The 115,343-nt window shown below is 63.0% G+C and carries 91 protein-coding genes and 2 pseudogenes (2 of these 93 cut by a window edge); 48 read left to right on the forward strand and 45 right to left on the reverse strand.

What is annotated here, in order from left to right; genetic code table 11:
* On the reverse strand, window positions 1–818 hold the 5' portion of the coding sequence (locus B0G83_RS22730; protein WP_105509655.1) for an MDR family MFS transporter. Its footprint begins 715 nt before the window's first position; only the first 818 of its 1,533 coding nucleotides appear in the window; the start codon lies at window positions 816–818; its stop codon lies beyond the left edge, outside the window.
* A 75-nt stretch (window positions 819–893) separates the two neighbouring features.
* On the opposite strand from B0G83_RS22730, the gene B0G83_RS22735 reads away from it, so the two are divergent.
* Both B0G83_RS22735 and B0G83_RS22740 read left to right on the forward strand, forming a co-directional pair.
* Window positions 894–1,586 (forward strand): TetR/AcrR family transcriptional regulator, encoded by a 693-nt coding sequence (locus tag B0G83_RS22735; protein WP_258168127.1) that lies wholly within the window; start codon window positions 894–896, stop codon window positions 1,584–1,586.
* A gap of 341 nt (window positions 1,587–1,927) precedes the next feature.
* The gene (locus tag B0G83_RS22740; protein ID WP_105509784.1) at window positions 1,928–2,440 is read left to right on the forward strand and encodes a response regulator; all 513 of its coding nucleotides are present in this window, start codon (window positions 1,928–1,930) and stop codon (window positions 2,438–2,440) included.
* Between the two features lie 83 nt (window positions 2,441–2,523).
* Here the strand turns inward: B0G83_RS22740 and B0G83_RS22745 are convergent, their stop codons facing one another.
* On the reverse strand, window positions 2,524–3,093 hold the full coding sequence (locus B0G83_RS22745) for a Fur family transcriptional regulator (RefSeq protein ID WP_105509656.1): 570 nt from the start codon (window positions 3,091–3,093) through the stop codon (window positions 2,524–2,526).
* Window positions 3,094–3,216: 123 nt separating this feature from the next.
* Window positions 3,217–3,843, reverse strand: coding sequence for a glutathione S-transferase family protein (locus tag B0G83_RS22750; RefSeq protein WP_105509657.1), 627 nt, complete (start codon window positions 3,841–3,843; stop codon window positions 3,217–3,219).
* Between the two features lie 173 nt (window positions 3,844–4,016).
* On the opposite strand from B0G83_RS22750, the gene B0G83_RS22755 reads away from it, so the two are divergent.
* Window positions 4,017–5,693 carry an ATP-binding domain-containing protein gene (locus tag B0G83_RS22755; protein WP_105509658.1) on the forward strand — a complete coding sequence of 559 codons (1,677 nt, stop codon included), beginning with the start codon at window positions 4,017–4,019 and terminating at the stop codon, window positions 5,691–5,693.
* A 1-nt stretch (window position 5,694) separates the two neighbouring features.
* Here B0G83_RS22755 and B0G83_RS22760 read toward each other — a convergent pair whose 3' ends face one another.
* Complete coding sequence (locus B0G83_RS22760; protein ID WP_105509659.1) at window positions 5,695–6,642, reverse strand: phosphoribosyltransferase; 948 nt, start codon at window positions 6,640–6,642, stop codon at window positions 5,695–5,697.
* 290 nt (window positions 6,643–6,932) lie between these two features.
* Between B0G83_RS22760 and B0G83_RS22765 the strand changes: the two genes are divergently transcribed.
* Entirely contained in the window at window positions 6,933–7,517 is a 585-nt protein-coding gene (locus B0G83_RS22765; protein ID WP_374954933.1) for a molybdopterin-dependent oxidoreductase, read from the forward strand.
* Window positions 7,487–9,349: an ATP-binding protein gene (locus B0G83_RS22770; RefSeq protein WP_105509660.1), complete on the forward strand. Its 1,863-nt coding sequence runs from the start codon at window positions 7,487–7,489 to the stop codon at window positions 9,347–9,349. Before B0G83_RS22765 ends, B0G83_RS22770 begins: the two co-directional genes overlap by 31 nt.
* Window positions 9,350–9,429: 80 nt before the next feature.
* Here the strand turns inward: B0G83_RS22770 and B0G83_RS22775 are convergent, their stop codons facing one another.
* From B0G83_RS22775 to B0G83_RS22785, 3 genes are all read right to left on the reverse strand, one after another.
* Window positions 9,430–10,284: a helix-turn-helix domain-containing protein gene (locus B0G83_RS22775; RefSeq protein ID WP_105509661.1), complete on the reverse strand. Its 855-nt coding sequence runs from the start codon at window positions 10,282–10,284 to the stop codon at window positions 9,430–9,432.
* Between the two features lie 419 nt (window positions 10,285–10,703).
* Entirely contained in the window at window positions 10,704–12,044 is a 1,341-nt protein-coding gene (locus tag B0G83_RS22780; protein ID WP_105509662.1) for a type II toxin-antitoxin system HipA family toxin, read from the reverse strand.
* A gap of 2 nt (window positions 12,045–12,046) precedes the next feature.
* A complete protein-coding gene (locus B0G83_RS22785) occupies window positions 12,047–12,301 on the reverse strand; it encodes a helix-turn-helix transcriptional regulator (protein WP_105509663.1) in 255 nt (84 codons plus the stop codon).
* A 254-nt stretch (window positions 12,302–12,555) separates the two neighbouring features.
* On the opposite strand from B0G83_RS22785, the gene B0G83_RS22790 reads away from it, so the two are divergent.
* The 4 genes from B0G83_RS22790 (at window position 12,556) to zwf (ending at window position 16,889) form a co-directional block, all read left to right on the forward strand.
* Complete coding sequence (locus B0G83_RS22790) at window positions 12,556–12,858, forward strand: hypothetical protein (RefSeq protein ID WP_181157028.1); 303 nt, start codon at window positions 12,556–12,558, stop codon at window positions 12,856–12,858.
* A gap of 106 nt (window positions 12,859–12,964) precedes the next feature.
* Window positions 12,965–14,071 (forward strand): TrkA family potassium uptake protein, encoded by a 1,107-nt coding sequence (locus B0G83_RS22795; protein ID WP_105509664.1) that lies wholly within the window; start codon window positions 12,965–12,967, stop codon window positions 14,069–14,071.
* A 138-nt stretch (window positions 14,072–14,209) separates the two neighbouring features.
* Complete coding sequence (lhpI, locus tag B0G83_RS22800) at window positions 14,210–15,160, forward strand: bifunctional Delta(1)-pyrroline-2-carboxylate/Delta(1)-piperideine-2-carboxylate reductase (protein ID WP_105509665.1); 951 nt, start codon at window positions 14,210–14,212, stop codon at window positions 15,158–15,160.
* Window positions 15,161–15,407: 247 nt separating this feature from the next.
* A complete protein-coding gene (gene zwf, locus B0G83_RS22805; protein WP_105509666.1) occupies window positions 15,408–16,889 on the forward strand; it encodes a glucose-6-phosphate dehydrogenase in 1,482 nt (493 codons plus the stop codon).
* A gap of 147 nt (window positions 16,890–17,036) precedes the next feature.
* Here the strand turns inward: zwf and icmH are convergent, their stop codons facing one another.
* The 3 genes from icmH to tssJ (B0G83_RS22820) all read right to left on the reverse strand — a co-directional run bounded on the left by icmH (window position 17,037) and on the right by tssJ (B0G83_RS22820) (window position 19,894).
* Window positions 17,037–17,816 carry a type IVB secretion system protein IcmH/DotU gene (gene icmH, locus B0G83_RS22810; RefSeq protein WP_105509667.1) on the reverse strand — a complete coding sequence of 260 codons (780 nt, stop codon included), beginning with the start codon at window positions 17,814–17,816 and terminating at the stop codon, window positions 17,037–17,039.
* Window positions 17,813–19,159, reverse strand: coding sequence for a type VI secretion system baseplate subunit TssK (gene tssK / locus B0G83_RS22815; RefSeq protein ID WP_105509668.1), 1,347 nt, complete (start codon window positions 19,157–19,159; stop codon window positions 17,813–17,815). The genes icmH and tssK (B0G83_RS22815) overlap by 4 nt, the downstream gene beginning before the upstream one ends.
* Before the next feature lie 108 nt (window positions 19,160–19,267).
* A complete protein-coding gene (tssJ, locus tag B0G83_RS22820) occupies window positions 19,268–19,894 on the reverse strand; it encodes a type VI secretion system lipoprotein TssJ (protein WP_105509787.1) in 627 nt (208 codons plus the stop codon).
* 371 nt (window positions 19,895–20,265) lie between these two features.
* Between tssJ (B0G83_RS22820) and B0G83_RS22825 the strand changes: the two genes are divergently transcribed.
* The 9 genes from B0G83_RS22825 (at window position 20,266) to tssA (B0G83_RS22865) (ending at window position 31,097) form a co-directional block, all read left to right on the forward strand.
* Window positions 20,266–20,946 carry a M48 family metallopeptidase gene (locus B0G83_RS22825; protein WP_181157030.1) on the forward strand — a complete coding sequence of 227 codons (681 nt, stop codon included), beginning with the start codon at window positions 20,266–20,268 and terminating at the stop codon, window positions 20,944–20,946.
* A 35-nt stretch (window positions 20,947–20,981) separates the two neighbouring features.
* Window positions 20,982–21,509, forward strand: coding sequence for a type VI secretion system contractile sheath small subunit (gene tssB / locus B0G83_RS22830; RefSeq protein WP_105509670.1), 528 nt, complete (start codon window positions 20,982–20,984; stop codon window positions 21,507–21,509).
* Between the two features lie 18 nt (window positions 21,510–21,527).
* Complete coding sequence (tssC, locus tag B0G83_RS22835) at window positions 21,528–23,018, forward strand: type VI secretion system contractile sheath large subunit (protein WP_105509671.1); 1,491 nt, start codon at window positions 21,528–21,530, stop codon at window positions 23,016–23,018.
* Between the two features lie 74 nt (window positions 23,019–23,092).
* The gene (locus tag B0G83_RS22840; RefSeq protein ID WP_035556626.1) at window positions 23,093–23,596 is read left to right on the forward strand and encodes a type VI secretion system tube protein Hcp; all 504 of its coding nucleotides are present in this window, start codon (window positions 23,093–23,095) and stop codon (window positions 23,594–23,596) included.
* Window positions 23,597–23,681: 85 nt separating this feature from the next.
* The gene (tssE, locus tag B0G83_RS22845) at window positions 23,682–24,161 is read left to right on the forward strand and encodes a type VI secretion system baseplate subunit TssE (protein ID WP_105509672.1); all 480 of its coding nucleotides are present in this window, start codon (window positions 23,682–23,684) and stop codon (window positions 24,159–24,161) included.
* A 119-nt stretch (window positions 24,162–24,280) separates the two neighbouring features.
* Window positions 24,281–26,116 carry a type VI secretion system baseplate subunit TssF gene (gene tssF / locus B0G83_RS22850; protein ID WP_105509673.1) on the forward strand — a complete coding sequence of 612 codons (1,836 nt, stop codon included), beginning with the start codon at window positions 24,281–24,283 and terminating at the stop codon, window positions 26,114–26,116.
* Entirely contained in the window at window positions 26,080–27,189 is a 1,110-nt protein-coding gene (gene tssG / locus B0G83_RS22855) for a type VI secretion system baseplate subunit TssG (RefSeq protein ID WP_105509674.1), read from the forward strand. The genes tssF (B0G83_RS22850) and tssG overlap by 37 nt, the downstream gene beginning before the upstream one ends.
* Before the next feature lie 35 nt (window positions 27,190–27,224).
* On the forward strand, window positions 27,225–29,909 hold the full coding sequence (gene tssH, locus B0G83_RS22860; RefSeq protein WP_105509675.1) for a type VI secretion system ATPase TssH: 2,685 nt from the start codon (window positions 27,225–27,227) through the stop codon (window positions 29,907–29,909).
* Between the two features lie 81 nt (window positions 29,910–29,990).
* Window positions 29,991–31,097: a type VI secretion system protein TssA gene (gene tssA / locus B0G83_RS22865; RefSeq protein ID WP_105509676.1), complete on the forward strand. Its 1,107-nt coding sequence runs from the start codon at window positions 29,991–29,993 to the stop codon at window positions 31,095–31,097.
* Window positions 31,098–31,101: 4 nt separating this feature from the next.
* Here tssA (B0G83_RS22865) and B0G83_RS22870 read toward each other — a convergent pair whose 3' ends face one another.
* Window positions 31,102–32,061, reverse strand: coding sequence for a GlxA family transcriptional regulator (locus B0G83_RS22870; RefSeq protein WP_105509788.1), 960 nt, complete (start codon window positions 32,059–32,061; stop codon window positions 31,102–31,104).
* Between the two features lie 112 nt (window positions 32,062–32,173).
* Between B0G83_RS22870 and B0G83_RS22875 the strand changes: the two genes are divergently transcribed.
* Together B0G83_RS22875 and B0G83_RS22880 are read left to right on the forward strand one after the other, a co-directional pair.
* On the forward strand, window positions 32,174–32,479 hold the full coding sequence (locus tag B0G83_RS22875) for a putative quinol monooxygenase (protein ID WP_105509677.1): 306 nt from the start codon (window positions 32,174–32,176) through the stop codon (window positions 32,477–32,479).
* 62 nt (window positions 32,480–32,541) lie between these two features.
* Window positions 32,542–32,928 (forward strand): DUF488 domain-containing protein, encoded by a 387-nt coding sequence (locus tag B0G83_RS22880; protein ID WP_105509678.1) that lies wholly within the window; start codon window positions 32,542–32,544, stop codon window positions 32,926–32,928.
* 19 nt (window positions 32,929–32,947) lie between these two features.
* On the opposite strand, the gene B0G83_RS22885 is transcribed toward B0G83_RS22880, so the two are convergent.
* From B0G83_RS22885 to B0G83_RS22900, 4 genes are all read right to left on the reverse strand, one after another.
* Complete coding sequence (locus B0G83_RS22885) at window positions 32,948–33,931, reverse strand: OmpA family protein (protein WP_105509679.1); 984 nt, start codon at window positions 33,929–33,931, stop codon at window positions 32,948–32,950.
* 4 nt (window positions 33,932–33,935) lie between these two features.
* Window positions 33,936–34,928, reverse strand: coding sequence for a type VI secretion system-associated protein TagF (gene tagF / locus B0G83_RS22890; protein WP_105509680.1), 993 nt, complete (start codon window positions 34,926–34,928; stop codon window positions 33,936–33,938).
* The gene (tssM, locus tag B0G83_RS22895; RefSeq protein ID WP_105509681.1) at window positions 34,925–38,791 is read right to left on the reverse strand and encodes a type VI secretion system membrane subunit TssM; all 3,867 of its coding nucleotides are present in this window, start codon (window positions 38,789–38,791) and stop codon (window positions 34,925–34,927) included. The genes tagF and tssM overlap by 4 nt, the downstream gene beginning before the upstream one ends.
* A gap of 250 nt (window positions 38,792–39,041) precedes the next feature.
* Window positions 39,042–39,887 carry a M15 family metallopeptidase gene (locus B0G83_RS22900; protein WP_181157032.1) on the reverse strand — a complete coding sequence of 282 codons (846 nt, stop codon included), beginning with the start codon at window positions 39,885–39,887 and terminating at the stop codon, window positions 39,042–39,044.
* 125 nt (window positions 39,888–40,012) lie between these two features.
* Between B0G83_RS22900 and B0G83_RS22905 the strand changes: the two genes are divergently transcribed.
* Together B0G83_RS22905 and B0G83_RS22910 are read left to right on the forward strand one after the other, a co-directional pair.
* Window positions 40,013–40,966: a hypothetical protein gene (locus B0G83_RS22905; protein ID WP_105509683.1), complete on the forward strand. Its 954-nt coding sequence runs from the start codon at window positions 40,013–40,015 to the stop codon at window positions 40,964–40,966.
* 254 nt (window positions 40,967–41,220) lie between these two features.
* A complete protein-coding gene (locus tag B0G83_RS22910) occupies window positions 41,221–42,366 on the forward strand; it encodes a nucleoside hydrolase (protein WP_105509684.1) in 1,146 nt (381 codons plus the stop codon).
* A gap of 60 nt (window positions 42,367–42,426) precedes the next feature.
* Here B0G83_RS22910 and B0G83_RS22915 read toward each other — a convergent pair whose 3' ends face one another.
* Together B0G83_RS22915 and B0G83_RS22920 are read right to left on the reverse strand one after the other, a co-directional pair.
* Window positions 42,427–43,383 (reverse strand): LysR family transcriptional regulator, encoded by a 957-nt coding sequence (locus tag B0G83_RS22915; RefSeq protein ID WP_105509685.1) that lies wholly within the window; start codon window positions 43,381–43,383, stop codon window positions 42,427–42,429.
* Window positions 43,384–44,138: 755 nt separating this feature from the next.
* Entirely contained in the window at window positions 44,139–45,191 is a 1,053-nt protein-coding gene (locus tag B0G83_RS22920) for an NAD(P)-dependent alcohol dehydrogenase (RefSeq protein ID WP_105509686.1), read from the reverse strand.
* A gap of 317 nt (window positions 45,192–45,508) precedes the next feature.
* Between B0G83_RS22920 and B0G83_RS22925 the strand changes: the two genes are divergently transcribed.
* A complete protein-coding gene (locus tag B0G83_RS22925; RefSeq protein WP_105509687.1) occupies window positions 45,509–46,489 on the forward strand; it encodes an AraC family transcriptional regulator in 981 nt (326 codons plus the stop codon).
* 54 nt (window positions 46,490–46,543) lie between these two features.
* Here B0G83_RS22925 and B0G83_RS22930 read toward each other — a convergent pair whose 3' ends face one another.
* From B0G83_RS22930 to B0G83_RS22940, 3 genes are all read right to left on the reverse strand, one after another.
* Window positions 46,544–47,317: a molybdopterin-dependent oxidoreductase gene (locus B0G83_RS22930; RefSeq protein WP_105509688.1), complete on the reverse strand. Its 774-nt coding sequence runs from the start codon at window positions 47,315–47,317 to the stop codon at window positions 46,544–46,546.
* Window positions 47,314–47,946, reverse strand: coding sequence for a cytochrome b/b6 domain-containing protein (locus tag B0G83_RS22935; protein ID WP_105509689.1), 633 nt, complete (start codon window positions 47,944–47,946; stop codon window positions 47,314–47,316). The genes B0G83_RS22930 and B0G83_RS22935 overlap by 4 nt, the downstream gene beginning before the upstream one ends.
* A gap of 102 nt (window positions 47,947–48,048) precedes the next feature.
* Window positions 48,049–48,681 carry a hypothetical protein gene (locus tag B0G83_RS22940; protein ID WP_105509690.1) on the reverse strand — a complete coding sequence of 211 codons (633 nt, stop codon included), beginning with the start codon at window positions 48,679–48,681 and terminating at the stop codon, window positions 48,049–48,051.
* 173 nt (window positions 48,682–48,854) lie between these two features.
* Between B0G83_RS22940 and B0G83_RS22945 the strand changes: the two genes are divergently transcribed.
* The 3 genes from B0G83_RS22945 to B0G83_RS22955 all read left to right on the forward strand — a co-directional run bounded on the left by B0G83_RS22945 (window position 48,855) and on the right by B0G83_RS22955 (window position 51,393).
* Window positions 48,855–49,526 carry a heavy metal response regulator transcription factor gene (locus tag B0G83_RS22945; RefSeq protein ID WP_105509691.1) on the forward strand — a complete coding sequence of 224 codons (672 nt, stop codon included), beginning with the start codon at window positions 48,855–48,857 and terminating at the stop codon, window positions 49,524–49,526.
* Window positions 49,523–50,923 (forward strand): heavy metal sensor histidine kinase, encoded by a 1,401-nt coding sequence (locus tag B0G83_RS22950; RefSeq protein WP_105509692.1) that lies wholly within the window; start codon window positions 49,523–49,525, stop codon window positions 50,921–50,923. The genes B0G83_RS22945 and B0G83_RS22950 overlap by 4 nt, the downstream gene beginning before the upstream one ends.
* Window positions 50,924–51,078: 155 nt before the next feature.
* On the forward strand, window positions 51,079–51,393 hold the full coding sequence (locus B0G83_RS22955) for a hypothetical protein (protein WP_105509693.1): 315 nt from the start codon (window positions 51,079–51,081) through the stop codon (window positions 51,391–51,393).
* A 35-nt stretch (window positions 51,394–51,428) separates the two neighbouring features.
* Here the strand turns inward: B0G83_RS22955 and B0G83_RS22960 are convergent, their stop codons facing one another.
* From B0G83_RS22960 to B0G83_RS22980, 5 genes are all read right to left on the reverse strand, one after another.
* On the reverse strand, window positions 51,429–52,211 hold the full coding sequence (locus B0G83_RS22960; RefSeq protein ID WP_181157035.1) for an HAD family hydrolase: 783 nt from the start codon (window positions 52,209–52,211) through the stop codon (window positions 51,429–51,431).
* Between the two features lie 67 nt (window positions 52,212–52,278).
* Window positions 52,279–58,827, reverse strand: coding sequence for a non-ribosomal peptide synthetase (locus B0G83_RS22965; protein ID WP_181157037.1), 6,549 nt, complete (start codon window positions 58,825–58,827; stop codon window positions 52,279–52,281).
* A gap of 49 nt (window positions 58,828–58,876) precedes the next feature.
* Complete coding sequence (locus B0G83_RS22970; protein WP_105509696.1) at window positions 58,877–59,734, reverse strand: hypothetical protein; 858 nt, start codon at window positions 59,732–59,734, stop codon at window positions 58,877–58,879.
* A 78-nt stretch (window positions 59,735–59,812) separates the two neighbouring features.
* Window positions 59,813–60,391: an acyl-homoserine-lactone synthase gene (locus tag B0G83_RS22975; RefSeq protein ID WP_181157039.1), complete on the reverse strand. Its 579-nt coding sequence runs from the start codon at window positions 60,389–60,391 to the stop codon at window positions 59,813–59,815.
* 10 nt (window positions 60,392–60,401) lie between these two features.
* Window positions 60,402–61,124: an autoinducer binding domain-containing protein gene (locus B0G83_RS22980; protein ID WP_105509698.1), complete on the reverse strand. Its 723-nt coding sequence runs from the start codon at window positions 61,122–61,124 to the stop codon at window positions 60,402–60,404.
* 407 nt (window positions 61,125–61,531) lie between these two features.
* On the opposite strand from B0G83_RS22980, the gene B0G83_RS22985 reads away from it, so the two are divergent.
* Together B0G83_RS22985 and B0G83_RS22990 are read left to right on the forward strand one after the other, a co-directional pair.
* Window positions 61,532–62,869, forward strand: coding sequence for a hypothetical protein (locus B0G83_RS22985; RefSeq protein WP_105509699.1), 1,338 nt, complete (start codon window positions 61,532–61,534; stop codon window positions 62,867–62,869).
* Between the two features lie 9 nt (window positions 62,870–62,878).
* A complete protein-coding gene (locus tag B0G83_RS22990) occupies window positions 62,879–64,144 on the forward strand; it encodes an MFS transporter (RefSeq protein ID WP_105509700.1) in 1,266 nt (421 codons plus the stop codon).
* A 15-nt stretch (window positions 64,145–64,159) separates the two neighbouring features.
* Here the strand turns inward: B0G83_RS22990 and B0G83_RS22995 are convergent, their stop codons facing one another.
* Window positions 64,160–65,686, reverse strand: a complete 1,527-nt coding sequence (locus B0G83_RS22995; protein ID WP_374954934.1) for a diguanylate cyclase domain-containing protein — start codon at window positions 65,684–65,686, stop codon at window positions 64,160–64,162.
* A 215-nt stretch (window positions 65,687–65,901) separates the two neighbouring features.
* Here B0G83_RS22995 and B0G83_RS23000 point away from each other — a divergent pair, with 215 nt between their 5' ends.
* The 4 genes from B0G83_RS23000 (at window position 65,902) to B0G83_RS23015 (ending at window position 71,774) form a co-directional block, all read left to right on the forward strand.
* Entirely contained in the window at window positions 65,902–66,834 is a 933-nt protein-coding gene (locus B0G83_RS23000; protein WP_105509701.1) for a 2-hydroxyacid dehydrogenase, read from the forward strand.
* A gap of 194 nt (window positions 66,835–67,028) precedes the next feature.
* Window positions 67,029–69,950, forward strand: coding sequence for a molybdopterin-dependent oxidoreductase (locus tag B0G83_RS23005; protein ID WP_105509702.1), 2,922 nt, complete (start codon window positions 67,029–67,031; stop codon window positions 69,948–69,950).
* Between the two features lie 79 nt (window positions 69,951–70,029).
* On the forward strand, window positions 70,030–70,794 hold the full coding sequence (locus B0G83_RS23010; RefSeq protein WP_105509703.1) for a 4Fe-4S dicluster domain-containing protein: 765 nt from the start codon (window positions 70,030–70,032) through the stop codon (window positions 70,792–70,794).
* Between the two features lie 29 nt (window positions 70,795–70,823).
* Window positions 70,824–71,774: a DmsC/YnfH family molybdoenzyme membrane anchor subunit gene (locus B0G83_RS23015; RefSeq protein ID WP_105509704.1), complete on the forward strand. Its 951-nt coding sequence runs from the start codon at window positions 70,824–70,826 to the stop codon at window positions 71,772–71,774.
* 46 nt (window positions 71,775–71,820) lie between these two features.
* On the opposite strand, the gene B0G83_RS23020 is transcribed toward B0G83_RS23015, so the two are convergent.
* On the reverse strand, window positions 71,821–72,552 hold the full coding sequence (locus B0G83_RS23020; RefSeq protein ID WP_105509705.1) for a helix-turn-helix domain-containing protein: 732 nt from the start codon (window positions 72,550–72,552) through the stop codon (window positions 71,821–71,823).
* Between the two features lie 428 nt (window positions 72,553–72,980).
* On the opposite strand from B0G83_RS23020, the gene B0G83_RS23025 reads away from it, so the two are divergent.
* Window positions 72,981–74,843: a M24 family metallopeptidase gene (locus B0G83_RS23025; RefSeq protein ID WP_105509706.1), complete on the forward strand. Its 1,863-nt coding sequence runs from the start codon at window positions 72,981–72,983 to the stop codon at window positions 74,841–74,843.
* 9 nt (window positions 74,844–74,852) lie between these two features.
* On the opposite strand, the gene B0G83_RS23030 is transcribed toward B0G83_RS23025, so the two are convergent.
* The 10 genes from B0G83_RS23030 to tssK (B0G83_RS23075) form a co-directional block, all read right to left on the reverse strand.
* The gene (locus tag B0G83_RS23030; protein ID WP_105509707.1) at window positions 74,853–75,428 is read right to left on the reverse strand and encodes a hypothetical protein; all 576 of its coding nucleotides are present in this window, start codon (window positions 75,426–75,428) and stop codon (window positions 74,853–74,855) included.
* Window positions 75,429–75,537: 109 nt separating this feature from the next.
* A complete protein-coding gene (locus B0G83_RS23035; protein WP_105509708.1) occupies window positions 75,538–76,152 on the reverse strand; it encodes a DUF5666 domain-containing protein in 615 nt (204 codons plus the stop codon).
* A 76-nt stretch (window positions 76,153–76,228) separates the two neighbouring features.
* Window positions 76,229–77,020 carry a molybdopterin-dependent oxidoreductase gene (locus tag B0G83_RS23040; RefSeq protein ID WP_105509709.1) on the reverse strand — a complete coding sequence of 264 codons (792 nt, stop codon included), beginning with the start codon at window positions 77,018–77,020 and terminating at the stop codon, window positions 76,229–76,231.
* A 2-nt stretch (window positions 77,021–77,022) separates the two neighbouring features.
* The gene (locus B0G83_RS23045) at window positions 77,023–77,616 is read right to left on the reverse strand and encodes a cytochrome b/b6 domain-containing protein (RefSeq protein WP_258168131.1); all 594 of its coding nucleotides are present in this window, start codon (window positions 77,614–77,616) and stop codon (window positions 77,023–77,025) included.
* 159 nt (window positions 77,617–77,775) lie between these two features.
* Window positions 77,776–78,207: a type VI secretion system baseplate subunit TssE gene (gene tssE / locus B0G83_RS23050; RefSeq protein WP_105509711.1), complete on the reverse strand. Its 432-nt coding sequence runs from the start codon at window positions 78,205–78,207 to the stop codon at window positions 77,776–77,778.
* Between the two features lie 13 nt (window positions 78,208–78,220).
* Window positions 78,221–80,950, reverse strand: coding sequence for a type VI secretion system ATPase TssH (gene tssH, locus B0G83_RS23055; protein WP_105509712.1), 2,730 nt, complete (start codon window positions 80,948–80,950; stop codon window positions 78,221–78,223).
* A 160-nt stretch (window positions 80,951–81,110) separates the two neighbouring features.
* On the reverse strand, window positions 81,111–81,596 hold the full coding sequence (locus B0G83_RS23060) for an Hcp family type VI secretion system effector (RefSeq protein ID WP_105509713.1): 486 nt from the start codon (window positions 81,594–81,596) through the stop codon (window positions 81,111–81,113).
* Window positions 81,597–81,690: 94 nt separating this feature from the next.
* On the reverse strand, window positions 81,691–83,463 hold the full coding sequence (locus B0G83_RS23065; protein WP_105509714.1) for an OmpA family protein: 1,773 nt from the start codon (window positions 83,461–83,463) through the stop codon (window positions 81,691–81,693).
* Complete coding sequence (locus B0G83_RS23070) at window positions 83,460–84,191, reverse strand: DotU family type IV/VI secretion system protein (protein ID WP_105509715.1); 732 nt, start codon at window positions 84,189–84,191, stop codon at window positions 83,460–83,462. The genes B0G83_RS23065 and B0G83_RS23070 overlap by 4 nt, the downstream gene beginning before the upstream one ends.
* On the reverse strand, window positions 84,188–85,540 hold the full coding sequence (gene tssK / locus B0G83_RS23075) for a type VI secretion system baseplate subunit TssK (protein WP_105509716.1): 1,353 nt from the start codon (window positions 85,538–85,540) through the stop codon (window positions 84,188–84,190). Before tssK (B0G83_RS23075) ends, B0G83_RS23070 begins: the two co-directional genes overlap by 4 nt.
* Before the next feature lie 545 nt (window positions 85,541–86,085).
* Here tssK (B0G83_RS23075) and tssB (B0G83_RS23080) point away from each other — a divergent pair.
* From tssB (B0G83_RS23080) to tssA (B0G83_RS23090), 3 genes and pseudogenes are all read left to right on the forward strand, one after another.
* On the forward strand, window positions 86,086–86,598 hold the full coding sequence (gene tssB / locus B0G83_RS23080; protein WP_105509717.1) for a type VI secretion system contractile sheath small subunit: 513 nt from the start codon (window positions 86,086–86,088) through the stop codon (window positions 86,596–86,598).
* Window positions 86,599–86,671: 73 nt separating this feature from the next.
* On the forward strand, window positions 86,672–88,204 hold the full coding sequence (tssC, locus tag B0G83_RS23085) for a type VI secretion system contractile sheath large subunit (protein ID WP_105509718.1): 1,533 nt from the start codon (window positions 86,672–86,674) through the stop codon (window positions 88,202–88,204).
* A gap of 171 nt (window positions 88,205–88,375) precedes the next feature.
* A pseudogene (tssA, locus tag B0G83_RS23090) lies at window positions 88,376–89,611 on the forward strand (type VI secretion system protein TssA); the annotation flags it as partial.
* On the opposite strand, the pseudogene B0G83_RS23095 reads toward tssA (B0G83_RS23090), so the two are convergent.
* Both B0G83_RS23095 and B0G83_RS23100 read right to left on the reverse strand, forming a co-directional pair.
* Window positions 89,610–90,449, reverse strand: a pseudogene (locus B0G83_RS23095) (type VI secretion system baseplate subunit TssF); the annotation flags it as partial. The pseudogenes tssA (B0G83_RS23090) and B0G83_RS23095 overlap by 2 nt on opposite strands.
* Window positions 90,450–90,460: 11 nt before the next feature.
* On the reverse strand, window positions 90,461–90,859 hold the full coding sequence (locus B0G83_RS23100) for a type VI secretion system domain-containing protein (RefSeq protein ID WP_258168154.1): 399 nt from the start codon (window positions 90,857–90,859) through the stop codon (window positions 90,461–90,463).
* A 152-nt stretch (window positions 90,860–91,011) separates the two neighbouring features.
* On the opposite strand from B0G83_RS23100, the gene B0G83_RS23105 reads away from it, so the two are divergent.
* The 8 genes from B0G83_RS23105 to tssJ (B0G83_RS23135) all read left to right on the forward strand — a co-directional run bounded on the left by B0G83_RS23105 (window position 91,012) and on the right by tssJ (B0G83_RS23135) (window position 104,135).
* A complete protein-coding gene (locus B0G83_RS23105) occupies window positions 91,012–93,363 on the forward strand; it encodes a type VI secretion system Vgr family protein (RefSeq protein ID WP_105509719.1) in 2,352 nt (783 codons plus the stop codon).
* Between the two features lie 5 nt (window positions 93,364–93,368).
* Window positions 93,369–95,783 carry a M23 family metallopeptidase gene (locus B0G83_RS39225; RefSeq protein WP_258168132.1) on the forward strand — a complete coding sequence of 805 codons (2,415 nt, stop codon included), beginning with the start codon at window positions 93,369–93,371 and terminating at the stop codon, window positions 95,781–95,783.
* Between the two features lie 2 nt (window positions 95,784–95,785).
* On the forward strand, window positions 95,786–96,478 hold the full coding sequence (locus B0G83_RS38250; protein WP_146120283.1) for a hypothetical protein: 693 nt from the start codon (window positions 95,786–95,788) through the stop codon (window positions 96,476–96,478).
* Window positions 96,479–96,556: 78 nt separating this feature from the next.
* Complete coding sequence (locus B0G83_RS23115) at window positions 96,557–96,817, forward strand: PAAR domain-containing protein (RefSeq protein WP_105509720.1); 261 nt, start codon at window positions 96,557–96,559, stop codon at window positions 96,815–96,817.
* A gap of 35 nt (window positions 96,818–96,852) precedes the next feature.
* Window positions 96,853–98,154, forward strand: coding sequence for a hypothetical protein (locus B0G83_RS23120; RefSeq protein WP_258168133.1), 1,302 nt, complete (start codon window positions 96,853–96,855; stop codon window positions 98,152–98,154).
* Window positions 98,135–101,704: an ImcF-related family protein gene (locus B0G83_RS23125; RefSeq protein WP_105509722.1), complete on the forward strand. Its 3,570-nt coding sequence runs from the start codon at window positions 98,135–98,137 to the stop codon at window positions 101,702–101,704. The genes B0G83_RS23120 and B0G83_RS23125 overlap by 20 nt, the downstream gene beginning before the upstream one ends.
* Window positions 101,701–103,608: a type VI secretion system baseplate subunit TssF gene (gene tssF / locus B0G83_RS23130; protein ID WP_105509723.1), complete on the forward strand. Its 1,908-nt coding sequence runs from the start codon at window positions 101,701–101,703 to the stop codon at window positions 103,606–103,608. Before B0G83_RS23125 ends, tssF (B0G83_RS23130) begins: the two co-directional genes overlap by 4 nt.
* Window positions 103,605–104,135, forward strand: coding sequence for a type VI secretion system lipoprotein TssJ (gene tssJ / locus B0G83_RS23135; RefSeq protein WP_258168134.1), 531 nt, complete (start codon window positions 103,605–103,607; stop codon window positions 104,133–104,135). Before tssF (B0G83_RS23130) ends, tssJ (B0G83_RS23135) begins: the two co-directional genes overlap by 4 nt.
* A gap of 11 nt (window positions 104,136–104,146) precedes the next feature.
* Here the strand turns inward: tssJ (B0G83_RS23135) and B0G83_RS23140 are convergent, their stop codons facing one another.
* On the reverse strand, window positions 104,147–106,723 hold the full coding sequence (locus B0G83_RS23140; RefSeq protein WP_105509724.1) for an adenosylcobalamin-dependent ribonucleoside-diphosphate reductase: 2,577 nt from the start codon (window positions 106,721–106,723) through the stop codon (window positions 104,147–104,149).
* A 219-nt stretch (window positions 106,724–106,942) separates the two neighbouring features.
* Window positions 106,943–107,227: a DUF3331 domain-containing protein gene (locus B0G83_RS23145; RefSeq protein ID WP_105509792.1), complete on the reverse strand. Its 285-nt coding sequence runs from the start codon at window positions 107,225–107,227 to the stop codon at window positions 106,943–106,945.
* A 378-nt stretch (window positions 107,228–107,605) separates the two neighbouring features.
* On the opposite strand from B0G83_RS23145, the gene B0G83_RS23150 reads away from it, so the two are divergent.
* Window positions 107,606–108,712: an AI-2E family transporter gene (locus B0G83_RS23150; protein WP_105509725.1), complete on the forward strand. Its 1,107-nt coding sequence runs from the start codon at window positions 107,606–107,608 to the stop codon at window positions 108,710–108,712.
* Window positions 108,713–108,736: 24 nt separating this feature from the next.
* Here the strand turns inward: B0G83_RS23150 and B0G83_RS23155 are convergent, their stop codons facing one another.
* Complete coding sequence (locus B0G83_RS23155) at window positions 108,737–109,633, reverse strand: alpha/beta hydrolase family protein (RefSeq protein ID WP_105509726.1); 897 nt, start codon at window positions 109,631–109,633, stop codon at window positions 108,737–108,739.
* Between the two features lie 166 nt (window positions 109,634–109,799).
* Window positions 109,800–110,909, reverse strand: a complete 1,110-nt coding sequence (locus B0G83_RS23160) for an OpgC domain-containing protein (protein ID WP_105509793.1) — start codon at window positions 110,907–110,909, stop codon at window positions 109,800–109,802.
* A gap of 546 nt (window positions 110,910–111,455) precedes the next feature.
* Here B0G83_RS23160 and B0G83_RS23165 point away from each other — a divergent pair.
* The gene (locus B0G83_RS23165) at window positions 111,456–112,616 is read left to right on the forward strand and encodes a porin (RefSeq protein ID WP_105509727.1); all 1,161 of its coding nucleotides are present in this window, start codon (window positions 111,456–111,458) and stop codon (window positions 112,614–112,616) included.
* Between the two features lie 30 nt (window positions 112,617–112,646).
* Here the strand turns inward: B0G83_RS23165 and B0G83_RS23170 are convergent, their stop codons facing one another.
* Together B0G83_RS23170 and B0G83_RS23175 are read right to left on the reverse strand one after the other, a co-directional pair.
* Window positions 112,647–112,976 carry a hypothetical protein gene (locus B0G83_RS23170; protein ID WP_105509728.1) on the reverse strand — a complete coding sequence of 110 codons (330 nt, stop codon included), beginning with the start codon at window positions 112,974–112,976 and terminating at the stop codon, window positions 112,647–112,649.
* 114 nt (window positions 112,977–113,090) lie between these two features.
* On the reverse strand, window positions 113,091–113,756 hold the full coding sequence (locus B0G83_RS23175; protein ID WP_258168139.1) for an NUDIX domain-containing protein: 666 nt from the start codon (window positions 113,754–113,756) through the stop codon (window positions 113,091–113,093).
* Window positions 113,757–113,911: 155 nt separating this feature from the next.
* Here B0G83_RS23175 and B0G83_RS23180 point away from each other — a divergent pair, with 155 nt between their 5' ends.
* Entirely contained in the window at window positions 113,912–114,667 is a 756-nt protein-coding gene (locus tag B0G83_RS23180) for a DeoR/GlpR family DNA-binding transcription regulator (protein WP_105509729.1), read from the forward strand.
* Between the two features lie 484 nt (window positions 114,668–115,151).
* Window positions 115,152–115,343, forward strand: partial view of a xanthine dehydrogenase family protein molybdopterin-binding subunit gene (locus B0G83_RS23185; RefSeq protein ID WP_105509730.1) — the 5' portion only. The gene runs 2,637 nt beyond the window's last position; only the first 192 of its 2,829 coding nucleotides appear in the window; the start codon lies at window positions 115,152–115,154; its stop codon lies off the right edge, out of view.

The raw sequence follows: 115,343 nt of genomic DNA on the forward strand, positions 1-115,343 counted from the left end.
ATCGGCTCGACCGCGCTGCGCTCTTCGTGAATGAAGCCCCAGATCGACACCAGCCCGATGCCCAGCGTGAACCACAATTGCGGCGACGACCACGGCAGAATCGTGCCGCCCTGGCTCGTGAACAGGATGATGCAGGTGAGCGCACCGGCGAGAAACGCGGCGCCCATGTAGTCGATGGTGTGCTTCACGTGGCGCACATGCGGCTTGAAGACCGCGCCGATCACGGCGAGCGAGATGATGCCAAGCGGCAGGTTGATGTAGAAAATCCAGCGCCACGACAGGTGCTCGACGAGAAAGCCGCCGAGCAGTGGCCCGATCACGGTGGCCAGACCGAACACGCCGCCGAATACGCCCTGAAAGCGGCCGCGCTCGGCCGGCGGAATCACGTCGCCGATCGCGGCCATCGTCACGACCAGCAGACCGCCGCCGCCGAGCCCTTGCAGCGCGCGCAGCAGGATCAGTTGCGTCATGTTCTGCGCGACGCCACATAACGCGGAGCCGGCCAGAAACACGACGATCGCCGTCTGCAGCACGATCTTGCGGCCGAACAGGTCGCCGAATTTGCCGTACAAGGGCACGACGATGGTCGAGCTGAGCAGGTAGGCGGTCACCACCCAGGACAAATTGTTGAGCCCGCCGAGTTCGCCGACGATAGTGGGCAGCGCGGTCGAGACGATCGTCTGATCGAGCGCCGCGAGCAGCATCACCAGCAGCAGGGCCGGAAACAGCAGGCGGATCGGCGGATGATCGGCCGTTCGCCCACCCGCCGGCGCTGGGCCGGACGGCAGGTCGGAAGATTGAAGGGTGGGTTGTTCCATGGGGGAGTCGTATTGAAATTAATTAACTTAACGATTAATATAGGAGACATCATAGCAGCCGTCAAATTGAATGCAATGGCAAGGATTCCGTCAGACAAGCAGGATGCAACGGGTGCGCCGCAGCTCGCGCGCCGCCCGGGCCGTCCGTCAGGCACCCCGCGCGGTCCGGAGCAGCGAAGTCGGCTGCTCGACGCCGCGCTCGCGCTGTTCGCGCGTCAGGGCATCGTGGACACCACACTCGGGGAAATTGCCCGCGAGGCGGGTTTCACGCCGGCCATGGTGCATTACTACTTCAAGACCCGCGATCAACTGCTCGACGTGCTCATCGACGAACGCTTCGCGCCGTTGCGCGCGGGTCTCGGCGTGCCGTTTCAGGAGAATCCCGACGATCCGGTTGCCGCGATCACGCAACTCGCGCGGCGGATCGTGCAAGTGGCGACCGATCACCCGTGGTTCCCGTCACTGTGGGTGCGCGAAGTGATCAGCGACGGCGGCCTGCTGCGTCAGCGCATGCAGGAGCGGTTCGGCAATACGCATCAGAAAGCTTCCCTCGCCGCGATCGCGCGCTGGCAGGAGGAGGGCCGTCTGAACGCGGGGCTGGAGCCCGCGCTCGTGTTCGTTACGTTGCTGGGCTTGACGATTCTGCCGCTGGCCGCGTCGAAGTTGTGGCGCAACGATCCTGTGCGCAGCAAGATCGGCGGCGAGGAGATCGCGCGGCATGCGGTCGCGTTGCTGGTGCAAGGGATCGGTCCGCAGAAGGCGGAGTAACACGTCGTGTGTTATTGCTCGGTGCACGTCGTCGCGGCACGCTACGTGCTACCACTCGTATGAACGTGAACGCCACGCGCGAAGGGAAGCGCGACGGGCGTTGCAGAAAAACAGGAATGGCGGAACGGACGCCGCGCCGGAAACGCCGTGCCGAGGGTGCTGGCACGCGTCGCCGTGGCGGATCGGAAGTGTCGGCATCGGTCGCCGGAAGAGCGGCGCCGAAAGCCGGTTTTTCATTGGCGTGCAATTTTGGCGCGTTACTGTGCGCGCGAGTCGGCTGGGTCGATACGTTTCAATTGTCGACCGGCCTGAAACTCGGCGTGCGAAATCGAGTCGGAACCATGAACAGCGACATCGCAGCCGCGCGAATCGGCGGCACGCAGCAGAACGATACATTGGCCACGTCGGACGGCCTAACCGGATTCTTAGAGCAACAACAGAAAATGAACGGAGCATTGAGACTCGATCAGGCCACGATCGTGCTCGTCGAAGACGACCCGGATAGCCGGGAGTCGTTGACCTTGTTACTCGAAGCGGAAGGCGCGCAGGTCTGCGCCGTTGCGGATGCGGAAGAGGGCGTGGAAGCGGCCTTGCGGCTGTTGCCCGATGCCGTGGTGTGCGACCTCGATTTGCCGGCCATGGACGGTTTCTATCTGATCCAGCGGCTACGCGACCACGAGATTCGCGGCGATCACGCGCCTTCGGTGGCGGTGGCGCTAACAGGTCACACCGACGAAGCCTACCGCTTGCGCAGCATCGGCGAGGGTTTCCAGCATTTCATGACCAAACCCGCTTTACCCGACGACCTCGTGACGTTGCTGCACGACGCGATCGACGCGCGCGCGGCGGGTTAACCGGGTTCATGACAGGGTGAGGATGGGCCGATCGACGGTTGTCGTTGCGGCGCATTGAGCCCGTGAGGCCCGTGGCGGCCGCGCTACTTGGCGGCGACCGCCGCCGCTGACCCTGCGTCGGCCTCCGCTTCCGCGGCCTGGCACGCGGAACACAATCCCTTCAATTCGATTTCGTCGCTGGCGAGGCGGTAGCCCGCGTCTTCGATCTGCGCGACGAGCGCTTGGCGCAGCTTCGGCTGATGCAGCTCGGTCACGTTACCGCACTGCTGGCAGACCACCAGAATGCCGTGCTGGCACTGCGTCAGATCGTGGCACACCGTGAAGGCATTGATCGATTCGATCCGATGCACGAGCCCGGCGGTCAGCAGGAAATCCAGCGCCCGATAAACCGTGGGCGGCGCCGAGCCCGGATGGATCTGGCGCATTTCGTCGAGCAGCGAATAGGCCTTGGTGGCGCGGCCGGAATTCAGCAGCAATTCGAGCACCTTGCGGCGAATCGGCGTGAGTTTTTCGCCGCGTTCGCGGCAGTATTCGTCGGCGAGCGTCAGCGCGGCTTCCTGCGAAACGCCGTGCGTGTGCCCCGGCTCATGGGCATGCGCAGTAGCGGCGGAGGGGGCTTTGGCGGCGAGCGCGGCGGGCTTGGCGGTCTTCATGGGTCAATTATAAAGGTCAGCGCGCCGCGCTGTGCTGGGTGCTCCCGAGGTACCCAGCGCGCTCGGGCACCGCGCGCCGGCCAACGTCGGCCGGCTCCTCGTTGTCAGTCGACGCCCCGCGGTTCAGGTCAGCGGGAAATCGATGTACTTCTTGAACCCCGTGCGCGTGGCAAGACGCGAATACCAGCGCTCCAGATTCGGCAGCGGTGGGCGCTCCACGCCGTCGAGCCCGAACCAGCGTTTCGCGTATGCGCCGATCACGATGTCGGCCAGCGTGAACTTCTCGCCTTCGAGGAAAAAGCGCGCCTGCAGATGGCTGTCCAGCATGCGCCACAGCGCGGTGACCGCCGTGAAATCGGTGGCGAGTTTGGCGTTGTCGCGCGCGTCCGCCGGTGTGCGTACGAGCGCCCAGAACACAGGACGCTCGGCGGGTTGCAGCGTGGACAGCGACCAGTCCAGCCAACGGTCCACACTCGCGCGCACTCTCGGCTCGGCCGGATACAGCAGACTCGCTTCGCCGTATTGCAGCACCAGGTAACGCAGGATCGCGTTCGATTCCCACAGCACGAAGTCGTCGTCGACCAGCGTCGGAATCTTGCCGGTCGGGTTCATCGCGAGATAGTCGGGCTCGTTGTTGCGGCCGAATTGCAGACCCGCGTCGATGCGCTCGTACGGCAGCACCAGTTCATCGCAGCACCACAACACCTTCTGGACGTTAACCGAGTTGGTGCGTCCCCAGATCGTAATCATCCGGTCAATCCTTTTCTTGGCAAGTTGGCAAAGTTGGCAAGCCGCGCCGGCTGCGCGGCGTTCAGCCGGTAACGATACACGATGCGCGCGCCTTTGCGGAGCGCGGCCGCCGGCGTTCGGCAATCCCCACGCGTTGCGTACAATGGCCGCTCCCGACTACGACGAGGCACCGGATGGCCCGCATTGTCCCCGACGACTGGAAGAGCCTCGCCGCCACCGGCGCGGCGGCCCGCGAACGCGAAACCCTCGCGTTGCTGGAAACGGCGCTGTCCGACGACTACACCGTCTATCACGGCGTGCACTGGACGCGCCTGAACCAGAACTTCTCGGTGTTCGGCGAGGCCGACTTCGTGATCGTCAGCCCGGCCGGGCGCGTGATGATCGTCGAACAGAAAACGGGCTTTCTGCGCGAGACCTCGAAAGGGCTCGTCAAGGTGCATCTGCAGACCGAGCGCAATGTGGCGATCGCGCTTGCGCACACCGTCGAGGGATTGCACCGGCGTCTGACCGCGGCGTTCGGCGCGGGCACCTATTTCGTCGAGGAACTGCTGTACTGCCCGGATCATGTCGTCAAAGACGCGTCGATTGCCGGCGTGAACCCCGCACGTATCGTCGACGCGACGCGCAAGGACCGGCTCGCGGCGGTGATCCGCGAAGCCTTGCCGGTCGACGAAGCGCGTCTCGCCTGCGCGCCGAAGATCCATCATTTTCTCGCCGACGAACTCGCGCTCTCGCCCGACACCAGCGCGCTGGTCGGCCAGGCGGGCACGCTCGTCACGCGCCTCGCGGGCGGTCTCGCCACCTGGGCGCGGCGGCTCGAATTCACACCGTTTCGCCTGCGCGTGACCGGCACGGCCGGCTCCGGCAAGACGCAACTCGCGGTGCAGGTCATGAAAGACGCGGTGGCGCGGGGTCGGCGTCCGTTGTACGTGTGTTTCAACCGGCCGCTGGCGGACCACATCGTGCGGGTCGCGCCGCCCGAGGCGAAGGTGGCGAACTATCACCAGTTGTGCGACTGGATTGCACGCGACGCCGGTCGCGAACCGGACTTCCAGGCCGGCGACGTGTTCAATCAGCTCGAAACGACGTTCGCCGGCACGCCGATCGACGCGCGCTGGCAATTCGACGTGCTGATCGTCGACGAAGGCCAGGACTTCCAGCAACCGTGGGTGGCCGCGCTCGAACGCCTGCTGCGTCCCGGCGCCGCGTGGTGGTGGCTCGAGGATCCGCTGCAGAATCTGTACATGCGCGAACCCGTAGCGCTACCCGGCTGGACCACGCTGAAGGAAACCACCAACTATCGCAGTCCGCGCGACATTCTCGACTATGTGCGCGACGTGGTCGGCGGCTCGGTGCCGGTCGCGGCGGCGCTCGCGTCGGGCAGTCCGTTCGACGGCTCCGAGATTTCGCTGTCGGTGTACGACGAAGCGAACGCCGCCGAAGGCAGCATCGACGCCACCAAGCGCGCGATCACGCAGGCGCTGTCGCTCGGCTTTCGCAAACAGGACATCGTGGTGCTGTCGTTTCGCGGTCGCGAAGGGTCGGCGATGACCGCACTGGACCAACTCGGCCCGCACCGGCTGCGCAGTTTTACCGGCAAATACGATCTGTTCGGCAACCCCGAATACCGCGAAGGCGACGTGCTGTTCGAGTCGATCTATCGCTTCAAGGGGCAGGCGGCGCCGTGCGTGATTTTCACCGAGGTCGACTTCGACACCTTCGACGAGCGGATCGCGCGCAAGCTGTTTGTCGGCGCAACCCGCGCGACGATGAAGCTGATCGTGGTCGCGTCGCAGCGGGCCGCGCGGCATCTGCGTTTGCGCGACGGCAAGGAAGCGCGAGAGAGCTAGCTCAGGCCCACGCGCGCGCACCGACCAGCATGCCGGTTTGCGTCCGCGCGTCCCACCAGATCACGCGCAGCAACGGCGCTTGTTGCGCGATCAACAAAGCCTGCGCCGGATCGCTTTCGACAAAGTGCGTGACGCCGCCGCGCAACGCGGCGGCCGCCTTGTGAGCGGCCGCGCCGGCGGGGCTTTCGTCGTGCGTGCCGGGCGTGCGCATGACCAGTTGCAGATGCCCGAACCCATGACGTGTCAACCACGCCTCGGTGCGCACGCGGTCCGGTTCCGGCCGCCCGGTGATGATCGTGCGAACGCGCCGCAGATCGAGATCCGGCAGGACCTCGAACGGCAGCAGCGCATCGCGTTCGGCAAGCGCGGCGGCCAGGTCCTCGTCGTAGCGCGCGAGCGGCACGTCGGGCAGCAGAATGCCGTCGAGGTCGATCGCGTACGTGGCGTATTCGTGATCTTCCGCCATGGCAGGCGCGGCGCCGGTTTCGACGCGCGCCCAGTCGTCGCGATACCGCTCGGTGTACGCCTGGCGTTCCCACGGAAACTGCGCGAAGTAGCCGCGCGCGTCGATCGCGTAGTCGGGTTGGGTGCGGCTCAGGTCGTCCACCGCGCCGGTTAGCGTCCTGACGTCGAGACCATGCTGTTGCAGAAACGCGATGCAGTCCGTCAGCGTGAAACCGCGTCCCGCAATGTCCTCGCATAACAGCACACTCGAACCCGCGGGCGGGATCGGCAGCGTCGAGTCCCATGCCACCGTGCGCGACTGCCGGTCATAGCGCAAAAACGCCACCGGCGTGCCGACCGCGTGCGACACCATCAACGCAAGCGGCGCACCGCCGCGCAGAATACCGATCGCGAGCGTGAAACGCTGCGCCAGCAAGGCGGGTTGCAACGACTCGATCCAGTGATCGAGCTGTTCGTACGTCAAGGGCAAAACCGGCTTGTTCATGACTCTTTGGGGGCGCTGTCAAGCGCATATGGGACGAGCGTCTGCGAGGCGGTGCGGCGTCCGGCGCTAGCGAGCGGCGGGGCCCCGTTTTTGAGACAGAGAATTTTGGCGATATTATGCATGCGGTTCAAAGATCGCGCGTCGGGGTGACGTGCGTTACCGGCGGGGCGTGTCGCGAGGGCGCCGTCACGACCGGGTAGAGGGGCGACCGGTTCTCGACCATGAACTGAACCGGCGCGGCGCCGCAGAGCACCGCCCGCAAGAAAACAGATAACGGAATAGAAAAACAGATGACCAAGGCGATCGCAACGGCGCAGGGCAGAACGGCCGTCCATGGAATCACGCAGAGCGGCGCGCGCATCGGCGCGTGCTGGGCGACCGGCCTGATGTTCGCGCTGGCCGCGGCAGGCGCGCACGCGCAACCGGCGTCGGCGCCAGCCGTGCCATCGGTGCCTTTAACGCTCGACGTGACGGGCAAGATCGGCAAGACTACCGATGCTGCGCACCGCGTGTATCACTTCACGGAAGCGCAACTGCTCGCGCTGCCGACCCACTCGATCACGACCGCCACCACGTGGACGCCGCGCTCCACCTTCACGGGACCGTTGCTGGCGGATATTCTGAAGACGGTCGGCGCAACCGGCAGCGAAGTCGAGATCCATACGCTCGACGACTACACCTACAGCGTGCCGGTGTCCGACTGCGATCGTTACGGCGTGGTCGTGGCGTACAGCATGAACGGCCGGCGGCTGAAGATCAGCGACTTCGGGCCGCTGTTTCTCATCTATCCGCGCGATGCGTTTCCCGATGAACTCACGGGCGCCTCGGGCGATTCGAAATTCGTATGGCAGATCAAGGCACTCATCGTCGAATAGTGCGCCGTCCGTGGCGCCGTGTTCTTTACGTGTTGATCTGGCTGACCGCGCTCGCGGCGCCGGCCGGCGCGATCGGCTATCTGCTGTATGCGAACCTGCTGAACCCGCGCACCACCGAGCAATTGACCGGCACGTACGACGGCTTCTATTGGGACGCCGCGCAACTGCAAATCGCCTATGCGCGTTTCGAGAATCAGTTGCTGCTGTATCAATCGGGTGTCGACGACGACTATCAGCGGCTGGTGCTGCGCTATCAGCTGCTGCAATCGAAGCTGCACGTGACGGCCGGTTCGACGCGCCGGCTGACCACGCAACTGACGCTGCTGCAACGCCAGCTCGACGAAATCCGCTCGCTCGATCAGGTGCTCGCCGATTTCCAACCGGAAGTCGAGGCGTTGCAGACGGACCGCACGCAAGCCAATCAGATCGTCGCCGAATTGCGCGAGCACTGGAACGAGGTCAACGATCTCGCGCTGAGCCGCCGCTTCGCCGACGTCGCCGATCGCGAAGCGATGAACCGCGATTTCATCGACAAACGCCGCATGCTGTTCGCGGGCGGGCTGGTGCTGCTGTTGCTGTCGGCGGCCGCGACGCTGTTGCTGGTGCTCAACGGCCGGCGCCGTACGCGTCTGATGCTTCAGCAGCACGCGGCGCTCGACGCGGAGCACCAGGCGAGCCGCGCGGCGCGCGAGGCGAGTCTCGCCAAGGACGCATTCCTCGGCATGATCAGCCACGAACTGCGCACGCCCTTGCATGCGATCGTTTCCTCGATCGAACTGCTGGGCTTCAACTATCACTCCGAGGCCGACCGCAAGGTGATCCAGCGGCTCGAAACCGCGGGACGGCACCTCGAAGCGCAGATGAAAGACCTCACCGACTACGCGCGTCTCGGCGCCGGCAAGCTCGAATTGCGGCATGAGCATTTCGAACCGCGCGAACTGCTGGCGTCGATCATCGACGAGCATGCCATGTCGGCCGAGGCGCGCGGTCTGCGGCTGGAAAGCGAAGTGAGCGGCATGAGCGGTCTGGTCGATTCCGATCCGCACCGCATTCGCCAGATCGTCAACAACCTCGTCACCAACGCGATCCGCTATACGGAGAGCGGCACCGTGCGCGTGCAATTGAAGCGGCGGCCGGCGGTGCTGATTTTCGTCGTCAGCGATACCGGGCCGGGTGTGCCGCATGCGCAGATTCCACTGATCTTTCAGGAGTTCACGCAACTGGACGGCTCGCGCACGCGCCGCTTCGAAGGGGCGGGCATGGGGCTGACCATCGTGCAGGGGCTGGTGAAACTATTCGGCGGCACCGTCGACGTGGCGAGCACGGTCGGCGAGGGCACCACCTTCACCGTGACGATTCCGGTCACGGCGGTCGACGCCGCCGAGCCGCCCGGCACGCCGCCGCACAGCGAACCGGGCGGCGCGCGCCCCTGCGTGCTGATCGTCGACGACAACCGGCTGATTCGCGAGTCGCTCAGCGAAATGGTCGCGCATATGGAGTTCGACGCGCACGCGGTCGGTAACGCCGACGCCGCGCTCGCATGGCTCGACGCCCGCCGCTGCGACGTGGTGCTGCTCGATCTGCATATGCCGGAGCGCGACGGCTACACGTTTCTGGCGGACTTCGCGGGGAGGCCCGGACCGTCGTCGGGCGTGCCGGTGATCGTGGTCAGTGCGTATGCGCCGGAGCCGGCAGCCAGGGGCGAAGCGGGAACAGGGGCGGAGGGCGAAGCCGGCGCGCAGCCGTTCTTCGAAGCGTTATTAAAGCCGGTACATTACGAAGATCTGCGCAACGCGCTGCAGCGTGCGTTGGCGTCGCGGCATGCGATTTGAAGCGGCGCTGCCGGCGCGCGAAGTGGAGGTGGGCATCAACCTGAGCACGCACCTTCAGCCGGCAGGCGGCGCGTTCGGCGCTACGGGCGGTTGAGCCGCTTGGACAGGTCAGCGACCAGAATCGCCATGCGCGCGGGCTTTTCGTAGCACGCGACGTCGTAATTGCGGATCACCTGGCTGATCTCCGACTCGCTGGCCTTGCCGGTCAGCAGTTCGCCGGTCAGCACGAAGATCGGCGCGTCCGGGTTTTCCGACGCGCGCACCGCGCGAATCGCCGCCGCCGAAGTCTGCGAGCCGAACAGCCAGTCGATCACCACGCCGTCGAACACCTGGGTTTGCAGTTGCTCGGTGAAGGCCGCGAGTCCGTAGAACGCGATCGCCGTGAAGCCGCTGCGTTCCAGATAGTCGCGCAGGTTGTCGGCGCTGGCCCGATCGTCGTCGACCACCGCAATGGCCGGTTTGTCGGTCTCGGCGCGGCGCGGATAGATCTCGATCTTGTGGACTTCGTACGCGCTTTGATAGAGCGTGCCGTCGTGCCGCGCCACGCGCCATTGACCGAGCCGCGAGTAAGCGACGAATTCCGGACGGCTGCCCGCTTCGAGCGCGGCGCCCACCCAGGCGGTGCACGCCAGTTCGATCGCACCGATGCTGAAAATGGCTTCCTGGGCGATCGCGCCGACCATGCCCGGATCGAGCGATTGCGCGCCGAACAGTTGCGCGGCCGGTTCGCCGTACACCTCGGCGACCTTCTTGATCTGCGACAAAGTCCACGGACTGTTGCCGCGCAGTTTGCGGTGCCCCTGGGAAAAACTCAGATCGAGAATCCGGCACAGCTCCGTGGTTTGCTGGCGTTTGCCGATTCCGTGACGGCTCATCAACTCGCGCACGCGCTCGGCGACTGCGATGGAGTCAGGTGAGTGTGTTTCGTTGGCCATGCTGCGTGAGAATCCCCGTCTTGAAGGGTGCGGTGGAGTGCGGCCCGACGGGTGCAAAGCGGCCGTGCACATTCAGTGTGCATGACCCCGTCCACCCGAGGGACAGCAAATGTACCGTAAAAAGTTTCGCGGTCCGTGTTTTTGTGTGGCCGCCGGAAAGTCCGTCTGCGCGTGCGTCGAAACGGATCGGTACAGCGGCCATTTTATGCAATTTGAATCAAGTTCATTTTACCGATTAAACCGTTCCGCATCCGTAGAGAAATAACTCGGATAGCTTCCTTGGCGCGGGATTGCCGTGATCCGAACGGGATCAACCGGGCAAAATTCGCGCGGTCGCGCCGGTTCGCCGGCATGGGGCACGCATGCCACTTCCGGCCAATTTATGCCAATTTTCGCCGCACGGGCAGATTTCCATACGTTTATGTCGCCGGCATTTTCTCGAGCTTGGCCGCCGAGCTTTTCAGGCCTTTGAAAATCCGCTCGGCAACCTTGGCGGGAAAGCGCTCGGGCAATTCGGCCGCGACCCGCTCGATCACCTCCGGCGTCTGTGCGATCAGGCGCTGGATCAGCGGTTCGGCGTCGGCGCCGTACGAGCATTTCAGCGCCATGGTGTTGAAGTGACGCCGCTGCACGTCGCGAAACGCGTCGTGTTTGTTGCGCGACCACATGGCCATGGCGAGCCTGGCCTTGTACCAAGACCACTGGTTCGGGCCGCTGCCTTCCACCGGCCAGATCGACATGACGTCGTAGAGCGGCGTGAGCCGGTACTGGCCGCCTGGCAGCAGGCGAATGCTGAAGTTCTTGGCGTGGCCGTCCGGCGCGGCCAGCATCCAGAACAGAATCTGGCTGGCGAGCAGCGTTTCGACATCCTGCGAAGGCGTGACCGATTGCTGCAGGATCCGCGCGAGGTCGAGCACGCCCGGGCCGCCGTCGTTTTCGTATTTGCGATGCGACGGCAAGCCGTAGACCTGGCAAAAGTCCTCCTGCGGCAGGCGCAGCAGCCACTGTCCGCTCGAATGCGGTTGCCGGTCGAAGCGTTCGACGCTCAGCACCCGCTGCTTGCCGAACGTCATGATTTCCGTGTTCGCGACCGGCAGTCCGTATGCGCGCAAAATCCGCAGACAGAGCCACTCGTTTTCCACCGAGGTGCTGAGATCGGCAAGCTTGTTGCCGACCAGTCCGAGCGGCAGCTTGAAAATATGCGTGGTGGGCGTGGCGCCATGCGGGCGCTGCCATTTGCCGTCGTGCCAGAGCAGGGCGGTTTTCTCCTGCGCGCCGGCGAGCGAAATGCGGAAGTCGTCGGTTTCGTCTGCGGCGCCGGGTGCCGGGTTGGCTACCGTGCGCGCCAGCATGGCCTCGATCTCGGCGTCCGACAACGGCGTGCCCTCGATCCGGTCGACGCCGGCGGGCGTGTCGTCTTCGGCGAGCAACTGGACGGCGCCCACGCAATCGCGGCCGATGGCTTGCAGCAGGTCGAAGGCATCTAGCGTGTCGGTTCGATAGCGCTGGGCGATGCGCTTTCTGATCGCCTCGCTGTCGGGCAACAGGTTGTCGAAATAGTTGAGGACGCGCGGGCCTCTGAGCGGCAGATTGCCAGGCAGGAACAGCAGCGACAACGACAGCGGGCGGCCGGAGGGCGAGGCGACCCACGCCGGGTCGTACTCGAACTCCATTGGGCCGCGCGTGGGCAGGCGCCAGACGCCGACCCGCTCGCCATTGGCCCACACGGACAACGCGCGTGAGTAGGTTCGGCGGCCCATGCTTACCACTCGATCAGCGGCGCCGGCTCGAACGCCGGCGGAGTTTTGTCGCTGAGCTGCAATTGCAGGCCATAGACGCCGCAGAGCGCCAGCAATTGTTCGAGCGTAAGCGCGGCCGCGTCGGTTTCCAGCGCCGAGAGGCGGCTCTGGCTGATGCCGACGCGTGCCGCCGCTTCGGCCTGCGTAAGGCCGGCTTGACGCCGGCTGGCGGCAAGCAGTAAGGCCATCTGGTCCGGTTTGGCGATGAAGTGGAGCATGGCAAATTATCTGTGAGACGAATAAATGGAATTTATGCGTCTCACGAATATTTGTCAAATATGCGTGAGACGAATATTGGCCAAATATCTGTGTAACGAATAAAAGCCAAATATCTGTCTGGCGAATAAAAGTCGCACGTGGCACTACGCCGATCCGGACGGACGGCTACCGACGGCCGGCCATGCGTCATCGTCATGATTAGGCCCGTTTTCTGCTGGGAGCGTTTCACCGACCCTTGCGATACGGATCCCACATGAAACAAACCCACACTCCGCGAATCGATGCCACCCGAATCAACGCCCTGCGGCTCCACGCTCTCTGCGCCGCCGGCCTTTTCGCCGCCGCGGCCGCCCTCGCCGGGCCGGCGAACGCCGCCAGTCGAGACGAACAGAGCAAAGCCTGTCGCGGCGATGCGATGCATTTCTGCGCCGCCGAGATTCCCAACGAAGACAAGATCACCGCCTGCATGAAGCAGCACGTCGACGAACTCAGCCCGGCCTGCCGCGCCATGTTCAAGGGCGGCAAGAAGAGCGACGCGAAAAACCCCACGCAGTGACGCAGCGGCGCTGCGGCGCCACGCCTGCGCCGCGCACCCGCGATCCGTCCCCACCGCGCGGCGGCTCATCGTAGAATCGTTCGTTCTCGATTCCTGGAGCCACCGCGTGCCCGCCCAGCCGAACCCGCCGCCACGTCAGCCGCGTTTTCGCCTGTCTCGCCGTGCTCGCACGCCCTGGCAGGCGCCGCGCGCCCGCACGCTGTTCACGCGACCCGCCGCGTCGCCGCAACGCGTATTGCTACAACGTATCTGTCTCGTCGCCGGTTTGTGCGCGCTGGCCTTCGCCGTGCTCTATCTCGACCGCGACGGCCTGCGCGACGCCAACCGCAAGGTGCTCGGCATCGTCGATCTGATGTACTTCACGATGGTCACCGTCGCGACCGTCGGCTATGGCGATATCGTGCCGGTGACCGCTCGCGCACGCCTCATCGACGCGTTTTTTATCGTGCCGATCCGCATCGTCATCTGGTTCGTGTTTCTCGGCACCGCCTATCAGTTTGTCATTCAACGCGTCATCGAGGAATTCCGTATGAAACGCCTGCAAAAACAGCTGAACGACCATGTCGTGATCTGCGGCTATGGGTTGAGCGGTTCGGTCGCGGTGCGCGAGTTGCTCGAAAGCGGTTTCGCCGCCGAATCGATCGTCGTGATCGACCCGCAGCAGGCGGCGCTCGAAGCGGCCACGGCACTAGGCGTGGCGGGGCTGCTCGGCGACCCGTCGCGCGAGGATCTATTGCAGCAGGCGCAGGTGCGGCTCGCCAAGGCGGTCATCATCGCCGTCGCGGACGACGCCATCGCGATCCTGCTCACGCTGACCGTACGCAGCATCGCGCCGCAAACGAAGATCGTCGCGCGTATCCAGGAGCAGACCTATCAGCGCCAACTGCGCCAGGCCGGCGCGGACGTGATCGTATCGTCGACCAAGATTGGCGGCCTGCTGCTGGCCGACGCGGTGGACAGCGACTACATCGTGCCGTTCATCAACGACCTGCTGTCGGCGCGCGGCCGCGTCAATCTGCTGGAGCGGGAGGCGACCACCCAGGAAGTCGGCCGCTGGAGCAACGCGCTGCCGGGCGCGGTCGTGGTCGGCCTGGTGCGTGCCGGCCGCGTGCTGTCGTTCTACGAAGACGAGCCGTGTCCGATCGAGGCCGGCGATCTGCTGATGGTGATCCAGTCGGCGCGTCATCCGGGCGAAGCGCCCGCCGCCTGCTAACCGGACGGAGCGGTCGCGCGGCACGCAGGTTTATGGCCGGGCACACTGGAGAGCTTGCTGAACCCGCTGCACCGATTGACGGTTTTCTGTTGCGCTGAATTCAGATTCAAACTTTCGCAAGGATTGGACCCCCCGCTCATGACCCGCCCGACCACGCAGATTTTCGACGCCACCGCCACCGCGCAACTGATTCCCTACGCCAGCCTCGTCGACGCCTTGAGGCGCGCGAGCCTCGACTACGCGAGCCAGCGAATCGCGAGCCCCGAACGGCTCGTCGTGCCGCTCAACGAAGGCGGCATCATGCTGTCGATGCCGGCCACCGCGCCCGATCTCGCGATTCATAAACTGGTCAACGTGTGCGCCAGCAACCGCGCGCGCGCGTTGCCCACGATCCACGGCCAGGTGATGGCGTTCGACGCCGATACCGGCGAAACACGTTTTATTCTCGACGGCCCGACGGTGACCGGACGTCGCACGGCGGCAATGTCGATGCTGGGCGTCGAGACGTTCGCCGCGAGCACGCCGCGCGAATTCCTGCTGATCGGCACCGGCACGCAGGCACTCAACCATCTGGAGGCGATCGGCCAGCTGTATCCCGACGCGCGCGTCTGGGTGAAGGGCAGCGCGCCGGCGCGTGCGGCGGCGTTTTGCGCCGCGCATGGCGAGACGACGGACGGCAAGATCCGCGAACTGCAACCGTTATCGACGGCCGACGACGCACCGATTCCCGTTTCGATCGACGTCGTGATCGCGCTGACCACCAGCAAGCAGGCGGTCTACAACGAACCTGCGCGCGCCGGCCGGCTGGTGATCGGCGTCGGCGCTTTTACGCCGGCCATGGTCGAGATCGGCGCGAGCACGCTGGCGGGCAGCGCGCTCTACGTTGACGATCCGGCCGGTGCGAAGCACGAAGCCGGCGATTTCATCCAGGCCGGCGTGGATTGGGCGACGGTGCGCGGAATCGCTTCGGAAGTGGACGAGTCGGCGTCAATGCGCGTGGAAAAACCGGTTGTTTTCAAAACGGTCGGCTGCGCGGCGTGGGATCTGGCGGCTTGCCGCGTGGCGCGCGAGGTGTTGTCCGGCGTTTAAAAACACAAAAACGCGCAGGCGAAAATTCCTGAAAACGCGAAAAAGGCCTGAAAAACAGGCCTTTAACGTTCGAGGTTGGCATATTGCGCCAAGCTGGGGCAGATGTTGCCGTGCAAACAATCTCAAAACGTTGCACCATAGGCGTTTGCCAGAAAAAAGTGCCGGTCCGCCGGCGCTCGCACTTCGCCTCAGGCTTTTTTCTGCCCCTTGACCGACGCCTCATCCCTCTCGACGCTGCGACCGCGCTATGACGACCCACCACGCTACTGCCACTCCTGACTTGCCGCTCGACATGATCATCTTCGGCGGCACCGGCGACCTGTCGTTCCGCAAGCTGCTGCCCGCGCTCTATATGGCGCATCTGCACTGCAATCTACCGCCGGAAACGCGCATCCTCACGATCGGCCGCAAGCCTTGGTCGCGCGAGGAGTACATCAACGAATTCATGGAGTTGAAGGCCAAGCCGTTCATCGAAAAGAAGGCTTTCGACGCCGCCGCCTGGGACAAATTCCTCGCGCTGTTCGAGTACGTGCGCATGGACGTCGACTCGGCCGACGACTATCAGCGACTGAAAGAAAGCTCGCGTGACGGGGTGCGCCGCGTGTTCTATCTCGCGACCTCGCCGGATCTGTTCACGAACATCTGCGACAACCTGGCGACGGCGGGGCTGATCGACGGCAATTCGCGCGTCGTGCTCGAAAAGCCGCTGGGCCACGATCTGGCGTCCGCGCAGGAAATCAACACGGCAGTCGGCAAGCATTTCAACGAAGCGCAGATTTACCGGATCGACCACTATCTCGGCAAGGAAACGGTGCAGAACCTGATGGTGCTACGCTTCGGCAATCCGATTTTCGGGCCGCTGTGGCAAGCACCGTACATCAAGAGCGTGCAGATCACGGTGGCCGAGACGGTCGGCGTCGGCACGCGCGCGGGCTTCTATGACAAGACCGGCGCGCTGCGCGACATGGTGCAGAACCACCTGCTGCAACTGCTGTGCATCGTCGCCATGGAACCGCCGGTTTCGCTCGATCCGGACGCGGTCCGCGACGAAAAACTCAAGGTGCTGCGCTCGCTGCGTCCCATGACCGTCGAAGATATCGCCCGCGACACCGTGCGCGGCCAATACACCGCGGGCGCCGTGGATGGCGAGGCGGTGAAGGGCTATCTCGAGGAAGACAACGTGCCGGCCGGCAGCCGCGCCGAAACCTTCGTCGCGTTGCGCGCGCATATCAACAACTGGCGCTGGGCTCACGTACCGTTCTTCCTGCGCACCGGCAAACGGATGCAGAAGAAGGTGTCGGAGATCGTCATCGAGTTTTCCGAGTTGCCGTTCTCGATCTTTCCGAGCGGCGGGCGCAACTATGGCAACAAACTCGTGATCCAGTTGCAGCCGGAAGAATCGATCCAGTTGCAGGTACTCGCGAAAGAGCCGGGCAGCGGCATGCACATGCTGCCGGTAAATCTGAATCTGGATTTGCAGCAGGCCTTCACGGAGCGCCGCGCGGAAGCGTATGAGCGTTTGCTGATCGACGTGATTCGCGGCCGCCTCACGCACTTCATGCGCCGCGACGAACTGGAAGCCGCGTGGGCCTGGGCCGAGCCGATTCTGGAAGGCTGGGGCAAGTCGGGCGAGAAGCCGCGCTCTTATACGGCGGGCACGTTCGGACCGTCGGCATCGACGGCGCTGATGGCGCGCGAAAATGGCGTGTGGGCGGAAGAGTCGCAGTAAGCGGTTTTGCGGTTTCACGCAGCACATGGAAAAATGGCCCGCATGGTGAATGCGGGCCATTTTTTATTGCCGGGATTTGATTGCCGGTAGCGCGGCGTGGTCGACGCTGCCTTGCCTTGCGCAACGACAACGCCTACGACGTAACGCTTAAGGCAGCGAAATCGTCAACGTAGCCGATTGCGGGCCGAGCTTGACCACTTGCGAATACGGCGCGAGCGAACGCAAGGTTTGATCGCGCAAGTACGTATTCAACCCGAGATAAGCCAGCAATCCCACCAGCGCGAATACCGCGCCGATCGACCACAGCGGCACCTCGCGCTTGAGCCGGTGCGCGACCTGGTCGGGCAGCGGCCAATGCGGCGCGAACGGCGCGCGTTTGCCTTTCATATGCGCGATTTCGTCGCCGATGCGGGCGGTCAGATACGCGAGCTTCTCGGGCCCTTCGAGCAGATACTTGCCCTGAAAACCGAGCAGCAGGCACATGTGAAACACTTCGAGCGACTGCAGACGCGGTGCGCCTTGCGCGCGGCATTCCTCCAGATAGTGGAAGAACTTCTCGCCCGCCAGCTGTTCGCCGAACAACGTGAGTTGCAGCGGCCGGCGTTCCCATTCCGTGCGGATCTTGAAGGTGGACGACAGCACCGATTCGTCGATCGCCGCGCAGAACGCAAACTTCGACGCATAGACGTCTTCCGCCGACGCGTTCAATTTCTTCGCGCCGCGCTCGAAGTCGCCGAGAAACTGCTGGATGCGCTGACTGAACTCATGCGCGTCGCCCGGCTCGCGGCCGTTCTTGAGCAGGAACAGCATGAAGAAGCCGTCGTACAGCAGATCGAGCAGCGAACGAACCTGATAGCTCGGCTCGCTGGCGGGGGCGGGCGTTGCGGCAGGCGTGCTGCCGCCAAACAGGGAAGGCGCGTAGCTCATGATGTGACGGCGATCAGTTCGAGTTGAAGATCGTTGATGCCCGACGGCGCGTAAATCATTGCCGATTGGGCCTGCAACATGCGGTCATACAGCGCGCCGCGCGATTCGCAGGAGAAGTAGCACGCGCCCGGCCGCACCGGGATAGCGGGCGGCACCTGCGGCGTGTAGACGAGCCGCACGCCCGGCATGGCCGAGAGCACCAGCTTGTCGACGTCGTCCGGCGCGCCGACCTTGAAGCGCGCGGGCACGGCTTCGACGAGTTCGGCGGTCGGCATGTCCGCCGACACGGCGATGTAGAACTGGGTCTTGTCGTCGATCTTGCCCGAGTCGAGACGGCCCGCATGGAACGACGGGCGCACTTCTTCGAGCGCGATCGCGAAGTAGCGCGTGGAGATCACGGTTTCGAGCAGATCGCGCAGGATCGTGTCGAGACGCGCGAACGACGGGCCCGGATCGTCATGCCGGTAGGCGGGCAGATCGGACAGCGCATAACCCTTCGAAAACGTCATCAACTGACCGGCGAGGCGCAGCAATTCCTGGAACAGCCGCTCCGGATGCAGCGCCGAATGCTGGTACAGATGCGCGAGCGACGCGAACGCCGCGCTCGCCGTATGCAGCAGCCAGAACGACGCGATGTCGCCGGAACGGAATTCGATGATGTTCTTGGTCGGCTCGCGGTGAAAGCCGTACAGCGCGTTGACCTTGGCCTGCAACGCGTCGATCAGCTGACGCAGCCGTTGATGCAGCACCGGCGACGCGTCGATCGCGAGGCAGGGCGGCACGAAACTGTCGTCGAATTCGAAGCCCGAGGTGGCCGTGCGGCGCACGCGCACCAGCGGCACCGACAGCAACTGGTCGCGCGGCTCGCTATGCGCAATGAGTTTGACGCTGGTCTTCAGGAAGGTGATGTCGGCTTCGGCCGCGTCGGTGAAATGGTCGGCCACCGGCGTCTGCTCGCTCACGTAACGCGACACGAAGCCCGCATTGCGGTCTTGCGAGTAGTTCGCACCGGTTTCGCGCAGCGGATGCAGCGCGAGATAAAACGTGAATTCGTTGATGCCGTCGGGCAGTGTGTCCAGCGCAATGGGCGGCGGCAGTTCGTCGGCTTGCGGCGCCGAGTAGAGCGCGCCGTCCGGAAACACCAGCGACAGTTCGCTCAGGCGCAACACGTTGCTGCCGAGCGCGTCGCGGTCGAAGCGTGCCGAACGCACGCCCCAGTTGTACGGCTGGATCGCCTGGATCGATTCGAACAGGCGCGCCTCGTGATAGGCGTCCTGACGCTGAAAATGCTGAGGCCTCAGAAACAGGCCTTCCCCCCAGAGCACTTTTGCGGAATAACTCATCTCAAACCTGTTATATGCGTTCAGCGTGTGGCGTGCCCGGACATTACCGATTCGAGCGCCGCATTGTTAATTGTCTAAAAACTGTTAAATCGTATTTGCATGGCATCTTTAACCGCAACTCACCGAAGAAAGCATATTCAGCGGCTGCGCGGGCAATCCCTGTTCCGGTGGGATCACGGTGCCATTGGTCACGGTCATTGCGCAGTTATGCAGGCCGATCATTATGCCGGATTTCTCCGACTTCGCCGGGTCGAAGGCGAATTTCCAGCGCTGCATGGCCGGGTCGCGGAATAGAGCGACGATACCGAATGCCTGCGCTTCGCGCGAGACTTTTTCGGTAACGGTGTAGCGCTGTCCGGGGATCAGCGTCACTTCACGCACGCCCAGCAAATCTCCACCGAGTGTCGTCTTTTCCTTACCCGGATCGGTAAATGCGTCAAATGGCGCCTGCTGGAATGAGGTAGGGTCTTTCAGCACGTAAAGCCGCACGACCAGCGCCAATGGCCGGTTGTCGGTCGCGGCATTCAGATTCGGCGCGGCGTATAAGGTCAGGCCGACATTGCGCGGCGGCTTCTGCGCGTCCGGCAGCTCCGGCTTGCCGAGGCCGCTGGCCTGCAACACCGCGTTGGCGGCCGCGCCCAGCGCCGGCACGGCGGCCGCACAGCCGCCCAGAAGCGCGCAGACGGCAGCGCTCGCAATCAATAACGATGCATGGCGAACAAAACGCGAATTCATATACATCGACCGGCTTGGCGCCGCCCCCCGTCAATACGTCAATAACGAAATCAATCCGGCTATTTGCAACAACGCAATTCCACGCATTGCCGCTTTATGCAAAATATGCAAACCGCATGTGTTGCCGGTTGGTGGCTTACGTGCCGCCACGTAGTGGAAATTTTTTCCGCTTTCGACAATAACGCTATTGCACCAGGAAACAATTTCTGCATGTTTCGTTTAAATGAACCGCATGCATTTTTTTTGTGCAATGCTTCTTCACACGAAAGTTGAATTATCGAAAATTGGCCTGTACTATACCCGCGCACTTGAAGCAAAGCAAAACTCCGGTTTCTCCTTGAATTAAAAAATTCGCACGTCGGTGAAAAACGATGAATGAGCGTCTGTTAGTAAAACTATCTGGGGTTGTGTTGGCATGCGGCGTGATGGCCGGTTGCGCGACACAGGGCAACAACGTGGCGACCACACCCGAGGCTTTTAATAAGCAACTCGCGGACGCCGATACGGTCGCAAAGGGCGGCGATCAGGATCGCGCCATCTCGCTATATCAGCAACTGTCCAAAACCGATCCGACGCGTGAAGAACCGTGGTCGCGCATTGCGCAGATCCAGTTCACGCAAGGCCACTACGGCCAGGCGATCGTCGCCGCGCAGGAAGCGTTGCAACGCGACCAGACCGACCGGCAGGCGAAGAGCGTGCTGGCGGTGGCCGGCCTGCGCGTCGCTACGCAATCGCTCGGCGAATTGCGTCAGGACGCCTCGCTCGCGGGCGACGCGAAGTCCGACGCCCAGGCGCTCGCCAAACAGTTGCGCGACACGCTCGGCGAAGCCACGCTGTTTCCGCCCGATCCGAGCGACAAGCCGGTGGTGAAAAAGAAGAAATACGTTCGCCACGTGCCGAAGGGCAAGCCGGCGGACGCGGCGGAAGCGAACAACAGCGCCGCGGCTCCGGCCGCCACGCCGGCGGCGCCTGCCGCTCCGGCGGCGCCGGCAGCACCCGCCAAAGCCGCGCAAAGCGGCGGCGCGTCCGACCCGTTCAGCGCGTTGCGTTGAACGTAGCCTGATCCATTCGCATCCGGGAGCCGACGATGGCGAAGAAAGAGAGCATTCAGAAACGCTTGCAAAAAGTGCGGCCGCCGCGCGTTCAATTGACCTATGAGGTCGAACGCGGCGATGCGATCGAAATCAAGGAACTACCGTTCGTCGTCGGCGTGGTTGCCGATCTGGCCGGGCAGTCGGAAGTCGAGCAGCCGAAGCTGCGCGACCGCAAGTTCGTCAACATCGACCGCGATAATTTCGACGACGTGATGAAGGCGATCGAGCCGCGCGCCGCGTTTCAGGTTGAAAACCGCCTGAGCGAAGCGGGCGGCAAGTTCGCGGTCGACCTGCGTTTCAAGTCGATGGCCGACTTCAATCCGGACGAAGTGGTCTCGCAGATCGAGCCGCTGCGCCGCCTGCTCGAGGCGCGTTCGAAGCTGGCCGATCTGCGCAACAAGCTGGCCGGCAACGACAAGCTCGAAGATCTGCTGAGCGAAGTGCTCAACAACACGCAGCAGTTGCAGACCCTCGCGAAAGACCAGGGCGACGCGGCAGACCACGACAAGCAGGGCGAATAAGTACGTACGGGGTGTGAGATGAACCAGCAAACGGCAGCAGCCCAACTCGCCACCGCACAAGGCGGCACGGAATCCACGCTACTCGACCAGATCGTCGAGAAAAGCCGCGTGGCGAAGTCCGAGTCCGAACACGCGCGGGCAAAAGATCTGATCGGCGAACTCGTGCGCGAAGTGCTCGACGGCACGGTGGTGGTGTCCGACAATCTGTCGGCCACGATCGACGCGCGCGTCGCGGAACTCGACCGCCTGATTTCCACGCAGCTGAGCGCGGTGATGCACGCGCCGCAATTTCAGCGCATGGAAAGCACGTGGCGCGGTCTCGACTACCTGTGCAAGGAAAGCAACACCGGCAACACGGTCAAGATCAAGGCGCTGCATGCGCCCAAGCGCGACCTGGTGCGCGACTTCAAGACCGCGATCGAATTCGATCAGAGCGCGCTCTTCAAGAAGGTCTACGAAGAAGAATTCGGCACCTTCGGCGGTTCGCCGTTCGGCACGATCATCGGCGACTTCGAAGTGACGCGTCAGCCGGAAGACATGTACTTCATCGAGCAGATGTCGCACGTCGCGGCGGCCGCGCATGCGCCGTTCATCGCGTCGGCGTCGCCCGAACTGATGGGCCTCGAAAGCTTCGCCGATCTCGGCAAGCCGCGCGACCTCGGCAAGGTGTTCGACACCGTCGAATACGCCAAGTGGAAGTCGTTCCGCGACGCCGAAGACTCGCGCTACGTCGGCCTGACGTTGCCGCGTTTTCTCGGCCGTTTGCCGTTCAATCCGAAAGACGGCGCCACGGCGGAAGGCTTCAATTTCGTCGAGGAAGTGGACGGCACCGATCACAGCAAATACCTGTGGTGTAACGCGGCGTGGGCTTTTGCCGCGCGTCTGACGGCGGCATTCGACGACTTCGGCTGGTGCGCGGCGATTCGCGGCGTGGAAGGCGGCGGTCTGGTCGAGGATCTGCCCACCCACACGTTCAAGACCGACGACGGTGAAGTGGCGCTGAAATGCCCGACCGAAATCGCCATTACCGATCGCCGTGAAAAAGAACTGAGCGACCTCGGTTTCATTCCGCTCGTGCACTGCAAGAACTCGGACTACGCCGCGTTCTTCGCCGCGCAATCGGTGCAGAAGCCGAAAAAGTACAGCACCGACAGCGCCAACGCGAACGCCGTGCTGTCCGCTCAGTTGCAATACATCTTCTCGGTGTCGCGCGTTGCGCACTACCTGAAGGCGATGATGCGCGACAAGATCGGCAGTTTCGCGTCGGCGCAGAACGTCGAAGTTTTCCTGAACCGCTGGATCTCGCAATACGTGCTGCTCGACGATAACGCGACCCAGGAGCAGAAGGCGCAGTTCCCGCTGCGCGAGGCATCGATTCAGGTCTCGGAGATTCCGGGCAAGCCTGGTGCGTATCGTTCGGTCGCGTTCCTGCGTCCGCACTTTCAACTGGACGAGCTGTCGATCTCTTTGCGGCTTGTCGCTGACCTGCCGAAGCCGGCAAATTCATAAACGAAAGTCCAGAAAACCCGTGCGGGCCGCACGGGTTAGCTGTTAAAACCACCTCTTTGGGGAGTCGATGAGTTATGAAGGATATCTATTTAAAATTCGGCAATCCGGCGATCAAAGGCGAGTCCGCCGATAAAGATCACGCTGGTTGGATCGAAATTGATTCGTGGAGCCACTCGATTACGCAACCGCGTTCGGCAACGGCTTCCACGGCGGGTGGTCACACGTCCGAGCGTTGCGAGCATTCGGACATGCAGTTCACGAAAGACATCGACGTGGTCAGCCCGTTGATCTATCAACACGCATCGGGCGGCACGACGTTCGACGAAGTCACGATCGACTTCATGCGTTCGGATGGTGAAGGCAACCGCATCAAGTACCTGGAAGTGAAACTCAAGTACGTGATCATTTCGAGCGCCACGCCGAGCGTGGTGGGCGAAGGCCTGCCGACCGAACAGTTCTCGCTGAAGTACGCTGCCGTGCAGTGGAAGTACACGCAGCAAAAGATCGGCGGCAACCAGGGCGGCAACGCGCAGGGCGCGTGGAGCCTGACGAAGAACGACAAGACGTACGCGGTTTGATGTCGCGGCGCGGGCGGCGTGCATGGCGTGACAACGCCGGTGCGCGTCACCCGCGCCTCGCATCGGCCGGATTCTTCGGACTCTGATGAAACGCTTCGAACCCAGCTTTCTCGACAAGCTGTTCGACGACGAACCGCATCTGCCGGCTTCCCCGGCGATGCGGCAATTGTCGTTGGAAGAATTGAAGAGCACCGTCGCACGCGACGTGGAAGCGATCCTGAATACGCGGATCGCGCTGACCGAGCACGAGCTCGCGGCGCTGCCGGAATGTCAGCAATCGGTGCTCACGTATGGGCTGAACGATTTCGCGGGCCTGAGTCTCGCGAGCCATTACGACCGCACGTTTATCTGCAAATCGATTCAACAGGCCATCGCGCGGCATGAGCCGCGCTTGCAGCAGGTGGCGGTCACGCTCGAATTGAACGAACAATCCACCAATGCGCTGAACTTTGCGATCCAGGCGCTGCTGGTGGTCCACCCGGCGGAAGAACCGGTCAGTTTCGACGCCATGTTGCAGCCGTCCACGTTGCAGTACTCGGTGACGCGCGCTCGCGCGAAGCTATAGTGGCGGCACCTGTGCGGTATGAGTGTTTAGCAGTATCTTGAGTAGCGCCTCGCCGCCGCCGTCACGCGCAACGGCGAGTTGAGACGGGGCGCGGAAGGTTCAGGTTCGGGGATAGATCGATGGAAGAATTGCTGCCGTATTACGAGCGCGAATTATCATTTCTGCGGCGCTATTCGCGCGATTTCGCCGAGCGCTATCCGAAGATCGCGGCGCGTCTGGCCATGTCCGGCGAGCACTGCGAAGACCCACACGTCGAGCGGATGATCGAGTCGTTCGCGCTGCTAGGCGCGCGCATCAACAAGAAACTCGACGACGATTACCCCGAATTCACCGAAGCGCTGCTGGAGGTGCTGTATCCGCACTACCTGCGGCCGTTTCCGTCGTGTTCGATCGCGCAGTTGGGCACCTCGGCGGCACTCAGTCATCTGACCGAGCCGGTGTTGATCGAGCGCGGCACCGAACTGAAGTCGCGCCCCATTCGCGGCGTGCAATGCCGCTTCCGCACCGCTTACGACGTCACGCTGGCGCCGATCCGCATCTCGGAGGCGAAGTACACGTCGGTGGCCATGGCGCCGAGCGCGACCGTGCTGCCGGGCAACGCCACGGCGATCGTCTCGATCACCTTCGAATCCACCGCGCCGCTCGATCTGTCCGCGTTGAAACTGAGCACGCTGCGCGCGCATCTGCACGGCGAGCAGTCGTTTATCGCGGCGCTGTCGGACTGTCTGTTCGTCAACGCGATGGCTACCCATGTCGAAGCCGACCGGCGCGGCGTGTGGACCCCCATGCGCGTGTCGCCGCTCGTGCAGGCCGGCTTCGACGAAGACGACGCGCTGATCGACTATCCGGCCAAATCGCATCCGGCCTACCGGTTGCTGACCGAATACTTCGCGTTCCCCGAGAAATTCAATTTCGCCGACTTCGATCTGGCCGCGATGACGCGCGCCAGCGGTCGTTGCCAGCGTCTGACGCTGCATGTGGTGCTCAAGGACGTGCGCAGCGATTCGCACATGGCGCGTCTGCTCGATTCGTTGTCCGCGCATCATTTCCGGCTGTTCTGTTCGCCGGTGGTGAATCTGTTCGAGCAGCACGGCGAGCCGATCCGGATCAGCCATCAGGCGATTTCGTATCCGGTGATCGCGGAGTCGCGCCGCGCCTTTGCCTACGAGGTTTATTCGATCGACTCGGTGAAACTCGTCAGGCAGCAGGCGCATGAGGAGTCGGTGATCGAATTCCGGCCGTTCTACTCGCTGCATCACGGCGAAGCGGCGCGCGCCGGTCACTACTGGTTCGCGCGGCGCAACGACTGGGTCGCGCAGAAAAGTCCCGGCTACGAGACGGAAATCTCGATCGTCGATATCGACTTCGAACCTGCCGCGCCGCAGACCGATACGTTGAGTCTCGATCTGACCTGCACGAATCGCGACTTGCCGGCGGGCCTCGCGGTGGGGCTGGAAGGCGGCGACCTGTATCTCGAAGGCGGCTCGCTGACCGGCAGCATTTCAATGCTGCGCCGGCCCACGCCGAGCGTGCGTTTCGAGCGCGGGCGCGCGTCGCATTGGCGGCTGATTTCGCATCTGGCGTTGAACCACGTGTCGCTTGCCAATAGCGGCCTGTCGGCGCTGAAGGAAATGCTGGTGCTTTACGATTTGCGGCGCACGGCGGTGTCGGCGCGGCATATCGACGGACTGGTCGGCATCGAACAACGCGCGGCCGTGCAGTGGCTGCCGGGCAAGCCGTTCGCCACCTTCGTGCGCGGTATCGAGATTCGTTTGACGATCGACGAAGAGCATTTCGTCGGCACGAGTCTCGCTTCGTTCGTGCGGGTCATCGACACGTTTTTTGGGCTGTACGTGCATCTGAACAGCTTTGTGCAACTGGTCGTCGTGTCGAAGCGCACGGGCGAGGAGATTCTGCGATGCAAACCGCGCAGCGGCGAGTCGATCCTGGCGTAGTCGAGCAACTGCTCGACGAGCCGCATCGCTTCGAATTTTTTCAGGCGGTGCGGATTCTCGAGAAGTGGTTCGCACAACAAGCGCCGACAAACAGTGGGAATTCGGGCAACCGGCGTCCCGGCGAAATCGTCGCGCAGCGCATTGCGTTTCGCAACACGCTGTCCATGTCGTTTCCGCCGAGCGAGATTCACAGCGCGCAGTCCTATGGCGACGAAGGCGCGCCGCTGAAAGACAAGGCTCAGCGTAGCGCCGCGCTCGCGGACGGTTCGCTGGAAAAGGTGGATATCACGCCGGCATTCTTCGGTTTGCTCGGCGGGCAGGGCGCGTTGCCGCTGCATTACACCGAGCAGATCGTCGAGCGCGAGTATGTCAGGCGGGACCGCGCCGCGCGCGAATTCTTCGACGTGTTTTCGAACCGCGCGACCGCGCTGTTCTACGCGGCGTGGAAGAAGTACCGCTTGCCGTTTCACTATGAACTGGATCGCGACGAACGCTATCTGCCGCTGTTGCTGGCGCTGGCCGGCGTCGCCGACGACGATACGCGCAACAGTCTGCAAAGCGGCGACGGCGCGCTGTTCGACGAAGCGATTGCCGGCTACGCGCTGGCCGCGCGGCATCGACCGGTGTCGGCGGCCTATTTGCAGCGCACGCTGTCGGAGTACTTCAAGGTGCGAGTGCGGGTCGAGCAGTTCGTCGGCAAATGGTACGACGTGCCGCCCGATCAGCTGACCGTGCTCGGCAGCGTCAACGCAACGCTCGGCGCCACCGCGCTGGCGGGCGAACGCGTCTGGCAGCGCGACATGCGGGCTCGCCTCGTGATCGGGCCGCTCGACAAGGCCGATTACGAAGCCTTCCTGCCCGGCGCCGACCGCGCCGTCGCGCTTGAGCGCATGCTGACGCTGCTGGCCGGCGTTACGCTCGAATATGAAGTCTCACTGGTGCTGCGCCGCAAGGAAGTCGGGCCGAGCCAGTTGAGCAAGGGCGCGCGTCTCGGTTGGGACGCCTTCCTCTGCACGCGGGAAGCCGACCGAGACCGGGCGGACGCCCGCTACGAATTGCACGTGATTCACTGACCATAACGATAGAACCTGGACCCGGATCGCACGACATGAGCACGTCCCTCAACACCCTGATCGCCAAACTGAATCCGACCTGCCGGCAAGCGGCTTTGCTGGCGGCGAACAACTGTCTCGCGCGCGGTCACTACGAGGTCGACCTCGAACATCTGCTGCTGGCGCTACTGGATGAAGCGGCGAGCGACGTCGCGCTTGTGCTGCGGGCGAGCAGGATCGACCCGCATGCGTTGCGCGCGGATCTCGAACGCGAATTGCAGCGGCTGAAAACCGGCAATACGCGCACGCCGGTGTTCTCGAAGCATCTGATCGATTTGCTCGAACAGGCGTGGCTGATAGCGTCGCTCGATTCGCGGATTGGCCGGATCCGCTCGGGGCATCTGTTGCTGGCGCTGCTGAGCGCGCCGGATCTCGCGCAGTTTGCCGAGCGCATGTCGCCGTTGCTGCGCGATGTGCGCGTGACCGATCTGAAGCACAAGTTCGACGAACTCACGGCGGGCTCGCGTGAAGCGGAACGTAGCAGCGCGGCCGACAGCGCAGGTGACGACGCGAGCGATAGCGCGGCGAACGAAACCGCGCCCGGCGCGCCGTCGAAAACACCCGCGCTCGATACCTACACCAGCAATCTCACGCAACGCGCGCGGGACGGCAAGATCGATCCGGTGATCGGCCGCGAAGCCGAGATCCGTCAGACCATCGACATCCTGATGCGCCGCCGCCAGAACAACCCGATCATGACGGGCGAGGCGGGCGTCGGCAAAACGGCCGTGGTGGAAGGTCTCGCGCTGCGCATCGCCGCCGACGACGTGCCCGCGCCGCTTAAAGGCGTCGCGCTGCACGTGCTCGACATGGGTCTGCTGCAAGCGGGCGCGAGCGTGAAGGGCGAGTTCGAAAACCGCCTGAAGAACGTGATCGACGAGGTCAAGAAGAGTCCGCATCCGATCATTCTGTTTATCGACGAGGCGCATACGATCATCGGCGCCGGTGGCCAGGCCGGTCAGAACGACGCGGCCAATTTGCTGAAGCCGGCTCTCGCGCGCGGCGAATTGCGCACCATCGCGGCGACCACGTGGAGCGAGTACAAGAAGTACTTCGAGAAAGATGCGGCGCTGGCGCGACGCTTCCAGGTCGTGAAGATCGAGGAACCGAACGAGACGCTGGCCGCGGCGATGCTGCGCGGCATGGCCGCGCTGATGGAAAAGCACTTCAACGTGCGCGTGCTCGACGACGCGATCACCGAAGCGGTGCGCCTGTCGCATCGCTACATTAGCGGCCGGCAACTGCCGGACAAGGCGATCAGCGTGCTCGACACGGCCTGCGCGAAGGTGGCGCTGGCGCACAGCTCGACGCCAGCCGCGATCGATGACACGAAGAAAAGCCTCGAACGGATCGACACCGAGATCGCTGCGCTGGAACGCGAAGTGGCGAGCGGTTCGGTGCATGACGAGCGGCTGGCCGAACTGCGCGAACTGCGAGAGGAAGACGTCAAGGCGCTGGCCGAAGACGAAGCCCGCTACGACAAGGAACGCGCGCTGGTCGAGGAGATCGTCGGCCTACGTGCCGAGCTCGACGCGGCCCGTGTGAGCAGCGCGAATGCCGGGCAGGCCGAACACGCGGACAAGACCGACAAAGCACGCGAAACACTCGCCGCACGCGTCGCCGAACTGCACGCGCTGCAAGGCAGCCAGCCGATGGTGCCGCTCCAGGTGGACGGCCACGTGGTCGCCGAAATCGTCGCGTCGTGGACCGGCATTCCGCTCGGCCGCATGATCAAGGACGAAATCCAGACCGTGCTGAACTTGCAGCCGCTGCTGGCCGCGCGCGTGATCGGCCAGGACCACGCGCTCGACGCGATCGCGCAGCGCGTGCGCACCGCCAGCGCGAGTCTCGAAGACCCGAACAAGCCGCGCGGCGTGTTCATGTTCGTGGGCCCGTCGGGCGTCGGCAAGACCGAAACGGCGCTGGCGCTGGCCGACGTGCTGTACGGCGGCGAGCGCAAGATGGTCACGATCAACATGAGCGAGTATCAGGAGGCGCACAGCGTCTCCGGTCTGAAGGGCTCGCCGCCGGGCTACGTGGGTTATGGCGAGGGTGGCGTGCTGACCGAAGCGGTGCGGCGCAATCCGTATTCGGTGGTGCTGCTCGACGAAGTCGAAAAAGCCCACCCCGACGTGCTCGAAATGTTCTTCCAGGTGTTCGACAAGGGCACGATGGACGACGCCGAAGGCCGCGAGATCGACTTCCGCAATACGCTCATCATTCTGACCTCGAACGTCGGCTCGCAGGCGGTCATGCAGGCCTGTCTGAACAAGAGCGCCGAGGAGCTGCCGGACGCGGACGAACTCGCGGAGACGTTGCGCCCGCAACTTTACAAGACGTTCAAGCCGGCCTTTCTCGGCCGCATGAAAGTGGTGCCGTACTACCCGATTTCCGACGACGTGCTGGCCGACATCATCGAGCTGAAACTGGAGCGGATTCGCCGCCGCATCGAAGCGAATCACAAGGCCGTATTCGAATGGGACGAGTCGCTGGTCGACGCCGTGCTCGCGCGTTGCACCGAGGTGGATTCCGGCGCGCGCAATGTCGACCATATTCTGAACGGCACGCTGTTGCCCGAGGTCGCGCAGCAGGTGCTGGAGCGCATCGCGAACGGCGCCACGATCGAACGCATTGCGGTGCGTGCGAGCGAAGCCGGCGAATTCGACTACACGGTCGTGTAACGAGCCGCGGTCACACCGCGGCGCGCCCACCCGTTAGCCACTCTGTTTAAATGCCGTACCGGACACTTATTGCATTCTGTCATGCCGACTAATCTGGACACCCTGCTGGCACCGCTCAGCGAGACCTCGCCGTGCGGCGACGATCTGCTGTTTTCCGCCGATTTCGACGCGATCCAGCACGCACGCCGTTTCGAAGATCCTTCGCTCGATCAGGGCGAGTGGGTCACGGACATCAAGGAGGCCGACTGGCCGTTCGTGGTGGAGCGCACCCGCGCGCTGCTGCAGACGCAGACCAAGGACCTGCGCCTTGCCGTCTGGCTCACGGAGGCGCTCGCGCTCGAAGAGGGCATGGGCGGTCTCACGCAGGGCTATGCGTTGCTGACCGGACTGTGCGAGCGCTATTGGGACGCCGTGCATCCGCTGCCGGAGGGCGACGACACCGAGTATCGGCTCGGCAATGTCGCGTGGCTGGTGGGGCGCACCGGCGACCTGCTGCGCGCCATGCCGCTGACCTCGTCGCAGGGTAATGCGTACAGCACGATCGATTGGGACGTGGCCACGCACGTTGCGCAAGCCGTCAAGCGCGATCCGGATCACGCGGACGAAATCGCGCGCGGCAAGCCGTCCATCGAGCAGATCGAAGCGTCGAAGCGCGCCACGCCGCCGGCGTTTTACACGGCGCTGCTGGCCGATCTGAAAGCGTTCGAGGCGGCCATGCTCGCGCTCGAACAGGAACTCGACCGCCGCGCCGCCGACGCCGCGCCGAGTTTCCGTCAGGCAAAAGACGCGTATGAGAACGTCTTCCGTCTGGCCGAACGGTTTGCGCGCGAACTGGGCGTGAACGCGGACACCCCGCAGCCCAAAGCCCCCGCGCCGACCGAGCACGAGCGCGCCGAGCCTACCTTCAAGACTTCACCGCAACGCGAGGAACCCGTGTTGACGACCACCCCGACCAGCCCGATTGCAGGAATCCAGAGCCGTGCGCAAGCCGTCGCGCAGTTGCGCGCGGTGGCGCGGTTCTTTCGCGGCACGGAGCCGCACAATCCGGCGGCTTACTTCGCCGAAAAAGCCGCCGAGGCCGCGGATATGCCGTTGCATCAATGGCTTTCAACCGTGGTGAAAGACGACGGCTCGCTCGCGCATATTCGCGAGTTGCTGGGCGTGAAGCCCGACGATCAGAAAAGCTAGGCGATCACGCGCCTCTGATCTCGCGTATGCCCTTACGCAACCGACGGCGCAGCAGCGTGCGCAACGTGACGCCGTCGGCATAGCCCACCATGTCGGCAATTCTGTCGACGCTGTTGCTGCTGGTCTTCAGCAGATGCACGGCACGCTCGATGCGCAGGTCCTGCACGTGCGAGACCGGCGTCTTGCCCAGCACGTCGCGAACGCGCCGCGCCAGCGTGCGCTTGCTGGTTGCCAGCTCGTTGGCGGCGGCATCCAGATTGAAACCCTTGTCGAGATGCGCGCGCGCCCAGCGGTCGAAACGCTCGACCAGCGGATCGGCGTGAGAAAGATGATCCGAAATGATGTACGCCGACTGCGAGGGCCGCGAGTCGACCACCAGGTAATTCGCCACCAGCGTGGCCAGTTCGGGGCTGGTCTGGCGAATCAGCCATAGCGTCATGTCGATGTGGCTGAACGCCGCGCCCGCCGTCACGAACTGTCCGGAGTTGACGAGCATATGGCTCGTGTCGAGACGCACGGACGGATAGCGTTGACGAAACAGCGGCGCCAGCCACCACGTGGTGGTGGCGTTGTGCTGCGCCAGCAAGCCGCTTTCGGCCAGCACGAACGTACCGACGCACGCCGCGGCGATGCGCACGCCCGCGTCCGCCCAGCCACGCAGTGCCACGGCGGCTTCGGCCACGTCCGCGCGCGCCAGCGCCGCCTGCAGCGACTCGGGCATCTTGTAGCCGAGCGCCGGCACGATCACCAGATCCGGCGCCGGGCAGTCCGCCAGCGGCAGCACGGGAACGCTCAGACCTTGCGCGCTTCTGACCTTGCGGCGCACGCCGGCGACCGAAACCTGAAACGGTTCGCCCGGCCATGCTTGCAATGCGGAGAGTTCATTCGCCGTGGTCAAGGCATCCAGAACGATGGCGAGTCCCGTGTCGAATACGCCTTCCAGCGCCAGCACCGTGATATTCATGGCACGATCGATACCGAAGATGTCAATCGTGCCAGCATCGCAGATGCCTTCCGCGCTGTAAAGTGGGATCGGTCGCAAGCGTTGCGATCCCATTCACTCGGAGAGACTCATCATGATCAAGTACGCACTGTTCGCGCGCTTTGAAGCGAAGCCCGGCAAGGAAGCAGACGTAGCGGCTTTTCTGGAAAAAGGGCTGGCGCTGGCGAATCAGGAAACCACCACGCCGATCTGGTTTGCGTTGAAATTGTCGGACCGCGTGTTCGGCGTGTTCGACGCGTTCCAGGACGAAGCGGGCCGCGACGCGCATCTGAGCGGGCCGATCGCCAAGGCGTTGATGGGCAGCGCCGACGAGTTGTTCGTGGCGCCGCCGGAGATCGCGAAGATCGAGGTGCTTGGGCTGAAAAATCAGGCGGTGTAATCAGGCAGCGTACACCGGCTAAAGCGGCCGGGTCGTCGTCATTCAACCTTCAGGAAGACAACATGGGTATCCGCATCGTGCAACTCGGTTCGCCTCGCGCGGCGGGCGAGGGATTGCGCATCGGGACGGTGAGGCGGCCGCCGCGTGGCGTGCCCAAGGCCGAGTTCGGCAGCCGGGATTACTACGATGTCTGGCTGCCGAATCTGTCGCCGAGCGCTGAACTGGTGGCGAAGGCCAAGTCGGCGGTCAGCGCGGCCGACTGGCGGAAGTTCGAGCGGGAATTCCGGACGGAAATGAATGACGGCGAAGCCAGCAAGGTGTTGGACTTGCTGGCGGCCTTGTCACAAAGCGCGGATTTTTCCGTCGGCTGCTACTGCGAAGACGAAAACCGCTGCCACCGGAAGATACTTCGTCAGTTGCTCGGCGAACGAGGCGCGCTGATCAAGTAAGCGCCGCCGCACTGCGCTGTCACGACCCCGCGCGGAACTCGATACGCCGGTTCCTCGCGCGGCCATCCGTCGAATCGTTTGACGCGATCGGCTGATCCGGACCGACGCCGGTGGTCGTCATCTGCTGCGGGGAGATGCCCTTGGCGACCAGATAGCCCTTCACCGCATCCGCGCGCGCCTGGCTGAGCGCGATATTCGACGTGCGATTGCCCGAGTTGTCCGTGTGGCCGATGATCGCCACGGTTCGGGTCGTCATCTTCTGCATGGCCGCCGCCATCTGATCGAGAATCAGCCGGCCTTGCGGCGTGAGCGTCGCGCTGCCGGTTTCGAATTCGATCGTGCGATTGGCCAGCGTCTGATCGAGCAGACCCTGTTCGGACGCGCTCACGCGCAGTCCGTTCCTGATCGTGTAGGTGGGGTTCAGCGCATTCGCCATGTCGCTCGCGAGCTGCTGGCGCTGCGACTCGTTATGCACTTCGCCCTTCACGTCGATCTGCGTGCCGTCGATCTTCAACTGGCCTTTACTGATCTGCTTCAACTGCGGGCCGATTAGCTTTTGCACGTTGGCTGACCAGTTGGGCGGCGTCGCGACGTCGGCCACTTCGATCTGATCGACCACGTTGGCCGCGCCATACGTGTCGCGCAATTTCGCGAGCACGGCGGCCTTGGTCGCTTCGTCGGGCACCTTGCCGCCGACCACCACCTGGCCCGGCGTGGCATTGGCGGGCGGCGGCGCGGCGGTGATCGCACCGGTGCCGGCGCCGGTCGTGCCGCTGGCGAGGCCCGCGGTGGTCACCGCGGGACCGGCGGGGCCCGATTGCGCGGACGCCGTGCCCGGCAGTACCGTGGTGTGAATCGCCATGCCGCTGTTGTCGACCGGCGTGACGCGCGCCGGGCCGTCGTTGTCGGCCTGCGCGGCGGCGCTGAGCAGCAGGCCCGCGAGCAGCGCGGCCATGCGAATGCGTGGGGTGCGTGAGGTGTCTGAAGTGCGAGGATTCAGCATCGTGTCACGCTCCCGTGAAGGCTTCGCGGAACGTGTCGATGCTGACACGCAGCGACAGTTGCGGTTGATCGAGGTAACTGACGAGCTTGCTGATGCCATGATCGTTTTGTGCGTGTTCGTCGATCCACTCGGGATCGTCGATATCGATGTTATGTGCCGCATACGACTGCGGATCGACCACGCTGTGCAGCGTTTTGGCCGACGCGCCGTTAAAGCCGATGATAAGCCGCTCGCGCTCGGCAATCGTGCCGATGAAAATGGCCAGTTCGAAATCCGCCTGGGCGACGAACGGCGCGATCAGTTCGAGCCAGAACGCGGCCACCAGACTGCGGTAGAACGGGTCGTTCGGCAGCGGCAATGTGAGCCCGCGTTCGAGATGCGACGAGCCGCTTTGCATCACCGGACGCAGCAGCGAGCCGAGCGCCAGCATCGCGCCGCGCAGACGCACCGGGTGGCCGCTCGCCAGCAGCATCTGTTCGAGACCGGAGAGCGTCTGATGCTCGACGAAGTCGTTGAAGGTGCCGTCGTGCGGATTGCCGGGACCGCCGCCGATCTCGATCGGCACCATCGTTTCGCCGAGCGCCTGCAGCGCGCCGGCCGGCTCGCTCGGGCCGAGCAGCGGCTTCATCTGCGAAGCGATGCGCGACCAGAGGCGCGCGAACGCGAGCGGGCTGTGCGCAAGGAAGGTGAGCGGCTTTTCGACTTCGAGCGCCGTGGCGGCGAGAAACGGAAAGCGCCGCGACGACTGGTCGTGGCTCGCCATCATGTGGCCGGCGATTGCCAGCTTGCTGCGCGAACCGAGGAACGCGAAGTGCATCGGCTTGGCGTTTTCGTAGACGATCTTCCAGCGCGGATCGTCGGTGAGCAGTTCCATGGCTTCCGCGATCCAGCGGTCTAGCGTGGCCAGCAACTGCGGGTTATGCGCGCTCTTCACGAAATCGCCGCGCGACGGAATCTTGCCGAAATAGGCGATTTGCGCCTGTACGGTCTGCGTCATTGCGCACTCCCTGTGTTCGAACCAGCGGCGGCGGCGGTCGCCGGCGCGTTGACGGGCGGGGCGCCCGGTCCACCCGCGGCCGTCGCATTGACCGAATTGGCCGCCGCGCTCACGTCCGCCACCGACGACGGCAGACGCAAGCCGCGCAGGCTTTGTTGTTGCGGCGCGTCGCTGCTGGCGCTCGAAGCCTGCGACGTGCTGATGATGCGCATGCTGACCGCCACCGTGACATTGCCTTGCGTCCACGTCAGGTCGAAAGTGCCGTCCGGACGACGCTTGCGTTGCGCCGAGTTGATCAGCTTCTCCAGACCGTAGCGGCCCGGTTCGTTCACCAGTTGCAGCGTGCGGCCGTCGAACGTGGTGGCGTTCAGCGTCGCGCCCGGCGAACCCGACGGATTCGGCCACACGAAGTTGGTCCACTGCGGCGGCGTATTGCGGTAACGCATCTGCTGACCGTCGATCGCGAGCGTGTATTCCGTGGTGCCGCTGCTAGGCTGCGGCAGGATCTGGAACACAGTCTGCGGTTCGGCCGAACCTTGAGCGCCTGCACCGCCACCTGCCGCACCGCCGGCAAGCGGCGCCACCCAGCGCGCGAAGCCGCTGGTGAAGTCGGGCGTCAGCGCCAGACCCATGTCACCCCACGTGCGTGCCGTCAGCGTGTCGCCACGGCGCACCGCGAGCGGCCCGAGCGTCGTGCCGACGAACTTGGCGATCGCGCCGTCCGGCCCGAACACCTGGGCGATTTCGCTGGCCCCGGCCTCGACCTTGGCGTCGCCCGCGAACGGGTACTTGGTCGCGAGCGACCCCTGGAAGGTCTGATAGACCTGCGCGTTCCACACCTTGTTGACTTCGACGCTGGCCGGCTGGATCACTACGGCGTAGGCGGCCATCAGCGGACGCACCAGCAGCGGACGCAGCGCCTTGCGTTGCGAGTCGGTGAGGCCGGTGAGCATCTGCTCGTCGACGTACTTCAGCGAATCGGCCAGTTCGGAGCCGCTGCCGTCGAGCGTCTGCTGCATCAGCTGACGCGCGCCCGGTCCCGGATCGCCCTGGTTCTTGATCACGTTGAAGCGCGTGCGGACCTTGGACAGCGTGTCCATGTAGCCCTTGAGCATCGAGCCGTTGTCGCCGGTCTGGACAATGCGGCCCAGCGCCGAGAACTCCTGGCCGATCGGGCCCATCGGTATTTCCACCGGATTGCCGTTGATGTCGATGTTGGCGTTCAACTGACCGGTCGGCGCCCGCGAGAACAGGTTCTTGAACCAGCTGGTGGCGCCCGATTGCGCGCGCTTCAGGTTGGCATTGAAGAGCGACGGGTTATCCCACGAGGTCTGGTCGTACGCGGTTTCGAGCACCTTGCGGATCGGCGAGTCCTGCGGATCGCCCAAGCGGTTCATAGCGTCCACCGCCTGGCCGAAGCTGCCGAAGTTCTGCACGGCAATGCCTTGCATGAACTTCTGCCAGTGCATGGCGTACTCGGTCTTGTACATCGCGACGAGCGCCTTCTGGATCTGCTCGGGACTGCCTTCCAGCGTCAGATCGTCGTGCGCCGAGGTGTTGAGCACCCAGTCTTTCGCCTGCAGTTCCTTGGTGGCGGCGTCGCGGATCGCGGGCTGCACGTACTGGAACCACGCTTCACGCGTGAAGGTGCCGGGGATCGCGTAGCTGCCCGCGACCAGCGCCGTGTTGTTGTCGCCGACAATGCGCGCGATCGTCATGGGCGCGAAACGGGTCGACGCACGCGCCTTGATTTCCTCGTAGACGCGCTGGCGGGCCGGCATGCCGCGCACCACGCGGCGCAGGTTTTCACGGGTCTGGTCGACCAGACCGAGGTTCTCGTCGATCATCGGCCAGTCGTCGTCGGAGACGCGCGACAGGTAGAACGTGATCATGCGTTCGGCGCTGCGGATCATCTCGTCGCGCGGCATGTTGCCGCGATTCGTTTCGAGCCAGCCGCGCCAGAAGCGGGCCACCTGATCGGTCAGGTGAGCCGTTTCCACGTGACGCTTGTCACTCAGCATCAGGTAGGTCTTGAGCGCGTTGTACGCGTCTTCCACGTTGGTCGGCGAGGCGTCGCTATACAGGCCGCCCTGGCTGTTCGCGGCCATCGCCGCATGCGCGGACACCGGCACCGCGGTGGCGTCCGGCGTGCGGTTCAGCGGCGCGAGCTGATCGGGATGCGCATTGACGTCTTTCAGGAACGACGCGAGATTCTGCGAGACCGGATCGAGCAGGATCTGGCGTACGCCGTTGTAGTACTCGGTCAGCAGACGCTGTTCGAGACGGTCGCCCTGATACAGTCCGAGCGACACCGCCAGCGGCCGGTCGCGGCGGAACTGTTCGAGCTGGTCGATGCGGTCTTCGAGCACGTCCATGGCCTGCATGCGCGACTGCAGATCGTTACGGTTCTGCTGCAGACGCACGACATTGTCGAGGTCGGCCTGCACGTTCGCGGTGAGTTGCTCGTTGTTCACGGTGGACCACGTCCAGCCGCCGAGCGCCAGCGCCAGCACGGCCACGAAGCCGAAGAAGGTCGCATAGCGCATGCGCGTCTTGGCGGGGCTCGCGAATTGCCGGACCGTTTGACGGTCGGCGAAAATCACTTTCGAGAACAGGTCGCGCAGGAAGAAGCCGTTCTTCGAGAACGCGCTATGCGGTTTGGGCAGGCTGTCGGCGCTCAGGCCGAAACGGGTGGCGATGCGGGTGGCCGCGGCGCTGTTGGTTTCGCCTTCCTGCAGGGCGCTGGTGAAGTAGAAGCCGCGGAAAATCGGCTTGTACTGGAACGGGTTGGTTTCGAACAGCGTGGCGAGGAAGGCGCGCAACGCGGGCTTGATGGTCGAGAATTCGAGCGGGAAGCTCAACTGGCCCGGCGACAGCTTGTTGCCGCGATTGATCGACATCTGCGCGACGCTGATTTCTTTCAGACCGTCATACAGTTCTTCGAAGTGCTCGTCGAACAGGCCGACCACGTCGCGCTTTTCGTCGGGCTGGTAGGGCAGGGTGGCGCCCCACACGCGGTCGTATTCGTGACGCTCGCTACCGCTGAAAAATTCGGTGAAGCCGGTAATCAGGTCGGCCTTGGTGAACATCACGTACACCGGCGCGAACACTTCGAGCTTCTCGGTCAATTCCTGCACGCGCTGGCGCAGGTTCTTCGCGAGGTTGATCGCGAATTCCGGCTTGCTGCTGGTCAGCTCGGCAATGCTCGCCGTGACGATGATGCCGTTGATCGGCGCCTTCGGCCGGAACCGCTTGAGCAGGCCCAGAAAGCCGAGCCATTCGGTGCGGTCTTCGTCATGCACGGAATAGCGGCCGGCGGTGTCGAGCAGAATGCCTTCGGTCGTGAAGAACCAGTCGCAGTTACGCGTGCCGCCAATGCCGTGAATCACCGCGTTGTTCTTGTCGGCGAACGGGAATTGCAAACCCGAGTTCAGCACCGCGCTGCTCTTGCCGGCCGCCGGGTTGCCGATCACGATGTACCACGGCAGTTCGTACAGCGCCGAGCCGCCCGACACCTGGCCGATCTTCGAGGTCTTGATGGTCTTCACCGCGTCGACGAGGCGCGTGCGCAGCACGTCGAGTTCCGCCTGGCGCGCGGGCGTGGGCGCCGGGCCGGTTTCGGTCTGCTTCTCCGCCTGCTGCTCGAGCATTTCGCCGAGCTTGCGGTTGGCGCGCCGCGCGAGCAGGCGGCGGATCACCCAGACCAGCACGATCAGCGCGAGCACCGCGCCGAACGCGATAGCCGGCCACATCAGGTCGACCTGCAGGGTTTCCGCGCCGACGAATAAAACAGCGGCGAGCGCGAGCAGGCCGATGATCGAGAGCGTGCGTGTATGGGTCAACACGTTGAGAATGCGTCGCATAAGCCGGTCAGGTCTTGTTGATGTGTGTTGTGGCGCGGGGTGTGGCGATCAGCCAGGCGCGCGTGCGGCGTTTGAAATAAAACGAAAGCATATTCAGGTGAAAGCAATTGTGGCGGGATTGTTAAATTCACCTGCGCGGGCATCGAAAAAAGCGCGTGATGCAATGCCGCTATGCAAGTGGCATTGCCGCTTTTTGCCGGAAAATTTGATTGAACGCCCCATTGTCGACCTCTTTATTACCCGCTTTACCTTAATGACCCCGCCCAAGAACGAAGCCGGGTTTGTGATATTCGACGTGCCCGAGATCCATCATTTTCCAGCGGCCACCCCACGTCAGGCCGACCTGTTCGGCGGTCTGCCCGTATAACTGATAGCCGCGCATAGCCCAGGGATCTTTTTCTGAAATGACGAGCTTGCCGTCGCGCAAAAAAGCGTTGTCCGCGGCAAGACCGTATTGGTGATAGCTCTGAAACGCTGCGGCATTGGTGACGTTGCCCCCCATTTGCGCCAGCCGGTTTTGCCGCTCCGGACTGCGATAACCTTCCAGCAAAGCCATTTCATACCCGTATTGCTCGTGCATGATTTTATACACGAGCAATAAGCGCGTTCTGAAGTCGGCATCGAGCAAATTCCAGTCACGGCTCGCGTCTTTGAGCGCGGGCCGAATCTGTTCGACTTCCTGCGTGGCGAATACCTCCGGCGGCAGCGGCGGCGGGGGCACGAGCTGTTCGCCGTTCAATAACGCGGCAATTTTCTCGTCCGGTACCCGTGCAGTGTCATCGAATTGGAATAATTGCCGGCCGCGTAAAGCCAATGCCACCAATGGCGGCGTCGCAAGAATACCTGTCGTGGTAAAAATCAGCAAGCGCCGCTTTACCAGTAACTTTTGCATATCAACTGCGGTGGATTGCGAAATTTTTGCCGAGCGCGCTAATTGGCCACGAGCACGCGTTGCACCACGCGATGCCCCGCGCATAACACGTCCATGAATGGCGAGTGCAATGCCTAATAAAGAGGCGCGTACCGGCGGCAATAGCAGCATTGCGGCGATCAGGACGGCGATGGCGAAATAGGAGAGAAGTACTACGGCAATCAAAGGCGACCCCGGAAATTGGAAACAATTGTATTTTGTAATGCTTGCTCTTAGAATCAGGCCTGCTCGGAGACGAGCCGGAACGGTATTATCACGGCGAAATAAACCAGGATTCAATGAGACAGTGAATGAGTGCGCCGGAAAGTTCGAATTCCAAAGCCCCGCCTAGCCTGTTATCCGATAAGGCTAAAGGCGCTGATGCCAATGGTTCGCGAATTCTCGCGAACCTGGAAGGCCGCGTTGCGCCGCCTACCGAAAAATCGCGCCGGTCCAGGGCGCCACTTTTGCTCGTTGCGCTGCTGGTGATCGCGGCCGGCGGTTGGGGTGCGTGGCATATGCAGCAGCGTCAGCATGACGAGACGCTGGCAGCGGCTACGTCCCCCGCGCCGGGCGATGCGGAGAAGCCCGCCGCGACCGCGGCTGTGCCTGCGTCCGCATCGGCGCAGGTCGTCGCTAAAGCGCCGGCGGCGCCGGTGCCGGCTTCGTCGCAGGCGGCCACCATCATCGCCGACGACAGCGACAGCAAAACCGCGGCGTCAGCACCCGCACCCGCCAGCGGTGCCGACCGCCTGTCGCGTGCGCTCGCCGACGGCGCGGAGCCGAGCAGCGCGCCCACGCCGGTGGCGTCGGCAACATCCGCTTCGGCGGTGCCGGTGCCCGCGGCTAAACATGGCAAGAGCGCAACCGCGCTCGCCGGCAACAGCAAGCATGAAGCGACGCACGGCAAGAAAGAAAGCGTGACCGCCAGCACGGGCAACCGCCATGCGAGCACGCCGAGCGCCGTCGCACAGTCCAAGAAGCAGCGCGCGAGCGGTACGGCGTCGAAAGACGATTCGGATGCCGATCTGTTGGCGGCGCTGGTCGCGCGTACCAAGCCGGCCGACGCCAAGCCGTCGGGCGGCACGGCAACGACCAAGGTGAGCGCCACGGCGCCCGCCAATGCGAAGCTCGCGGAGCGCGTGAAAGAATGTGGGCAGCGTGGCTTCTTCGAAGACCAGTTGTGCCGCTGGCGCGTCTGTGACGGTCATTGGGGCAAAGACCCGGCGTGCCCGGGGGCGTCGCCGCAAGCCCGTCAGCCGTAATTCGGGTCGCGCGCGTCGCGCTTGTGTCGTGACGCGCCGTTAAGCCCCAGTCGAGTTTCATCCGCCGCAACGGCGTGTATTTTCGTTGCGGCGGCATCGACCGCCATGCGCATGAAACCGCGCGCATGCGCTTCCAAAAAAAATCCAGCTACGCGCGTCACCGCGCGGGGACTTGTTCGTGCTCGCCGGCGCGGTATTGTTGTTGCCGGCTTTCGCGACTCGCCATGCTGCGATTTAAAAATCAAGAGACATCAATGAAAAGACTTCTTGTAGCAATGACGTGCGTGGCAAGCGTGACGGCCGTTCTGGCCATCTCTGCGTGCGGCGGCAACAGCCTGAATGCATCCAGCGCTGCACCGAAAGTGATTATCGACAGCGACTACAACACTCTGAGCGACGACGGCCAGCTCGGCGTCATGGCGGCGCAGTTGCAGGCGCAGGGTTCGCTGAACGTGCTGGGCATCACGGTCGTGTCCGGCAATCAATGGCTGAAGCAGGGCGTGGCCGATGCATTGAAATCGGTCGAGCGTCTCGGTGTCGAGAAACAGATCGGCGTCTATGCCGGTGCCAATTACGCGCTGTCGCACGACTTCGCGACGATTCAGGCCGAGCAGAAGCAATTTCCCGGCGGCGACGGTTATCTCGGTGCGTGGAATAATCCCGAACCGAAATCGGACAGCGACCTCGTCGCGCCGCCGGACGGCTTTGCGACGCACACCAAAGTGCAGAGCAAAAGCGCGGTGGATTTCATCGTCGATTCGGTGAAACAGAATCCGGGTGAAGTGACGATTCTGGCGATCGGTCCGCTGACCAATATTGCGCTGGCTACACGGCAGCATCCTGAGATCGTGCCGCTGATCAAGCAGATCATTTACATGGGCGGGGCGATCGACGTGCCGGGCAATACCACGCCCACGGCGGAGTTCAACTGGTGGTTCGACCCTGAAGCGGCGAAGGCCGTGTTGCATTTGCCGATCAAACAGGTGGTGATACCGCTCGACGTAACGGACACCGTGAAAATGGACAAGGCGCTGTACGACCGTGTCGCGCACGATCCGACGAAGCAGACCATCATCACGCAGTTGTTCAAGACGCTGAACGGCTATGGTTTCGACGGCAAGAACGGCTTCGAGACGGACCCGAACTACACGACGAACATCTGGGACACGCTGACGCTTGCGTATCTGATGAATCCTTCGTTTGCCACGCAAACCGTGGATGAATGGGTGGATGTGGATATGAGCTTCGGCGCCAATGACGGGAAGGCTACGGGTTATACGAGTTCGCCGCCGGCGGGTTTGCAGAAGATGACGGTGGTCAAGCGCTTCGACAATCCCGGCTTTTTCAATTTCTACGTGGATCTGTTGACGCGGCCGGTGCCGCTGACGCTGCCGAACTGATCGATTGCACGTGTTGTTGCGTGTTGTTGCGCACTGCTGCGCGCCTGCATCGAAACCGCCTCAGGCGGGATGCAGGCCGCGCAGCAGTTGTCGTACGCGGGTGAGGTCCTGATCGACGTGTTCGGCCTGCTCGAACAGCTCCGCGAGCCAGTCGACGAAGGCGCGCACGCGCGGCGACACGCGGCGGTTTTTCACATACGCGACGGCGACCGGCATCGGCACGGGTTGCCATTGCGGCAGAACTTCGCGCAACAGGCCTGAGTCGAGGTAGGGTTGCGCCGCGATCCGTGCGGGCTGGATCACGCCTAGGCCTTGCAGACCGCAGGTGAGATAGGCCTGTTCGTCGCTGACTTTGACGAAGCCTTTTATCTTGACCTGTTGTGCTTCGCCGTCCACTTCGAAATCGAAATCCACTTCGCGGCCGTTATGCGGCGACATGCAGTTGACCGCGACGTGTCCACGCAGATCGTCGAGATCGGTGGGCGTGCCGAAGCGGGCGAGGTAGGCGGGGCTCGCGCAGGTGACGTGTTCGAGCGTGCCCAGGTTGCGCGCGACGAGGTTCGAGTCGGGCAATTCGCCGAGCTGGATGCTGCAGTCGATCGCTTCCGAGATCAGGTCGACGGAGCGGTTGCTGATGCTGATGGCCAGGTCGAGATTTGGGTAACGGGTGTGGAAGTTCTCCAGTGCGGGGAGGACGATGGCGCTGGCTACCGCGGCGGGCATTTCAATGCGCAGGCGTCCCGTGAGGTTATCCGTTGCGTTGCGGATGCTGGCTTCCATGTCGTCGATGTCGGCCAGGATTTGCATGCAGCGCTCGTAGTAGGCTGCGCCTTCCGGGGTCACGCTCAGGCGCCGCGTTGTGCGGGCTAGCAGGGCTGTGCCTAGCAGGGCTTCGAGGTTCTGGACTGTGGTCGTAGCGGTCGCTCGTGGGATGTTTAAGGACTCCGCTGCGCGGGTGAAGCTGTTCGTGTCCACGATGCGGATGAATGTGCGCATTGCAGTTATTCTGTCGATCATGGTTTTTGGCTCCAGTTGGGGAAGAGGGTTTTTTTGCCCTGGTCGGTGGGGTGGGGGTTTGTATCGTGGGGTTGGCCTTTCCTTGCTTTCTTAGTGGTCTATTAGCGTTGCCCCTGTGCGGGGCGGCACCTACTTCTCTTTGCCGCGGCAAAGAGAAGTAGGCAAGAGAAAGCCGCTCACACCGCTAACTTTTAAGCGGGTCTCTCGCACAGTCCCGGCAGTGGCGCATCTGGAGTCCGTGTTCTCGCACACTCCGCTCTCGTGACAAGGCCGTCATACATCCCGCTTCGCGCGGTGCGCTCGGCGGAACGGTCTGCTTTGAACCAGGGGCTACTTTGGGCGGCGGGAGCCGTCGGCTTTGCCTCGGCGCGGTGAACCGACGCGTGTCCCGATGTTTTTTGAACTACCGTTCGGCGCGCGAAGCGCTGCCGGAAGAATGACTGCTGTGTCACGGGCGTCGAATGCGCGAGGACACGGATTCCAGATGCACCACTACCGTGGCTGCGCGGGAGACCCGCTTAAGAGTTAGCGGTGTGAGCGGCTTTCTCTTGCCTACTTCTCTTTGCCGCGGCAAAGAGAAGTAGGTGCCGCCCCGCACAGGGGCAACGCTAATAGACCACTAAGAAAGCAAGGAAAGGCCAACCCCACCAGCACCCAGGCCACCAAGCGCAGCGAAATACAGCAAAAAAACCAAAACACCCGCGCCGCAGGCAAAAAAATCCCCCGCGGCCACGAGCGCAAAAAATCCAGCCCAATTACTTCCGCAAGGAATCCAGATCAATCACAAACCGATACTTAACATCGCTCTTCAGCATCCGCTCATAAGCCTCATTAATCCCCTGCATGGGAATCACTTCAATATCCGAAGTAATGCTATGCTCGCCGCAGAAATCCAGCATCTCCTGCGTCTCGGCAATCCCCCCGATCAATGACCCAGCCAACCGGCGACGCTTGAAAATCAGATTGAACACCTGCGGCGACGGATGATCGTGCTCGGGCGCACCCACCAGCGTCATCGTCCCGTCCCGCTTCAACAGATTCAGAAACGGATTCAGATCGTGCTGCGCAGCCACCGTATTCAGAATGAAATCGAAGCTGTTGGTATGCGCTTCCATCTCCTGCGCATTCTTCGAAATCACCACCTCGTGCGCACCCAACCGCTTCGCATCTTCAATCTTCGACGGCGACGTGGTGAACAACACCACATGCGCACCCATCGCACGTGCCAGCTTCACGCCCATATGACCCAGGCCGCCCAGGCCGACAATTCCGACCTTCTTGCCAGGACCGGCGCCCCACGTGCGCAACGGCGAATACGTCGTAATGCCCGCGCACAGCAACGGTGCCACGCCCGCTGGGTCGAGATTCTCCGGCACCCGCAGCGTGAATTCCTCATCGACTACCAGTTGCGTCGAGTAACCGCCGTAAGTGATCTGGCCATCCACACGGTCGACACCGTTGTACGTGCCCACCCAGCCGTTCTCGCAATACTGCTCGAGATCTTCCTCGCAGCTCGCACACGTGCGGCACGAATCGACCAGACAACCCACGCCGACGAGATCGCCGACCTTGTACTTGGTGACGTCCGGACCCACCGCGCTGACGCGGCCGACAATCTCATGACCCGGCACCACCGGAAAAACCGTGTTCTTCCATTCATTGCGAGCCTGATGCAGGTCGGAATGGCACACGCCGCAAAACAGGACTTCCATCTGCACGTCGTGGGCACGCAGTTCGCGGCGCTGGATTTCGAACGGAGCGAGCGGCGCGGTAGCGTCGGTCGCTGCATAGGCGTAAGTCGTGCTCATGGGTAGCTCCAGCAAAGAGGGTGATGTCACAAGGCGATGCCCTCAGGCAACGCAAAGTCGCCGCGGACAGCCTTGTCTTGCGCCGGGATCACAGCGCCAGCGGTGGTCGATCGATTCGCCGAAGCAGTGAATTGACAACCGAGCCCAGCGTGGTGCGGAAAAACTCGATCCGGCAGGGTTCCCATCTTAGGAGCCGACCCTGAAGCGGGGAATACCTGAATGTCTTGAAGATTTGCCTAAAACTCCTGGTGGGGAGCGCAGTAGGCCGTTTAGTGCTAAATTTCAAGCATTATTCTCTTGAGCGTCACTATATCGTCATGTCAAGTTTCGCTGTCGATCCCACCACCGATTCCGCCGCAAGCGCGCTCGCCGACCCGCGGATGGTCGAGTTATTCGACCTGCTGGCGCCGAACCCGGGCTTTACGCGCTCCAGTCTGGAAGGCGTCAATCTGATGCGCGCCAATAGTCCGATGCCGCGCATGCCGGTCATGTATGAGCCGAGCATCGTGATTGTTTGTCAGGGTCGCAAACGCGGCTATCTCGGCGATCAGGTGTTTCAGTACGATGCGCGGCAGTATCTGGTGCTGTCGGTGCCACTGCCGTTCGAATGCGAAACCGAGGCGAGTCCGGAGACACCGTTCCTCGCGATCTCGGTGCGCGTCGATCTGACCATGGTGGCCGAGTTGCTGATGGCGCTGAACGAAACGCAAGGCGCGGCGCAGAACGAGCCACTCGGCGTCTATTCGACCTCGCTCGATCCGGCCTTGTCGAATGCGGTGCAGCGCTTGATGGAAGCGCTGGCGTCGCCGCTCGACGCGCGCATTCTCGCGCCCGGCGTGGTCCGCGAAATCTGCTATCGGGTGCTGACCGGCGAGCAGGGCGACGCGATCCGCGCGGCGCTCACGCATCAGAACCATTTCGGGCGCATTGCCAAGGCACTGCGGCGTATTCATGCCGACTACCACGCGGAGCTCGACGTGGACACGCTGGCCGCCGAGGCCGGTATGAGCCTCGCGGTGTTCCATGCGCAATTCAAAGCGGTGACCGCGACTTCGCCGATGCAATACGTGAAGACCACGCGTTTGCATCACGCGCGTTTGCTGATGGTGCAGGACGGGTTGAACGCGGGCGCGGCCGCGGCGCGTGTCGGTTATGAAAGCGCGTCGCAATTCAGCCGTGAATTCAAGCGGCTGTTCGGCCTGAGTCCGGTCGATGAAGTCAAACGCATGCGCACTGTCTACGATCCGCCCACACCGCGCGTGGTGAAGCCGGTGGCGCGTTACGTGACCGCCGTTTAGGCGCGTTCGTCACGGACGGTTGCGGGGGCCATGGCAACGGGCTGCCGCGAGCCCTTATAAACCGCTGAACCAGTTGTACCCCTGGTCTTCCCAATAGCCGCCAGGGTTCGTGTTGGTGACGAAGATCGCCGCGATGTGCTTCGGGTTCTTGAAGCCGAGTTTGGTCGGCACCCGCAGTTTCAGCGGGTAACCATATTTCGCGGGCAGCGGAGCATCGCGGAAATCGAGCGTGAGTTGCGTTTGCGGATGCAGAGCCGTTGCCATATCGAGGCTCGAATAGTAACGGTCCGCACATTTGAAGCCGACATAGCGTGCGCTCAGATCGGCGCCGATGCGTTCCAGAAACGTGCGAAACGGCACGCCGCGCCATTGGCCGATCGCGCTCCATCCTTCAATGCAAATATGGCGTGTGATCTGCGAAGCCTGCGGCAACGCGCGCAACTGATCGAGATTCCAGCTGCGCTTGTCCGTCACGAGGCCCGACACTTCGAGCTGATAGGTCGAGCCGTCCACATCCGGCGCATCGAACTCGGGATAGAACGCGTTGAACGGAAACGGGTCGGTGATCTCGCGCGCCGAGTAGGTCGGCGCGAGCCGGTTGCGGTCGAACAGCCAGCCCTGCACGCGATCGTTCCAGCGCGACATGGCCCATAGCACCTTGTCGACCGAATCGCCGTCCTGCATATTGCAGCCGGACAGCATCGCGAGTGCGCCGATCGACAGTGACGAACGCAGAAACAGACGTCGCTGCAGACGTTCGATTTGCGGCTGATGATCGCTGAGGACGATAGGCGATCGGCGCGCCTCGTCAGGACGGGATGCGCTCATGGCTGGGTTCCTTCGTGAGCGGAGGGTCTGGCGCGGCCAGTGAGCATGGGCAGCAAGGTGCGCGGTACCAGCAGCACGAGCACCAGATGCACGACGACAAAGCCGAACACGCCCGCCATGGCGACGAAATGCACACGCCGTGCAAAATCGAACCCGCCGAATAGCGCGGTCAGCCACGAGAATTGCACGGGCTTCCAGATCGACAGTCCCGACGCCACCAAAAGCACGCCGAGCGACAGCACCCATAGATAGAGCGCACGCTGCACCGCGTTGTAGCGACCGGTGTCGTGCGGTAATTTGAAGCGCAGCGCCAGGACCGCGTCGTGCACTACGTCGCGCGGATGAACCGGCAACAGCTTGCGGCGGAAATGCCCGCGTCCGATCCCATACGCCAGATACAGCAACCCGTTCGCGCATAGCAGCCACATGGCCGCGAAATGCCACGCGATCGAACCGCCGAGCCAGCCGCCGACCGTCGCCCACGCTGGAAACCTGAACGGGAAAAACGGCGAAGCGTTGTAGATGGCCCAGCCGCTCATCACCATGCAGACCATCGCAAACGCGTTGATCCAATGGGTGATGCGGACGACGAGCGGGTGAACGGGCTGACGCTGGCGTGTGTCGGGCATGGCGCGGCAATGACGGCGATGACGGGGCGAACGGGAAACGGCAGGCCGTATCGCATCAGGACACGGCCTTTCGAGCAGATGAAGCAATGCGGTCGCGCCGTATTACATCGGCGGCGTAATGCCGTTTTCACCCGCGGAGATAAAGTTGGCCGCCATCGAACCGTCGGCTTCCTTGTGGGCGAACAGCACGACCTTTGCGCCCGGCACCAGCAGCGAACGGTCGCCCGGCACTAGGTTGACAATCGGCACGTCCGGCGGGATCACGATTTTCTTTTCACCGTCCTTGTACTTCACGGTGATGGTGCGGCCATTGCTGACCACGAGCGAGCCGACGGTGCCGTTTGTCATCGAGCTGTTGCCGCCGAGATCCCACGGGCGGTGGCCTTCGCCGCTACCGCGCATGCTGGCCGGGAACACATGGACTTCGAGCGCCTTCAGCGTGCCGTCGGCCTGCGGAATCGCGGCGGTGCCGACGTAGCTGTCGGGCTTGATGTCGTTCACATTGGCGAGGGTGACGCCGCGAATCGGCGTGTCCTTGGCGAGCTTCACGTCGACGTCTTTGCCGTCGCGCGTGTGGACCTTGAGCAGGTCGCCCGCCAGCGACGTGACGGTGCCGCGCACGCCCGTAGGCGCGGCGGTCTGGGCTTGCGCGGCGGGTCCGGCGGCGAGCAGCGCGGCGGCGACGAACGCCGGGGCGACCAGCACGCGCAGTGCCTTCGCGGAAACAATCTTCATGGAACGACTCCAGGTGGGTGAACAAGGGGAGCAACGATGGGGGCAGATTAGGCGCGCGATCGGCTCAGTCGGGTGACCGGCGGATGACAAAAACGTCATGAACGGCGCGGCCCGCGCCACGTAGAATGGTTGGTACCTATCTCTGTCCGGCGTTTCCAGCGCGCGTCAGCCCCATGAGCATTCTCGTCATCGAAGACGATCCGAAAACCGGCGACTACCTGAAGAAGGGTTTGCGCGAGAGCGGCTATGCGGTCGATCTCGCCCGCACCGGCACGGACGGTCTGCACATGGCTTTGGAACAGACGTATGAACTGGTGGTGCTGGACGTGATGCTGCCCGGCATCGACGGTTGGGAAATCATGCGCGCGCTGCGGGCGCGGCGCGATCTGCCGGTGATTTTCCTGACCGCGCGCGACCACGTCAGCGATCGCATTCGCGGTCTCGAACTCGGTGCGGACGACTACCTCGTCAAACCTTTTTCGTTCACCGAACTCGTGCTGCGCATTCGCACGCTGCTGCGCCGCGGCGTGATCCGCGAGCGCGACGTGTTCGAAATCGCCGACCTCAAGCTCGACGTGCTACGCCGCAAGGTGACGCGCGAAGGCGTGGAGATTGCGCTGACCAATAAGGAATTCATGCTGTTGCATCTGCTGGTGCGGCGTCAGGGCGAAGCGCTGTCGCGCACGCAGATCGCCTCCGAGGTGTGGGATATGAATTTCGACAGCGATACGAACGTGGTCGACGTGGCCATCAAACGGCTGCGCGCCAAAGTCGATCACCCGTTCGAGAAGAAACTGATCCACACGGTGCGCAGCATCGGCTACACGTTCGGCGACGGCTCATGAGCTGGTGGGCGGAGCGTTCGCTGACCGCGCGCACCACGGTGCTGTTCGCGTCGATTGCCTGCCTCGTGATCGGCACGCTCGGCGCGTATTTCTATCATTCCGCCGAGGTGTCGCTGGAGCGCCGCGCCGACGTCGTGCTGACCGGCCGGGTCGAGCACTTCAGCCGGATCGTCCAGGATATGTATTCCGTCAGCGAGCTGAAGGAGCGCCCGCTGCTGTTCGAAACCATGCTGGGCGGAGAAGCGGACGTGCTGCTGTTTCGCCGGCCCAACGAGACGCCGTTTATCGACGTCAATCCGGCCGGCATCGCGGTGCCGCCGTTGCAGGCCGCGCCGGCGGGCCGCCTGCCGACCTTCGCCGAGATTCGCCGCACCGTGCTGGCCGACGGCGTGCCGGTGCATTGGGCGATCGCCACCGCCAAGGCGCGCGAGGACGGTGCCGAAGTCGAAGTGATCGCCGCGCATCCGATGACCCAGGAAGTGCGCATGCTCGCGGCGTATCGCAACCGTATCTTGCTGGCCACGCTGTGCGGCATGCTCGCCGCCACGCTGCTCGCCTACTGGGTGTTGCGCCGCGCGTTGCGGCCGGTGCGCGAGATCGCCACGCGCGCCGCGCAGATCAGTCCGGCGAGCCTTGCGGTGCGACTCGACAGCGAAGCCGCGCCGGTCGAGTTGCGCCAACTCACGCACGCGTTCAACGCGATGCTCGACCGTCTCGCGGACGGGTATCAGCGCCTCTCGCAATTTTCCGCCGATCTGGCGCATGAAATCCGCACGCCGGTCGGTGCGCTGATCGGCCAGACTCAGGTCACGCTCGCGAAGCCCCGCGAGCCGGATGAATATCAGCAGGTGCTCGAATCGAATCTGGAAGAACTGAACCGTCTCAGCCACATTGCCGAGAACATTCTGTTCCTGGCGCACGCGGATCACGCGGCCCTGTCGATCGATCGGGAAACGCTCGATCTGCGTGAGGAACTCGTCAGAATCGCCGACTATTTCGAAGGTCTCGCCGACGAACGCGGCATGCGCTTCACAATCGAAGCAACGGGATCGGTCTGCGCCGATCCGATGCTATGCCGGCGCGCGATCAACAATCTGGTTGTGAATGCGGTGCGATATGGGGCGCCCGATACAGTGGTGCGATTGAGCGGCACGACCGACGAAACGGGCGCGACCGTGACGGTGGAAAACGACGGTGCGCCGATTCCGGACGATCAACTGCACCGGCTGTTCGACCGTTTCTACCGGGCGGATGCGGCGCGCAGCGAGTTCACCGAATCGAGCGGACTGGGGCTCGCCATCGTCAAGGCGATCATGCATTTGCATGGCGGCGCCGCGCTGGCGGCCTGTCCCGCGCCTGGCGTGGTGCGGTTCGAACTGCGCTTTCCGCGTGACTGATTGCGATTGAGCGAACGCGCGCGTCATTCGGCACATGGCGGGTAACGTCGATACCGGGATGATTGCGCAACTGGCTATCGTTTCCCGGTCCCGATACGATGGGGTGGCCAATTTCCCTCATTCACCCACTCGCCCCACTATCCGGAGAGAACACCATGAAGCGGTTTCATATCGCCCTTGCGGTCGCCGACCTCGACGTTTCGATTGCCGATTACAGCGTGCGTCTCGGGCAGGCGCCCACCGCCGTGGTGGCCGGTCAGTATGCGATGTGGCGTACCGATCTGCTCAACTTCTCGATCAACATGACGCCGGAAAAAGCGGGCCAATTGCGCCACATCGGCTTTGAGGACGACACGGCCGAGGGCTTCACGAAGAGCGTCGATGTGAACGGACTCGAATGGGAGCACTTTTCGGCGCAGGAACAGGATCGGCGTATCGAGAGTACTTACGGCCGCGCGGATCGCGCCTGAGGCGGGGATTAGCGCGCCGGGACGAACGATCGCTTCTACGACGAAAAGAGCTGGTCGAGATAGCGGGCAACGCCGTGCTGATGATTCGGCGGCGCTTGCGGATGCTTCGGCAGATGAAGCTTCAGTTCCGGCATCGCATTGGCCATGACCACGCCATGACCGACCGAACTCAAGAGCTCCAGGTCGTTCATCGCGTCACCGAAAGCAATGGTCTGGGACAGGGAGACCTGTTGTCTCGCGAGGAACCATCTGACCGCTGTCATCTTGTTCTGATTGGGTGAAACGATGTCGATAGTCTGCGCTGAAGACCGGCTCACCGCGGCCACCTTGCCGAAGCGGTTCTGCAGGGCGGCGTAAGCGCTCTCGGTCGCAATGACGCCGCCCTGCAGAAGAATCTTGAACGCCTTGATGTTCCGTAACCCCGCTTCGCTGTGGTAACGGCATGTCAGACCGGAGTCGGCGATATAGTCGGCAAAGTAGGGGTTGGGTGTCACTGCGTGCCAGCCGGCGCGCGAGAATAACGTGACATGCAGCGGCACGCTTTGGCTGAAGTGCAGAATCCTTGCGCTCGATGCCGGCGCCAACGTGCGTTCCAGTTCGGGCGGCAACAGCGGCTCCGTTTTGATCAGCGCGCCGTTGCAGGACACGACCGTTGGTGTGAAAGCGAGTTTTTTCAGGCTGCGTCTGGCATCGGCGTCCAGCCGTCCGGTGGCGAAAATAATCTTCATCTCACGCCGATAGAGATGGTCGAGCACCTGGGCGGAATAGTTGGACATCCTGCCTTGATCGTCCAATAGCGTACCGTCGAGATCGATCACCACCGCGCGCCACGGCGGGCGCGTTGTTCGGTTGGCGCAAGAGTGTGGGTCCATTGAGATCGTCCAGTCAGGAAGGAGTCGGTCCAGTCACCATGTCGTCCAGAATCGCCACGAATTGCCCGAGAAGTCGCGTCACCGTGTCTTCCCGGAGTTCTCGCGTGTCGTAAAACAGGCGTAGCCGCAGACCGTCGGCGTGCGGAATCAAACACAGCACCGTCTGATGATTACTGCCTGAAATGGCGTTCAGCGGTTTCAGACGGAACGGCGGTGCGCTACCGAAATCGGCCTCCGGCATATTCTCGAAGACGAACAGACTGCCGAACGGCGCTTGCGGCACCCACTGCGCGTCGTAATGGTTCAGCTCATGAAAGGCGAATTGCTGCCGGTCCGACTGGGTGCCGCGAATATCGTCGAGCAGATCGAACACGCTGCGTTGGCGAACATAGATCAAGCGCAAGACGGGACTGGCGACGAACAGGCCAACCAGACGCGCGACGTCGTCGATCTGCGCCGGCCGTTCGCTCATGGTGGTGCCGATCGCAATGTCGTCCTCGTTCAGATGGTCGGCCAGCACCCGTATCCACGCCAGTTGCGTGAGCTGGTTCGCGGTATAGCCGTGCGCCTTGCCGAATTCATAAAGCGCATCGTTCAGTTGACGCGTCAACGTCGAGGTAACACAGCGCATGCGCAGCACCCGACGCGTGTCGACGTGTTGGGGCGCGTCGATCGGCAGGCGTTGATTGCGCGGCGCGTCCTTCAGATAGGACGCCCAGAATGCCTGCGCCTCGCCCGGCTCGGCATGGCGAGACAGGTAGACGGGGAAAGGCATGAAGCTGCGCCTGCAGGCCGCTGGCGGCCGGCCTTGCTGAAGGGCGGCGTAAGCGGCGACGATTTCCGTCAGGAGGATGCCGAGCGACCATCCGTCGAGCAGAATGTGATTGAAGGTGTGAATCAGAATGTGCCGCTCGTTGCGCGCGGTCGCAATGAGCAGCCGGAATAAGGGCGGCCGTTCGAAATCGAATGGCGCGTTGCGCTGTTGCAGGATCGCCTCGTTCAGCGCGTGACGCTCCGCTTCCTGATCGAGCGAGCGCCAGGCCGCGAATTGAATGGGAAGCGGCACCTCCTTGCAGATGAACACCTGTGGATTGCCCAGCTGGTTCCGGTCCGTAAAACCCGCCCGCAGCATGTCGTGCTGCGCCACCACATGAGTCCAAGCGCTCGCCATGCGCTGGGGGGCGAACGTACCTTCTACTTCCATCACGACCTGATCGATCTGAAAGTCCGGATCGACGCGATTGAAGTACATCAGCTCACGCTGTCCATCCGTCGCGCGATAGACATTGTCGAGCGCATGGCGATGCTGAAGCCGATCCAGTTCAGCTAGCTCGATCGTTGCGTGGGGGAAGTCGCTGGGCGTGAAAAGACTCCGTTGCCGCGAGGTCAGGCTCGCGCACAAATCAAGGATGCCGTGAAGCGCCTGGGTGAAATCGCCGGCCAGTTTTTCCGCAACGTCACGCGGCAGCCGGCTTTTCAGGCTCAGCTGCAGGCGATGCTCGAATACACCGCCGTTGATATCGATGAGCGGGCCGGCATCATTGTCCGGGTCGATCTGCAAGCCGCAATCCTGCGTGGCGAGTTGCCATTCTCCGCTCGATTCGCTGGAAGAGAATTGCCCCAGATAGTTGAAGCTGATAGCCGGCAGACTGTGCGTGTCGAGCGCGCTTGCGTGCGCGGCGGCAGCGGCGCCGTATCTGAAAACGCCGTAGCCGAGGCCTTTGTCCGGAATCGCCCGCAGGCATTCCTTGACGTGACGTATCGTGGCGGTCAACGTGTCCTTGACCGCGAGCTTCACGGGATACAGGCAGGTGAACCAGCCAACCGTGCGACGCACGTCCAGACGCGGGTCGATCTCCTCGCGCCCGTGGCTTTCGAGTGTGAGCCAGCTCTCCGTGTAACCGTGCCAGCGATGGAGTGCGATGGCTAGCGCGCTGAGCAGGAGGTCGTCGATGCCGGTATGAAAAGCCGGGGCTGTTTCCTTGAGCAGGCGGCCGGTCTGCCGGACGTCGAGTTCGATGGCAACGGTTTCGTATCGAGCGGTAATGCCGGGTCGCTGCCAGTAATCCACCTGACCGTCCGTTTGCGCTTGCCACCAGGCGAGTTGGGCGGGATGCCGCGCGGCATAGCGCGCGGTGGCCTCGACCCATTGCCGGTAGCTGCTGCCTTTCTGGTCCAGCGAGCCGTCCTCGCACAATGTCTTGAGATCGTCGCGAATGATGCGCCAGGAGACCGTGTCGATCACCAGGTGATGCGCGGCGATGAACAGATGTTGCGGTCCGCCGAGACTCTCGGGGCGAATCCAGGCGACGCACCACAGCGGTCCGTGAGTCAGATCGAAACCGCTTTGTAATTGAGTGAGGCGTTGCTCAAGCGCTGGCCGATCCATGGCCGCATCCAGTTCCGTCACCGGTGGCGGTGCCAGCGTGGGCTGATAGGTCTGCGCGACGATGACCCCCGCATCGAGCCTGAAGGTGGCCCGCAACATGTCGTGGCGGCCATGCAGGGCCGCGACCAGCTTCTCGACCCTCGACCGTTCCAGCGGCGGGATACTGAAGGCAAACGCCTGATTCCAGTGGTGCGGCTGTGGATAGCCGCGGGAGGCGAACCAGCGCTGTACCGGCAGCAACGCGAACGGGCCACCAAGGGCACCCTGTTCGCTGATCCGGTCTTCCTCCGGTGGCCGGTTTTGCAGCCAGGCGGCCAGCCGGGCGATCGTGCGTTGTTCAAAGACGGCGCGCACCGGGCAAGCAAGCCGGTGTTTGCGCAGTTTGGTGGTCAGCAGGATGGCGAGAATGGAGTCGCCGCCCACGCGGTAAAAATCGTCGTCGACGCTAAGGTCGGTGATGTCGAGTACGTCACACCACACGTCATGCAGGATCTGTTCAAGCGCGGAACGAGGTGCGACGTGCGGGCTTTGAGCCGCTCGGGGTTCCAGTGTGAGCAGCGCCTTTCTGTCCAGCTTGCCGTTCGCGGTCAGCGGTAGCGCATCCAATGGAATGAAGTGGGCCGGAATCATGTAATCCGGCAATTTCAGGCTGAGCCACGCGCTCAGATCGTCGGCGCTCAACGGGCTTGCCGCGACATACCAGGCGAGCAGTTCATGCCGGCGACCGCTTTGTCCTACTTTTTCGCGCACGGTCACCGCGCATTGCCGGATGCCGGCATGCATCAGCAGCCTCGCTTCGATCTCGGCCGGTTCAATGCGATAGCCGCGGATCTTGATCTGGAAATCATTGCGGCCGATGTACTCCAGTTGACCCTCCGGCCGCCACCGAACCCGATCGCCGGTCCGGTACATGCGCGGGTTCCCGTCGCGCGCAAAGGGATCGGTGACGAAACGCTCGGCGGTCAGTGCCGGCAGATTCAGGTAACCGCGCGCCACCCCTTGGCCGCCTACGTAGAGCTCGCCGATCGCGCCTCTGGGAAGCAGCCTGCGCTGTCCGTCGAGGACGTAGCACGTGCGCTGCGAGAGCGCTCGGCCAATCGGAATCGAACCTGTCGTCTCGACGCGACCGATCGGGTAGGTCGTCGTGAAGACAGTGCATTCCGTCGGTCCATACGCGTTGAGGATACTTGCCGGGCGTTGCGTCTGGCCGGCCAGTCCACGCATGATGTCCGGCGTCAGCGCTTCGCCGCCCACCAGCAGGCAACGGAAGCCGGCGAATTGTGTGGGAGACGCCAGGTACATGTGATCGAATAGGCTTCGGGTGATAAAGCCGAGGGTCACCTGCTGTTGCCGCATGAACGCTTCGAAGAGCCGTGCGTCGCTGCATAACTCGTCGGGCTGCGTGGACAGCGCCAGTTTTGCGCCGTTGAGCAGGGCGCCCCAGAGTTCCAGCGTCGCGGCGTCGAAGGCGAGGTTCGCCAATTGCGGCAACGCGTCGTGCTCGTCGATACGCAGCGTGTTGGAGTCGACGAGCAGACCGACGATACTGCCTTGCTCGATCAACACGCCTTTAGGCTTGCCGGTGGTGCCGGACGTGTAGATCACCTGGGCCAGATCGCGAGGGGCGCGATAGATGCCGGGATTGTCTTCGGCTGCGGCCATGGCGCATTGCGCGTCGAACACGACGTGGTTCACGTCGGGCGCGCAGGATTGCAGGCTGTCGAGCAGATCGGCCTGCGTGACGACGAGGCGGCTGCCTGAATCTTCCAGGATATAGCGATGCCGTTCCGCAGGCGCTTTTGCATCCATCGGCACATAGGCGGCGCCCGCTTTCGTGACCGCCAGCAGCGCGATCAGTGCGTCCAGCCCGCGCGTCATGCAGACCGCGATCCGTGTATCCGGTTGAATCGGCGACCCGGTGCACTGCTGGTACTGCCGCCCTAGATGATGGGCGAGTTGATTGGCTCGCCGGTTGAGTGTCCGATAGTCGTACTGCCGCGTTTCATCGGCCAGCGCGATGCGAGCCGGGTGGCGTTCCACCATCGACTCGAAACGTTCAGCGAGACCGTAGCCGGGTGTGGGGCCGGGCGATGGATTCCATTCGCGAAGCAATTGATCCCGTTCAGCGCGGGAGAGGATATCCGGTTCCTCCTCAGCCGGGCTCTTTGACTCGCAGAGCGCGAGCAGGACGTTGTGTAGTTGTTCCATCAGGCGATCGATATCGCCGCAGGTAAAGCAACTGGCGTCGTAGTCGAAACGCAGTGTCAGGTCGTTCTCACGCTGGGTGGCGACGATCGCCAGCGGATAGTCGAGCCGTTCACCCGTTTCGCGCGCGAGTTCATGCCATGGCTTAGGCATCGCCGCGGTGTCGACACGATGCTCGAAAACAACCAGGCTGTGGAACAGAGGTTCTCTGTGCGGAAGTTGTTGTGCCTGCAACCTGGTTGCGCCGGCAAGCGAGTGTGTATCCAGTTGTGCAAGGCGCTGCTGGATCTGCCGCAGCATCTCGCTAGTGGCGCCGCCGGGTCGCCAGATCACCAGCAGCGGCAGGATGGGCGAGTGGCTACCCCGTGCGGTGGATTGCCTGTCGTCCATGTTCCCGCACGTCATGGTTCCGGCCACGGTCTGGTTGGCGTCGCTCCAGACGTGCAGGACCTGGTGCCAGCTGAATTGCACCACCGAACGGAGCGTCACCCCGTGTATGCCGGCCTGCTTGCGCAGCGCCGTGGTGGTGGCGGCATCGAGGGTCAACGAGCGGCATTCGGGATGGTTCAGATCGCCCGACTGCCGTGGGTCAAAACGGTTCGACGCCATGAGGCCGAGGTCGAAAGGCGGGTCGTCATTTTTGCACTCCTCGATCCACGGGCTGTCGGTCGCTGCGTCGGGCGCGTGCAACGGCGATGAACCCGCTCTGCCGGTGAACGGCAAATTGCCGATCGGGGTGTCGGGTTGGAGCAGGAGTTGCCGCAGGAAAAAGCGAAAATCCGTTGCGTACCGCTGTGCCTGTCCGGTCGATGACGGCTCGCAAAGCGCACGCACGCGAAAGTCGAAGCGTGACTCGCAGTCACAGTATTCCAGCAGCAGCGACGCGGCGCCCATGTCGTCGACATAGCGCTGATTGGCCTGGATGTCACAGCCGTCGAAACGATAGAGGCTATCGCGCAGGTTCGTTTGTGCGAAGCCTGTGTCGAAGTTCGTCGCGCCGCATGCGCGTGCAATCCGATGCGTGGGCCACTCGATAAAACGCGCGCCGTCGGCCGAGCGCGCGTTATGGAAAAACTGCAGGTTCTGCCGATAGAGTTGCCGGAACGTGCGGCCCGATATCGAGGTCATGGACAACAGGGCCACGTTGACGTGCGCACCCAGCGAAAGGTCATGGCCGGCCGCAATGGAAACGGGGAAGCCGAGCGACACGTTGTCGCGGCTCGCGTCGCGCGCGAGCAAGGCCCCCCACGCGCTGATGAACAGTTGGAACGGCGTTGCATGGCGCAAGGGTTGAGCCGCGCGCCAACGCCTCAGCTCCGTTTTGTCCAGCGAGAAATTCGCTGTTTGAACGGCCAGGGCGACGCTGTCATGACGCGGCTGCTGAGGTTGCGTGTTGATCTGGGTGAACGCGGGCCGAAGTCCGCGCCAGAAATTTTCGGCTCCCGCCTCGCGTAGCGCCTCGCAGTCGCGCGTGATCTTTTCATTGGCGGCGGCGATCTCGACCGCGTCACGCGGTTTCGGGCAGGCGGTCCGGTTGTAGCGCGCGGAGATTCCGTCGACAAGCTGAACACCGGAGACGCCGTCGATAATCAGATGGTGCATCACGACAAGAAGGTCGTATTCGCCGGGTCGAACTTCGAACACGCCGATCCGGTAGAGCGGCCCGCGTTCCACGTCGAATGCCTGCTTCGCGAAGTCGGCTTGCCCGCCGGCGCCGCGAAAGCACTGAAGCTTACCGGGTTCGCTGTTTTTGACCCAATGGATCGATTCGTCATCTTCTTGCGTCAGATGGCTGTCGAACAGAATGTGATCCGCAATGAAGCGCTCGAATGCATTCGAGAGACGACTTACGTCGAGCTTGCCGCGAATGGTGTGGTCGGCCACGACGTTGTAGGCGCACGACGTGGGGTCTAGCCTGAACTCGTTCCAGAAAATCGTTGAGTAGGGCGAGCATCTGATCTTGTCCACGGAAATTCCCATTAATCTAAAAGTCGGCGGTGATGTCGTGGGAGTTGCGTCAGCGTCGGTCGACGCGTCCGATCCAGACTCGCCGTTCATCAAAAACAGGTACCTCGTTCAGGTAACCGATCAGCATGCAGAGCGGCTTTCCATTAAGAACGGAAGTGGTTCGGAAGAGCGCCGGCAGACGTGATTCATGCAGCAGAATCCGGCAGGTCTCGCTGAATTGCGAGGCGACACCGAGGCTCCAGCGAATGTGAGATTCGCTGGTGTCGGAGAGGTCGACGACATCGGCGCAGTCTTCGGAAATCCCCAGGGCGAGGTACTTGTCTTCGTGATGAAGGTAGTGAACGGCCCGATACAGGGGATGGCATTTCAGGTAATCGTTGGTCTGCCGGTTTCTTTCGCGGCCGAATTGATTGCGCCACACACGGTCCGGAATGGTGTCCGCGTCGATTTCGGTGTAGGGCGCGACCCTGTCCGGTCGGCAGAATACTTCCGCGTAACGGATGACCTGGGTTCTGCTGGTGAAATGACGAACCAGAATCTTCTGGTAGGGGGAGATCTTTTTATTGTCTGAGAAGCAGACGATCAGATCGGCATCGGTATCGATCGCATGACGGATCAGGTCGAGAGCAACCGGTCCGGTTCGGCAGCGCGGGTCGACGCCGAGGTCGCCGATCAGATTGACTCTGAACGCGCAATCGTTCAGGCGGAATCTGTAGTGTCGTGAGTACGCGATACCGAGGCATTCCGCATTTTCCTCGAAGCAAATGGCTTGAGCCTCGACATATTGACTGTCGCGCGGATCCAGAAAATTCTTCCAGTTGAAGTAGGACCGGCCGCCGAGATCGCGGCCATAGAACCGTGTGAGCAGTTCATAGTCGCTTTCCTGAATTCTCCGTCGAACGTGCATGATTGCCTCCGAAAAAATATGCCGTGAAGGCCTGGTGGGCCGTTTGCACCAGCCTTTTTTCGCTTCGGGTTGCGCGGGTCAGGCCGATCCATCGCACAGAAGCTTCAATCCGGCTCGATCCACATCGAGCGAAAATGCCGCTATGCGCTCTCCGTTTACCAGCGCCACCGGACCCATGACGCGCAGTACCAACCCGATCCGCCAATAGAGTCGCGTCATACCGACTGGGGCGACACCGATCAAGCGTTGGATTCCTAAACAGGTTGAATATTGAAAAACGACCCGTAGAAGTTGACGCATTCTCAGGTGGTCGCACGTCACGTCGTCATGAAACGTGGTGAAGCGTGACATTTCCCACGTGCGAGGATCGCCCACCAGCGGCGTGGACAGCAGACCGGGAAACACGTCCGCTAGCAGATAAGGCCGGGTAGTGGGCAGCAGGCGCGCGTAGCCGCAGATCCGCCCGGTGTCGGTGTACCCGATCACATGGGTAGTGTCGTTCCGGTCGTATTGGTCCCACTCTTCGGTAATCGGCTTTCCGCCGCACGGCAAATCCCATTTCATGCGGTCGACGAATACCGCGTGCCGGTAGCGGCCAAGCTGCCGTCTGGCGGCGGGACTCAGGTTCTCCATGGTGACGATCGCAATGTCCCGCATGGCCCGCCCTCTATAGGTAACCGTAGGCGATCGCATAAGCGGCGGCCGCGACCTTCGACGAAGCGTTGAGTTTTCTCATGCAGTTTTTCAGGTGAAAGTTCACGGTATCGGCCGAGATGTCCAGCGCATTGGAGATGCTTTTGGCGGACCCGCCGTCGGCCGTCCAGCGCAGGATTTCAATTTCACGCCGGGTGAGGTTGATTTCTGTTGTGTCCTGCCGCTGCCTGTTGGCGATGTTGCTGATGCATGTCATCGACAGATGGCTGAGCGCGGCAAGGTAGGGCCGCAGCGCTTCTGCCTCGTGGGAACCTAGGGTGGTGCAATCGCGCGCAAGGGAGAAGACGCCGCAGCGTCCCCGTGCGTCCCAGCAGGGCTGGGAGATGCCGACTCGCAGTCCCGCTGCAGTGGCGTCGTCCCACAAGTTTTTTGCGTCGATGAAAAGTTGGTCGTTCCAGACGGTGGGCGTCAGGTCCCTGACGTCGAGCCTTGCGATCGGATCGATCTCCAGATAGTGCTGGTCGAGATAGCGCGATACCCATGGCGCGGGATAGGAGCTCTTGATGACGACGTTCCTGAAATGAAACGGTGGGCGCGTGTGGTAGCCGAATGCGCAATAGGCAAACCCGAGATTGTTTGATGCACCCGACAGCACATTGATCGCGTGGTCAATCTGCTCGCAGTTCTGCAGTTTGAAGAAGAGATCGTTCCACCATTCTGAGTGGTCAGGGCACATCGCTAGCTCCGCTTTCAAATGTGTGTTAACTGACACAAGTCTCTATATTTAGTTCGGACTATTGATTGGCGTAAAAGAAGTTAAACCGACTGATGACGTCGATTCCCTTACGCGAGTGTGCATGATAAAGGCGAATCGCGATGGGTTGCCGTACACAAGGGGTGTTTCCCCACGTTTCGATGCGCGACTTAAGGGCGCGCTTGCAGTCGACGTGGTGAATGGAAAGTTGGGACATCTTCAGTGGTGGCTATGCCGGCTCTGTAATCGCACCTACCAAAAATGGGAGCTTTCTTGGGCTCAGGTTCGTGTAATTGTTTGCGCAGGCAGATTGGTCGAGATAGGTTCCAATCCGTGCGCTGCTGTTTTTGTCGTGGACGTCGAGCGCATTTCAAACAAAGGAGTCTGCAATGCTTGAATCGTTTTCTGGAAATGGCGATCTTCCTGTTTTTGATCCCGGGAAAGACTGGATCACGCTGGGCAAGGATCAATCGAGAGCTGAATTGAATCAGGCTTTCGCCTACGTGCAGCAACGGGCAATCGAAGACAATTTGTCGATGAGCTTCGAAGGCAATCAGTCGCGCCCTTATCCGGTCATGTCGGGACTGTGCGCGCTGCACCCCGAGACAGAAGAGATTCTCGCGGCACGGATCAGGACGGTATTCAACGCATTGCAGAAGATCGTCGCCACGTACCGGACCGACAGGAACCTGCAGCACTTTCTCGACATTCCGAAGCCGCTGAACCGCTGGATCAAGGAAGACGAACTACCGCCGAACAAACGGATCGATCTGTGCCGTTTCGATTTGATGGGGCGTAACCTGGCGCAATTGAAAATCATCGAATTCAACGCGAATGCGCCGGGCGGCATTGTGTACGCGGGCATGATCAACCGCTATTGGCGGCAGGCGCCGTGGTCCGCGGAGTTGATCGAGTCGTGGGGCGGCGCCCCGTCGGTTTTCGAGCGGGAAGATTGGGTCGCCGACTGGCTTTTACAGCTGGCCGAAGCGCGCGGCATGGAAGCGATCGAAAGTATCGCGCTGCTGCATCCCGCGGGCGGCAATATTCTCGAACTGCCTCATCTGAAGCGGCGGCTGGAGGCGTACGGCCTGCGTGCCGCCATGCTGAGCCCGGAGCAACTATTCGAAGATGCCGACTCCTCGTTTCGACTCGGCTACCTGAAATACGGCGTTCAGCGCGCCATTCAGGACATCGGACAATGGGACCGCTTTTGCCGCAGCGTCGTGGAAGGGCGCCTCGTGATCCCGTCGTCGCTGTCGGGACGCTGGATCGGCGACAACAAGCTCTGTATCGCCGTCATGTCGGACCCGCGCTTCGCCTATCTGTTCGACGACGCCGAACGCGCGGCGATTCACGCCCTCGTGCCGCTAAGCCGCAAGCTCGGCGACGGCGTGAGCCGCGCGGACCTGCTCAACAATAAAGACGACTTCGTCATCAAGCATCCGTACGGCACACGCGGCGCGTCGGTGCATGTCGGCCGCGATTACGATTCGGCGACGTGGACGGACCTGATCATGCAGACGTCTTCCTCGGGCTACGTCGTACAGCGCTACGTCGACTCGGAATGCGAGGTCGAGGGCGAGACGTGCTTCCGGGATCTGGTGGTGACGATCGCCAGCGGCGAAATTGCCGGCTATGGATCGCGCGTCAGCCGGGTGCGCAAAGTCAACATCGCGCAGGAGGGTCGCAAGATGGCGGTACTGAGTTCGCGACGCGCCATGCGCTGATCCAGGCCGGTGCGACTTTTTTCGCGACGCTGGCTCGCCCACCAGGGCAAGCGCTTCGACGCGCTGGGCTGCCGGGATTTCCGACGCTTCACCTATGGCAATGGCCTGTCGCTGATCGGAACATGGTTGCAACGGGTCGGCGCGGGCTGGCTCGCATGGGACGCCAGCCATTCGAGCGTCTGGCTCGGCGTCGTGGCGTTCGCCGATCTGTTTCCCACGCTACTGTTCGCGCCGCTCGCGGGTGTGATGGCGGACCGCTGCGACCGGCGCAAGGTGATGCTGGTCTGCCAGTGCGTCGCGTTGGCCGTGACTGTCCTGCAGTGTGGTCTATTGCTGGCCGGTGCCCAGTCGCTCGCAGCGCTGCTGGTGACGACGTCGATCGCGGGTACCGCGAATGCGCTGTGTCAGCCCGCGCGGATGGCCTGGATATCGAGCCTCGTGCCGCCGCCGCGGCTCGCGTCGGCGGTGGCGATCAATTCGCTGTGCTTCAATCTCGCGCGTTTCGCCGGACCTGCTGTCGCGGGCGCGGTGCTGCTCGAATTTGGCGCGGCGGCGCTGTTTGGATTGAATGCGCTCAGCTATGGGGTCTTCATTGGCGTGCTAATGCGCCTGCCAGCTGCCCCAACGCCTGCCGTCATGGCGCCTTACGCCCGGTGGTTCGGCGACGCGCTGGACGGCTTTCGGTACCTTGGATCGGTCGCGTATCTAAGGGGCGTTTTTGTCATCACGGCGGCGTCGGCCGTGTGCATTCGCGGTATTCCGGAACTGGCGCCAGCCATCAGCGAACAACTGCTGCGGCAGGGGCCGCGTGGCTTCGCGTCGCTGGTGGCCGCGGCGGGCGCGGGAGCGTTGGCGGGTGGCGTCTGGTTCAGCGGGCGCGACGGCACGCGATGTGTGGCGACCCTGATCCGGCATCACGTGCTGGCGGCGTCGCTCGTTACATTGGCATTGGCGTTGACGCGCGATTTGCGGCTCGCGCTCGCGCTCTTCTTCGCGATGGGCTTTTCGGTCGTCGTGACCGGCATCGGGACGCAGACATTGATTCACCAGTCGGTGCCGGAGCAGATGCGCGGGCGTGTGCTGGGATCGTATGGGGTGATTTATCGCGCCGGACCGGCACTGAGCGCGTTGTGGCTCGGTGCGGCCGCGCCGCTCGCCGGACTGCGCACGGCGCTTGGATTGGGCGGCTTGCTGTGCGTGGCGGTGTGTTTCGTGGCGAGCGTCCGGGTGCGTCGGGCGGCTCGCAACATGGCGCGGCCGCGCCGAGCGCGTTAGCGCGGCTGACTCACCTCACTCGCCCAGCGTCCCCGCCTCCTGCTGGTTCTGGTAATGCGCGCGTTTTTCCTCGTACATCAGCAGATCCGCGCGCTGCACGCCCGTTTCGAGCCGGTCGCCGCGCTGGCAGGTCGAGGCGCCCATCGAAAAACTCAGCGGCGAGCCCGGATAAAACTGGTTGTTCATCTCCACCAGCTGGCGGATCGCCTCTATCATCGCCGCGCCGCCACGTTCGTCGGTGTCGGGCATCAGGATCGCGAATTCGTCGCCGCCAATCCGCGCGGCGTGAAATGGCGTGTCCATCGCCTTGGCGAGCACTTCGCCGGCACGCCGCAACAGCGCGTCGCCGGCGGCGTGGCCGAGCTGGTCGTTGACGCGTTTGAGGCCGTTCAGATCGGCCATGATGATGGTCACCGGCCACGGGCCTTTACGCTCCAGGCGGTTCAGTTCATCGACATAGAACGAACGGTTGCGCAGTTTGGTCAGCACGTCGTGCTTGCCGAGGAATTCCAGGTAGGCTTCGGCCTTCTTGCGCGCGGTGATGTCGGTCAGCGCCACCAGCACCAGGTCCCAGTTTTGCTCGTGTCCCGGCAGCACGGAGAATTGCAGGTGCACATGCACCTCGCCGCCGTCGAGCGAATAGTTGAGCACCTCGCGCTGCTGGAACAGCTTGTTGTCCCACAGATCGATCAACTGCTCGCGAAAATGCGGCCGCATGTCGTCGCGGAATACGTCGGCCAGACGCGCCAGCAGCGTGGGTTTGTCTTTGGCGGCGAACATGTCGAGCGTGTGCTGGTTCACGTCGAGCACATGGATTTCCTGCATGCAACGCTCGACGAACTCGGGGTGCACGTCGGTGAACACGCGAAAATCGCTGATGCCGGCCGCCCGCGCGTCGTCGAGCAGGCGTTTGACCGCGCTGAAGTCCTCCACCCACAGCGACACCGGCGAATGCTCGAACAGCCCGCGCACGTATTGTTCGGCGAGCGTGACGCGATGCCTGGCGCCTTCCAGTTCCGTGATGTCCTCGACCGACACCAGCACGCGGTCCCAGTTCGCTTCGTGGCCGGGCAGCACGGCGCCCTTGAGCAGCACGTCGAGGCGCCGGCCGCCGAGCGTGTAGTTGACCGTATGGCTCGTGAATTGCGAGTGACCCGCCCACAACTGGCACAGCTCTTCGAGGTGGGTCTTGAGCATGTCGTCGCGGAATACGGCGGCCAGGTTGCCGGTGAGCGCGTCGAAATCGGCGGCTTCGAACTGCGTCAGCGTCTTCTGATTGACCTTGATGACGCGGATGCTGTGCGCGCAGTCGGCGACCCGGCTCGGGTCCGCGGCGAAGTAGGCGCGCAGATCCGTGACGCCTTCGGCTCGCCACGCGTCGAATAGCGCGCGCACGCCGCTGAAGTCTTCGAGCCAGAGCGAGACCGGTGCGAGTTCGAACATTTCGGAGTCGTCGCCCGCTGCCCCCCGCGGCGTTGCTTCGGGGCGGCTGATTTGCCGGGCGGCGGCGGAGGCGGGGTCGTGCGGGAGCATATCCAGCATGGGATTCTCGGGGTCGGAGTAGCCGCTATTCTAAGACGGTTAGGCGTTGGGTAAAAACAAACCCGCGCGGCGCGTCGCTTTTGCAGGGCCTGTCCGGCAAGCTAACGGCGCGCAGCGACTTCGGGCGAGGCCGCTCGCCAGCGTGTCTTCGAGTGCCTTGCTACACTGATCCGCCGTCGATTCCGTCTGCCAACCCGGTTAAAAAACGCCCCGTCATGAAGCCATCCCTGCTGGTTCTGATTCCCCTGAACGACCCGAGCCGCGCCAGTATCGACGCGGCCTTCGACGCCATTCACGCCCCCGACAGCGCTCAGCGCGCCGCCGCGATCGCCGCGCACGGCGGGATCTTTCGCGCGGTGCTGACCAACGGCACGACCGGGCTGAGCGCCGCGGAGATCGACCAGATGCCGCAACTCGAATTGCTCAGCGCGCTAGGCGCCGGCTACGAAAACCTCGCTGTCGACCACGCCCGTGCGCGCGGGATCGTGGTCGTCAATGGCGCGGGCACCAACGACCATTGCGTGGCCGACCACGCGTTCGCGTTGCTGCTCGCGGTGGTGCGCGACGTGCCGCAACTCGACCAGGCGACCCGCGTGGGCGTCTGGCGCGACACGTTGCCCATGCGTCCGAACGTCTCCGGCAAGCGCCTCGGCATAGTCGGACTCGGCAATATCGGCGCGAAGGTCGCGCGCCGGGGCGGCGGCTTCGATATGGAGGTCGCTTATCACAACCGTACGCCGCGTGCGGGCTCGCCGCTGCGTTACTTCGACAGTGTGACGGCGCTCGCGCAGTGGAGCGATTTCCTGGTGGTGGCGACGCCGGGCGGCGCGGGCACGCGTCATCTGATCGACGCGAGGGTGCTCGACGCGTTGGGTCCGCAAGGCTTCGTGGTCAACGTGTCGCGCGGCAGCGTGCTCGACACGGCGGCGCTCGCGCAAGCCCTGGCCGCGGGGACGATTGCCGGCGCCGCGCTCGACGTCTACGAAGGCGAGCCGCATCCGCCCGAGGCGCTGCTGGCGCTGCGCAACGTGGTGCTGACACCGCATGTGGGCGGCCGGTCGCCGGAGGCGTTCGCGGCTTCGGTCGACAATTTCCTGAGCAACGCCAAACGGCATTTCGCCGGTGAGCCGGTGCTGACGCCGATCTGATGCGGATTTGATGCGGATTTGATGCTGCGCCGATCGCATCACAACGGCCCCACTGAAAGCCAAACCGAAACTATCGGCGCCGCGGATAGTTTCTCTCACGAATAGCGATTTCCCTTGCGGGGCCGCGGCGCATAGGATGGTCGATATTGGATCATCAGCGCTTCGGTCAGCCGAAGCCGCGACGGAGACCCCGCATGGAACACCACGCCCGCACGCAGGACGAACGGCTCGAGGTCAAGACCACCACCTGTTACATGTGTGCGTGCCGCTGCGGGATTCGCGTGCATCTGCGCGAAGGCGAGGTGCGCTATATAGACGGTAACCCGGAGCACCCGCTCAACCAGGGCGTGATCTGCGCGAAGGGCGCCTCGGGCATCATGAAGCAGTATTCCCCCGCACGCCTGACCCAGCCGCTAATGCGTAAGCCCGACGCCGAGCGGGGCAGCGCGCAGTTCGAGCCGGTCACGTGGGACCACGCGTTCGAGGTGCTCGAAAAGCGCCTGGGTGCAATCCGCGCCACCGACCCGAAGAAATTCGCGCTCTTCACCGGCCGCGACCAGATGCAGGCGCTGACCGGCCTGTTCGCCAAGCAGTTCGGCACGCCCAACTACGCGGCGCACGGCGGCTTCTGCTCGTCCAATATGGCGGCCGGCATGATCTATACGATCGGCGGCTCATTCTGGGAATTCGGCGGCCCGGATCTGGACAGCGCGAAGCTGTTCTTCATGATCGGCACCGCCGAAGACCATCATTCGAATCCGCTCAAGATCGCCATTTCGAAGTTCAAGCGCGCGGGCGGACGCTTTATCGCGATCAATCCGATCCGCACCGGCTACGCCGCGATCGCCGACGAATGGGTGCCGATCAAGCCCGGCACCGACGGCGCGCTGTTCATGGCGTTCCTGCACGAACTGATCGCCGCCGACGCCTGGGACCACGAGTTCGTCCAGCGCTACACCAACGCGGCCGAACTCGTCGACCTCGACGAAAGCAGCGCCAACTTCGGCCTGTTCGTGCGCGATCCGCAGCGGCCGGCCGGCAATCCGCTGTTTCCGCAGAATCATCTATGGTGGGACGCCGCTGCCGCGCGCGCGGTGCCGCATCACACGCCGGGTGTGACGCCTGCACTCGACGGCCGCTACACGCTCGAAGACGGCACGCCGGTCACGCCGTCGTTCGCGTTGCTGCGCGAGCGCGTGGCCACTTGCACGCCGGAGTGGGCGGCCGGGATTACGGGAATCGCGGCGGACACGATCCGCCGCCTCGCCGGCGAAATGGTCCAGGTGAGCCGCGACCACCGCATCACGCTGCCGATCCGCTGGACCGACGCCTGGGGCGAAACCCACGAAACGGTCACCGGCAACCCGGTCGCCTTTCACGCCATGCGCGGGCTCGCGGCGCATTCGAACGGCTTCCAGTCGATCCGCGCGCTGGCCGTGCTGATGTCGCTGCTCGGCACGATCGACCGGCCCGGCGGCTTTCGTCACAAGTCGCCATTTCCGCGCGCCGTGCCTCCCTCCGCGAAACCGCCGAATAGCCCCGACGCCGTCAAGCCGAACACGCCGCTCGCCACCGGCCCGCTCGGCTGGCCGGCCGCGCCCGAAGACCTATTTATCGACGAGCAGGGCGGCCCGGTGCGGATCGACAAGGCCTTCTCGTGGGAATATCCGCTCGCCGTGCATGGCCTGATGCATAGCGTGATCACCAACGCGTGGCGCGGCGACCCGTACCCGATCGACACACTGATGATTTTCATGGCCAACATGGCGTGGAATTCGTCGATGAATACGATGAAAGTGCGCGAGATGCTGGTCGACAGGCATGCGGACGGCGAGTACAAGATTCCGTTTCTGGTGGTGTGCGACGCGTTCCAGTCGGAGATGACGGCGTTCGCCGATCTGATCTTGCCGGACACGACGTATCTGGAGCGCCACGACGCCATGTCGATGCTAGACCGGCCGATCTCCGAATTCGACGGTCCGGTGGATTCGGTACGCGTGCCGGTCGTGCCGCCCACCGGCGAGTGCAAGCCGTTCCAGGAAGTGCTGATCGAACTCGCTTCACGCCTGAAGTTTCCGGCCTTCACGAGCGCTGACGGAACGCGGCGGTTTCGCGACTATCCCAACTTCGTGGTCAATTTCACGACCGCGCCGGAGTCCGGCGTCGGCTTTCTGATCGGCTGGCGCGGCAAGGACGGCGACAAGGCGCTGGTCGGCGAGCCGAATCCGAATCAATGGGAGCAATACGCGAAAAGCAACTGCGTGTTCCATTACCGCTTGCCCGAAGACATGCAGTACATGCGCAACTGCAACGGGCCGTATCTCGACTGGGCGGTGAAGAAGGGCTTTCGCAAATTCAGCGAGCCGATCCTGATCCAGCTTTACTCCGACGTGATGCAGAAATTCCGGCTCGCCGCGCAGGGGCGCACGAGCGGCCGGCAACCGCCGGATCATCTGCGCGCGCGCGTCGAAACGTATTTCGATCCGCTGCCGTTCTGGTACGCGCCGCTGGAAAGCGCCGCGACAGACCTCGAACGTTTTCCGCTGGCCGCCGTGACGCAGCGGCCGATGGCGATGTACCACTCGTGGGATTCGCAGAACGCCTGGCTGCGGCAGATTCATGGCGAGAACTATCTGTACATGAATCCGCTGATGGCCGCCGAAAACGGCATTGCCGACGGCAGCTGGATCTACGCCGAATCACAGTGGGGCCGCGTGCGCTGCATGGCGCGCTTCAGCGAAGCGGTCGAGCCGGGCACCGTGTGGACGTGGAACGCGATCGGCAAGGCGGCGGGGGCGTGGAACCTCAGCGCGGACGCGAACGAATCGCAGCGCGGCTTCCTGCTCAATCACCTCATCACCGACGAATTGCCGGCCGGCGACCACACGGCCGCGCGCTTCTCGAATTCGGATCCGGTGACGGGGCAGGCCGCCTGGTACGACGTCAGGGTGCGGCTTTATCCGGCGGAAGCGGATGCACGTCAAACGTTGCCGCAGTTTGCGACGATGCCGGCGTTGCCGGGTTCGAACGGGGTGATCTCGCGCATCGTGCAGACGTATTTCGCGGGGCGGGGGGAGTTTGCGGCGCGCTTGCGTGGCGCGAGCGGACGTAAGTGACCGGACGCGCCGGGCGAGGAGCGCGGAGGCAGGTCCGCAAGCAGCAGGCGGCGAAAGACAGGCAGCGAAGGAGCCTTTGATGACACAGATGGCATTGGTGATCGACCTGAACGTCTGCGTGGGTTGCCACGCGTGCGTGACGAGTTGCAAGGAGTGGAACACGTCGGGCGAATCGGGCAGTCTCGCGGACCTGAATCCGTACGACTCGGACCCGTCCGGCACCTTCTTCAACCGGGTTCAGAGCTTCGAGGCGGGCAGTTTTCCGAACGCCGAGACGATCCATTTTCCGAAGTCGTGTCTACACTGCGAAGACCCGCCATGCGTGCCCGTCTGTCCGACCGGTGCGAGCTATAAGCGTAAGGAAGACGGGCTCGTGCTGGTGGACTTCGACCGCTGTATCGGCTGCAAGTACTGCGCGTGGGCATGCCCCTACGGCGCGCGCGAACTCGACGAATCGCGCAAGGAAATGACCAAGTGCACGCTGTGCGTCGATCGGATTCACGACGAGAATCTCTCCGAGCGGGATCGTCAGCCGGCTTGTGTGCTTGCGTGTCCCACCTCCGCGCGGTTGTTCGGCGATATTCACGACCCGGACTCGGTGGTGTCGAAAGCGATCGAGGAACGCGGCGGTTATCAGTTGATGCCCGAGTGGAACACGCGGCCCGCGAACCACTATTTGCCGCGTGTGCCGACCGAGGCCGCCGGCTGCGGCAGCGGCGCGTGCTCGTGCAAATCCACCGGTTCGGCGAGCGACTCGACGGATGCGACCCGTGCGCCGGCCTCGCTCGACGCACAACTCGAGCGCGGTGAACTGCATCTCGCGTCGATGGCAACGCGCATCTAGCGCATCCAGATAAGTAAGAGGACCTCGCGATGAATCCGGCTTTCTCTGTCGTCTTCCTCACCACCTTGAGCGGCGCGGCTCAAGGGCTGCTGATCGCGCTCGTCGGCGTGGAGAGCGCCGCGCAACTGGGGCTGATCGCGTCGCCCGGCGCCGCGTTCTATGTCACCGGCGCGGGCGTGTCGGTGATCCTGGGCGGGCTCGGCCTGATCGCGTCGTTTTTCCATCTGGGGCACCCTGAACGCGCATGGCGAGCCATCGCCATGTGGCGCACGTCGTGGCTGTCGCGTGAATGTTTGTGCCTGCCGGCGTTTCTCGCCTGCGTGTTTTTCTACGGCGTCGCGCACTGGCTAGGCTCGCCATGGTCGCTCGCGCTCGGCTGGCTCGGCGTGCTGGCGAGCGCCGCGCTGTTCGTCTGCACGGCGATGATTTACGCGTGCCTGCGCTTTCTGCAGGAGTGGGCCACGCCGCTTACGCTGGTCAACTTCGCGTTGCTCGGTTGCGCGTCCGGCTTCACGCTGGCGACCGCGTTGAGCGCCTGGTTCGTGCCCGCGCCGACCGGCGGCCTCGCGTTGTGTGCCTGCGTGCTGACGCTTGCCGGTTGTGCGAGCCGCTCGGCGTCGCTGGTGCGCAATGCGCGTTTGCGGCCGAAGTCGACCGTGCAGAGCGCCACCGGTATTCGCAATCCGAAACTGGTGCAGGTGTCGCGCGGGTTCACCGCCGGCGCGTTCAATCTGCGTGAGTTTTTCCACGGCAAATCGGCCGGCACGTTGCGCGGGATCAAATGGGGTTTCCTGGCGACGGCGTTCGTCGCACCGATCGTGTTGATTGCGCTGGGCGCGAGCTTGCGTTCGCTCGGCGGGTCGCTGAGTCTGCTGGCCGCCGCGTGTCTCGTGCAGTACGCGGGGCTGGTCGCGGAACGCTGGTTTTTCTTCGCCGAGGCGAAGCATCCGCAGAATCTGTATTACGCGCGGGTGGGGTGAGCAAGGTCAGCGGGCACGCAGACTCGCCGTCACGCGGCGCGTTAGTTTACTTCCCCGCGCGCGTTGGGCGGCGGCGTGGCGTGGCCACTTTTTTCGCGGCGGTAGATTCCGAAGCGCCCGCCGCGCCGGTCACGTTCGCCTTCTTGCCCGCTGCCTTACTTTTTCTCTTCGCCGCCTCGACCGGTTTCGTATTATTGGCCAGCGACACGAATACCGAATGGTCGTCGTCGAACAACTGAAGCGTGCCGACCGAAATCAACTCCGCGACCCCGTCGCCGAGGTTGGTCACGCGATGCTGCTGCTGTGCGTCGAAATGCAGCGAGTCGCCTGAAGCCAGCAGATATTCCTTCTTGCCGACCGCGTAGCTCACCTGCCCCGAGAGCACATAAACGAATTCGTCGCCGCCATGCGCGACCCATTCGGAGCGGTATCCCTCCAGCAACTGCACCTTGACCGCGTTCAGCAGGCTGCCATTGAAGGTGGTGGAGAGTCGTTCGTAGCGCTGCTGGGTGTCGTCGAGCGAATAGGACTCGCGGGCGCCCTGGTGCGAATCCGGCTGCTCCTGACGCGGTTGATCGACCAGCACCCCGAGCGGCACGTTCAGCGCCTTCGCGACATTGACGAGCGACGAAATCGAAATTCCCGTCAGATTGCGCTCGACCTGCGACATGAAGCCGATCGACAGGTTCGCTGCCGACGCCACTTCCAGAAGCGTCAATTTCGCTTCCCGGCGCAAGCGGCGAATGCGCTGGCCGATGTGCATGATGTCGGAATCCATGAAGCTCCTTCAAAGCGGCGATAGACAAAGCATGCGGACAATGTCGCGGCGTTGCCGGCGTTTCACTTTCCGAGAAATCGCACGAAGCGCAGCCGTCCGGTCGAATGCAGGCCGCATTGTAGCGCGCCGAATTCGCGGTTTCGTCCGACGATGCCAGCGGTGTGACGGATTTCAACCGCCTGGCAGACGGGGCGGCGGGGCAAGTTCACCGCACCGCCACGCCACCACGACGTGACCCCAACGCGTGACGCGGCCGCGATTCCAAGGTGCGCGCGCCTTTCCGCTTCCTTTCGCCCAATCGCAGGTTCGGTTGTGAATTTTAGTAGGAGTAAAATTTAAGCTTGACGCAATTTTTAGCTCGCGGTAATTTTGAAAAGCGGTCCCGGCCGTTGCATGCGCCTGATCGATAAACAAAACATGGGCATCCGATGATAGATCGACTGAAATACAGCTTCTCCAGCCTCGCGCCCTATGACGCCTGCGTCGCCGATACGCACGCCGGGCTCTCGCGACTCATGGAGCAGCGCGGCCTCGACGCGCTGCTGGTCCCGTCGCAGGACGAATTCCTCAGCGAGCATGTGCCGCGCCGTAACGACCCGCGTTACGCGCTGTCCGCGTTCGACGGTTCGACCGGCAACGGTGTGTTTCTGTCGGCCGCGGTTGCGCTCGAACTCGGTTCGCCGCAGTTCCTGCTGTTCGTCGACGGCCGCTACCATCTGCAGGCGGATCAGCAATGCGACCCGCAACGGGTGCAGGTACAGAAGCTGGCGTTGGGCGTGTCGATATGGAAGGCTATCGCCGACTGGCTGAGCGCGCATTCGGCGCACGTCGATGCGGTGGGCTACGACGCATTGCGGATGAGCGTCGCACAACGCGAGGGCATGCTAGAGGCGACCGCGCACGCCAATCTCACGTGGACCAGCCTGAGCGGCCGGGAGGTGGACCGTGCGATCGATTTGCCCGGCTGGAACGTGGACCGTCCGATCTTCGAGTTGCCGCAGGCGATGACCGGATCCAGCATCGCGCAAAACATCGCGACGCTGAATCAGCGGGTTCACTCGCGGTTAGCTGAAGCGCGGCCCGATGAGGCGCAGTCCACTACCTGCTTTTTGACCTGCGTGGCGGACGACATCAGCTATCTGCTGAACAGCCGCGGCTATCACCTGCCCAACGCATCGTCGCAGCTGGGTTTTCTGTTCGTGATCGGCGAGCAAGTGGTGCTGTTTTTGCCGGACGGATGCGATCAATGTCCGGTGGAGCTGCGCACGTATCCGTTGCTGCGCGTGGTTCGTCGCGATCGGGACGAACTGGCCCGGGTGCTGGGCGAGTTCGAGGTTCGGCATGTGTGCTACAGCGCCGACGCGGTCAACTGCGCGCTGCCCGACGCGGTGCGGCGTATCTGGCCGGCGGCCGCGCATACGCATTTCAGCCCGGTCGAAGCGATGCGCGTCGGCAAGACACCCGAAGTGCTGGCGCAGTTCCGCGACGCGTTCGCGCGCAGTTCGGCGGCGATCGCTGAGACCATGCGCTGGACCAAGTCGGGGGATGGACAACGCCGCTCCGAATACGACCTGGCGCGCACGATCAACGACGCTTACGGCGCGCGTGGCGCCGTCGGGCTGTCGTTCACGTCGATCGCGGCGAACGGCGCGAACAGCGCGTCGGCGCATTACTCGGCGGCGAGTCCGGACGTCGATTTGCAGGAAGGCGAGTTGGTGCTGCTGGATAGCGGCGCCTATTACGACAGCGGCTTCGCGACCGACTGCACGCGCGTCGTATTGCGCAAAACCGATCCGTCGACCCGGGCACGACCGTGGCAGAAAGAGATATACACGGTCGCGCTGAAGGCGTGCATCAAAGGTCTGGTCACGCAATTTTCCGCTGACACGACCGGCGCGGAAGTCGACGCCGCCGTACGCGCGGTCTGTCAGCAGTACGGCTACGATTTCGGGCACGGCACCGGACACGGCGTCGGCATTCACGTTCACGAAGGCGGTGTGCGTTTCGCGCCGGGGGCCGGGTATGGGCTCGTGCCAGGCGCGGTGATTTCGGTCGAGCCGGGTATCTATCTGCCGGGCAAGGGCGGCGTGCGGATCGAGAACATCGTCATCATTCATCCGAGCGCGACGCAAGCCGGCAAGATGGAGTTCGAGAATATCGTTGCGGTCGGTTACGACTGGGATCTGATCGACCTCGATCTGCTCGACGACAGCGAGCGGACTTACCTGCGTGACTATGAGCGGCTGTGTGCCGAGCGCGGCACGAGCGTGACGGCGTGTCCGTTGCTGTAGGGTCGTCTTTCAGAGGGCCTTGCGTCGCATCCGGCTCACGGATAGCCACAGCGCGGACACCAGAAAATAGATCGCGCCGACCGCCGCGTAAGCCGCCACTCTGGCGATGACCGGCGGCATGGCCGCGCGCGCCTGCACGATAAAGAATGCGCCTGCCAGCGCCGATTGCGCGCCGCTCAGTATCATGGCCCACTGCGCGCCGAAGTGTTTCCAACGGCGCGCGGCCGTGCCGAGTTGAAGCAGTCCGGACAGTATCGCCCAGTCGCCGAACACGCCCAGTACCCAGCTCATGTCGACTCTCAAGGCAACGATCACCGCGATCGTCGTCAGGATACTGATGACGACATTGATGGCCTGAATGCGGCCTTCGGCCATTCCGCCGGCGCGCGACATGTCGATGTAATTCGCCAGCGCGTCCCACGCCGGATAGACGACGAGCAGAGCGGCGACGGCCGCCGGGGAAATCTGTCCGATCGAGAAAGCCAGCCCGACCCAGACAGCGGAAAACGCTGCCCGCATGAAGTAATACCGCGTGAGCCAGTGTTCCTGGCGGGCACGTTCGGTATCGGTGCGACGATCGTTCATTGCAACTCCTGCTCGATGGCCGACGACCGTAGTCGTCGACAGGTTCTGGACGCTTCTACAGCCGACATCGCGAGACGGTCGCCCGCGCGGCGCGAGTCGGCCGCATGACTTACATCGGCGGCGCGACGCCGTCCTTTTCGACGACGACGAAGTTACCGTCGTAAGCGCCGTCTTTCCCATGGACCGCCACCACGAACACCTTTTTGCCCGCCGTCAGATCGTCGCGTGTGGCGGGAATGAGCGTGACGACCGGTGCGTTCGTCGGCACGTTGATGGTGTTGGTGCCGCCTTTGTACGACAGTTTCAGATCGCGACCGCTGGTTGCTTGCACAACGGTATCGACGTTGGCGTTCGTCATGGACGTGTTGGCGCCGAGATCCCATGCATAGTGACCTTCTCCCGTACCGCGCGCGGCTTCGGGGAACACCAGCACCTCCTTGGCAACCAGCTTGCCGTCCGGTCCGGGCATGGCCGCGGCGCCGACGTAAGAGCCGGGCTTGATGTCCGACAGCTGGACGGCCTTCACGGCGTTCAGGTGCGTCGAGTCCTTCACCTGGATCGTGACGGTGTCGCCGCTGCGGCGGTGTACCTGCAAGGTGTTGCCCGAGAAAGACTCAATCGCGCCGCGGATCCGCTCCGGCTTGTCGGTGGACGATTGAGCGAACGACGTGCCGGCGAGCGTCAGCGCCAGCGTGGAAATAGCGAGTTTCAGGCGAATCGACATGAATGCTCCGTGTGTGCAGTAGCGGTGTAAAGCTTGAGGTTGAAAAGTGGCGGGAGTGAAAGTGGGCGGCGCGGGCTCAGGAACCCCCGAACCAGTTGTAGCCCTGGTTTTCCCAATATCCGCCGGGAAATTCGTTGGTGATCGTGATCGCCACGATGTGTTTCGGGTTCTTGTAGCCCAGCTTGGTTGGCATGCGGAGCTTCATCGGGAATCCATACTTCGCGGGCAGGATGTTGCCGTCGTAGGTCAACGTAAGCTGGGTCTGCGGATGGAGTGCCGTGGGCATGTCGATGCTGGTCCAGTAGTTGTCGGCGCAATGCAGGGCGACATATTTCGCCGTCGTGTCCGCTTCGACCCGAGCGAGAAAATCGGCAAAGCGCACACCGCCCCATTTCCCGATGGCGCTCCAACCTTCAATGCAGATATGCCGGGTGACCTGGTCCCGTTGCGGCAGCGCGCGCAGTTCGGCAAGGGTCCAGCGGGACTTGCCTTTGAGCCGTCCTTTTAGTTCGAGACGATAGGTCTGAGGATCGACGTCCGGCACCTGATCGATGTCGTAGTACGCGTTGAAGGGAAACGGCCGGGTGATCATCGACTCCGGGTAGGTCGGCGCGAGTTGGCGCGGGTCGAATAACAGCGCCTGGGCATCGTCATTGAATCTGGAGACTCTGCGTAGCATCGTTTCCACCGACTTGTCGGTCTTCAGGTCGCAACCTGACAGCAGCATCAAACCGCCGAGCGTGAGGATTCGTTGACCCAGCAAACGCCGCGCGGACGACTGCAGTTCGCCTCTTGCGTCCTTGACGATGGAGGCCGCGTCGGGGCGATATTCCGGAGTGGGCGTTGAGCCGCGTTTTGGGGTGGGCATGTTCAGCGGCCTCGAATCATCGTCAGCAAGGAACGCGGCACGAGAGCGACCATCGCCACGTGCACGATCAGAAATCCGACCAGTCCGCTCATGGCGACAAAATGGACCAGGCGTGCGTTGTCGAAGCCGCCCATCAAGGCGCGCAGAAGCGGGAATTGCACGGGTTTCCATACCGTCAGCCCCGACAGAATGACGAGTGCGAGGTCGGCGATCACGGCCAGATAGGCGAGTTTCTGGACAGCGTTGTATTGGCTCGGGTTGTCGTGCGCCAGCTTGCCTCGCAGGGCGGCAAGCAGGTCCGCGGCAACGGCGCGAGCGGAGACGGGAAGCAGCTTCCTGCGCAGGCGTCCCGTCGCGATGCCCCGCGCCAGATACGCGAGAAAGTTGACGACAAGTAACCACATGATCGCGAAATGCCAGAGCAGCGCACCCCCAAGCCAATTGCCCAGCGTGATGGCGGCGGGAAATCTGAGGCTCGAAAAAATGGGCGACGCGTTGTAAATCTGCCAGCCGCTCATGCACATCGCTATCACCGAAACGGCATTGAGCCAGTGAAAAATGCGCACGTAAGCAGGATGGTTCGGGGCGGAATTCAAGGTGGTGTCACCGACAAAGACGTAAAGAAGTTCGGTATGAGGATCGCACCCGGCGCGCCTTGAGACCATCGGTCAAATGACCGACCCCGGCCTTGGGAGGCCGCGACGCAGTGTTTTTGTCGGTTGCCGGTGGTATGGGCGGGCGGCGCCCGCCCTCCGTTACCGGCCGCGATCCGGGTTGTTCAACCGCTCGATGCGCATGCGTCCCGGTGGCTCGAAATAGGTTCCGAAGCGCACGAGCCCCGACTTTCCGAGGTGACAAACCATCGTGAAGCTGACGAGTAGACCCGGGTCCGGTTTGTCGTCGATCTCGATGTCGACGCCGCTCAGCCGCGGCTCGAACCGCAGTAGTGTGGTTTCCATCTGGTTGCGCAGATCGTGTACGGACGCCGGCAGGTTGCGGTAGACATCCGTGAGATCCGGCAGCCCATAGTCGGGCACGTGCTTGAGCGCTCCGGCGCGGGTGTTCAGGATGCGGCGAATGTTGGCCTGGACACTCAGGATTTCGAGTGTCCTGTCGTCGTGACGCTCAAGCGGTTCACCGTCGATCTGGCCGAGCAGCATGTCATAAAGGGAAGGGCCGACCGGCATCGCTTCGTGTTCCTCAGGCAATTGCCGGCCCGGCTGCCGGGTGTCCGGCGACGGCGTCGTCCCGGTCGATGAAATCGATCGTCAGGTTACGCTCGGGCGAACGGGACAGGACGATTTTCGCGGGCGCGGTGCCGTTCGCCATACGTGCGAGCAGTTCGCGGGACATGGTGGGCAGGATGCGCTGGTCAAGAAACGCGTCGACGTTGCGTGCGCCGGATTCCCGTGCAAGACAGAGTTCGGCCATCGCGTCGACGAGCGCTTCCTCGCACGACAGTTCGACGTCGTGCTGCAGGCGCAGGCGATCAGCGATTTTCGCGAGCTTCAGGCGCACGATGGCGACCAGCGCTACCGTGTCGAGCGGCCGGTACACGAGCGTCTGGAAGCGGGCGAGGAGGGCCGGCTGGAAGTGCGCCACGAGCTGCGGGTGGATGGCGTCGAGCAGTCCTGCCTGCGAAGTCTCCGTGTTCAGCGCGGTGGCTTCGTCGATCTGCCTGCTGCCGAGATTTGACGTCATCACGATCACGCAGTTGCGGAAGTCGATCTCGCGCCCTTCGCCGTCGCGCATCGTGCCCCGGTCGAACACCTGATAGAAGATGTCCAGCACGTCGCGGTGAGCCTTGTCGATCTCATCGAGCAGGATAACGCTGTACGGGCGCTGGCGTACCGCCTCGGTCAGGATGCCGCCGCGACCATAACCGACATAGCCCGGGGGCGAGCCCTTGAGCTGCGAAACGGTGTGCGGTTCCTGGTACTCCGACATGTTGATCGTGGTGAGCGCTGCCTGGCCGCCAAACAGCAGATCGGCCAGCGCGAGTGCCGTCTCGGTTTTTCCCACACCGGAAGGTCCCGCGAGCAGAAAGACGCCCAGCGGCGCGTGCTCGTTCTTCAGGCCCGCCTTTGCCGTGCGCAGGCTTTCGGCCAGTGCGGTGAGCGCATCCTGCTGCGCAATCACCCGCGTCGCAAGCCGCGCTTCAAGTGCAAGCAGCCCCTGCAGTTCGTCCTCGACGAGATTGCCGACCGGCACACCGGTCCACTCGGCCACCACGCGCGCGATGGCGTGGGCATCCACGTCAGCGAAAATCAGTGGCATCTTGCCCTGGGCCTGTGCGAGCGCTTGCCGCGCCTGCGCGAAGGCCGCGGTGTCGCGCGTCGATGGCCCGGCTTCGCGCTGGGTCTCGACAGCACGCACCAGGTCGAGTTCGCCTTCGTAGCGCTGCAGCAGGGTGGCGATTGCCGACTGTGCGCTTGCCAGCGCCAGGCCCAGCGCGTCGCGGCGCGCCTGGGGCGTGGTAATACCTGCCTCGGCATCCGCCTCGAGTGTTGCCCGCTCGAGTTCGAGCGCGGCGATGGCAGCGCGGGCGCGCTGCAGTTCCGCAGGCGGCGATTCGAGCCCCATGCGTACGCGCGCGGCCGCCGTGTCGATCAGGTCAACGGCCTTGTCGGGCAGCTGGCGCGCGGGAATGTAGCGGCGGGAGAGCTTGACTGCCGCGACCAGCGCCTCATCGCGAATGTGGACGTGATGATATTTCGCGTAACGGTCCTTGAGCCCGCGCAGCATCAGGCACGCTGCCTCGTCGTCCGGCTCGTCAACCTTGATCATCTGAAATCGCCGCTCGAGCGCGGCGTCGCGCTCGAAATATTGCTTGTACTCTGACCACGTGGTCGCGGCAATCGTGCGCAGCTCACCGCGAGCGAGCGCGGGTTTGAGGAGGTTCGCGGCGTCGGCGCCGCCCGCCGCGTTGCCCGCGCCGATCAGCGTGTGCGCTTCATCGATAAAGAGCAGGACCGGTTCGGGCGCGGACCGCACCTCGTCGATCACGTTCTTCAGGCGTTGCTCGAACTCGCCTTTCACACCGGCGCCGGCCTGCAGCAGACCCAGGTCGAGCGTGAGGATGCGCACGTCGCGGATCACGGTCGGCACCGTCCCCTCGGCCACGCGCAGCGCCAGGCCTTCGACGAGTGCGGTCTTGCCGACACCCGGTTCACCGACCAGGATCGGATTGTTCTTGCGCCGGCGAGCGAGCACGTCGATGACCTGCTGGATCTCGCGTTCACGCCCGAAGACCGGATCGATCCCGCCTTCGCGCGCCTTCGCGGTGATGTCGATCGCGAAGCGGCCGAGGGCGTCGCCGTCGATGGCGCGCCGGGGCGCTTGCGATGCCTCCGCTTCCGGAACGGTCGACCCGGCGTGGTCGCCGATCGCAGTTGCCCGCTCGACGGGAGCCGCTTCCGGACTATCCGGCGGGTTCTCGCAGGTCCGTAGGCCCAGGCGGGGCAGCAGGTGCTGGATCTGGGCGCTGCGGATTGACAGCAACGGCCAGGCATTGGGCGCGCGCAGGACGTGCGGCGCCTCGACGATCGCCTGAAGCACGTTCGCGGAGCGGATAAGCGCGTCATCGGCCTGCGACGATGCGTGAAGCCAGGCATCCCGCAGGACGACGGCCAACTGCGGGGAGAGGCCGGGCCTGCCGCGCAGATTGCGCGGGGTGTGCTCAATGGCCGTGAGCAATGCATCCCAGACGGCGTCCACATTGAGCCCGTAGCGGTTCAGGATCGCCGGGATATCCCCGTCTGCCGCTTCGATGAGTTTCAGCAGCCAATGCTCGACCGTGATCTCGTCGGCGAGGCGTGTCTGGCACAGGTTCGCCGCCGCTTCGAGCGCCTTCGCGCAATGGGGGTTAAGCCGCTGGAGCAGGTGCGTGGCGTCCCACGGGGACGTCCTTCGGTCGTCGCGAAAGGTCATGGCGAAGTGCGCTCTGGTCGGGGCGCGGACAGAAACTTGAATAACTGTCCGAACCCTGGGGAAGTAAAAAGGCCCGCCTGCGCAGGCAGGTTGGCAAAGGAAGGCCGGTTATGCCGAGGGCCACCGGGAATGGTGGACCGCCCTCCAGACCACTGGCGAATCAGGAACGCTCGTTCCAGGTGTCCTTGTGCATGATGTTGCCGTCCTTGTACGACCACGTGATCGTCTCGTAGCGCAACTCGACTTCCTCGAGGTGGTTGTGCTTCTCGTAGTCGGGGTTCTTGATGTCGAGCATCTTCGGGCGCACGGCCACGACCTTGACGTTGTCGAGTTTCGTGTTGAAGTATTCCTTTTCCTTGCCGGCGTCGTCGATCTTGTACCACCTGATCTCGGCCGACTGGAGCGTCTGGCCGCTCGTCACGGCCTTGTACAGGTAGGGCGTCGAGGCGTCCGTTTCCTTGGTCAGCATGATCGACTTGTGCACACGCGTTCCGGTGAGCTTGCCGGTGTTGCTGTCGGTTGGGATATGCACACCGTGGTCGAACGCAACGATCTCGACGCTGCCCTCGCGGTCATGAACGGTGACCGAACCCTTGATGTCGGCGCCACCATCGTCCTTGAGCCACATGTAGGACGGAATTGCCATGTTCTACTCCTTTTTTGTACGACAATCGCCCGGAGCCAGCGACCGGGCTTCACATTCCCGATGCGGATGCTTCGGGGACCAAAACAGTTGCCGTTCAGCTGCGCGGCGTGTTGCCGGAAGGCGCGGCTGCAGGGCCATCAGGCACCAGCGTGATCTCCACGCGCCGGTTCTTCGCGCGGCCCGCTTCGGTGTTGTTCTCCGCGAGCGGACGCGTATCGCCGTAGCCCTGGATCGCGAACCGCGTCGCTGGAATGCCGGACGCCTCGATGAGCCAGTCCCGCACGGCATCCGCGCGCGCAGTCGAGAGCTTCAGGTTACTGTCCGGATGGCCCACGTTGTCGGTGTGGCCGGCAATGAGAATGCGCTTGTCCGGATGCGCCTTGATCATGTCGAGCGCGCCGACCATGGTGCGCGTCGAGCCGACCTTCAGCCGGGCACGGCCGCTGTCGAAGAGCGACATACTGTCGAGCGTGACGACCGCGGGAGGCGGTAGTGGCGGCACATAAGAGGCAATGGCCTCGTTGAGCGGCGTTATCAGTTGCGTGCCCCGGTACATGCCCAACGACAGGCGCAGCGGCACGCCCGAGCGCGCGTAACCGTCGAGCTCGTCACGGTCGGCCACCAGTGTCCGCAGGGCATCCTGCTTCGTCGCATCGTGCGCGGTGGGAATCATCGAGTAGCGCCCAAGATCCGCTCCGATGCGTGCAAGCAGCGTCTGGTTGTTTCCTGTCGCTCCCCAGAACGCGAAAACGGACACACAGGCGAGTATGGCGATCACGTGGGCGACGGCGGTCCATCGCGGCGACATCCAGAACCGCTGCGGCAGGGCTTCGATGAGCGGTTGCGGCAGTGGCCAGGGGTGTGCGGAGGCGGCGCTCGTCGCGCGCATGACGCGGGTCTGCATTTCCACGTCCTGCTCCCACGGGTTGCCCGGTCCGTCCGTCGGTCCGCAATCGATCCAGGCTGCCCCAGACAGAACCCAGGGCGAGGCCGGCTGCTGACGGTCCGTGAGCGCGCTGACGACGACACGGTGTGTCCAGCCGACAATGGACGCGAGCGCCGCGGCGCGCACGGCTGCCACGCGATCCCCGGCCGCGTGCTGGACCTCGCTTTCCGCCGCCCGGATGACCGATTCGAAGCGTTGTGCATCCGTGAGATGAGTGGCCGATGACACGCCGTACCACTGAGGGATGGCGTGTCCGGCGGGGCCGGTCGTGAGCCGCTGATAGACCGCGAGGTAGCCCGGTAGGCATCGCCGGCCCAGCATGCGCGCCGCGTCGGCGACATGCTGACGCACCAAGCGCAGCGCCTGCGTCAGCCTGTCGGCATCCGCATACTGGGCAGGGGCGATTGCCAGCACGATACCGTCCGGGGCGCGTCCGTCGCGCCACTGCCGGACTGCGACGGCAAGGCGGGGCAGGTCCCGCGGGCGGTCGACGCGCAACCAGAGGGCTCCGTCACCCACGTGGACGAACTGCTCCCACCCGTCGCGGTTAAACAGCGCAGGCAGGTCATCGCCTGTCACCAGCACGAGCGGCATGCGGGTGCGCAGACGTGCCGGGATCTCCGCGGTCGCGGTTCCCAGCGCGGCGAGTACTTGTGCGCCCTGTGTCCGTGCCAGGCGGAGCTGCCGGGCGCGGCGCCACACCAGCAGGGTGGCAGCGACAGCCGTGATGGCCGTCAGGATCCACGCCGCGCTGCCATTGCCATTGCCGTTGCCGTTGCCGGGAACGACGAGCCAAATCACCGCGAGCATCAGGGCGCTACCAAACAGGACCATTACGCGAAACGGATAGCCCAGTCTTTGGTGACCGTCTTCGGATGCGCGTGCCTGTGCCGCGACCTGGACTGGCAAATCGGACTTCACGGTTGCAGGACCTTCGCCGGCACGAGTTGCGCGAGCTGCGTGTCGAGCGCCACGGACCCGATACGCCAGACGATCAGCGCGACAATGCACGCCAGTCCCGCGACGGCCCACGGCGAAAGCGAGTGAACCCAGTCGGAGAGACGCCGTGCGGAACGGTCGACCACGAATGGCACATCGGCGGACGGGCGTAGTTTTTCCAGCCGGGCGTCGAGCGCGGCCATCACGTCGATGCGCTTTGCCTCGCCGCCGAGCGCATAGCGGCCGGTGAATCCCATACCGAGGATAGCCGAGTAGCATTCGAGCAGATCGGCGTTCGCCGGTGTTTCGCGCAGACGGGCCTCGATGCAGTCGAACACCCGCTCGCCCGCGTCGTGGATATCAAACCGCTCGACCTGCAGCGGCTTGAGCGCCCATGCGCTGCGGTTCTCGGCAGAGAGATGCCGCAAGGCGGTCTCGTCGAGCAGGCCGCACTGCGCGACAAGCGCTTCCTGTCGCACATCCGCCGGATAGCCTCGCCGGGTAAGTGCGTCCGAGAAGCGGTCGTTCGCCTGTCCGCAGCGTTCGCGAAATCCGGCCGCGTCGGCCACTGTGCCACCGGGCGCCAGCGTGGTGACGAGCAGTGCGGTGTCGCGCAGCAGATCGCGAATACCCTGGCCGGTGGCACGTCCCACACCCGGCTCGCCGTTCATGAAAGCGGTGTCACGATGAAAGGAACGGACGACCCTCATGAGCGCAGCACCGCGTAAAGTTCAAGCGACGCGTCGGGTATCGACGCCGGGAGATAGACCTGGCAGGCCCGCGCGGCGAGCATTCTTGCATGCGCGTTGTTCGTGGAATCCAGCGCAAAGTACTGATTGTCGAGGCGCACGGGAATCGCTGCCGGCACACGGGGCACGGCCTTGAGCGGGATGCCCGGCAAGGCCGAATTGACGATGTGTTCGACGTCGTCGGGCGCACCGATTTTGCACAGACGCGGGGCCAGTTCGACAAGCTCGAACGCCGGCACCGGCGCGTTGACCGACAGATACCAGTCCGCGTCTGCCTCGACGATGCGTTCGTCGAGGAACTGCCCTGTCGACGTGGTCGGGCTTTTGCGTGTAAGGCCAATCGACACCACCCGTGACGGGATGATCGCGTCCAGCAGGTCGCGGATCATCGACTCGAGTTTCGCCAGGACTTCATCGGCGCGCGCGTGGTCGTACGCAGGGATATCCGTGAGCTGGGCGCTGGTCGAGAACGTCATCAGCGCACTCGCGAGCTGGGCGAGCGTCAGATACAGATGTTCTGGCGGGCGAGCCGGGTGCGAAGCGAACAGTCTGAGTGGCGGCCACGCGGCCTGAATGCAGTGCAGGAGCCAGAAGAGCTGCACGTCGGCGACACCATATTCGGCGACCTGATCGATGCGCTCGCTGCGGCGCGCGCCGAGCGCGTGGCTCTTTGCCTGCAGGATGTCGGCGAGCCGGTTGATCCGTTCGAGATGGAGCGGGTGGCTGCCGAGCGTCAGGCATGGCGGCACGAACCGGTGATCGACCTGAAACTGGCCATTCGTGGTGCGAACAAGCCGCGCGATCGCACAGACCGTGTCATCGTCGTGCGGCTCGAAGTCGAACAGCAGCCGTACCGCATGGCGTTCCGTTGCGATCTCGGACTCCGTCGTGCCGTTCAGGTCCGCAACCTTCACGAATTCACGGTACGAGCGGCGCGGACGCGCCAGTGTGGCTTCGTCGAAACGGCAATTGCTGCCGCTGGCGTCTGGCAGCGCGAGTGCCGCGAACACGATGACACTTTGCCGATCGGCCGGCACGCCCTGCGTCAGATCCCTGGCCGGTGGTAGCGCGTCGGCAACGGTCGTGTCGAACGGCGTGCCGTCCGGAAATCGTCCCTTCAGTTGCGCGAGCTTCAGTCGCGCCGTTGCCAGCGCCTCCTGATCCACTTCAACAGCGAGGGTTCCCCATGGCTCGGCAAGCGCAGCAGACACAAATTGTTGCAGGGCGAAAGCGGTCCACCTGTCCTGCTGCTGGAAATGCTGCTGCGTGAGGATGAGCCCGTCGTGCCAGAGCGGTTTGTCGATCCGCATGGTGTGGTCTATGAATATTTCCGGTGAGTGAGTGCCGGATTCTAAATGTGATATTTGTCTGCTGTATATGGTATTTGCTGTTTAGTTATGAAAAACACCAAAAATTTACATTTAATTGACAATAAATTTTAGAGATATTTAGCATGACTATTTTTGTTTGTAAATCGGACTTGTCTTGAATTTATGGTATTCATCATTATTTTTAAGAATAGACCATGATGGAAGGTGCGGCGCGCAAGTTCGTAGCAGAAATTCTGCGTCTGAAGGAGGTCTGGATATGATTGGTTTTTTCTTGATTTATCCATTAATCAACAAATTTTTACATTGAAATTTATCACTCAATATCGTGAGGCTTTGACGTAATGCGAGTAAACCGTTCTAATACGCCGTGACGGGAAGTTTCAAGGAATTGAGGGTGCGTCATGGATGCAGAGATGATCGCAGTTGAATCGCGCACACGCCGGGGCATGTGTGCGGGACGTGTCGTCGTATAGCTGGTGGCGCACCCTGCAGGTAGACTGCATTTAGAACACTAAGGAATGCAAATGGACAGTTTTCAAAGAGAAATTCCAAAATCGAGAGTCTTAATCACGCTCGATCTGCATACGGGCGGGGCGCAAAAGAAGGTCGAACTGCCGCTCAAGCTGCTGGTTGCCGGCGACTTCAGTGCGGGCCGCGAGCAGGCGCCGCTGGCTGAGCGCAAGAAGGTCAATATCGACAGGAACAACTTTGATGCCGTGCTGGCGGACTACGCGCCGGATCTGAGGTTTGCCGCGGAAAACACCCTTGCGGGCGACGGCACCGAATTGCCCGTGAACCTCGCGTTCCGGTCCATGAAGGATTTCGAGCCGGAGCAGGTCGCGCGCCAGATGCCGGAGCTTCAGGCGATGCTCGCGATGCGCAACCTGTTGCGCGACCTGAAATCGAATCTGCTCGACAACGGTACTTTCCGGCGCGAGTTCGAGAAAATTCTGAAGGACAGGCGCCTGTCCGACAAGCTGCGCGGGGAACTGGCGCAACTTGCGACGGCCGCGACTCAGCCGGAAGGTCATGCCTGAGCGGCGCAGGCCAAAACAGGCCTTTACTGCTTTTCGAAACCAGGTAGCGCTAGAGACCCAGACAGGACATACGATGAACCAGAATGAAGCACGCCTGGGCGCGGCCGAAAGCGTTGTGCTTGAGCACGACAGCGTGTATGCCTCGCTGTGCAGCAGAATCAACCTCAAACCCGTCGCCGAGACACGCCCGCTCGAGGCGTTCCGCGACAGCGACATGCTTTCCGAAGCCTCGGCCGACGAGCGTATCGCACGCGGCATGAGCGCTTTTCTCGAACTCGTCGCGAAGTCGAGTCAGCCGGTCGAACGACTCGACAAGTCGCTGCTCGACTTTCATATCGGCCAGCTAGATCGCCAGATCAGCCGGCAACTCGATGCGGTGATGCATAGCCCCGAGTTCCAGGCGCTCGAAGGGCGCTGGCGCGGCCTCAAGCTGCTTGTCTCGCGCACGGACTTCCGTCGCAATGCACGCGTCGAAGTGCTCGACGTGTCGAAGGAGGCGCTGCAGCGCGACTTCGAGGACACGCCGGAACTCATCCAGAGCGGCCTGTATCGCCTCACGTACATCGAGGAATACGACACGCCGGGCGGCCAGCCGGTCAGTGCGATGATCGGCGACTTCGAATTCGGCAACACGCCGATGGATATCGCCCTGTTGCGCAACATCTCGAAGGTCGCGGCGGCGGCGCACATGCCGTTCATCGGCTCGGTGGGCGCCGCGTTTTTCGGCAAAAAGTCGATGGAAGAGGTCGCTGCCATCCAGGATATCGGCAACTACTTCGATCGCGCCGAGTACATCAAGTGGAAGAGCTTCCGCGACACGGACGACGCCCGCTATGTTGGCCTCACGATGCCGCGTGTGCTGGGCCGCCTGCCGTACGGCAAGGATACGGTGCCGGTGCGGGCCTTCAACTATGAAGAAGCGGTGAAGGGCCCGGACCATAACCGGTATCTGTGGGTCAACGCGTCGTTCGCGTTTGCCGCGAATATGACGCGTAGCTTCGTGAACAACGGCTGGTGCGTCCAGATTCGCGGCCCGCAGGCTGGCGGCAAGATCGAGGACCTGCCGCTCCACCTATATGATCTGGGTACCGGCGTTCAGCCGAAAATCCCGACCGAAGTGCTGATCCCGGAGACGCGTGAGTTCGAGTTCGCGAATCTCGGCTTCATTCCGCTTTCGTTCTACAAGAACCATGACTTCGCGTGCTTCTTCTCGGCCAACTCGACACAGAAGCCCGCGCTGTACGAGACCAGGGAAGCGACGGCCAACAGCCGCATCAACGCGCGCCTGCCGTACATCTTTCTGCTTTCGCGCATCGCGCACTACCTGAAGCTGATCCAGCGCGAGAATATCGGCACGACCAAAGACCGGCGTCTGCTCGAGCTTGAACTCAACAACTGGATCAAGGGACTCGTGACCGAGATGAAGGATCCGGGCGATGACCTGCAGGCCTCGCATCCGCTGCGTGATGCAAGGGTGACGGTGGAGGATATCGAGGACAACCCGGGCTTCTTCCGCATCAAGCTCTTCATCGTCCCGCACTTCCAGGTCGAGGGCATGGACATCGGCCTCTCGCTCGTGTCGCAGATGCCGAAGGCCAAAAATTAATCCGGGTTGGTCCGGCGTTGTTTGCCTGAGTCGCCGGGTGGCGGACGTCGCCCCGGCGCTGCCGTTTCCGGCTTTCTGATACAGCATGTCGAGGATGATTCACATGGCGATGTTTTTGCCGTCGCAGGTTCAGGCGCCCGGTCGGCGCGGCGCACGCTGGGCGGTGCGTTGATGCTCTCCGGTTTGCTCAAGGCACTGTTTCCCTCACGCGACGCGGAACAGCTCACGCGCTCGCGTCTCGCGGCGTGGAGTGCATGGCTGCAGCCGCTGGACGGCGATCACGTCGTCGGGCGCGATCCGGGCTACGAAGAGGCCTTCTTCGCGCTCAGGGATGAGGCGTCGCGGCTGTCCGGCATCGACGACGCTTTGATCCTCCAATCGTGCGAGCAGTTGCTGAAGGAGACCGGCAAGGATCTGCGGGTCGCTGGCTATTACGCGGGCGCGCGGCTGAGGCAGGACGGGCCTGCCGGCTTCGCGGACGGGCTTGAACTGGTGGCCGCACTGGTCGACCGGTTTGGGGAGGCCGTTCTTCCGGCGCGCGCCGAGGCGAAGAAGGCCGCGCTTGAACTGCTGGCCACCGCGCGCACGGTCGAACTACTCGACCGCCGCGGTGAGTTTGCTCCCGCCGATCTCGAACGTGCGCTTGCCGCACTCGACGTGGTGCTCTCGCGCACGGCGAGGTGGCCTGAAGCGGCGCGCCCGAACCTGAAGCCGCTCATTACGCGGTTCGAACATCGGGAACAACCGGCCAGTAGCACGGTGGCCACATCGAACGTGTCTTCGTCCATGGGGGCAACGCCACCAACCAGTTCCATCGCCTCGACGCGCGATCTCCTTGATCAGGCGCGCATCATGGCATCCTGGCTGCGCGATCAGGACAGCGGCTACCTGCCTTCCGCGCGGCTCGTACGCTGCATCCGGTGGGACACCCTGCACGAAGTGCCGCCGGCCGACAGCGCGTCGCACACACGTCTGGCGCCGCCGCGGGGCGAACTGCGTGTGCAGCTCAAGCGGCTTGTGCTGCAGAAACAATGGCATGAGCTGCTGGAGCGTGTGGAGGGCGCCTTCATGGAGGGTGTCAATCACCTCTGGTTTGACCTGCAGTACTTCCAGCACGTCGCACTCGATCACGTCGGCGTGCCTTATTGCGCCTGGCGCGAATTGCTGCGCGCGGACTTTGCGCTGTTCCTGGAGCGGCTGCCGGGTATCGAGCGGCTCACGTTCAACGACGGCACGCCGTTCGCTGACGACACGACGCTCGAATGGATCGCCCGGCACGCGGTGGTGCGCGATCTCGAAGCGGGCGAGGCCATCGCGCCCCTGGCTGTTTCGGCGGATGCCGAAGGCGATGGCGCGGGCGACTGGCCGGAGATCGAGGCGCAGGCCCGCGATCTGGTGAACCGCGAAGCTTCGCGATGTCGAGCCCACAGAGGTCAACGAACAGGAATTGCTCCCGGAACGCGAAATATTCGAGCAACAATTCGTACCCACCGAAACCGTCCTCCGCGCAAGGTCGCAACCGGTCCTGCCGGCCGAAACCTGCCGCCGTGATGGTCACGCTCGCGAGCGCCGCGGCGTCACCGCCGCGCACTTCCGGAACGCACCATGCGACCGACTCGGCTTCGCGTGTGAGCGCGAGATGCATCGCCAGCGCCGTCGGCAGCTCGGCATTGAGATACAGGCGCAGGCGCGAGAAGTCGAGACGCGCTCGTTCGGCCGATGGATCCACTTCAAAGCCGAGCCGGATCACCGAGCGCCCATCGCGCCGCACGGCCGGCCCGGCATGCGTGATGGACAGCGGCTGCAGCGTGACGGCCTGCGTGGTGCGATACCGGCATTCGACCGTAGTCGGCCGGTCCTCGCCCGAACCTGCCGGTGGCGCGACGGAGACGGGCGTTGCGAGCACACGAACGCCCGGGGCTACAACGGTGGTCTGCGGGAGCGCGTGCGGAATCAGCTCCACGATCGAGAGCGACGGCATTGCGCGCAGGTAATGCGGCCAGAGCAGACTTACAAGGCCTTCCGTGAGTTCGGGTCGTTCGTCGTCGAGCGCCTGCTGCAGCCGTCCCGCGAGGAACCCAAAGCCCTCCTTCAGACGCTCGACCCAGGGATCGCGATCGATGACCCGATCGGGATTGAGCGTACGCGCCCGGTCGGGATGCGCCGTCGCGAATTCCCTGCCGGACTCACGCAGATACCGCATCTGGGTGTCAAAGTGGCGCAGGAGGGGATCGTCGCTATCCATCGATATGCCTTTCATGCGAAAGCCAGCGCACGAGCCGGATCCAGCACCGTCAGTTCAGCCTGTAGTTCGGCAATACGGCGCGCGAGTGCGGGCTTGTCCGCGTCCTTACGGTGGTTCGCCGCCTTCAACACGCGAACCAGTTGCTGCCGGATTTCGAAAACCAGTGCCGGCTCCCAGCGGGTTATGGGAAGTGTTCGTGCCAGCAAATCCAGTTCGCCGAGCAGTGCGAGTGCCATGTCGGCTCGTCCCGCATGATCGGCAAGACGCGCCATCATCAGCCGCTGCAGAAAGCGGTGACGGTCCGTTCTCATTCCGGGCAGTCCCTCAAGCCAGGCGAATGCGGCCTCCAGCCCCTCCCGCCGAACTGCTCGTGCCGGACGGGCGCAAGCGATGAATAACGATCCACACACAAGCATTAAAAAATAGTGAGATGACAAATCAGATCATGGGCATCGTTATAATGCTTCGACATACTTAGTAATTTTGTTGGTGGCCTTTGTGCTCCTGCTGATCGGGTAGGAGTCGCCGTTCCTGTGTACAACCTCACCATTCAACAGTGGCCATGCGGACCATTCAGGATATCGTCAAGCTTCCAGGCGCGATCGTCACGCAGCCTTTCCACCTCGAGATTGCAACGGTCGAGTCGCCGCTGTCCGTCCTCGACTTTGAATCGACTGAGGAGATGAACAAGCCGTATCTGGTCAGGATCACGGTGACGTCAAAGAACAGGCATATTGACGGCGCGGCCTGTGTCGGCAGGCCAGCGGTCTTCACGATCGACGAGCACGCTTCGGTGCAGTCGTTGCCCGGTCTGGTCGAACCCACACAGGCGACCGCGCGCACCTTGCATGGCACAGTGACGCAGTGGACGCGGGTGAAGATCAGCCGCGACGAAGCGACTTACCGGGCGGACCTCAGGCCGAGGCTGGCGCTGCTCGAGGAAGTCCACGATTCGGGCGTGTTCCTGGATCGCTCGCTGCCCGAACTGCTCACGGATCTGATCGTCGATCGCGACCTGTTCGAATCCTACGACCTTGATCTCCAGCTCGAAGGTCTGGACGACAAGGTCGAGCAGACCGTCATGTACGAAGAGACGGTGGCGAACTGCATTGACCGTCATTGCCGTCGCAAGGGGGCGTTTTACTACTTCACGCAGGCGGACAGGCAGGATGGGCCGCAGCGTGAGACGATGGTCGTCGGCAATACGCCCCGCGCGTACAGGCGCGCGCTTGAAGTGCCGCTGCTGCCGAATTCGGGGCTTGTGAGCTGGCACGAAGCGATTCTCGAACTCGAGGTCGAGCGCAAGCTGGTGCCTCAGGTCGTGCGTGAATGGGACCGCAATCACCGGGTCCCGGACGATCCGCTGCTGGTCGAGTCGTCCGTGGCCACTGACGACCGCTCGGTGTTCGGCAGCGTGAACCGCAGCAACGAACACTTCCACTCCGTCGAGGAAGGGCAGGCGCTTGCCGATGCGCGGCGTGACGAATTGATTACGCGGCAGACGCAGATCAGGGGCAAGAGCAACGTGCTGGGCATGATGCCGGGCACGGTGGTGCATCTGACCAACGACACGATCCCCGAGGCGCCCCACGGTTTCGTGATCACGAAGCTCGTGACAAGGGGCAGCCGCAAGGATTCGGTGACCAATACGTTCGAGGCGATTCCTGCCCATCTCACGTACCGTCCTGAATACATTCCCGCGAAGCATTGGCGGTGGGTCAGCGGCACGCTGATCGGCACGATCGAATCGGGCGACGACGAGCCCTACGCGTGGCTGGACGAATACGGCCGCTACCGCGTGAAGTTCCAGTTTGCGCGACGCACCGGCAAGCGCGGCATGAACAGCATGCCGTTGCGGCTTTTGCGGACCTCGGCGTCGTACCAGGGTGGCCTGCATTCGCCGCTGCTCCCGCAGACCGAAGTCCGTATACAGGGGACCAACGCTGATATCGACAGGCTCTATATAGCCGGAGCCCTTCATGACTCTGCGCGGACAGATCTCGTGCACGGCAAGGAAGGCTGGTACAGCCGCGCTGTCTGGCGTTCGCCCCTGCTTGGCAACAAAATCCGCTTCGAGGACCTGAAGGAGCACGAGGGCATCAAGATCGGAACGGTCTTTGCGAAATCGTCGGTCTCGCTCGGTTATCTCGTCGACGGCGAGAAGAAGAAAAGAGGCGAAGGGGTTGAAATCGGGACGCAGGCGTGGGCCACCATGCACGGACCCAAAGGCGTTTTTCTTTCGGCCGATCCGTGGACGCCGAACGCTCCCCATCTGGAGATGCCTGCGGCGATCAAGGAATTGCAGACGGCTCTTCAGCGGGTTGCGGCCCTTGCCAATGCAACGGTGCAGGCAAATGCGGAACCGGCAGACAGAGCCACGCAACAATCCCTGCTGGATGTGATGAACCAACTCAAGGATGCGGGACTGCTTGCCAGTGCGCCGGCCGGCATTGCACTCGTGACACCGAAATCGATCCAGCAGGCGGCGGGCGAGAACCTGATCGTGAATGCCGGACAGCACGCCGACGTCAGCGTGCTCAAGCGCATCACGATTGTGGCCGGCGAACTCATCTCACTGTGTGCGCACAAGTTTGGGCTCAAGATATTCGCCGCGAAGGGCAAAGTGGAGATTGCGGCACAGAGCGATGCGATGAGTCTGGTTTCCTCAAAGCAGATGCAGCTTGCAAGTGCAGATGAAGACGTATTGGTGGTGGCTCGGAAAAAGATCGTCCTGGCCAGTGGCGGTGCCGCGCTGAAGATCGAAGACGGCACATTCGAATTCATCGGCCCGGGCGCTTTCAGGATCAAGGCCGGCTCATTCGTATTCCAGGGCCCCGGCAACGTCGATCCTCAGTTGCCAATACTGCCGAAAAGCAAACTCACGTCGCCGGACGACTACTCACTTTCGCGATAGGAACCATGATTATCAGCCCACCTTTTCTCCCGCAGATTCAGGTTCCTGCAAATTCAACGGCAGAAGATCCGCTGATGGATGAAATCGACAAGTGGATCGACCATGGCGGCCGGTATCCGATCGCGTTCGATCGCCGCTGGCATACCGGGCTGCACCTTCGTCCTTCGAATAGAACCGTGCCTGTGCACGCGATTGCCGATGGAGAGGTGGTCGCATATCGTGTATGTAGTGATCCACTGCCGGACAGCTTCGATAACAAGAATACAAATGGCGGGTTCGTACTTCTCAAGCATGCAACTGAGACCGGCGAGGGGCGGAGTCTCATATTTTATTCGTTGTACATGCACCTGCTGGACAACACTGGGATTACGCAGACCGGCATTCATCCGCCTGCCGCAAACCAGGTTCACGGCATGGCAGACTGGTTGCGACAGCCAACTGGTGGCCCCATGTCCGGCGGGAATAAAAAAGTACTGAGAAAGGATGTCCTTGGCTATGTGGGGCGATGCCAGGACGGTCCATGGCACTTGCATTTTGAGATTTTCACGACCGGTACAGACTTCAACAAGTACTTTGGCATGACGCAACCTGGCCAGATCGGTATCGCGACGCCGAGCGGCAACGACTGTTGGGGGCATAGCTACTACTTCGTTCCGGCGGGGCAGACGTTTTTGCCGCAACCGCCCGGCGTCGATGCGCATGGTTACCTGCACGGAATTGCTTTTCCTCGTAAACAGGGCGGCCAAAGCGCTCAATCGTTGTACGTGGAAATGTATTTCTACAAGGGAGACAAGTATACGAATGTGTGGAGCGTGGCGAGCGACGGTTCCCGTACCTTGCTCACCGTAGACAAGCCCGACTGCGAGACGAACTTCGAACTCGACATGTTCAAGCGGGCGACCGCGCTCTATGCGGGATGCGCAAGCGACGGCTACGAATTGCTCCGTTTCGGCAGGGTCATCTCGCACTCGCAAACTGCGGCATCGTCGAGCGGACAGACACCTCCTCCGGTCGCGCCCGAGCTACTGGGCAATCCGCATCCCTTATCGGCTTCAAATCCTTTAGCAACATGGCACTGTATCCAGTTTGCCACCGGTCAATACGGTTACATCGATGCAAACCGGCCGGTCATCCAAAAACTGTCCGATGCTGATTTTCCGTTCTTCAGGGGGTGGAAGAAGATTCAGGCATCGACAGATGGGCTGTTCGATCAGCATGGTCTATGGGATCTGGAGAAGCTCAAAGCACTTGTGTGTGCGTCAATCGGCGGCGTGAGTAGCCCGGGCACACTCGCGCCAGCCATCTCGCAAACGCCCCAGCAACAAGGCGCGGCGATGGAGCAGTACCTGAGTGATCCCCACAACAAGGCCGTTCAGGAGCTGCTGCAGGGATTTATCTGCGAGGCGCCGAGCGAGTGGGATCGGACGAATACCGATGACCGATACCGGCATCTCCTTGATGCGGGTGAGCACTTCGAAGGCAACCAGCGCGCGTACGAACAATTCAAATCGTTCGTCGGCGATCTCCAGTTCTGGGACAAAACGAGCTTGCGCCCTGGTGACAAAGTATGGTTCTTCCATCCGCTTGCATTTATTCGCCATTTCAGACGGTGCCCGTGGCTAACGCTAAAGGAGCAGGCTCAGTTGCTTCCGCGCCAATCCATCGCGGACGCGGGCGGGAACATACCTTGGAATATCAGCAAGAGAAGATTTTCTGAAGGCGCGAGCAGTCAGAACGGCACTTTCCCAGCAAATATTTGGGTTTCCCTGAACAAAATGTGGGTGAAGTACGGCTTTGTGAGCAGCCTTCGGCGATCTCATTTTTTGGGGCAGGTATTTAAGGAAACGGGGGCATTCAACTACGCCAGCGAATGGGGAGATGCTGAGTACTTTCGAAAGATGTACGAGGTCTATACAACCACGGAAGCTGCGTCGGACTTTGATCACAAGCGTCCGTGGTTGCAGACCATGGGATTTTTGCAAGGAAGAGACCGTCCGACATACATTGCGCAGCGACCGGGGGAAATTCGCCATAAAGCTGAGTCGAATGGAAACGTTATCTCTGGAGACGGAGCACGGTTTAGAGGGCGCGGGCTAATCCACCTCACCTGGAGAAACGGCTACCGGGACTACGGATCGTTTTGTGGGCGAGATTTTGAGAGTGATCCGAATCCGGAGTTGCTTCAGAACGACGCAAACGTTGCGGCAGATTCTGCAGGGTACTTCTGGGTGATGAAACGAATCAATCGGAAAGCGGATCATGGATCTGATAATGCGGACGTTCTCGCTTGCTTCCGCTTGGTTGGGGGCGCGGGAGGATTGGCAGCACGACAGCAATTCTTTCGGTACACCTATTTCATGCTGAACGATAGCCCGACCATGCCAGCAGATTCGCAACTTGCAGTGCAAGTGGAGGTATGAGTATGCGTCATTTAATTGTTCTGTTTTTTATTTTTATTCTTGCTCACACCGGTATCTGTAGTGCGTCCGTTCCCATGGTGAAAGAGGGTGGGGAAATCGCTCTGGCGCCAATGGCGCAAAAGGTCGTTCAGCAATGCGGATTGTCGATGCTGGTGCCGCAGTTGTTAAACATGTTCGATCAACCTCTGGGTTTCGGTTGCACAGGCTCATACAAAGATAACGATGGAGCTGGTTTGTCAATGATTTTTGAATATGACCCAAATCGAGGTTCTGGTGGTTCAAGTTTGAATTTCGAAATAGAGCGCATTGGAATTGATGAGAAAATCGCAAAACGTGGGAGTAGTCTATTCAAGATTGATGAAGGGAAATCTCTGCCTGAATTGGGGAGCGGTGCCAGTGTCGCGACATCGAACTGCGGAACGTTGCCGAGCGTCAAAGTCGCGCCTATTTCAGGAGAAAACTGGCATGGCTGGATTGCCGAAGAGTCATTCGGAAAGGCTCCGCGCAATTGTAAGTTAAGCAAGGAATATACGCGTGCCTATCGTTGTGTTCACTTGATGATCGGTAACGAAAAAATGGTTGCTCAGCTCGACGGAGTTTGTCTGCTGCGGAAAAAAGAAGACAGCCTCGTGAATGGGTTTAGCTACGATCCGTTCCTCGATATGGTGAAGTCGATCCGTTTCAACGAAGACTAATCCTTGGAAGGTGTGTGCTTTTTGACTGCCACGAAGCCAGCTAATTGAGTGAAGAAATGAGCATTTTAGGAAAGCCAAATGAGATCGCCGATTCGTAAAGATGACGTCCTGGAAAATGGCGGGCGCGTCGCCGGCGGTTCGCCGCACATGGCGTTCTTGGGGCGACCTATTGCTCGGAAAGGCGATGCAGCAGTTTGCGATCAGCATGGCGAAACTGTGATTGACGAAGGCGATGAGGCGTTCCCCGACCAGGACGGCAAGCCAGTGGCCATGCATCTGCAGCGCTGCGCATGCGGATGCCGCCTGATTTCGTCACTTCAAAACGTCCATATCGGCTGAACATGCCGGTTGATCTCTCGCCTGCGGGGCCACGCATGGCGTTGCCAACACGCAGACTACGTCTTCTGCCATGCCTGTTCGGCTGGATTCTGTTCTGTGGCGTCGGCGCGGCGCTGGTGTTGCTATTGTGGCCTCGCGCCGTGCCCGCGCATGGCGCCTGGTTCTGGATTTGTCTCCTGGGCATTCCTAACGGGGTGTTTATCGGTGCACTCATCATCGCGCGCATTGCTTATGAGGCGGATTGCCTCTACGCGGTCTTTCGCAACCGGCACCGTGCAGCATGGCTCAGCGGTCGTGTTCGTGCGGCCCAGCGTCCGCTTCAAGTACTCGGCGCTGGCTATTGTCTGCCGCTGGAAGGAAAGTCGGTCGGTGAAGTACTTGCGGCCAAAGCGTCGCTGCTCGAAGCGCGTGTGCCGCGCAGCGGTATCGGTCGTGTCCAGCACAGCCGATTCACCGGCGACGATCCGCTGTTCGGCGACTACTCCAATGAGTTCTCTTCTGCCGATCGAGTTTCAGAAGATGCGCCCGATGTTGGTTTATTCGACGGCACGTCCAGGATCATGGCCACGGTGCCGCCGGTGGTGCACGTCATCTCGCGAGCGTTGGCGCCCGTGGTGGACAGCATACGGGTGCTTTCTCAGTACGGCCCACAATACGCGCCCGTGGTGCGGGTACTGTCGAAGTCCGGGCCGGAAGACGCTCGGGTGAGTCATGTCAGGCAGGCGCTTGAACGAGTCGGCTTGCCGGGATTGGACTGTGCTGCCGTCCCGGCTACCGAAGGACTGATGCCGGTCGACGCGTGGCTGGATGCGACCGAACGGCGGCCGTTGCTGCTTGTTGCGGCCGAGTTCCACGACGCTCCGCCATCGGGAAGTACCGAAGGCGCCGTCGCCGTGTTGCTTGGCTCAGGGGCATTCGAGTTACCGGAGCCTGTCAAGGCAACCGCTTTGTTGCATCGGCCGGCGGCCGACGAAATCGAGTATCTGGATGCCGTGCTCGCCAATGCTGTGCTTTGGGGCAACACAGATCCCGCGACGGTCGGCACAGCATGGCTTAGCGGGCTGGATGGTACGTACGACACCCGGCTTCTCGCGGCTCTCCGTCGTGCCGGTATGTCAGCGCTCGTAAATGACGACGTACAAAGGCGGCCCGATCGTTTTATCGGGCATGCCGGCGCGGCAGGCGGCTGGATGTCAGTTGCTGCAGCGTTCGAGGAGGGAGGAGGAACACACGTCATCCTGCACGCACCGTCTTCCGTCTCTACCGTGCAGGCTGCGATCCTGCACGTCAACGATCAAGTCAACAATCAAGAACTGCATGACGAACGCACGCAATAACATGCAAATGCTCGGGATGGCCGAGACGGAGTCCGCTGATTCCGGAACCCTGATCGCCTGGGGTTTGATCGCTCTTGCCTTGCTGCTCGCCGGTGCGGCCTTCGCCGTCGTCTGGCTCAAGGGCGATGCGGTGGGCCTGACGACCCACGAGGCCAGACTGAACGTGACGATCTGGATACTGGTCGGACTCGTCGTCGTGCTGTTCGTCCACGCTGCCTTGATGCTGGGTGGCGCCTACCGGCTCGTCGGCCGCGTTTTCCGGCGGGACGCCGGTGCCACCGGAGAGGCTTCGAATGGCACCCAAGCTTCCAGACTCGACGCACGCTTGCAATCGCTATGTGATGAATTGCGCGTTTCCGGCGGGTGGCGCTGGCGCTACCGAACGCCGTGGCTATTGTTGAGCGGCTCCGATACGCTGATTGAGGACGTCGCGCCAGGCCTGAAGCGTGCGGGGGCAATGCCCGTAACGGGCGCGATACTGGTTCACGCTTCGCCGGATGGCATCGAGGCGCAAAAATGGCGCAGCCAGATTCGGCAGCTTCGCCGGAGACGCTCCGTCGATAGCGTCGTCCATGTGCTGCGTCAGGACAACGGTGACCGGTCACCCGACGAACTGGCGCGCGAACTCGCGGCGCTCTCCGCTGATCTGGGCTGGGCCGCGCCCGTCACTTTCCTGCATCCAATACCCGCCAAAGGCAATCGGCCGGAAAAGTTAGGGGCTATCGGCGCATTCACCGCAACGGTACGCAACCGTACGGGGCAGGGGGCAATTCTGCGCGACCAGCTTGCCATGATCGAGGGACGCACCGCAGACGAAGGCGTGCGCCTGTACGCAGCCCGGGGGCGTGCGTCGTACCTTGTCCAGATTTCCGCCTATATCGGCGAGCAGAGTGCTCGCATCGTCTCTCACGGTGAGGCGCTGATGGGCTCGCACTGGCTGCGCGCGCCGCTGGCCGGCGTGGTGTTTGCGCCTGTTTTCCCGGCACCGGCCGCCATCGCCGCACCTGTTCCGACGCAAGGCCCAGCGGGTGGGCCGATGCAACTCTCCGCAAATGCAGCTGTGTCCGGGGCAGCCGTGTACTCTCCGCAGCCTGCTTCGCTGCTTCCCACGTGGCACGCAATCGCACGCCGTCGCGGTATTGGGCGGCGCATGGGTTTTTTCTGGCCGAATGCTCTCGCCATGTTTCTGATGGCCGCGGCAATCGCATGGTGCGGGTGGCTGACGGTGTCCTTCGTCGGCAACCAGCAACTCATGCGTGAAGCGCACGCAACAGCAGATGCGGCAGTGGATGCGCACCCCCAGACCAAGGAGGCGCTGCGCACGCAGCTTGCGCTTCAGCAACTGATGGAAAAACTTGAATACCGACAGCAGCATGGCGCACCGTTGTATCTTCGCGCCGGTCTCTCACGCAACGATGCCATTCTCGCGATGCTCTGGCAGTCGTACCGGACGGCCGCGACGCACAACCTGCAGGCGCCTGTCGTGCGGACCATCACGGATCTGCTAAAGGCTGCGGGCGAGGCCCGTGCCGACGCCCTGCAGTCGCAGGACGCGCGCGGCAGCACCTATAACGCGCTCAGGACCTACCTGATGCTTGGTGACACCGCTCGGGCGGATGCGTCGTTTCTGCGCCGATCGCTCGTTGCCCTGTGGCGACGCCCGGTCGAGATGCCGCTCGGCGAGCGCGAAGACACGGGCCAGCGGCTCGCGGCGTTCTATGCCGATCACCTGAAGAACCATCCCGAGTGGCGCATTGGGCTTGACGCGGGCCTGGTCAGTGCGACACGCAACATGCTGGTCACGCAGATGGGACTCGCCTCAGCGGACGGCACGTTGTACCAGAGCATTCTCGACGACGTCAAAGGCAAATACGCGAATGCGTCGCTGGAATCGCTACTCAACGGGGCGGACGCGCATGGCCTGTTCGTCACGTCGCAGACAGTGCCGGGCGTTTATACACGGGCCGCATGGGACGGCATGATCGCGGCGGCGATCGACAAGGCAGCAAGCGAGCGGCGCATAAGCGACGACTGGGTGCTGACGGGCGCGCAGCCATCGCAGACCGTCGGTCATACGCTCGCACAGGGAACGATCCGGACTGACGCGGCGATCAGCGAGAAGCAGGCCGCCGAAGAACTGAAGCAGCGGCTGACCGCGCGCTATTTCGCGGAATACTCCGCGGCGTGGCAGGGCATGCTCAACAGCATCCAGTGGCAACCCGCATCCAGCCTGAGTGGTGCGATTGACCAGCTTACGCGCCTTGCAGACGCCCAGACCTCGCCGCTCATCGCGCTGATGAAGTCGGTGCAGTACCAAGCGCAGGCGGGCCGCCCCTCGCAGGCCCTGAGCGACACGCTGGTGCGCAAGGCTCAGAGCCTGATTGGCGAGGAGAAGGAAGGGGGCACGCCGGTCGTCAATCCGCTCGACAAGCCGTTCGGTCCGCTGCTCGGGCTGATCGGCGACGTCGGCGTGCCCGCGAACGGCGGCAACGGCACACCTGGCAACGCAGCGAACGTCGCACTGAACGGTGTGAGCCTGTCGCGCTATCTCACCGCGGTGACGACGATGCGCCTGAAACTTCAGCAGATCGCCGGCAGCACCGACGCTCAGGCCAAGGCGCGCTCCCTCGCGCAGGCGGTTTTCCAGGGCAAGCTTTCGGAACTCTCGCAGGCGCGCGACGATGCGGCGCTCACGGCGGCCAGCGTCGGAACGGCCTGGGGCGGGTTCGGTGACGCTGTTTTCGCGCAACCGCTCGAGACCGCATGGCAGACCATCCTGCAGCCTGCCGCAGCCAGCCTGAATGAGGCATGGCGCGCGAGTGTCGCCGCGCCGTTCAACGCGGCGATGAATGGCCGCTATCCGTTCTTCGACACTCAGGCCGATGCATCCCTGGCCGAACTCGGTCGCTACGTCCGACCCGACACTGGCCTGATCTCGCGCTTCATTACCACGCAGCTGGCCGGCGTGCTGAAGTTTGAGGGCGACAAATGGGTGCCGAACGAGCTGGCGCCGCAGGCACTGCAGTTCGACCCAAAGTTCCTTGCGGGCGTGCGCCAGCTCTCGACGGTGGGGGCGCAGTTCTACGCTCAGGGCGATGCCCGCGAGCGTTTCGAAATCATGGCCCTGCCGACGCCAAACGTTACGCGATCCGAACTTTCGGTCGACGGCAAGCCGATCGTCTACTTCAACCAGCAGGCGGGCTGGACGCCACTCGCGTGGCCCGGCGACGGCCTGAACGGGCACGCCGGACTGACGTGGGAGACGGTCAACGCGGGGACGAACCAGGCGTTCGATTCGACGGGTGACTGGGCATTCCTGAGACTGCTAGCCAAGGCCGATGTGAAGCAGCTCGACAGTACCCGTTATCAGCTCACGTGGAACGGAAAGAATGGCGATCCGCTGCGCTACGTACTGCGCTCGCAGGTCGGCGCAGGGCCGCTGGAACTGCTCAAGCTGCGCGGGCTCAAGATACCCGAGCGGATTTTCCTGGCAGGCAAGGGGGGAATCGTGCCCACGCTGCCTCCCTTGCCACCGGAGCTGCAGCCATGACAGAACGTCAAGAATATGGACGGTACCGCAATACGTTCGACCGGGGTGTCGGTGGCGAAGGTGTGGCTTCGACTACAGAGAACAACGCGCTCCCGCCGCTTGCAGGCGGAACGCATGACGACGATCCGTTCCTGCAGTATTTCGATGCGGAAATGCGCTACCTGCGCGAGGCCGGCAAAGAGTTCGCGCGGGCGCAGCCGCAGGTAGCGCGCAGGCTCGGTCTGTCGACGCCAGGGGCGCGCGACGAACGTGCCGAAGCAGTCAACGAGAGCTTTGCGTTCCTTGCGTCCCGTTTCCGGATGACGCTGGACGACACGCTGCCCGAGATCACGGACCCCCTGATCGACCATCTGTGGCCTCATGCGGGCCGCACGATACCCTCACTCGCCATCCTGGAGTGCGTGCCGCGCTCGGGTGAGGCGCGAATCCTCGATACGTTACCGGCCGGCCTGCAGGTGCGTTCTACACCGGTGGGTCCAGACGGCATCGTGTGTTGCTACCGCACCACCCAGCCCGTGCGCCTGCTGCCTATCGATATTCACGAGGCGGGCGCACGCGTGCGCGAGGATGGCCGCACGGTGATACGACTTGCCTTCAACCTGACGCATCGGGAGCAGCGCCTGCCAGACGATCTCTCACGCATCCGTCTTTATCTTCATGGTGATCGCCCGACCGCCTCCGCGCTCTACGCCGCATTGACCCGCCAGGTCGAATCGATTGGCGTGCGCATGCCGCTGGTGAGGGAGGGTCAATTGCAGCCGCAGGCGCACATGCGTTTTGAGGCGGCGGGTTGTGGGCCCGCAACGCGACTCTGGCCGGTAGACCATGACGCGCGAGACGCCGAACTCGAGCGCGAACAGGCGATGCTCGAATACTTTGCTTTCCCGGAGAAGTTTCACTTCGTCGACCTCCGCGGTTTCGACAGGGCGAATGTGTTGCCGGGCGAAAGACGCATCGAGTTCGAGATTCTGATCGAGGGGCGTATCGCGGGCGACGTGACCTTCGACGCGGAGAACATCCGCCTTTTCTGCACGCCTGTGATCAACCTGTTCGAGCTGGACGCACTGGCGATCCGCCCGGACAGGCATGCGCGCGACTACCCGGTGCTTGCGCCCGCGGCTGCTGGCGAGCATGTCGAGCCCTACGAAGCGTTGAGCGTGTCGGCGAGCGATCAGCGCAACGCGACGAAACACGAATACCAGTCGTTCAGGGAGTTTCGCCACCGTGGCGGAATGATGCGTTACGAGTCGCCCGACCGTTACTTCCATACGTCGATCCGGCATGGCGTAACCGGCCGCCGCGAAATGTGGGTGACGCTGGGCGGACATCTTTGGGATGAGCCGGGTAGCAGGCCGGACGCCCATGTGACGGTCAGGGTGCTGGCGAACAACGGCAGGTTGCCGCGCATGGCGCTGCGTGAATCGGCGATCAACAATCCGGCGTCGGCCTTTACCGGCGTCGAACGGGTGCGCAACCTCACCGCCCCCACCATGCCGCTGTATCCGCCGCGCAACAGCCGCTATGCGTGGCAGGTCGCATCGCATTTCGGGCCGAACGAACTGAACATGATGAACGCCGAGGTGCTGCGCGGTGCGTTTGCTCTGTACGACTGGACGCAGCAAGGGGATAACCGGCGCCGTATCGAAGCAATCCGCGAGGTATGGCTGGACGAGGAATCGGAGATTGTTGGAGCGAGTGTGAACCGCATCGTCAACGTGAACGTGGAAATCGACCCGGCCGGATTCGCCGGCCCGGGTGACGTCGCCTTGTTTGGGGATGTCCTGAACGGATTTACTGGCCGCTACGCGTGCTTCCACTACGGGGTCCGGCTGGTACTCCACGAGGGGGCGGGCGGTTCCGCCCGGCTCTTTCCGCCTTCGGTCAAGCTGGAGGGCTGGCTGTGAAAAAATCGAAGAACCGGCTGGCGCATCGGCTCCGAAAGACCGGCGCGTGTGCGATGACGGCCGCACTGGTGTCGGGTTGTGGCGCGTGGCAGGCGACAAAGAATGCGACCGTCAACGCGACGAGCGCGGTGTTCGTCGCGAAGGTCAAGCAGATGAATCTGGTGATCGAGAGCCGCGCTGCGCTCAATACGGATGGGCAAGGGCAGTCGCTACCCGTCGAACTGAGAATCTATCAGCTCAAGGACTCGAAGACGTTCGAAAAGACGGGATACACGCAGTTGCTCAACAACGACCAGACGCTGCTCAAAGCCGATTTACTGGACAGCGCGGTAAAAACACTGGCACCCGGAGCGACGATCAGGTTGTCGGCACCTATGCAGGACGACACGCAGTTTGTGGGGATCGCGGGCTTCTTCCTTGATCCGGGCAGCGCCGAATGGCAACTGTCGATTCCAAAGGCGCAGTGGAAGAGCGCCGATCCGGTCAGGCTTATCGTCACGGGTAACCGCGTCGAACTGGCGCGGTGAGTGTCCGGCCGTCATCCGCACGCACCGACCTCGCCGCACGCCGTGCAGAAGTCGCATCCATCCTTGCGAATGACCGCATTCGCGCCGCAGGTTCCGCACTTGCGGCCGAGCATGGTCTGCAGTCCGAGCACGCCGCCGGGCTGCGTCAATGTGGCGGGGTTGTCGCCATCGCCATCGCCCGGATTCGGACGGATGCCGAAATCCGCCGACAACGCCGTCTCCGCCTTCATCTGTCCACGCGGCAAACGCGCCAGCATGCGCGACGCTACCTGATTGCCCTCGGCGTCGAGAAAGCCGCGCCGGTGCAGAATCTGCTGGATCGCAAACGCGAGCGCGGCCACTTCCGAATCGTGCCAGCGCGGTGTGCGATGACCGTCGAGTCGCTGCACGTCGCCGAGCCGCACTTGTCCGCGATCCCACGACACCTTGCGCATGTCCTGCAGATTGCGTGCGACGAACCCGCCGCGCGCCGCCAGCGACAGCGAGCGCATGGTCGCCGTGATCCATTGCTGCGATTCGTCGCGCTGACCGGTCGGAATGAAGAACTCGATAGGACGCTCGATGGTGACCTCTTCGCCGCCCAGCCGCCCCGTGACTTCGATAAACGACACCGCGACATACAGCGACTTCTTGCCGGCCTGGGTCAGATATTCGACCTTTTCGATGATGGCCGGCAGTTCGCCCTTGGGCCGATGATCGATCGCGATCCGCAGTGGATCCTGGTCATTGTCGGCTAGCGAGTCGTCCGCTTGCGCCGGCGGCGGGCTCACGCTGAGCACCGCGCCGAGCGTTTCGTTCGGGCGATACGTGGCGAGGCCTTTGAGGCCGTTTTTCCAGGCGTCGAAATAGAGGCTTTCGAAGGCGTCGAACGGATAGTCGGCGGGGACGTTGACGGTCTTCGAGATCGATGTGTCCACATACGGTTGCACGGCCGCCATCATGTCGAGGTGGTCGCGCGCCGACATCTCCAGCGCGCTGACGAAGTAGTCCGGCAGCTTGCCGACATCGCCACCCAACTCGCGATACAGCCGGTACGCGTAGTCTTCGACGTCGAACGATTCGCGGCCGCCGTCGGCCATCACCTTCATGCGCGTGTAGGTCCACGAGAAGGCCGGCTCGATGCCGTTCGACGCATTGTCCGCGAACGCGAGACTCACCGTGCCGGTCGGCGCGATGGACAGCAGATGGCTGTTGCGGATGCCGTCGCGGCGAATCGCTGTCTTCAGGTCGTCGGGCAGGCGCGACGCGAACGTGCCCGCTTCCAGATAGCGGTCGGCGTCGAACAGCGGAAACGCGCCGCGCTCGCGCGCCAGTTCCACCGACGCGCGATACGCTTCGTCGCGCATCAGCCGTGCGATCCGCACCGCGAAGTCGCGACCGGCCGGCGAGTTGTAGCGCAGGCCGAGCATCACGAGCGTGTCGCCGAGACCGGTGAAGCCGACGCCGATGCGCCGCTTCGCGTGCGACTCGTCGTACTGCTGCGGCAGTGGCCACAGCGTGACGTCGAGCACATTGTCGAGAAAGCGCACTTGCGTGCGGGTGCGTTGGGCGAGGCCGTCCCAGTCGAACGAGGGCGTGCCGCCTTGCATCTGCGCGAACGGCTCGATCACGAAGCGCGTCAGGTTGAGCGGGCCGAGATTGCAGCAGCCGTACGCGGGCAGCGGTTGTTCGCCGCACGGATTGGTCGCGCGGATGGTTTCGACCGCGCGCAGGTTGTTGTCCTCGTTCATGCGCGAGATGAACACGATGCCCGGTTCCGCGACGTCGTAGGTGGAGCGCATGATGCGCTCCCAGATCGCGCGAGCCGGGCGCTCGCTGTAGATCCACAGGCCGTCGTCGCGCTGCCGCATGTCGTTGGCCGCGCGTAGCGCCGGCGACGGCTCGCCGCGATGCACGAGCTGCCAGGGCTGGTCGGCCTCGACGGCGCGCATGAAGGCGTCGGTGACGCCGACCGAGACGTTGAAGTTGTTCCAGCGGCCTTTCGAATGCTTGGCCTCGATGAATTCGAGCAGGTCGGGGTGGTCGCAGTCGAGCACCGCCATCTGCGCGCCGCGCCGTGAACCCGCGCTTTCGACGGTGCGGCACGACGCGTCGAATACGTCCATATAGCTGCACGGCCCGGACGCCGACGAACTGGTGGTGTGAACCCGTGCTCCCTTGGGGCGGATCGCCGAGAAGTTGTAGCCGACGCCGCCGCCGCGGCGCATGGTTTCGGCCGCTTGCAGCAACGCGACGTAAATGCCGGGCAGGCCTTGTTCGTCGACGCCCTGAATCGCGTCGCCGACCGGCTGCACGAAGCAGTTGATCAGCGTGGCGGCAATGCCGGTGCCGGCCGCGCTCATGATGCGGCCTGCGCCGAGCGCGCCATGCCGCAGATTGTCGACGAAGCGGGCTTCTACGGATTCACGTAGCGCTTCCGGCTCGGCCTGGGCGACACCGTGGGCGACGCGCTGGAATACGTCGTCGGCCGATTGCTCGTCGCCTTTCGCGTATTTTTCAAGCAGGACGTCGACGGAGAACTGTTGCGGTGCGACGAGCGGGGCCGGGGCGGCCGATGCGGTGCGGGTGTCCGGCGTGTCTTCTGCCATGGTATGCCCTCGGACAGCGCCGCGAGACACGTGGCGCGGTGGGTGGAAATGCGAGGGTCACGGTAACCGGGCAGCGAGGCCGGCGCGGTGACGTGGCGCAATCTCCTGCACCTTAGCTCAGCGCGCGGGGGGCCGCAATCGGAAGGGTTTTTGCATCGCGGGATGACAGGTGGCGCTTGAGATGCGCATCAGTGCGCCAGTGCGGCCACCGGTAAAACTTCAGGCTTCGGCGAATTCACCCAGCAGTTCGGCGCAAATCATCGCCGATGCATTCGCGGGCGCCGGCCGCTCGGCCGGTTTGAACACCGCATCGCCGCGACGGATCTTGCGGCGCGACACCGCGCAGGTGCCGGACGTATGCGCCGACCGGCGGCGCCAGCGCTGCTCGCCGTAATGACATTTCCCCGGTTCGACCCAGCGGATCACCAGCGTCGTATCGGAGCGTTCGAGAATCTCGATGCGCACACCATGGGTACCGTCAAGGGGGATGGACTCTAAGGTCATCATCATCGGCTCCGTATTGTGGTGTGCCGAATGTAGTCCTGCGCGGGCTAGATAGCCATTGTGTCCGAGTTGAAACACTGTTCTCGAATTAGCAACAATGAAACTTGACATTGACATTTGCCCGTCACGGCAGGGTTTTACGGGCCATATGACGGCAAATTAGAGATAAGGCGGATTTTTGCAACGCAGTGTTGTTCGTAGCGCGACGAGAGTCCCGCCCGTCAAGGCCGATGGCGCTTCCTTTAAGATGTCGTTATCGATGAGCGACCGTGGCACGCCAGTGTAGCGGTTCTGGTTTTTTCCGGTCGGCTCGCGCGCACCCTGGCCATGTCGCCTCCGGTCGCGCTTCCACGCTTTGACACAATCACAAGAGCTTCCATGAATTCACGCCCGCCCGTTACGCCGCCTGTTACGCCACCCGACACGCCCCCCGCATCGCCGACCTCGCTCGAGCGCCAGAAAAAGCAGCGCACCGCGTCGCTCGTCCTGTATATCGGATTGGTGCTGCTGGCGTTGTGGGTCGTGCGCGATTTCATCGCGGTGGCCGCGTGGGCGAGCGTGCTGGCAATCGCGCTGTGGCCGCTCCTGCGCAAGATCGAGGCCCACCGCTGGTTCAGCGGCCGCACGACCCTGATCGCCGCGCTGTTGACGCTCGCGATTGCCTTGCTGGTGGTGCTGCCGGTCGGCATCGGGATCGCGCAGGCGTTGCGCGAGGCGCACGACATGACCGACTGGTTCAAGACCGTGCAGGAAAACGGCATTGCGTTGCCGGATTTCGTTCAGCATCTGCCGTTCGGCGTGCAACAGGTTTCCACGTGGTGGCAGGCCAATCTCGCGCAGCCGCTGCGCGATTCGGCGGCGATGAAGGGCTTGCACAGCACCACCGTCATGACGCTCGGCCGCCATTTCGGCGCGCGCGCCGTGCATGCGGTGATGGTGTTCGCGTTCATGCTCGTCACGCTGTTCGTGATCTTTCAGGCGGGGCCGCGTTTGTCCGGCTCGCTGTCCACCGGCATGCGGCGTGGTTTCGGCGAAGCCGGCGCGCAGCTTTTGCAACGCATGGCGACCGCCGTGCGCGGCACGGTGTCGGGGCTGGTGGTGGTCGGACTCGGCGAAGGCGCGTTGCTGGGCGTGGCGTATGCGGTGACCGGCTTGCCGCATGTCGCGTTGCTGGCGGTGATCACCGCGATCGCCGCGATGCTGCCGTTCTGCGCGCCGCTCACGTTCGGCCTCGCGGCGTTGTGGCTGCTGTCGCAAGGGTCGGTGGCGGCGGCCATCGGGCTCGCCGTGTTCGGCTCGGTCGTGGTGTTCGTCGCCGAACATTTCGTGCGGCCGGTGCTGATCGGCAACTCGACGCGCCTGCCGTTCCTGCTGGTGCTGTTCGGTATTCTCGGCGGCGCGGAAACCTTCGGTCTGCTGGGCATTTTTATCGGCCCGGCGCTGATGACGGTGTTGATGGTGTTGTGGACCGACCTTGTGCAATAGTTGCACGCGGATTTCAGGTCGGTTTCAAGGGCGGCCGGTCGAAGGGTGAGCTAGCGGTTGCTGTTGTGGTTGCGTTTGCGCTTGAGTTTTCACGCAACCGAGCGTGTATTTCAGCGCGGCCGGCAGCAGCGCGCTCCACACATCCCACGTGTGGGCGCCGTCGATGATGCGCAGCGCCGCCGGATTTCCCACCAGCCGCAGATGCGTGTACAGCGACGACGCGTCGGCCTGGATCGCGAGATCGTCGTCGCCGGCGGCGATGAACATCGGCAGACGATAAGGCCGGCTCATATAACGGTCCCACTGCGCCGGATAGTTGAGCTCGTGCCAGATGCGCGCGTCGAATTCGCGTTCGCCGAATACGCCCACGCGCCGCGCCGCCGACGCGCGCGGCGGTTCGTTCGGGTAGATCGCGGGGCTCAGCAGCAGGGCGCCGCAAAACCGTTCCGGCTGCGTCATTGCATAGCGCAGCGCGCCGAAGCCACCCATCGACACACCGCCGATCATGCGGCCGCTGCGCTGCGTCGACACCGCGTAGCGCGATTCGATCTCGGGCAGCAGATCGTCGAAGAACGCCGTCTCCATCTTCTCCTTGCGATCGACGTACCAGTCGGTGCCGCCCTGCGGCATCACGATCGCGACCGGCGGCATGTCCTTGTGGTCGATCAGCGCGTCGGCGGCGCTTTGCAGATGGCCTTGCGTGAGCCAGTCGTTGGCGTCGCCGTTATTGCCGTGCAGGAGATAGAGCACCGGAATGCGGGCGGCGTCGTGACGGTAGCCTGTCGGCAGATAGATCGTGTACGACCAGTCGCGGCCGAGCGCGTCGGCATGGAAGCTGCGGCTGATCACGGTGCTGGCGCAAGCGGTGTCGCAAGCGACGAAGCACAGCGCAACGAGTGCGGAGGGGAGGAATGGACGCATGTGAGAGTAGGAGGCCGCCGCGCGAGTCGCGGGCGGCGTCATGCTAACAGGATCGGCGCTGCGGATTGAAGCGCGGCGAGCGCCACGAGCGCCACGGGCGGACCAAGGGCGGCCCAAGGGCGAGACCGCGAAGGCCGATACCCGGCCCGCTGCCCTGCGGCACCGCTCAAGGCCAGGTGCGAAGCCGCGTGCCGACCAGCCGCGAAGCGAGCCGCTTGAGCGGCTGTTCCGCAAGCGCGACCGTCAGCAGCGCGCCGACCGCGACGGCATCGGCGAGCAGGCCGAGCGGGTAGTTGAGGTAACCGTCGGTGGCCGCATACAGCACCGAATCCACCACGAGCGAGATCACCGCGCCGGCGATAAAGCACAGCAGTCCCTTGCGGCCGATCACGCCGACCCACGGCAGCCGTTGCGCGAGTTTCCTGGCCCAGCCCAGCTGAATCAGATTCGCGACGAGCCATGCAATCGCAAGAAAATTCACCGCGCGCAGATAGGACAGATTCTGCTTGAGACTGCCGTCGAGCGGCTCGAGCTCGACAAACAGCTTGTAGTAAGCCGCGGCCGCGACCACCGCGAACGCCAGCACGCTGACCAGCCAGCCGAGCCGGTGCGCGCTGACGCGCTGATACACCGGCTGGCAGCGGGCCAGCACGCCGAGCACGAACAGCAACTGCCACGCGAACGGGTTGAAGTCCCAATGCATGTCCGGCGCGGCGGGCAGATAGGCGGTGATCGCCGGCGCGCCGGCCCACAGCGCGACGCTGCCGGCCAGCAGCCACCACGGCTTGCTGCGTGCGAGCGGCAAGATCATCGGCACCAGTGCCGCGAAGAACGCGTACATCGGCAGCACGGAGGCGAGGTAGGGCTGGCGGCGGAACAGCAGGATGTCGCGCAGTGCGGCGAGGGGCGCGTCCATCAGATCGTCGAGGTCGGTGGTGGCGAGATTCGGCCCGTCGATGCTGAACGCCGTCAGCGTTGCGCTGACCAGCAGCATTAGCGCCGCAGTGATCAGGAACGCCCGGTAGATTTCCAGCGAACGCCGCAGGAAGCGGCCGCGCGCGATCGTCTCATTGCGCCGTTCGGCGAGCGCCGCGTAGGCCGTGGCGGTGGCGAAGCCGCCCAGGAACACGAACACTTCGGCGGCATCGCACAACGCGTAAGCGTGCAGCGTGACGCGCGACAGAATGCTGCCGCCAATATGGTCGACGACGATGATAAGCAGAACCAGTCCGCGGAAAAAGTCGAGCTCGATCAGACGGGATTGCGATGCTTGCATGATGTAACGCCAAAAGCAGTCTCGTGCGACGGCGCGCTGGTTCAGCGCCGCAAACGTCCTCACGTGACTTTGGAAATGGGGTGGCGAGTTGCTGCGGATGCACGATCCACGCGCTCGGCGTCGCCGTTTTCAACCGGGCGGCCTGAGGCAGGCTCGATTGCAGAGGGCAGTAAAAATGACCCGTGTGGCGCCGCTGAGTTCCGCTGCAGCGCCGCGAAAGCTTTCGATTATATTTCTTTCCGTGACAAAGCCCGGGCGAGCCGGACGGCGGGCCGAGTCACCAAAGACGTCGTCAATCGGGCTGTACTTCAGTCGGGGCGGCGCGCTGCCGTTTACCTGAAGGAGCGCCGCGAAAAAAGGGGCGCTTGCGCGCAGTGGAGATTTCGCAACAATTTGAGATATCGACGTGACACCCGATGGACGTCCCGCTAACGGCGTGTGAGGATTTCCTGAAGGCGCGCCGGGGCTGTTAAAAGCCCTGACAAAGCGTCAAGAACAAGGCGGCTGGATCGAGTTGTCCGATTACTCGAGTGCAGGGAGATCATCATGAACAAGCAAGTGTTCGCGCTGGCTGTCTCCGCCGCTTTGTCCGCCGCTTTTGCGCAGTCTGCCTCGGCGCAAACCAGCGTGACGCTGTATGGCGTACTCGATGAAGGCATCAACTACACCAATAATGTCGGCCGTGGCCATGTCTACGAGCTGGCGAGCGGCGACGCGCAGGGCAGCCGCTGGGGCCTGAAAGGCGCGGAGGAACTCGGCGGCGGCCTGAAAGCGATCTTCCAGCTGGAAAACGGCTTCGACGTCAGCTCCGGGCGCCTTAATCAGGGCGGCCGGATGTTCGGCCGCCAGGCTTTCGTGGGCGTCAGCTCGGATAGCTTCGGCAGCCTGACGTTCGGGCGTCAGTACGATTCCGTGGTGGACTATCTGGCGCAGACCACGGCCAACGGCAATTGGGCCGGCGAGCTGTTCTCGCACCCCTACGACAACGACAACACCGACAACTCGTTCCGTCTCGACAACTCGGTCAAGTTCACCAGCCCGTCGATTTCCGGCTTCCAGTTCGGCGGCGTCTACAGTTTCAGCAACGACACCAACTTCGCCAATAACCGCGCGTACAGTTTCGGCGGTCAATATACGTATGGCGGCTTGCTGGTCGCGGCCGCCTATCTGCAGGCCGATAATCCCGGCAATGGCGCGAACGGCGCGATCACCGCGAACGACGCCAGTTTCATCGCAGGGCGCATGCGCGTATTCGGCGGCGGTATTACGTACACGTTCGGTCCGGCAACCGCCGGCTTTGTTTATACCAACTCGAATTATCTGGATCCGACCGGCAACGGTTATCTTGGCATTACGCCGCTGGTGCCGCCGGGCATTTTGCTGAACTCGCTGAAGTACCAGAACTTCGAGTTAAACGGCAAATATCAGGTGTCGCCGATGCTGTTCGTCGGCGCGCAATATGTCTATACGATGGAAAACTACGATGCGTCGAGCGGCGGCGTTAAACCGCGCATTCACTCTTTCGGCCTGATGGCGGATTACAACCTGTCCAAACGCACGGACGTCTACATTCAGGGCGAGTATCAGCAGGTAACCGGCGACTCGACCTATACGATTCTGGACGACGCATTCACGCCCGGCACCCAGTCGCCTTCATCGACGTCGAAGCAGGTCGTGGTGCGGGCGGCGATCCGGCATAAGTTCTAGGCGAGCGCGTGAGGCTGTTGCGTAAGCCGCTCAGTTCATCACGTAATGCTGAAACAGAATCCCCACTACCACGCCGGCCGGAATGCCGAAGGTCCGGCCGCGCAACGTCGCGCTTAGATCCTCGTCGAGGACGAAGCTGCAGCGGCGCTCGCGCCACACGGTTTTATAAGCCAACGGTTTCGCGTCGACGATCACGACGGCGATCAGCACCGTCACGACGACTTGCCCGAGTGCGTGCAAGCGAGCCGTGAACGGCGAGAACTCGCCGGCATTGGCGAGCAGGACCATCACGACGGCAGCGATCAGCGTACCGAAGAAAAAACCGTTGATAAAGCGGTTTGCCGATTGAAGAGAATCCACTGCAACCTCGACGCATTCGCCAGCGCAAAAAACGTGACGAACGCAAAAATAGACGGACGGGAAGGGCGTTCGATTTAACCGACCCGTCAGCATATTTTCTTTGGCTGCCGCGACCTAGCGTCCGTTTCCCAACGCCTCGCGCGATAAATCGGAAACGAGCGGCGCGGAAATGACCGGCGCGGAAACGACCGCCGGCGCGCCCAACAGATTCAGTTTCGCGTATTGCAGCAGCATGATCGTCTTGCCGTCGACGATCTCGCCGCGCTCTATCATGGCGAGCGCGTCGTCCACCGGCAATTCCAGCACCTCGATATCTTCGCCTTCAGCCGCGATGCCGCCGCCGGCGCCGACCTTCGCCACCGCGTCGTATTCGGCGACGAAAAAATGCAGCTTTTCCGTAACCGAGCCCGGGCTCATGAAAGCCTCGAACACCTTGCGCACGTCATGCACGCGGTAGCCGGTTTCCTCTTCCACCTCCGCGCGAATCCGTTCTTCGGGCGAGGCCGCTTCCAGCAGACCGGCCGGCGCCTCGATCAGCATGCCGTGGTGACCGTTGACGAACGCGGGCAGCCGGAATTGCCGCGTCAGCACCACCGTGCGGCGGCGCGGATCGTACAGCAGCAGCGTGGCGCCGTTGCCGCGGTCGTAAGTTTCGCGGCTCTGACGCTGCCAGCTGCCGTCGGCGCGGCGATAGTCGAAGGTGGTTTTTTTCAGCACGTACCAGTCGTCCGACAGCACCTCGACGTCGACGATACGGACCCGCCCGGCGGTTTCGTTCATGGCTCGCTTCCTGTTTTCATGTTTTCCTGTTTGCATGGACAAGCACAAAGCGGTCGGCGCCGCCTGCGAATCATGGTATCGTGCAGTTTCGTGCAAAAACAAGTGATTTCGTGCAATTGTGCTGAAATGCACTTCACACCGTCGAGAACCTCATCGTGCTGACTTCGCAAAGAAAACAACGGATCCTCGAGGTCTTGAAGCGTAACGGGCAGGTGATCGCCAAGGCGCTGAGCGTCGAATTCGAGGTGTCGGAAGACACGATCCGCCGCGATCTGCGCGAGCTCGCCGCCGAAGGCCAGCTCCAGCGTGTGCATGGCGGCGCGTTGCCGGCGTCGCCGGCGGCGGTGGACTTTGCCGGGCGCGAGCGGATCGAGTCGGCGTCGAAAGCGGCGATCGGTCGCGCCGCCGCGAGCATGATCGCGCCGGGCCAGATCGCGTTCGTCGACGGCGGGACGACGGCCGTGCAACTGGCGCGTCATCTGCCGCGCGACTTGCGGGCCACGATCGTCACGCATAGCCCGAGCATCGCGGTCGAACTCGCCGAGCACGCGCAACTGGAGGTCGTGATGATCGGCGGCCGGCTGTTCCGGCATTCCATGGTCAATCTCGGCGCGGCCGCCATCGAAACGCTCAGTCATATCCGCGCCGATCTCTTTTTCATGGGCGCGACCGGCGTGCATCCGCAAGCGGGCCTGAGCACCGGCGATCGCGAAGAGGCCTACGTGAAGCGCGCGTTCGCCGACCATGCGGCCGAGACCGTGGTGTTGGCGTCGGCGGAGAAGCTGCATGCAGCGTCGGCGTACAAGATCGCGGACGTGACGGCGGCCAGCACGATCGTCGTCGAACGGAACACGGACGAGGCGCTCACTGCACCGTTCGAGGCGCTCGGGATCACGATTGTGCGAGCGTAATTCGTCGCGGCGCAAGCTACACGAGGGTGACGCGAATGCCGCGCAAGGACTGCGCAAACACCGCGCGAAGCCTCCGCTAAACCGCTATGAAGCCCACGCCATAACGGTTCCAGCGCGGCGCCACGTGATCCTATGCTGAATCCGTTATTTTCGAGATAGCGGACAAAATTTGACGCACCCTGCCACGAATCAGCGCGATAATCGCGGCCTTTGCCCTTCGCCGGGCAGACAAAAAGGCAACTCACGGTAGTTCAAAGGTCAATCAGATCGAATGCGGCGCAACCGGAACACGGGTCGCCGCAGATCGCCGGTACGCGCGGGCGCGCATGAGCGCTCGTGGTTCGAACACCTCCTTCGTGGTTCCACTGCCGTCCCGCACGCATGCGCGTGCGTGTCAGCGCGCGCGTCGTCGCGCGTGCGGCGGCGGGGGCATCGCATGGGTTCCGCCGACGGGTTGCCGCCGTGTTCACTTAAGGAGAAGTCCATGGGGAAACTCGACCTTTCGCGTCGTAGTTTTCTGAAGGCCAGCGTCGTGGCGGGTGTGTCGGTGTATCTCGCGCCGATGGGCAGCCGCGCATTCGCTGCGTTGTTCGAAGAAAAAATTCTGACGCCGATGCAGTGGGACGCGGCCAACGGTCAGGCGAAATTCCGTATCGACGGGATCGCCAAGGTGACC

It is taken from the genome of Paraburkholderia sp. BL21I4N1 (assembly GCF_002973525.1).
Classification (GTDB): Bacteria; Pseudomonadota; Gammaproteobacteria; order Burkholderiales; family Burkholderiaceae; genus Paraburkholderia.

Coding starts and splice junctions, on each gene's coding strand:
- B0G83_RS22985 (WP_105509699.1), top strand. CDS start 61,532: ATGCTTGAATCGTTTTCTGGAAATGGCGATCTTCCTGTTTTTGATCCC.
- B0G83_RS22760 (WP_105509659.1), bottom strand. CDS start 6,642: ATGAACAAGCCGGTTTTGCCCTTGACGTACGAACAGCTCGATCACTGG.
- B0G83_RS39225 (WP_258168132.1), top strand. CDS start 93,369: ATGATTATCAGCCCACCTTTTCTCCCGCAGATTCAGGTTCCTGCAAAT.
- tssA (WP_105509676.1), top strand. CDS start 29,991: ATGCCGACTAATCTGGACACCCTGCTGGCACCGCTCAGCGAGACCTCG.
- zwf (WP_105509666.1), top strand. CDS start 15,408: ATGACGACCCACCACGCTACTGCCACTCCTGACTTGCCGCTCGACATG.
- tssE (WP_105509711.1), bottom strand. CDS start 78,207: ATGCCGGTCGGCCCTTCCCTTTATGACATGCTGCTCGGCCAGATCGAC.
- icmH (WP_105509667.1), bottom strand. CDS start 17,816: ATGAGCTACGCGCCTTCCCTGTTTGGCGGCAGCACGCCTGCCGCAACG.
- B0G83_RS22840 (WP_035556626.1), top strand. CDS start 23,093: ATGAAGGATATCTATTTAAAATTCGGCAATCCGGCGATCAAAGGCGAG.
- B0G83_RS22735 (WP_258168127.1), top strand. CDS start 894: ATGGCAAGGATTCCGTCAGACAAGCAGGATGCAACGGGTGCGCCGCAG.
- B0G83_RS22970 (WP_105509696.1), bottom strand. CDS start 59,734: ATGCACGTTCGACGGAGAATTCAGGAAAGCGACTATGAACTGCTCACA.
- B0G83_RS22980 (WP_105509698.1), bottom strand. CDS start 61,124: ATGTGCCCTGACCACTCAGAATGGTGGAACGATCTCTTCTTCAAACTG.
- B0G83_RS38250 (WP_146120283.1), top strand. CDS start 95,786: ATGCGTCATTTAATTGTTCTGTTTTTTATTTTTATTCTTGCTCACACC.
- tssJ (WP_105509787.1), bottom strand. CDS start 19,894: ATGAATTCGCGTTTTGTTCGCCATGCATCGTTATTGATTGCGAGCGCT.
- B0G83_RS22905 (WP_105509683.1), top strand. CDS start 40,013: ATGAGTGCGCCGGAAAGTTCGAATTCCAAAGCCCCGCCTAGCCTGTTA.
- B0G83_RS22910 (WP_105509684.1), top strand. CDS start 41,221: ATGAAAAGACTTCTTGTAGCAATGACGTGCGTGGCAAGCGTGACGGCC.
- B0G83_RS22765 (WP_374954933.1), top strand. CDS start 6,933: ATGACCAAGGCGATCGCAACGGCGCAGGGCAGAACGGCCGTCCATGGA.
- B0G83_RS23005 (WP_105509702.1), top strand. CDS start 67,029: ATGGAACACCACGCCCGCACGCAGGACGAACGGCTCGAGGTCAAGACC.
- B0G83_RS23160 (WP_105509793.1), bottom strand. CDS start 110,909: ATGCAAGCATCGCAATCCCGTCTGATCGAGCTCGACTTTTTCCGCGGA.
- B0G83_RS22995 (WP_374954934.1), bottom strand. CDS start 65,686: ATGCTGGATATGCTCCCGCACGACCCCGCCTCCGCCGCCGCCCGGCAA.
- B0G83_RS22755 (WP_105509658.1), top strand. CDS start 4,017: ATGGCCCGCATTGTCCCCGACGACTGGAAGAGCCTCGCCGCCACCGGC.
- B0G83_RS23000 (WP_105509701.1), top strand. CDS start 65,902: ATGAAGCCATCCCTGCTGGTTCTGATTCCCCTGAACGACCCGAGCCGC.
- B0G83_RS22935 (WP_105509689.1), bottom strand. CDS start 47,946: ATGCCCGACACACGCCAGCGTCAGCCCGTTCACCCGCTCGTCGTCCGC.
- B0G83_RS23025 (WP_105509706.1), top strand. CDS start 72,981: ATGATAGATCGACTGAAATACAGCTTCTCCAGCCTCGCGCCCTATGAC.
- B0G83_RS22780 (WP_105509662.1), bottom strand. CDS start 12,044: ATGGGCCGCCGAACCTACTCACGCGCGTTGTCCGTGTGGGCCAATGGC.
- B0G83_RS22920 (WP_105509686.1), bottom strand. CDS start 45,191: ATGAGCACGACTTACGCCTATGCAGCGACCGACGCTACCGCGCCGCTC.
- B0G83_RS22975 (WP_181157039.1), bottom strand. CDS start 60,391: ATGCGGGACATTGCGATCGTCACCATGGAGAACCTGAGTCCCGCCGCC.
- tssF (WP_105509723.1), top strand. CDS start 101,701: ATGACAGAACGTCAAGAATATGGACGGTACCGCAATACGTTCGACCGG.
- B0G83_RS22915 (WP_105509685.1), bottom strand. CDS start 43,383: ATGATCGACAGAATAACTGCAATGCGCACATTCATCCGCATCGTGGAC.
- B0G83_RS22825 (WP_181157030.1), top strand. CDS start 20,266: ATGAATGAGCGTCTGTTAGTAAAACTATCTGGGGTTGTGTTGGCATGC.
- B0G83_RS23070 (WP_105509715.1), bottom strand. CDS start 84,191: ATGAGGGTCGTCCGTTCCTTTCATCGTGACACCGCTTTCATGAACGGC.
- B0G83_RS22770 (WP_105509660.1), top strand. CDS start 7,487: ATGGCAGATCAAGGCACTCATCGTCGAATAGTGCGCCGTCCGTGGCGC.
- B0G83_RS22775 (WP_105509661.1), bottom strand. CDS start 10,284: ATGGCCAACGAAACACACTCACCTGACTCCATCGCAGTCGCCGAGCGC.
- B0G83_RS22950 (WP_105509692.1), top strand. CDS start 49,523: ATGAGCTGGTGGGCGGAGCGTTCGCTGACCGCGCGCACCACGGTGCTG.
- B0G83_RS22870 (WP_105509788.1), bottom strand. CDS start 32,061: ATGAATATCACGGTGCTGGCGCTGGAAGGCGTATTCGACACGGGACTC.
- tssC (WP_105509671.1), top strand. CDS start 21,528: ATGAACCAGCAAACGGCAGCAGCCCAACTCGCCACCGCACAAGGCGGC.
- tssM (WP_105509681.1), bottom strand. CDS start 38,791: ATGCGACGCATTCTCAACGTGTTGACCCATACACGCACGCTCTCGATC.
- tagF (WP_105509680.1), bottom strand. CDS start 34,928: ATGACGCAGACCGTACAGGCGCAAATCGCCTATTTCGGCAAGATTCCG.
- B0G83_RS22955 (WP_105509693.1), top strand. CDS start 51,079: ATGAAGCGGTTTCATATCGCCCTTGCGGTCGCCGACCTCGACGTTTCG.
- B0G83_RS23125 (WP_105509722.1), top strand. CDS start 98,135: ATGACGAACGCACGCAATAACATGCAAATGCTCGGGATGGCCGAGACG.
- tssK (WP_105509668.1), bottom strand. CDS start 19,159: ATGAGTTATTCCGCAAAAGTGCTCTGGGGGGAAGGCCTGTTTCTGAGG.
- tssH (WP_105509675.1), top strand. CDS start 27,225: ATGAGCACGTCCCTCAACACCCTGATCGCCAAACTGAATCCGACCTGC.
- B0G83_RS23030 (WP_105509707.1), bottom strand. CDS start 75,428: ATGAACGATCGTCGCACCGATACCGAACGTGCCCGCCAGGAACACTGG.
- B0G83_RS22885 (WP_105509679.1), bottom strand. CDS start 33,931: ATGCTGAATCCTCGCACTTCAGACACCTCACGCACCCCACGCATTCGC.
- tssH (WP_105509712.1), bottom strand. CDS start 80,950: ATGACCTTTCGCGACGACCGAAGGACGTCCCCGTGGGACGCCACGCAC.
- B0G83_RS22785 (WP_105509663.1), bottom strand. CDS start 12,301: ATGCTCCACTTCATCGCCAAACCGGACCAGATGGCCTTACTGCTTGCC.
- tssE (WP_105509672.1), top strand. CDS start 23,682: ATGAAACGCTTCGAACCCAGCTTTCTCGACAAGCTGTTCGACGACGAA.
- B0G83_RS23155 (WP_105509726.1), bottom strand. CDS start 109,633: ATGCGTCCATTCCTCCCCTCCGCACTCGTTGCGCTGTGCTTCGTCGCT.
- B0G83_RS23060 (WP_105509713.1), bottom strand. CDS start 81,596: ATGGCAATTCCGTCCTACATGTGGCTCAAGGACGATGGTGGCGCCGAC.
- B0G83_RS23010 (WP_105509703.1), top strand. CDS start 70,030: ATGACACAGATGGCATTGGTGATCGACCTGAACGTCTGCGTGGGTTGC.
- B0G83_RS23165 (WP_105509727.1), top strand. CDS start 111,456: ATGAACAAGCAAGTGTTCGCGCTGGCTGTCTCCGCCGCTTTGTCCGCC.
- B0G83_RS23120 (WP_258168133.1), top strand. CDS start 96,853: ATGGCGTTGCCAACACGCAGACTACGTCTTCTGCCATGCCTGTTCGGC.
- B0G83_RS23040 (WP_105509709.1), bottom strand. CDS start 77,020: ATGCCCACCCCAAAACGCGGCTCAACGCCCACTCCGGAATATCGCCCC.
- B0G83_RS23145 (WP_105509792.1), bottom strand. CDS start 107,227: ATGACCTTAGAGTCCATCCCCCTTGACGGTACCCATGGTGTGCGCATC.
- B0G83_RS23020 (WP_105509705.1), bottom strand. CDS start 72,552: ATGGATTCCGACATCATGCACATCGGCCAGCGCATTCGCCGCTTGCGC.
- B0G83_RS23115 (WP_105509720.1), top strand. CDS start 96,557: ATGAGATCGCCGATTCGTAAAGATGACGTCCTGGAAAATGGCGGGCGC.
- B0G83_RS22880 (WP_105509678.1), top strand. CDS start 32,542: ATGGGTATCCGCATCGTGCAACTCGGTTCGCCTCGCGCGGCGGGCGAG.
- B0G83_RS23015 (WP_105509704.1), top strand. CDS start 70,824: ATGAATCCGGCTTTCTCTGTCGTCTTCCTCACCACCTTGAGCGGCGCG.
- B0G83_RS22945 (WP_105509691.1), top strand. CDS start 48,855: ATGAGCATTCTCGTCATCGAAGACGATCCGAAAACCGGCGACTACCTG.
- tssF (WP_105509673.1), top strand. CDS start 24,281: ATGGAAGAATTGCTGCCGTATTACGAGCGCGAATTATCATTTCTGCGG.
- B0G83_RS22750 (WP_105509657.1), bottom strand. CDS start 3,843: ATGATTACGATCTGGGGACGCACCAACTCGGTTAACGTCCAGAAGGTG.
- B0G83_RS22740 (WP_105509784.1), top strand. CDS start 1,928: ATGAACAGCGACATCGCAGCCGCGCGAATCGGCGGCACGCAGCAGAAC.
- B0G83_RS22745 (WP_105509656.1), bottom strand. CDS start 3,093: ATGAAGACCGCCAAGCCCGCCGCGCTCGCCGCCAAAGCCCCCTCCGCC.
- tssB (WP_105509670.1), top strand. CDS start 20,982: ATGGCGAAGAAAGAGAGCATTCAGAAACGCTTGCAAAAAGTGCGGCCG.
- B0G83_RS22875 (WP_105509677.1), top strand. CDS start 32,174: ATGATCAAGTACGCACTGTTCGCGCGCTTTGAAGCGAAGCCCGGCAAG.
- B0G83_RS23150 (WP_105509725.1), top strand. CDS start 107,606: ATGAATTCACGCCCGCCCGTTACGCCGCCTGTTACGCCACCCGACACG.
- tssK (WP_105509716.1), bottom strand. CDS start 85,540: ATGCGGATCGACAAACCGCTCTGGCACGACGGGCTCATCCTCACGCAG.
- B0G83_RS23175 (WP_258168139.1), bottom strand. CDS start 113,756: ATGAACGAAACCGCCGGGCGGGTCCGTATCGTCGACGTCGAGGTGCTG.
- B0G83_RS22925 (WP_105509687.1), top strand. CDS start 45,509: ATGTCAAGTTTCGCTGTCGATCCCACCACCGATTCCGCCGCAAGCGCG.
- lhpI (WP_105509665.1), top strand. CDS start 14,210: ATGACCCGCCCGACCACGCAGATTTTCGACGCCACCGCCACCGCGCAA.
- tssG (WP_105509674.1), top strand. CDS start 26,080: ATGCAAACCGCGCAGCGGCGAGTCGATCCTGGCGTAGTCGAGCAACTG.
- B0G83_RS23035 (WP_105509708.1), bottom strand. CDS start 76,152: ATGTCGATTCGCCTGAAACTCGCTATTTCCACGCTGGCGCTGACGCTC.
- tssB (WP_105509717.1), top strand. CDS start 86,086: ATGGACAGTTTTCAAAGAGAAATTCCAAAATCGAGAGTCTTAATCACG.
- tssC (WP_105509718.1), top strand. CDS start 86,672: ATGAACCAGAATGAAGCACGCCTGGGCGCGGCCGAAAGCGTTGTGCTT.
- B0G83_RS23105 (WP_105509719.1), top strand. CDS start 91,012: ATGCGGACCATTCAGGATATCGTCAAGCTTCCAGGCGCGATCGTCACG.
- B0G83_RS22790 (WP_181157028.1), top strand. CDS start 12,556: ATGAAACAAACCCACACTCCGCGAATCGATGCCACCCGAATCAACGCC.
- B0G83_RS22930 (WP_105509688.1), bottom strand. CDS start 47,317: ATGAGCGCATCCCGTCCTGACGAGGCGCGCCGATCGCCTATCGTCCTC.
- B0G83_RS22940 (WP_105509690.1), bottom strand. CDS start 48,681: ATGAAGATTGTTTCCGCGAAGGCACTGCGCGTGCTGGTCGCCCCGGCG.
- B0G83_RS23140 (WP_105509724.1), bottom strand. CDS start 106,723: ATGGCAGAAGACACGCCGGACACCCGCACCGCATCGGCCGCCCCGGCC.